107 protein-coding genes, 1 tRNA gene, 1 other RNA gene and 1 pseudogene (2 of these 110 running past the window's edge) are annotated in these 115,343 nt (G+C 72.5%); 60 read left to right on the top strand and 50 right to left on the bottom strand.

The window, feature by feature from the left end; all coding sequences use genetic code 11:
• Positions 1-359: a transfer-messenger RNA gene (gene ssrA / locus NI26_RS09500) on the top strand (it extends 19 nt beyond the left edge of the window).
• A gap of 174 nt (positions 360-533) precedes the next feature.
• The gene (locus tag NI26_RS09495) at positions 534-1,352 is read left to right on the top strand and encodes a hypothetical protein (protein WP_066654780.1); all 819 of its coding nucleotides are present in this window, start codon (positions 534-536) and stop codon (positions 1,350-1,352) included.
• Between the two features lie 20 nt (positions 1,353-1,372).
• Here the strand turns inward: NI26_RS09495 and NI26_RS09490 are convergent, their stop codons facing one another.
• The 10 genes from NI26_RS09490 to aroA all read right to left on the bottom strand — a co-directional run bounded on the left by NI26_RS09490 (position 1,373) and on the right by aroA (position 15,795).
• Positions 1,373-2,677 carry an LLM class flavin-dependent oxidoreductase gene (locus NI26_RS09490; protein ID WP_066654779.1) on the bottom strand — a complete coding sequence of 435 codons (1,305 nt, stop codon included), beginning with the start codon at positions 2,675-2,677 and terminating at the stop codon, positions 1,373-1,375.
• A 2-nt stretch (positions 2,678-2,679) separates the two neighbouring features.
• Positions 2,680-4,083 (bottom strand): O-acetylhomoserine aminocarboxypropyltransferase/cysteine synthase family protein, encoded by a 1,404-nt coding sequence (locus tag NI26_RS09485; RefSeq protein ID WP_066654778.1) that lies wholly within the window; start codon positions 4,081-4,083, stop codon positions 2,680-2,682.
• A 75-nt stretch (positions 4,084-4,158) separates the two neighbouring features.
• Positions 4,159-4,749, bottom strand: a complete 591-nt coding sequence (locus NI26_RS09480; RefSeq protein WP_081984916.1) for an NUDIX hydrolase — start codon at positions 4,747-4,749, stop codon at positions 4,159-4,161.
• Between the two features lie 192 nt (positions 4,750-4,941).
• Complete coding sequence (locus tag NI26_RS09475) at positions 4,942-5,655, bottom strand: M50 family metallopeptidase (RefSeq protein WP_081984914.1); 714 nt, start codon at positions 5,653-5,655, stop codon at positions 4,942-4,944.
• Positions 5,656-5,822: 167 nt separating this feature from the next.
• Positions 5,823-7,661: a glutamine--fructose-6-phosphate transaminase (isomerizing) gene (gene glmS, locus NI26_RS09470; RefSeq protein ID WP_066654776.1), complete on the bottom strand. Its 1,839-nt coding sequence runs from the start codon at positions 7,659-7,661 to the stop codon at positions 5,823-5,825.
• Between the two features lie 418 nt (positions 7,662-8,079).
• Positions 8,080-10,794 (bottom strand): ATP-binding protein, encoded by a 2,715-nt coding sequence (locus tag NI26_RS09465; RefSeq protein WP_066654775.1) that lies wholly within the window; start codon positions 10,792-10,794, stop codon positions 8,080-8,082.
• Positions 10,795-11,320: 526 nt separating this feature from the next.
• On the bottom strand, positions 11,321-12,106 hold the full coding sequence (locus NI26_RS09460) for an inositol monophosphatase family protein (RefSeq protein WP_200884096.1): 786 nt from the start codon (positions 12,104-12,106) through the stop codon (positions 11,321-11,323).
• Between the two features lie 18 nt (positions 12,107-12,124).
• Complete coding sequence (locus NI26_RS09455) at positions 12,125-13,165, bottom strand: hypothetical protein (protein ID WP_066654768.1); 1,041 nt, start codon at positions 13,163-13,165, stop codon at positions 12,125-12,127.
• A gap of 186 nt (positions 13,166-13,351) precedes the next feature.
• Positions 13,352-14,410 (bottom strand): ribosome small subunit-dependent GTPase A, encoded by a 1,059-nt coding sequence (rsgA, locus tag NI26_RS09450; protein WP_066654767.1) that lies wholly within the window; start codon positions 14,408-14,410, stop codon positions 13,352-13,354.
• Positions 14,407-15,795 carry a 3-phosphoshikimate 1-carboxyvinyltransferase gene (gene aroA / locus NI26_RS09445; RefSeq protein WP_066654766.1) on the bottom strand — a complete coding sequence of 463 codons (1,389 nt, stop codon included), beginning with the start codon at positions 15,793-15,795 and terminating at the stop codon, positions 14,407-14,409. The genes rsgA and aroA overlap by 4 nt, the downstream gene beginning before the upstream one ends.
• A 135-nt stretch (positions 15,796-15,930) precedes the next feature.
• Between aroA and NI26_RS09440 the strand changes: the two genes are divergently transcribed.
• From NI26_RS09440 to NI26_RS09430, 3 genes are read left to right on the top strand one after another with little or no spacing between them, the layout of a single operon-like run.
• Entirely contained in the window at positions 15,931-16,707 is a 777-nt protein-coding gene (locus NI26_RS09440) for a sigma-70 family RNA polymerase sigma factor (protein WP_066658348.1), read from the top strand.
• Positions 16,704-16,946 (top strand): zf-HC2 domain-containing protein, encoded by a 243-nt coding sequence (locus NI26_RS09435; RefSeq protein ID WP_066654764.1) that lies wholly within the window; start codon positions 16,704-16,706, stop codon positions 16,944-16,946. The genes NI26_RS09440 and NI26_RS09435 overlap by 4 nt, the downstream gene beginning before the upstream one ends.
• Before the next feature lie 52 nt (positions 16,947-16,998).
• The gene (locus NI26_RS09430) at positions 16,999-17,439 is read left to right on the top strand and encodes a GNAT family N-acetyltransferase (protein WP_066654762.1); all 441 of its coding nucleotides are present in this window, start codon (positions 16,999-17,001) and stop codon (positions 17,437-17,439) included.
• A 165-nt stretch (positions 17,440-17,604) separates the two neighbouring features.
• Here the strand turns inward: NI26_RS09430 and NI26_RS09425 are convergent, their stop codons facing one another.
• Positions 17,605-21,351: a multifunctional oxoglutarate decarboxylase/oxoglutarate dehydrogenase thiamine pyrophosphate-binding subunit/dihydrolipoyllysine-residue succinyltransferase subunit gene (locus tag NI26_RS09425; RefSeq protein ID WP_200884095.1), complete on the bottom strand. Its 3,747-nt coding sequence runs from the start codon at positions 21,349-21,351 to the stop codon at positions 17,605-17,607.
• Positions 21,352-21,640: 289 nt separating this feature from the next.
• On the opposite strand from NI26_RS09425, the gene NI26_RS09420 reads away from it, so the two are divergent.
• The gene (locus tag NI26_RS09420) at positions 21,641-23,080 is read left to right on the top strand and encodes a GuaB1 family IMP dehydrogenase-related protein (RefSeq protein WP_066654760.1); all 1,440 of its coding nucleotides are present in this window, start codon (positions 21,641-21,643) and stop codon (positions 23,078-23,080) included.
• Between the two features lie 240 nt (positions 23,081-23,320).
• Here the strand turns inward: NI26_RS09420 and NI26_RS09415 are convergent, their stop codons facing one another.
• The 4 genes from NI26_RS09415 to NI26_RS09400 form a co-directional block, all read right to left on the bottom strand.
• Positions 23,321-24,391, bottom strand: coding sequence for a hemolysin family protein (locus NI26_RS09415; RefSeq protein ID WP_066658342.1), 1,071 nt, complete (start codon positions 24,389-24,391; stop codon positions 23,321-23,323).
• Between the two features lie 23 nt (positions 24,392-24,414).
• Positions 24,415-25,803: a hemolysin family protein gene (locus NI26_RS09410; RefSeq protein ID WP_066654758.1), complete on the bottom strand. Its 1,389-nt coding sequence runs from the start codon at positions 25,801-25,803 to the stop codon at positions 24,415-24,417.
• 237 nt (positions 25,804-26,040) lie between these two features.
• Entirely contained in the window at positions 26,041-27,123 is a 1,083-nt protein-coding gene (locus NI26_RS09405; protein ID WP_066654756.1) for an NADH:flavin oxidoreductase/NADH oxidase, read from the bottom strand.
• The gene (locus NI26_RS09400; RefSeq protein ID WP_066654754.1) at positions 27,120-27,758 is read right to left on the bottom strand and encodes an HAD family hydrolase; all 639 of its coding nucleotides are present in this window, start codon (positions 27,756-27,758) and stop codon (positions 27,120-27,122) included. Before NI26_RS09400 ends, NI26_RS09405 begins: the two co-directional genes overlap by 4 nt.
• Positions 27,759-27,782: 24 nt before the next feature.
• Here NI26_RS09400 and NI26_RS09395 point away from each other — a divergent pair, with 24 nt between their 5' ends.
• The 3 genes from NI26_RS09395 to NI26_RS09380 all read left to right on the top strand — a co-directional run bounded on the left by NI26_RS09395 (position 27,783) and on the right by NI26_RS09380 (position 30,403).
• Positions 27,783-28,643, top strand: coding sequence for an ADP-dependent NAD(P)H-hydrate dehydratase (locus NI26_RS09395; RefSeq protein WP_066658339.1), 861 nt, complete (start codon positions 27,783-27,785; stop codon positions 28,641-28,643).
• A gap of 545 nt (positions 28,644-29,188) precedes the next feature.
• Positions 29,189-29,563: a hypothetical protein gene (locus tag NI26_RS09385; RefSeq protein ID WP_066654750.1), complete on the top strand. Its 375-nt coding sequence runs from the start codon at positions 29,189-29,191 to the stop codon at positions 29,561-29,563.
• A 357-nt stretch (positions 29,564-29,920) separates the two neighbouring features.
• Complete coding sequence (locus NI26_RS09380) at positions 29,921-30,403, top strand: DUF6998 domain-containing protein (RefSeq protein WP_144411314.1); 483 nt, start codon at positions 29,921-29,923, stop codon at positions 30,401-30,403.
• A gap of 112 nt (positions 30,404-30,515) precedes the next feature.
• Here the strand turns inward: NI26_RS09380 and NI26_RS09375 are convergent, their stop codons facing one another.
• The 4 genes from NI26_RS09375 to NI26_RS09355 form a co-directional block, all read right to left on the bottom strand.
• Positions 30,516-30,740, bottom strand: coding sequence for a hypothetical protein (locus tag NI26_RS09375; RefSeq protein ID WP_066654746.1), 225 nt, complete (start codon positions 30,738-30,740; stop codon positions 30,516-30,518).
• A 259-nt stretch (positions 30,741-30,999) separates the two neighbouring features.
• On the bottom strand, positions 31,000-31,527 hold the full coding sequence (locus NI26_RS09370) for a hypothetical protein (protein ID WP_066654744.1): 528 nt from the start codon (positions 31,525-31,527) through the stop codon (positions 31,000-31,002).
• A gap of 52 nt (positions 31,528-31,579) precedes the next feature.
• The gene (locus NI26_RS09365) at positions 31,580-31,978 is read right to left on the bottom strand and encodes a hypothetical protein (RefSeq protein WP_144411313.1); all 399 of its coding nucleotides are present in this window, start codon (positions 31,976-31,978) and stop codon (positions 31,580-31,582) included.
• A gap of 345 nt (positions 31,979-32,323) precedes the next feature.
• Positions 32,324-33,046 (bottom strand): YceI family protein, encoded by a 723-nt coding sequence (locus NI26_RS09355; RefSeq protein WP_066654738.1) that lies wholly within the window; start codon positions 33,044-33,046, stop codon positions 32,324-32,326.
• 61 nt (positions 33,047-33,107) lie between these two features.
• Between NI26_RS09355 and NI26_RS09350 the strand changes: the two genes are divergently transcribed.
• Both NI26_RS09350 and NI26_RS09345 read left to right on the top strand, forming a co-directional pair.
• Entirely contained in the window at positions 33,108-34,388 is a 1,281-nt protein-coding gene (locus NI26_RS09350) for a DUF2029 domain-containing protein (RefSeq protein WP_066654736.1), read from the top strand.
• Positions 34,385-34,693 carry a thiamine-binding protein gene (locus tag NI26_RS09345; protein WP_066654734.1) on the top strand — a complete coding sequence of 103 codons (309 nt, stop codon included), beginning with the start codon at positions 34,385-34,387 and terminating at the stop codon, positions 34,691-34,693. Before NI26_RS09350 ends, NI26_RS09345 begins: the two co-directional genes overlap by 4 nt.
• 45 nt (positions 34,694-34,738) lie before the next feature.
• Here the strand turns inward: NI26_RS09345 and NI26_RS09340 are convergent, their stop codons facing one another.
• Complete coding sequence (locus NI26_RS09340; RefSeq protein WP_066654732.1) at positions 34,739-35,179, bottom strand: hypothetical protein; 441 nt, start codon at positions 35,177-35,179, stop codon at positions 34,739-34,741.
• Between the two features lie 2 nt (positions 35,180-35,181).
• Entirely contained in the window at positions 35,182-35,361 is a 180-nt protein-coding gene (locus NI26_RS09335; protein WP_066654730.1) for a hypothetical protein, read from the bottom strand.
• 98 nt (positions 35,362-35,459) lie between these two features.
• On the opposite strand from NI26_RS09335, the gene NI26_RS09330 reads away from it, so the two are divergent.
• Both NI26_RS09330 and NI26_RS09325 read left to right on the top strand, forming a co-directional pair.
• Positions 35,460-35,675: a hypothetical protein gene (locus NI26_RS09330; RefSeq protein ID WP_066654728.1), complete on the top strand. Its 216-nt coding sequence runs from the start codon at positions 35,460-35,462 to the stop codon at positions 35,673-35,675.
• Positions 35,676-36,037: 362 nt separating this feature from the next.
• Entirely contained in the window at positions 36,038-37,303 is a 1,266-nt protein-coding gene (locus tag NI26_RS09325) for an MFS transporter (protein ID WP_066654725.1), read from the top strand.
• 80 nt (positions 37,304-37,383) lie between these two features.
• Here NI26_RS09325 and NI26_RS09320 read toward each other — a convergent pair whose 3' ends face one another.
• From NI26_RS09320 to NI26_RS09300, 5 genes are all read right to left on the bottom strand, one after another.
• Positions 37,384-38,055, bottom strand: coding sequence for a response regulator transcription factor (locus NI26_RS09320; RefSeq protein WP_066654724.1), 672 nt, complete (start codon positions 38,053-38,055; stop codon positions 37,384-37,386).
• A gap of 96 nt (positions 38,056-38,151) precedes the next feature.
• Complete coding sequence (locus NI26_RS09315; RefSeq protein WP_066654722.1) at positions 38,152-39,474, bottom strand: hypothetical protein; 1,323 nt, start codon at positions 39,472-39,474, stop codon at positions 38,152-38,154.
• Positions 39,471-40,628, bottom strand: a complete 1,158-nt coding sequence (locus NI26_RS09310) for a sensor histidine kinase (protein WP_066654721.1) — start codon at positions 40,626-40,628, stop codon at positions 39,471-39,473. The genes NI26_RS09315 and NI26_RS09310 overlap by 4 nt, the downstream gene beginning before the upstream one ends.
• 186 nt (positions 40,629-40,814) lie before the next feature.
• Positions 40,815-42,014, bottom strand: a complete 1,200-nt coding sequence (gene metX, locus NI26_RS09305; protein WP_066654720.1) for a homoserine O-acetyltransferase MetX — start codon at positions 42,012-42,014, stop codon at positions 40,815-40,817.
• Between the two features lie 104 nt (positions 42,015-42,118).
• A complete protein-coding gene (locus tag NI26_RS09300) occupies positions 42,119-43,450 on the bottom strand; it encodes a bifunctional o-acetylhomoserine/o-acetylserine sulfhydrylase (RefSeq protein WP_066654715.1) in 1,332 nt (443 codons plus the stop codon).
• A gap of 269 nt (positions 43,451-43,719) precedes the next feature.
• On the opposite strand from NI26_RS09300, the pseudogene NI26_RS17280 reads away from it, so the two are divergent.
• A pseudogene (locus NI26_RS17280) lies at positions 43,720-43,791 on the top strand (hypothetical protein); the annotation flags it as partial.
• A 31-nt stretch (positions 43,792-43,822) separates the two neighbouring features.
• Entirely contained in the window at positions 43,823-43,903 is an 81-nt protein-coding gene (locus NI26_RS17340; protein WP_251155150.1) for a DivIVA domain-containing protein, read from the top strand.
• A gap of 4 nt (positions 43,904-43,907) precedes the next feature.
• Here NI26_RS17340 and NI26_RS09295 read toward each other — a convergent pair whose 3' ends face one another.
• The gene (locus NI26_RS09295; RefSeq protein WP_066654713.1) at positions 43,908-45,005 is read right to left on the bottom strand and encodes an acyltransferase family protein; all 1,098 of its coding nucleotides are present in this window, start codon (positions 45,003-45,005) and stop codon (positions 43,908-43,910) included.
• Positions 45,006-45,076: 71 nt separating this feature from the next.
• Here NI26_RS09295 and NI26_RS09290 point away from each other — a divergent pair, with 71 nt between their 5' ends.
• The 5 genes from NI26_RS09290 (at position 45,077) to NI26_RS09270 (ending at position 48,579) form a co-directional block, all read left to right on the top strand.
• Positions 45,077-45,886, top strand: coding sequence for an SDR family oxidoreductase (locus tag NI26_RS09290; protein ID WP_066654711.1), 810 nt, complete (start codon positions 45,077-45,079; stop codon positions 45,884-45,886).
• A gap of 94 nt (positions 45,887-45,980) precedes the next feature.
• Positions 45,981-46,514: a phosphoribosyltransferase gene (locus NI26_RS09285; protein WP_235426338.1), complete on the top strand. Its 534-nt coding sequence runs from the start codon at positions 45,981-45,983 to the stop codon at positions 46,512-46,514.
• On the top strand, positions 46,511-47,230 hold the full coding sequence (locus NI26_RS09280) for a Type 1 glutamine amidotransferase-like domain-containing protein (RefSeq protein ID WP_081984912.1): 720 nt from the start codon (positions 46,511-46,513) through the stop codon (positions 47,228-47,230). The genes NI26_RS09285 and NI26_RS09280 overlap by 4 nt, the downstream gene beginning before the upstream one ends.
• Before the next feature lie 5 nt (positions 47,231-47,235).
• Positions 47,236-47,916: a uracil-DNA glycosylase gene (locus tag NI26_RS09275; RefSeq protein WP_081984910.1), complete on the top strand. Its 681-nt coding sequence runs from the start codon at positions 47,236-47,238 to the stop codon at positions 47,914-47,916.
• A 54-nt stretch (positions 47,917-47,970) separates the two neighbouring features.
• On the top strand, positions 47,971-48,579 hold the full coding sequence (locus NI26_RS09270) for a GNAT family N-acetyltransferase (RefSeq protein WP_066654705.1): 609 nt from the start codon (positions 47,971-47,973) through the stop codon (positions 48,577-48,579).
• Positions 48,580-48,964: 385 nt separating this feature from the next.
• Here NI26_RS09270 and NI26_RS16545 read toward each other — a convergent pair whose 3' ends face one another.
• Positions 48,965-49,723, bottom strand: coding sequence for a FadR/GntR family transcriptional regulator (locus NI26_RS16545; RefSeq protein ID WP_066654703.1), 759 nt, complete (start codon positions 49,721-49,723; stop codon positions 48,965-48,967).
• Positions 49,724-49,978: 255 nt separating this feature from the next.
• Between NI26_RS16545 and NI26_RS09260 the strand changes: the two genes are divergently transcribed.
• Together NI26_RS09260 and NI26_RS09255 are read left to right on the top strand one after the other, a co-directional pair.
• Positions 49,979-51,544: a GntP family permease gene (locus NI26_RS09260; RefSeq protein WP_235426337.1), complete on the top strand. Its 1,566-nt coding sequence runs from the start codon at positions 49,979-49,981 to the stop codon at positions 51,542-51,544.
• Entirely contained in the window at positions 51,544-52,092 is a 549-nt protein-coding gene (locus NI26_RS09255) for a gluconokinase (RefSeq protein ID WP_066654701.1), read from the top strand. Before NI26_RS09260 ends, NI26_RS09255 begins: the two co-directional genes overlap by 1 nt.
• A 6-nt stretch (positions 52,093-52,098) precedes the next feature.
• Here NI26_RS09255 and NI26_RS09250 read toward each other — a convergent pair whose 3' ends face one another.
• The 4 genes from NI26_RS09250 to NI26_RS09235 all read right to left on the bottom strand — a co-directional run bounded on the left by NI26_RS09250 (position 52,099) and on the right by NI26_RS09235 (position 56,185).
• Positions 52,099-53,022 (bottom strand): L,D-transpeptidase, encoded by a 924-nt coding sequence (locus NI26_RS09250; protein ID WP_066654700.1) that lies wholly within the window; start codon positions 53,020-53,022, stop codon positions 52,099-52,101.
• Between the two features lie 94 nt (positions 53,023-53,116).
• The gene (locus NI26_RS09245; RefSeq protein ID WP_066654699.1) at positions 53,117-54,781 is read right to left on the bottom strand and encodes an ABC-F family ATP-binding cassette domain-containing protein; all 1,665 of its coding nucleotides are present in this window, start codon (positions 54,779-54,781) and stop codon (positions 53,117-53,119) included.
• 30 nt (positions 54,782-54,811) lie between these two features.
• On the bottom strand, positions 54,812-55,423 hold the full coding sequence (locus tag NI26_RS09240) for a TetR/AcrR family transcriptional regulator (protein ID WP_066654698.1): 612 nt from the start codon (positions 55,421-55,423) through the stop codon (positions 54,812-54,814).
• A 9-nt stretch (positions 55,424-55,432) separates the two neighbouring features.
• Entirely contained in the window at positions 55,433-56,185 is a 753-nt protein-coding gene (locus NI26_RS09235; RefSeq protein WP_066654692.1) for an acetoacetate decarboxylase, read from the bottom strand.
• Positions 56,186-56,261: 76 nt separating this feature from the next.
• Here NI26_RS09235 and NI26_RS09230 point away from each other — a divergent pair, with 76 nt between their 5' ends.
• From NI26_RS09230 to NI26_RS09215, 4 genes are all read left to right on the top strand, one after another.
• The gene (locus NI26_RS09230; RefSeq protein ID WP_066654690.1) at positions 56,262-57,125 is read left to right on the top strand and encodes a 3-hydroxyacyl-CoA dehydrogenase family protein; all 864 of its coding nucleotides are present in this window, start codon (positions 56,262-56,264) and stop codon (positions 57,123-57,125) included.
• Between the two features lie 100 nt (positions 57,126-57,225).
• Positions 57,226-57,822 (top strand): NAD(P)H-dependent oxidoreductase, encoded by a 597-nt coding sequence (locus NI26_RS09225; RefSeq protein WP_066654687.1) that lies wholly within the window; start codon positions 57,226-57,228, stop codon positions 57,820-57,822.
• Positions 57,819-58,520 (top strand): HAD family hydrolase, encoded by a 702-nt coding sequence (locus NI26_RS09220; protein ID WP_066654686.1) that lies wholly within the window; start codon positions 57,819-57,821, stop codon positions 58,518-58,520. Before NI26_RS09225 ends, NI26_RS09220 begins: the two co-directional genes overlap by 4 nt.
• A gap of 20 nt (positions 58,521-58,540) precedes the next feature.
• Positions 58,541-59,362, top strand: a complete 822-nt coding sequence (locus tag NI26_RS09215; protein WP_066654684.1) for an ornithine carbamoyltransferase — start codon at positions 58,541-58,543, stop codon at positions 59,360-59,362.
• On the opposite strand, the gene NI26_RS09210 is transcribed toward NI26_RS09215, so the two are convergent.
• From NI26_RS09210 to NI26_RS09200, 3 genes are read right to left on the bottom strand one after another with little or no spacing between them, the layout of a single operon-like run.
• Positions 59,359-60,027: a response regulator gene (locus NI26_RS09210; protein WP_066654682.1), complete on the bottom strand. Its 669-nt coding sequence runs from the start codon at positions 60,025-60,027 to the stop codon at positions 59,359-59,361. The genes NI26_RS09215 and NI26_RS09210 overlap by 4 nt on opposite strands.
• On the bottom strand, positions 60,024-61,415 hold the full coding sequence (locus tag NI26_RS09205) for a sensor histidine kinase (RefSeq protein WP_066654680.1): 1,392 nt from the start codon (positions 61,413-61,415) through the stop codon (positions 60,024-60,026). Before NI26_RS09205 ends, NI26_RS09210 begins: the two co-directional genes overlap by 4 nt.
• Positions 61,402-62,373 (bottom strand): CPBP family intramembrane glutamic endopeptidase, encoded by a 972-nt coding sequence (locus tag NI26_RS09200; protein WP_066654678.1) that lies wholly within the window; start codon positions 62,371-62,373, stop codon positions 61,402-61,404. The genes NI26_RS09205 and NI26_RS09200 overlap by 14 nt, the downstream gene beginning before the upstream one ends.
• A 121-nt stretch (positions 62,374-62,494) precedes the next feature.
• On the opposite strand from NI26_RS09200, the gene NI26_RS09195 reads away from it, so the two are divergent.
• Positions 62,495-63,409, top strand: coding sequence for an NmrA family NAD(P)-binding protein (locus NI26_RS09195; protein ID WP_066654676.1), 915 nt, complete (start codon positions 62,495-62,497; stop codon positions 63,407-63,409).
• 11 nt (positions 63,410-63,420) lie between these two features.
• Positions 63,421-64,860 (top strand): amidase, encoded by a 1,440-nt coding sequence (locus NI26_RS09190; RefSeq protein WP_066654675.1) that lies wholly within the window; start codon positions 63,421-63,423, stop codon positions 64,858-64,860.
• A 312-nt stretch (positions 64,861-65,172) separates the two neighbouring features.
• Here NI26_RS09190 and NI26_RS09185 read toward each other — a convergent pair whose 3' ends face one another.
• From NI26_RS09185 to NI26_RS09160, 6 genes are all read right to left on the bottom strand, one after another.
• Complete coding sequence (locus NI26_RS09185; protein ID WP_200884094.1) at positions 65,173-65,955, bottom strand: ABC transporter ATP-binding protein; 783 nt, start codon at positions 65,953-65,955, stop codon at positions 65,173-65,175.
• Positions 65,952-66,764: an ABC transporter ATP-binding protein gene (locus NI26_RS09180; protein WP_066654673.1), complete on the bottom strand. Its 813-nt coding sequence runs from the start codon at positions 66,762-66,764 to the stop codon at positions 65,952-65,954. Before NI26_RS09180 ends, NI26_RS09185 begins: the two co-directional genes overlap by 4 nt.
• Positions 66,761-67,741 (bottom strand): ABC transporter permease, encoded by a 981-nt coding sequence (locus NI26_RS09175; RefSeq protein ID WP_081984906.1) that lies wholly within the window; start codon positions 67,739-67,741, stop codon positions 66,761-66,763. Before NI26_RS09175 ends, NI26_RS09180 begins: the two co-directional genes overlap by 4 nt.
• Positions 67,738-68,691: an ABC transporter permease gene (locus tag NI26_RS09170; RefSeq protein WP_066654670.1), complete on the bottom strand. Its 954-nt coding sequence runs from the start codon at positions 68,689-68,691 to the stop codon at positions 67,738-67,740. Before NI26_RS09170 ends, NI26_RS09175 begins: the two co-directional genes overlap by 4 nt.
• A gap of 115 nt (positions 68,692-68,806) precedes the next feature.
• Complete coding sequence (locus NI26_RS09165; protein WP_066654668.1) at positions 68,807-70,327, bottom strand: ABC transporter substrate-binding protein; 1,521 nt, start codon at positions 70,325-70,327, stop codon at positions 68,807-68,809.
• Positions 70,328-70,387: 60 nt separating this feature from the next.
• A complete protein-coding gene (locus tag NI26_RS09160) occupies positions 70,388-71,332 on the bottom strand; it encodes an alpha/beta fold hydrolase (RefSeq protein ID WP_066654666.1) in 945 nt (314 codons plus the stop codon).
• 60 nt (positions 71,333-71,392) lie between these two features.
• Here NI26_RS09160 and NI26_RS09155 point away from each other — a divergent pair, with 60 nt between their 5' ends.
• Positions 71,393-72,322 (top strand): siderophore-interacting protein, encoded by a 930-nt coding sequence (locus NI26_RS09155; RefSeq protein ID WP_066654664.1) that lies wholly within the window; start codon positions 71,393-71,395, stop codon positions 72,320-72,322.
• A 62-nt stretch (positions 72,323-72,384) separates the two neighbouring features.
• The gene (locus NI26_RS09150; RefSeq protein WP_066658332.1) at positions 72,385-73,158 is read left to right on the top strand and encodes an ABC transporter ATP-binding protein; all 774 of its coding nucleotides are present in this window, start codon (positions 72,385-72,387) and stop codon (positions 73,156-73,158) included.
• A 203-nt stretch (positions 73,159-73,361) separates the two neighbouring features.
• Here the strand turns inward: NI26_RS09150 and NI26_RS09145 are convergent, their stop codons facing one another.
• The 5 genes from NI26_RS09145 to NI26_RS17005 all read right to left on the bottom strand — a co-directional run bounded on the left by NI26_RS09145 (position 73,362) and on the right by NI26_RS17005 (position 78,814).
• Positions 73,362-73,718, bottom strand: coding sequence for a Fe-S oxidoreductase (locus NI26_RS09145; RefSeq protein ID WP_066654662.1), 357 nt, complete (start codon positions 73,716-73,718; stop codon positions 73,362-73,364).
• Between the two features lie 2 nt (positions 73,719-73,720).
• Positions 73,721-75,124 carry a dihydrolipoyl dehydrogenase family protein gene (locus NI26_RS09140; protein ID WP_066654660.1) on the bottom strand — a complete coding sequence of 468 codons (1,404 nt, stop codon included), beginning with the start codon at positions 75,122-75,124 and terminating at the stop codon, positions 73,721-73,723.
• 68 nt (positions 75,125-75,192) lie between these two features.
• Positions 75,193-76,023, bottom strand: coding sequence for an arginase family protein (locus NI26_RS09135; RefSeq protein ID WP_081984902.1), 831 nt, complete (start codon positions 76,021-76,023; stop codon positions 75,193-75,195).
• Positions 76,024-76,068: 45 nt separating this feature from the next.
• Positions 76,069-76,794 carry a PspA/IM30 family protein gene (locus NI26_RS09130; RefSeq protein ID WP_066654658.1) on the bottom strand — a complete coding sequence of 242 codons (726 nt, stop codon included), beginning with the start codon at positions 76,792-76,794 and terminating at the stop codon, positions 76,069-76,071.
• A gap of 79 nt (positions 76,795-76,873) precedes the next feature.
• Positions 76,874-78,814 (bottom strand): TPM domain-containing protein, encoded by a 1,941-nt coding sequence (locus tag NI26_RS17005; protein ID WP_066654656.1) that lies wholly within the window; start codon positions 78,812-78,814, stop codon positions 76,874-76,876.
• 325 nt (positions 78,815-79,139) lie between these two features.
• Between NI26_RS17005 and NI26_RS09120 the strand changes: the two genes are divergently transcribed.
• On the top strand, positions 79,140-79,343 hold the full coding sequence (locus NI26_RS09120) for a hypothetical protein (protein WP_058729997.1): 204 nt from the start codon (positions 79,140-79,142) through the stop codon (positions 79,341-79,343).
• 95 nt (positions 79,344-79,438) lie between these two features.
• On the opposite strand, the gene map is transcribed toward NI26_RS09120, so the two are convergent.
• Complete coding sequence (gene map / locus NI26_RS09115; RefSeq protein WP_066654654.1) at positions 79,439-80,209, bottom strand: type I methionyl aminopeptidase; 771 nt, start codon at positions 80,207-80,209, stop codon at positions 79,439-79,441.
• A gap of 47 nt (positions 80,210-80,256) precedes the next feature.
• Between map and NI26_RS09110 the strand changes: the two genes are divergently transcribed.
• The gene (locus tag NI26_RS09110; RefSeq protein ID WP_066654652.1) at positions 80,257-80,562 is read left to right on the top strand and encodes a helix-turn-helix domain-containing protein; all 306 of its coding nucleotides are present in this window, start codon (positions 80,257-80,259) and stop codon (positions 80,560-80,562) included.
• 16 nt (positions 80,563-80,578) lie between these two features.
• Here NI26_RS09110 and NI26_RS09105 read toward each other — a convergent pair.
• Both NI26_RS09105 and NI26_RS09100 read right to left on the bottom strand, forming a co-directional pair.
• Positions 80,579-80,650, bottom strand: a tRNA-Arg gene (locus NI26_RS09105).
• A gap of 134 nt (positions 80,651-80,784) precedes the next feature.
• The gene (locus NI26_RS09100) at positions 80,785-81,357 is read right to left on the bottom strand and encodes a hypothetical protein (protein ID WP_066654646.1); all 573 of its coding nucleotides are present in this window, start codon (positions 81,355-81,357) and stop codon (positions 80,785-80,787) included.
• 72 nt (positions 81,358-81,429) lie between these two features.
• Between NI26_RS09100 and argS the strand changes: the two genes are divergently transcribed.
• From argS to prmC, 9 genes are all read left to right on the top strand, one after another.
• Positions 81,430-83,100: an arginine--tRNA ligase gene (gene argS, locus NI26_RS09095; RefSeq protein ID WP_066658330.1), complete on the top strand. Its 1,671-nt coding sequence runs from the start codon at positions 81,430-81,432 to the stop codon at positions 83,098-83,100.
• 339 nt (positions 83,101-83,439) lie between these two features.
• Positions 83,440-84,195 carry an LmeA family phospholipid-binding protein gene (locus tag NI26_RS09090; RefSeq protein ID WP_066654644.1) on the top strand — a complete coding sequence of 252 codons (756 nt, stop codon included), beginning with the start codon at positions 83,440-83,442 and terminating at the stop codon, positions 84,193-84,195.
• An 87-nt stretch (positions 84,196-84,282) separates the two neighbouring features.
• Positions 84,283-85,683, top strand: a complete 1,401-nt coding sequence (gene lysA / locus NI26_RS09085; protein ID WP_066654642.1) for a diaminopimelate decarboxylase — start codon at positions 84,283-84,285, stop codon at positions 85,681-85,683.
• A gap of 56 nt (positions 85,684-85,739) precedes the next feature.
• A complete protein-coding gene (locus NI26_RS09080) occupies positions 85,740-87,059 on the top strand; it encodes a homoserine dehydrogenase (RefSeq protein ID WP_066654640.1) in 1,320 nt (439 codons plus the stop codon).
• Between the two features lie 50 nt (positions 87,060-87,109).
• A complete protein-coding gene (thrC, locus tag NI26_RS09075) occupies positions 87,110-88,189 on the top strand; it encodes a threonine synthase (RefSeq protein ID WP_066654638.1) in 1,080 nt (359 codons plus the stop codon).
• 32 nt (positions 88,190-88,221) lie between these two features.
• Positions 88,222-89,178, top strand: coding sequence for a homoserine kinase (thrB, locus tag NI26_RS09070; RefSeq protein ID WP_066658327.1), 957 nt, complete (start codon positions 88,222-88,224; stop codon positions 89,176-89,178).
• Positions 89,179-89,355: 177 nt separating this feature from the next.
• Complete coding sequence (gene rho, locus NI26_RS09065; protein ID WP_066654637.1) at positions 89,356-91,566, top strand: transcription termination factor Rho; 2,211 nt, start codon at positions 89,356-89,358, stop codon at positions 91,564-91,566.
• Positions 91,567-91,569: 3 nt separating this feature from the next.
• Entirely contained in the window at positions 91,570-92,652 is a 1,083-nt protein-coding gene (gene prfA / locus NI26_RS09060) for a peptide chain release factor 1 (protein ID WP_066654635.1), read from the top strand.
• Between the two features lie 19 nt (positions 92,653-92,671).
• Positions 92,672-93,547, top strand: coding sequence for a peptide chain release factor N(5)-glutamine methyltransferase (gene prmC, locus NI26_RS09055; RefSeq protein WP_066658325.1), 876 nt, complete (start codon positions 92,672-92,674; stop codon positions 93,545-93,547).
• Positions 93,548-93,670: 123 nt separating this feature from the next.
• Here the strand turns inward: prmC and NI26_RS09050 are convergent, their stop codons facing one another.
• Positions 93,671-94,330 carry an HAD family hydrolase gene (locus NI26_RS09050; protein WP_066654633.1) on the bottom strand — a complete coding sequence of 220 codons (660 nt, stop codon included), beginning with the start codon at positions 94,328-94,330 and terminating at the stop codon, positions 93,671-93,673.
• Positions 94,331-94,355: 25 nt separating this feature from the next.
• Between NI26_RS09050 and NI26_RS09045 the strand changes: the two genes are divergently transcribed.
• From NI26_RS09045 to NI26_RS08955, 19 genes are all read left to right on the top strand, one after another.
• Positions 94,356-95,030 (top strand): L-threonylcarbamoyladenylate synthase, encoded by a 675-nt coding sequence (locus tag NI26_RS09045; RefSeq protein WP_066654631.1) that lies wholly within the window; start codon positions 94,356-94,358, stop codon positions 95,028-95,030.
• On the top strand, positions 95,027-96,253 hold the full coding sequence (locus NI26_RS09040; RefSeq protein WP_066654629.1) for an MraY family glycosyltransferase: 1,227 nt from the start codon (positions 95,027-95,029) through the stop codon (positions 96,251-96,253). The genes NI26_RS09045 and NI26_RS09040 overlap by 4 nt, the downstream gene beginning before the upstream one ends.
• Entirely contained in the window at positions 96,250-96,729 is a 480-nt protein-coding gene (locus NI26_RS09035; protein WP_081984896.1) for a hypothetical protein, read from the top strand. The genes NI26_RS09040 and NI26_RS09035 overlap by 4 nt, the downstream gene beginning before the upstream one ends.
• Before the next feature lie 179 nt (positions 96,730-96,908).
• Positions 96,909-97,694 carry a F0F1 ATP synthase subunit A gene (atpB, locus tag NI26_RS09030; protein ID WP_144411309.1) on the top strand — a complete coding sequence of 262 codons (786 nt, stop codon included), beginning with the start codon at positions 96,909-96,911 and terminating at the stop codon, positions 97,692-97,694.
• A gap of 62 nt (positions 97,695-97,756) precedes the next feature.
• Positions 97,757-97,993, top strand: a complete 237-nt coding sequence (gene atpE, locus NI26_RS09025; RefSeq protein ID WP_027465781.1) for an ATP synthase F0 subunit C — start codon at positions 97,757-97,759, stop codon at positions 97,991-97,993.
• A 9-nt stretch (positions 97,994-98,002) separates the two neighbouring features.
• Positions 98,003-98,557 (top strand): F0F1 ATP synthase subunit B, encoded by a 555-nt coding sequence (locus NI26_RS09020; protein ID WP_066654628.1) that lies wholly within the window; start codon positions 98,003-98,005, stop codon positions 98,555-98,557.
• A 2-nt stretch (positions 98,558-98,559) separates the two neighbouring features.
• Positions 98,560-99,354 (top strand): F0F1 ATP synthase subunit delta, encoded by a 795-nt coding sequence (locus NI26_RS09015; RefSeq protein WP_066654626.1) that lies wholly within the window; start codon positions 98,560-98,562, stop codon positions 99,352-99,354.
• 109 nt (positions 99,355-99,463) lie between these two features.
• The gene (gene atpA / locus NI26_RS09010) at positions 99,464-101,092 is read left to right on the top strand and encodes a F0F1 ATP synthase subunit alpha (protein WP_066654625.1); all 1,629 of its coding nucleotides are present in this window, start codon (positions 99,464-99,466) and stop codon (positions 101,090-101,092) included.
• Entirely contained in the window at positions 101,093-101,995 is a 903-nt protein-coding gene (locus NI26_RS09005; protein WP_066654619.1) for a F0F1 ATP synthase subunit gamma, read from the top strand.
• A 46-nt stretch (positions 101,996-102,041) separates the two neighbouring features.
• Entirely contained in the window at positions 102,042-103,496 is a 1,455-nt protein-coding gene (gene atpD / locus NI26_RS09000) for a F0F1 ATP synthase subunit beta (RefSeq protein WP_066654617.1), read from the top strand.
• 1 nt (position 103,497) lies between these two features.
• Entirely contained in the window at positions 103,498-103,761 is a 264-nt protein-coding gene (locus NI26_RS08995) for a F0F1 ATP synthase subunit epsilon (protein WP_058729238.1), read from the top strand.
• Positions 103,758-104,528 carry a YaaA family protein gene (locus tag NI26_RS08990; protein WP_326998617.1) on the top strand — a complete coding sequence of 257 codons (771 nt, stop codon included), beginning with the start codon at positions 103,758-103,760 and terminating at the stop codon, positions 104,526-104,528. The genes NI26_RS08995 and NI26_RS08990 overlap by 4 nt, the downstream gene beginning before the upstream one ends.
• A 108-nt stretch (positions 104,529-104,636) precedes the next feature.
• On the top strand, positions 104,637-105,248 hold the full coding sequence (locus tag NI26_RS08985) for a hypothetical protein (protein ID WP_144411308.1): 612 nt from the start codon (positions 104,637-104,639) through the stop codon (positions 105,246-105,248).
• A 2-nt stretch (positions 105,249-105,250) separates the two neighbouring features.
• Positions 105,251-105,976 (top strand): FHA domain-containing protein, encoded by a 726-nt coding sequence (locus tag NI26_RS16540; protein WP_144411307.1) that lies wholly within the window; start codon positions 105,251-105,253, stop codon positions 105,974-105,976.
• 52 nt (positions 105,977-106,028) lie between these two features.
• Positions 106,029-106,850, top strand: coding sequence for a PP2C family protein-serine/threonine phosphatase (locus NI26_RS08975; protein WP_066654610.1), 822 nt, complete (start codon positions 106,029-106,031; stop codon positions 106,848-106,850).
• A gap of 152 nt (positions 106,851-107,002) precedes the next feature.
• On the top strand, positions 107,003-108,412 hold the full coding sequence (locus tag NI26_RS08970) for a serine/threonine-protein kinase (RefSeq protein ID WP_066654608.1): 1,410 nt from the start codon (positions 107,003-107,005) through the stop codon (positions 108,410-108,412).
• On the top strand, positions 108,409-114,246 hold the full coding sequence (locus tag NI26_RS08965) for an Ig-like domain-containing protein (protein WP_066654606.1): 5,838 nt from the start codon (positions 108,409-108,411) through the stop codon (positions 114,244-114,246). Before NI26_RS08970 ends, NI26_RS08965 begins: the two co-directional genes overlap by 4 nt.
• 48 nt (positions 114,247-114,294) lie before the next feature.
• Positions 114,295-115,266: an AAA family ATPase gene (locus tag NI26_RS08960; protein ID WP_066654604.1), complete on the top strand. Its 972-nt coding sequence runs from the start codon at positions 114,295-114,297 to the stop codon at positions 115,264-115,266.
• Positions 115,263-115,343, top strand: the 5' portion of a protein-coding gene (locus NI26_RS08955; RefSeq protein WP_081984892.1) for a DUF58 domain-containing protein. 1,332 nt of this gene lie beyond the right edge of the window; the window shows 81 of its 1,413 coding nt (coding positions 1-81); its start codon is at positions 115,263-115,265; the stop codon falls past the right edge of the window. The genes NI26_RS08960 and NI26_RS08955 overlap by 4 nt, the downstream gene beginning before the upstream one ends.

Raw genomic sequence — 115,343 nt, 5'->3', positions numbered from 1 at the left:
ATTGCCTGTGTGCCGACGGGAAGCGGGCCGAGGACCCACGGTCATCTCGTGAACGATCCGTGGAAAACAACAAGTGCCAATTCCAAGCGCACTGACTTCGCTCTCGCTGCGTAAGCAGCCCAGCACATGAAGTCCGTCGGCCAGGTGATCGTCTTCTAACCTGAGTTCCGGCGTCATCCAGAGGACTTGCTGCACGGTTGCGCCTCAGGGCCGTGCGGGACTTGCACTGAGACTGGGCCCGTCGTCCTAGAAGCCGGTAGCAAAGGACGGGGCCGAGCAGAACGACTCATCCGGATACGCCCGTAGAAGACGTCGAACCGCAGCGATGGACGGGGGTTCGATTCCCCCCATCTCCACCAACGCCGTGCCGTCGAGCCGCTGTCGCGCTGATCGAACCGAGATCGCCACCCGAACGCCCCGTCGTCGTCCCCCAGGACGGCGCCGGGGCGTTCGTCGTTCCCCCGGGGTCCCGGACTACTGTCCGGAGCGAGCGCGGGGCTGGTCCTGCGTCGACCCGACCGGGAGGGCAGCACGTGGTGCAGGAGATCGCGATCCGAGTCCGTCTGCGCGAGCAGGACCGTCTGGGACTGGCGGAGTACGAGCGGATCGTGGGGTCCGTTGCGACCGTCGCCGCCGTCGTCGCCTGGCTGCCGACGCCCGGGTCACGGCTCGTCGTCCGCGGTCGTGGTGCCGAGCCGGTGCGCCTCGAGACGGTGTCGTACGGCACCGTGTTCGAGATGCTCGTCGTGCTCGACCAGCGCTCGGCCGCGGTCGAACGGGCAGCGTGGGCGGTGGCCGCGCTGGTGACGTCGGTGCGCGACGAGCACGTCGAGGACGACGTCGCGGGCATCGCCGGCGAGTTCGACCGCCTCGATCGGTCGGCGCCGCGTGGTCGCTCGGCGGTGGAGCGGGCGCTGCGTGGGTTCCTCGAGGGAGCCCGGGCCGACGTGCTCGCACGGAGGACCACCACGCGGGTCCGTGCTGCCCAGGCGCTCCTGCGGCTCGCCGAGGACGGGGCGGAGCTCGTGGTGGAGCGGGTCGAGGACGCCCTGGCACCCGTGGTCGAGGAGCAGCAGGTCGACGTGCTCTCGGACACCGGCACGTCCGTCGTGGTCGAGCCGGTCGACGGGATCGCGCCCTCCGGTGTCCGCGCCCCGCGCACGGCGGTCGACGACGACTTCCCGGCGGAACAGCCCGGCGAGCAGGACGAGGGCAAGAAGACCAAGGACAAGGACGAGAAGCAGTCCGACAAGAAGAAGAAGGACAAGAAGAAGAAGTCCGGCAAGAACAAGGACAAGAAGAAGTCCGACAAGAAGCAGTCCGACAAGAAGAAGTCCGACAAGAAGCAGTAGGACCACGCGGTAGGGCCGGGTCAGAAGTCGAACAGGTTCGCCCGCAGGCCGCCGTCGCCGTACTCCCGGCGCAGCAGCCCCCGGCGGCGCAGTGCGGGCACGAGGTCGCCCGTCAGCCGGTACACCTGCGCCGGGTGCAGGTCGCCGGACAGGATGAACCCGTCGTTGTCCGCGTCCGCCCCGAGCTCCTCCACGAAGTCCGCGAACTCCTCGGCCGTCCCGACGAACCCCTCGCGCGCGCTGATCCGCCCGAGCCGGGCCTTCCGGGTCAGGAGTTCCCGGAGGGGCGCGTCCGGCGTGTCCCCGACCAGCCCACGGACCGTGCCCGCGGACACGTGGTCGCCGAAGGTCCCGTCCGGGATCGGTGCGTCCAGGTCGAGGGCGAGCAGGTCCGTCTCGGAGTCGCTCGACCACGCGACGGCGGCGGCTCGGAGATCGGCATCCGACGGGTGTCGTGACGCGGCGACGACCCGCTCGGCCTCCTCGACCGAGGGCACCAGGACCGGCTTGAGCACGAACAGCACCCGCAGGTCGTCCGCGCTGCGCCCGGCGTCGGCCGCGGCGGTCAGCACCCGGGACCGGTACGCACGGACCGCCTCGGCCGTCAACGGTGCGAGTGCGAGCTGCACGTCCGAGTGCGTCCCGGCGAACCCGAGCCCGCGTCCGGATCCGCCGGGGGAGACCACGATCGGGTCAGCGTCGAGCGGGAGCGCATTGAGCGGGCCGTCGGCGGTGAAGTACGCGCCCTCGTGGTGGAACGCGTCGAGTGCGTCGCCGTCGGCGAAGTGCCAGTCCGTCGGGTCCCCGACGTAGCCGTCGCCCCACGAGTGCCAGAGCCGTCGGAGCAGCGTGATCCACTCCTCGGCGCGGTCGTACGCGGCGTCGTGCGGGAGCGGTGCCGCACCGACGTGCCGGGCGCTGCCGGTGTCGGTCACGACGTTCAGCCCGAAGCGGTCCGAGGACAGGTGCGCGAGTGTCGCGGCCTGCCGCGCGGCGAGGTACGGCGGTGTGATGCCGGCGTTCACCGTCGGTGCGATGCCGATGTGCTGCGTCACCGCGAACAGGTACGGCGCGAGCAGCAGCGGGTCGTGCTTCGGACCGCCGTACGCCTGCCGGATCCGCAGGTCGAGGGTCGCCGGACTGCCGAGGGAGATCGCGTCCTCGGCGATCACGAGGTCCATCCCCGCCTGCTCGAGCGCCCGGACGGACTGCTGGTACAGGTCGGGCTTCGTCCAGTCGTGGCCCCAGTCCCAGTCGGACCGTCCCCAGGCCTGCGGGCCGAACCCCCGCGAGAAGAAGTACCCGAAGTGCTGCAGGTCGCCCACCGTCAGACCTCCTGCCCGACGAGGTGGCCCTGCGGGACGGCGCGTGCGAGGGCCGCGACCTCCGTGGCGGGGGCGGGGCGGGCCTCCAGGCCGGCGCCGTCCCGTCCGGTGGCCGCACGCACCGCCGCGAGGCCGCGCTCCACGTCGGCGAGCAGGTCGGTGACGTCCTCGATGCCGACGGACAGCCGGACCAGGCCGTCGCCGATGCCGAGCTCGGCCCGCTCGGCCGCGGTGCGGCCGGCGTGCGTGGTGGTCGCGGGGTGCAGCACGAGCGAGCGCACGTCACCCAGGTGGGTCATCCGACTGATGAGCTGCACCGCGTCGATGAAGGCGCGGGCGGCCGGCTCGCCACCGGCGAGCGTGAAGGCGAAGACCGAGCCGGCCCCACGGGGCAGGTAGCGCTGGGCGAGGTCGTGGTACGGACTGGAGGCGAGCCCCGCGTGGTCGACGCTCGTCACCTCCGGCTGGCGCTCCAGGAAGGACGCGACGGCCAGCGCGTTCGCGACGTGGCGCTCGACGCGGAGCGACAGCGTCTCGATGCCCTGACGCAGCAGGAAGGCGTTGAAGGGCGACGGCGTCGGACCGATCCGCGACGCGACGACGTCACGCGCGTACACCGCGAAGGCCCGGCTGCCGTGGCGCTCGACGTAGCTCTGCCCGCCGAGGGCGCGGTCCGGCGTCGTGAGGTGGGCGAAGCGTTCCGGCGTACGGCCCCAGTCGAAGGTCCCGCCGTCGACGACGAGCCCGCCGAGGCCGGCACCGTGCCCGGAGAGGAACTTCGACGCGGAGTGCACCACGACGTCGGCGCCGTGCTCGACCGGGCGCACCAGGTACGGCGTCGCCAGGGTGTTGTCCACGACGAACGGCACGCCCGCCCGGTGCGCGGTGTCGGCGACCCCGGCGATGTCGAGGACGTCGTTCTTCGGGTTGGGGATCGTCTCGGCGAAGAAGAGCTTCGTGTTCGGTCGGACCGCGCGGGCCCACGCGTCGAGGTCGCGCTGGTCCGCGACGAAGTCGACCTCGATGCCGAGGCGCGCCAGGTTCTGCAGGAGCAGGCCCTTCGTGCCCTCGTAGATGCTCCGGGCGCTCACGACGTGGTCGCCCGCCTGCAGGAGCCCGAGGAGCGCCACCGTCACCGCCGCCTGGCCGCTGCCGACGAGGATCGCCTCGGCGCTCCGTTCGAGCAGTGCGACGCGGCGCTCGACGTCGGCGTTCGTCGGGTTGCCCAGCCGTGTGTAGGTGTACCCGTCGTCGGCACCGGCGAAGCGCTCGCGGGCCTGCTCGAAGTCGTCGAAGAGGAAGCCCGAGGTCATGTGGATCGCGGGGACCCGCGCTCCGTGTGCGGTGTCGGGCAGGAACCCGCCGTGCACCTGCTCGGTGGCGAAGCCGTGGCCGTCGTTCGACATGGGGTCCTCCTGGCGTGTCCGTCGTGCGGGTACTCTCGCAGGCCGGACGGGCCGGTGGGGCATTGCGGCGTCGGGTTACGGGCCGGCGGTGCCACCCCGAGCGGGAGCGGCCGTGCTCACGTCTGCGTCTGGGTCTGTGTCTGTGTCTGCTCCGGCGAGCAGTGCGGCGAGGCGTCGGGGGAGTCCCGGGGCGATCGGCTCCGGGAGCGCGTCGACGGGGAACCACCGGACGTCCTCGCTCTCGTGGCTCACCGTCGTCCGGGTGGAGGGGTCCGCCGTGGCGACGAAGCCGACGTCCCAGTGCGCCGCGCAGGAGAAGCCGCCGTGCAGGTCGTGGTGGTCCAGGTCGGCCACGACGCCGTCGTCGAGCTCGAGGCCGACGATGCCGGACTCCTCGCGGGCCTCGCGCCGAGCCGCCCCGGCCAGGTCGGGGTCCTGCGCCTCGAGGTGCCCGCCGAACTGCACCCAGAACCGGCCCTTGCGGTGCAGGCAGAGCAGGACGCGGGACCGGTCGGGCGAGAACACGAAGCACGACGCCGTCAGGTGCTCCGTGCCGAGGGACCGGTCGAGTGCAGCATCCCCGGTGCTGCGGACGAACCCGACGAACCGCTCGCGGTCGGGCGACGGCGCGTCGGTGAGCGCGGCGAGGACATCGGCGGGGCGCATCCGACGATCGTGGCACGGCGGACGGGTACGTGTACGCGACGAGACGCGTGTCGATCGACGCGTGGGACGGTTCGTGCGCCGGCATCGTGTGCGTGTGCATCGTTCGACACCGCACCGGTCGATCGACGCGTGCGATGTCGCAGGAGCGCGGCCGGGCTGCCGACGCCGGCCCGCCGACGCCTCGGCCCCGGGTCAGAACAGTGTGCGCACCCCGGCGGCGACGGTGTCCCACGTGGCGAGGAGCGGCTCCCGGGCGAGCCACACCGCCACCCCGTTCACCGCCACGAAGAGCACGAACCACAGCACGGCCGGCACCCGCATCTCGGCGGCGGCGATGTGGAAGTCCGTCTGCACCCGGGCGCCGGTCAGCAGCCAGCGGGCGACGTGCACGAGGGACCGCAGACCGTCCACCACGAACGCGGTGCCGACCGCCGCGACGACGAGCACGGTGGCCTCCGACGGCCGGACCGCCACCCACAGCGCGAGCGCGTCGAAGCCGAGCACGACGAGCAGGCCGAACCAGTTCCGCACGAACGCCAGGGCCACCAGGCCGACGACGGCGAGCACCACCACGGGGAGCCACCGCGACCCCTGGAGCACCCCGGAGACGAGCAGCACCCCGGCCCAGAGCGGCGCGCTGTACCCGGCGAAGAGGTTGAGGACCCGGACCAGCCAGCGGATCGCCGCCGGCACGCGCCCGAGTCGGACCCAGGCCTCGCCGGAGCCGTCGGCGTGCAGGTCGATCCGGTCGATGCGTCCGCCGAACGGCACCACGACGACGCAGTGGCCGACCTCGTGCACGATGGTGGCCGCGATCCGGGCGACCCGGCCGACCAGGGGCACGACGGGCAGGACGGCGCCGACCAGGACGGCGACGAACACGAGGGGCGGGGCTGCTGCGGTCAAGACGCCAGGATGGCAGCACCCACCAAGAGGACGCTGACCGCGCGGGCCGTCGGGTCAGTGGACGGCGTCCACGACGACGAGCACCACCACGACGACCGTCGCGACGACCGCGAGGCCGGTCAGGACGACGAGGAACACCGTCACCCGGTTGCGCTGCACGTGCCTGGCTACTCGACCGTCACCGACCTCGCGGCGGCGCGGGGCTTGTCCACCGCGCAACCGAGCTGCAGCGCGAGTTCACGCGCCAGCATCTGCAGGGGCACGACCGCCTCGACCGGACCCCAGGGTGCGAGCGACCGTCCCCAGGCCAGGTCGGTGGCCTCCGCGCGGTCGGCGATCGCCGGTACGTCGGAGCCCGCACCGCCGATCGTGACGACGAGGCCGCCGCGGGCCCGGACCTCGGCGACGGCGGAGGCGATGCGCGGGTCCCCGTGGTCGACCACCACGACCGGGGTGCCGTCGTCGACGAGCGCGAGCGGACCGTGCTTGAGCTCACCGACGGGGCAGGACCGTGCCCACCGGTAGGCGAGCTCCTCCACCTTCAGCGCACCCTCGGCTGCGTAGGGCAGCCCGGGCCCGCGGCCGACGAACAGGAACCCGGGCGCGTCCCGGACCGTCGCGGCCAGGAGCGGGATGCGCTCGGCTGCGACCGCGGCGGCGGCCGCCATCCGCTCGGGCAGTCCGGAGAGCTCGTCGACCAGGGCTGCGGCGCGGGTCGGCTCGAGCCGGCCCGAGGCGACCAGTGCCGACAGGACCGCGGTCACGCCGACGACCACCTGCGCCGTGAAGGTCTTCGTCGCGGCGAGCCCGACCTCGGGGCCGGTGTGGCAGGCGAGCACCGCGTCGGCTCGGCGGGCGAGGGACGAGTGCACGTCGTCCGTCAGCGCCAGGACCGGGTACCGGTCGTCGAGCCGGTCGAGCGCCCGGAGGACGTCCGCGGTCTCCCCGGACTGGCTGATGGCGACGACGAGGGTGCCGCGACCGAGGACGGCGTGGTCCACCTCGCTCGCGACGACGATGTCGGTGGGCACGCCGCCGAGGGTGCGCGCGGTGCCGGCGACGACCTGGCCGGCGTGCAGCGACGTCCCGCAGGCCACCACGGCGAGCCGATCGAACGCCGGCAGCCCGAGCCCCGTCCAGGTGCTGCCGTCCGCCGTGCGCTGCCGGACGCGCTCGAGCAGGTCGGCGACGACCCGGGGCTGTTCGGCGATCTCCTTGGCCGTGTGGTCCGGGTGGTCGCCGAGGTCGACGTCGAGCGCGGTCGTGGCGAACGGGGACGGGGTGGGGAAGGGCACGGGCACGGCGATGCCCTCCGACGACCAGCTCCACGCCTCGCCGAGCTCGACGACGTCGCCGTCCCGGAGCGGCACGAAGGTCTCGCACCACCGGGCGATGGTGCCGACGTCGCTCGCGACGAAGTCACCCCGTGCCGAGCGTGCGACGACGAGGGGCGACCGGTTCGCGGCGGCGACCATGCGGCCGTCCCGGGCGTCGAGCACGACGATCGCCCAGGAGCCCCGCAGTTGCGCGGTCGCGATCTGCACCGCGAGCACGAGGTCGGGATCGACGCGGAGTGCACGCTCGACCAGGTGCCCGATGACCTCGGAGTCGACCTCGGACCGGAACACGTGCCCCTGCTGCTCGAGCGTCGCCCGCAACCGTCCCGCGTTCTCGACGGTCCCGTTGTGCACGACGCTGATCCGGCCGGAGCAGTCGGCGTGCGGGTGCGCGTTCTCCTCGCGCACCGTCCCGCAGGTCGCCCAGCGGGTGTGCCCGATGCCGAGCCCGGTCGAGGCGTCCTCTGCCGGTACTGCGGCCGCCCGTGCAGCGAGGTCCGCCCGCAGGTCCGCGACGCGGGACACCGACCGGACCGTGGCGATCCGACCGGCGGCGGTCCGTACCGCGACGCCGACGGAGTCGTACCCCCGGTACTCCAGCCGTTCGAGACCGTCGAGCAGGAAGGGGGTCACGTCGTCGCTGACGCGCGCCGCGATGATGCCGCACATACGGTGTCCGTTCGGGTGGGGGACCGGCCCGGTGCCGGGGAGCGGCACCGACCGCCGCCGGGTCTGCCGCGGGTCCGGGTCCGTCGCCCGGCCGATCCACCCGCGGATCAGGCGGGGGCGGACCGGGAGGGTCGGCGGTTCGGGTACCGGACGGTCGTGATCCGCGGACGGGCCCTTCCGGGAAGGGCACGACGGTCGGTGCACCACGAGCCTCGCCCGGCGGGTCCGCCGGGACAACACCGCGCAGCGGCTCTTGCGGTTCACCGCGCGAGCGGTGCGACCCGACGTGTCGTCGGTGCGGACTCCCGCAAGCCGGCTCGCGGTCCGACGTCGGGCGTGACGGACGGGAGGCCCGGTACCAGCTGGTACCGGGCCTCCCGTCCGTCGAGCGGTCGCCCTGCGTCCGCGGGTCGCGCGATCAGGTGAGCAGCGCGACGAGGTGCGAGCGCGAGCGCGCACCGACCTTCCGGTAGATCTGCGTCAGGCGCAGCTCCACGGTGCGCTGGGACATGAACAGCGACGAGGCGATCTCGCGGTTGCGGTAGCCCTCGGTCACCTTCTGCACCACGGCGCGCTCCTCCGCGGTCAGCTGGGTGAGCACCACCGACGAGTCCGGGGCGCTCCGCGGTGACCCGGGGACCGGGGCGGACAGCACCGGTCCGGACCGCAGCGACGTCGGCACGCCGAAGGCCGGCATGACCGCCGTCGGCGCGGGCGTCGCCAGCGGTCGTCGCAGACCGGCCGCCTCGTACGCGGCCGCGGCGGCGGCGCCGAGGCGGGGCCGCTCGGCGTCCGTGCCCACCGCCGTCAGGGCGGCGAAGGTGCGAGCGCGCTCGTACTGCGAGTCGTGCGGCTGGAACAGCTCGAGGGCTCGACGACGCGCCGACTCACGGGTGGCGTCGTCGGCGACGAGCGCCAGGCTGCGGGCCAGCACGAGCGCGCCCCAGCGGGACGGCCGGGCGTGGTGGTCGGCCGCGAGCCGGGCCGTCGCGTTCCGGGCGTCGTCGATCCGGCCGAGGCGCACGTAGCCCTCGACCAGGTCGCCGAGGTGCCGCAGCACGGTCGGGTTGCGCAGCGACCGGCCGACGGCGTCCGCCGCCTCGAGGGCGGTCACCGCCTCGTCGACACGACCGTCGAGCAGCAGCACGCGCCCACGGAGTGCGTGCAGCCGGGCCGTGGTGCCCCAGAGCAGCACCGTGGAGCGGAGCGCCAGGCACCGGTCCACCACCTCGAGCGCCTCGAGCGAACGACCCTCGGCGAAGTGGCGCCACGCGACCGCGACCGCCCGCGACGGCTCGCGGAGCCGCTGCGCGGACAGGGCGCTCCCGGCCTCCCAGGCGTCGATCGCGCGGAGGGCCTGCCGGAAGTTGCCGGAGCGCAGCTCGTTCTCGGCGGACAGGTAGCGGGCTCCCTCGACCCACACGGCCTCGGTGTCCTGTCCGCGGGCGACGACGAGCGCGAAGACGCGACGTGCGCTCCGGTACCGCTCGGCGAGGCTCAGCGCGTGTGCCACGAGCAGGAGTGCCGGGTCGGACATCGCCATCAGCCGCGCCGTCGAGAGTCCGTCGTAGAGCTCCGTGTCGGCGGGCAGCGAACCGTCGAGCGCGGCGACGAGGCACTGCACGGCGCCGGCGATCTCCGCGGTGTGCGGGGTGACCACCGGACCGAGCTGCTCGACCCGGGCGAGCAGGTCGCGGGCCTGCTCGAGGTCCCACGTCTCCGCCCGGAAGCTCGCGACCATCGCCAGGAGCCCGGCGGTCGCGGGGGCTTCGGGTGCCTCCGCGTCCACGGGCACGAGGAGCTCGTCCGCGTGCACGGTCTCGCCGCGCAGGTACTGCACGGAGTACAGGACCCGCAGGCGCCGGACCTCGTCCGACCCGCGCCGGAACGGGCGCATCGCGGTGAGGTAGCGCGCGGCGAGCCCGAGCTGACGCTGTGCGAACAGCGCCTCGGTGACGGCGAGCAGTGCCGTCCGCTCGTCCTCACCGCCCGAGCCGACGTGCAGGGCACGCTCGGCCAGGGCGACCGCGGCGTGCGGTGCCCCGTCGGCGACGTAGCCCGCGGCGGCGTCGAGCAGCGCGACCACGTCGGGGACGTCGTCGACGAAGCTCCGGTGCCACGCGGCGGCGCGCGGGTCCACCTCGGCGCTCGCCGCGGCGAGCTCGCGGTGCAGCGTGCGCCGGGTGCGTGCGGACATCCGCCAGTACAGGGCTGACCGCAGCAGCGGGTCGCGGACCGTGACGGTCTGGCCGCGCACGACGACGAGCCCGGCGTCGGCGAGGTCGTCGACGGCGTCGCGGTCCCATCCGGTCGTCCTGGCGACCGGCACGAGGGACAGCCGGGCGAGGACGTCCAGACCACGTCCCGCGTCGTCGGTGTCGGTGTCGGCGGCACCCTCGACCACGTCGAGGGTCAGCGCCGCGATGGCCTCGGTCGTGGCGGTCGGGCGCAACGGCAGCACGAGCGGCTCGGTGCCGGTCAGCTGGGCGGTCGAGAGCATGTCGAACTGCTCGCGGAGCGCGCCGGGGTTGCCGCCCGTCGCATCGGCGAGGATCGCGAGGACGCCGTCGTTCGCGCCCTCCGGTGCCATCGACCGGGCCAGCGCGAGGGACACGTCGGCGGCCAGCGGTTCGAGCCGCAGCACGGGGAGGGCCGTGAGCGGACCGTCCGACGGCACGGTCCGGACCGTTGCGACCAGACGCAGTGCCGTGCCGGCGAGCCGACCCGCCAGGAACGCGATGAGCTCCTGGCTCTCGCGGTCCATCCGGTCGAGGTCGTCGATCAGGACGACCGTCGGCGGCAGGGTCAGGGTCTGCACGGCCTCGAGGAAGTCGTGCGCGGCGGCGAGCCCGCTCGTCGCGCCACCGGCCTGCAGCAGGTGCGCGATGTGGGCGGTCGCCCGCGGATCGTCGAGTGCGGTGAACAGGGAGGTCACGCCGGCCAGGGGCCAGCGGGACTCGCTCCCGTTGACACCGACCCGCACGACGGGGAGGGAGACGCGGTCAGCGACCGCGTCGAGGACGCTGCTGCGCCCGGAACCAGGGTCGCCGACGACGACCATCGCGGACTCACGAGGGAGTACAGCGAGGGTCGCGATCCGGTCGACCTCGAGACGGCGACCGGTGAGTGCCATGACTCACCGGCCTCCGGGTCCGGGGACGGAGACTGCGGTGGGCGTCCGGTCGGCAGCGCGGCGGGAGACCACGGCGACGGACGGGATCCGGTCGGCATCACGGGCAGGGACCGTGGCGACGGACGGACGCGAGGCGGCGACGGAGCGCACACCAGGGCTGTCGGTGAGATGACGCGGACGACGAGTGAGGGTGCACTCGGTTCCGCCTGGGAACGATGAAGTCATCGTCTGGACCACCCCTCGGGTCAGGGTTTTCGGACGAGTAATGGACGACGGACCCGACACGGTCCGGGTCTAGGGAACCCGGTGCGTCCGATCAGCCGTGAGCACGATAACCCGCCCATCGGACGCCACCGAAGTGCTCGTCAGCAGAGTGTCCGACTCGCCTGGCCCCAGTCCGGGGGGTCCCTGCCCCCGTCCGGGGGTCCGGCACCGTCGGCCGGGCCGCGCGCAGGGGACAAGCGGGGTACACCGCGGCGCAGCGTCCGCCCTGCCCCGGTGTCGCCCGTGTCGGGACGACCAGGGGCTACGGACGCCGGATGACGTCCACGACGGCGTCGTGCACGTGCCCGTTCGTGGCGAGGGCGCTGCCGTGCCACGGGCCCGGGTCGCCGTCGAGCGAGGTGAAGCGGCCGCCCGCCTCCTCGACGATCGGCACGAGGGCCGCGATGTCCCACGGCTTGAGGTCGGGCTCGCCCGCGACGTCGAGGACCCCCTCGGCGACGAGCATGTACGACCACATGTCGCCGTACGCCCGGGTGCGCCAGACCTTGCGGGACAGGGTGACGAGGGCGTCGAGCCGGTCGTCCTCGTCCCACTGCTGGATGCTGTTGTAGCTGAGGCTCGCCTCGGACAGCGCCGCGACGCCGGAGACCCGCAGGGGCCCGTCGGTCGAGTGTGCGCCGAGCCCCTCCGCGGCCCACCAGCGCTTGCCGAGCGCCGGGGCGCTGACGACGCCGAGCACCGGGCGGCCGTCGACGGCGAGGGCGATGAGGGTCGCCCAGACCGGCACGCCCCGCAGGTAGTTCGCGGTGCCGTCGATCGGGTCGACCACCCACTGCCGGTGCCCCTCGCTCAGGGCGTCGGCACCGGTGTCCGCCGTCGTCTCCTCGCCCAGGAACGCGTCGTCCGGGCGCTCGGCGGCCAGGCGCTCGCGCAGGGCACGCTCGACCGCCTGGTCGGCGTCCGTGACGTGCGTGCTGTCGGCCTTCGTCGTGACGTGCAGGTCGGCGGCGCGGAACCGCTCGAGGCTGATCGCGTCGGCGGTGTCGGCGAGGGAGCGGGCGAAGTCCAGGTCGGCGCTGAGGTCCACGGAGGTCAGGCTAGCGCCCTAGGCCGCGACGACCTGCTCCTCCTCGTAGTGCGACACCGCGCGCTCGCGGGCGATGCGGGTCCGACGTGCGGCGAGCCCGTGCACGAGGACACCGAGCAGCACCGCGACGACCAGCCACAGCACGAGCACGACCACCGACCGGGTCAGCGACGCTCCGGGGAAGTACACGAGGTCCTGCGCGGCGCCGAGCCAGGCCGCGCCGCTCCAGAACGTGTTGAGCGCCGCGAAGAAGCCGGGCTGGAACGACGGCTGGAAGATCCCGCCGGAGCTCGTGAAGTTGAGCATCACGAAGAGCATCGTCAGGATCGGGGTGGTCCACCGCCCGAGCAGCGGGTGCAGCCCGACGCCGAGGGCGACGATGACGGCGTCGTAGAGCCACGCGAACAGGAAGACCTGCCAGCGGTGGTCCGGGATGACGCCGTACAGCGGTCCGGCGACCAGGACACCGATGCCGGCGACGACCCCGGCGGTGACGGCGCCGACGGCGACCGTCCAGAGCGCGCGGAGCTTCGCGGCCGCCGCGGCGACGGCGATCGCCGAGGCGTACCCGCCGACGCTCAGGCCGACGAGCAGGAAGAAGAGTCCCTGGCCGGTCGGGTCCTCGTCACCGGTGGGCACGACGTCGTGCACGGTGAACGGCAGGTGCTGCTCGTACGCGATCGGCAGGAAGACCTTCTGTGCTGCGGTCGCGGTGGTCTCGCTCGCGGCCGTGGAGACGTAGAGCACGGCGCCGTCCGTCCCCGGGGCGTACACGGCGGCGAGGTCGCGGTCCCGGACCTGCTGTTCGGCCTCGGTCGTCGAGTCGACGACGTGCGCGACCAGCCGGCCGTCGGAGCCGTCGGTGACGGTCTGGGCGAACACCTGGGCCTCCGGGCCCTGGCCGACGATCCCGACCGGGAGCTCGTGCGGGGTCGGAGCGTGGAACGCGCCGAGGTAGGCGAGGCTCATCCCGACCGCCAGGAACAGCGGCACGAGGATGTGCGACCCGAAGGACCGCAGCGACCGTCCGAGGTGTTCGGGGTGCAGGACCGCCGCCATCGCCGCCGTGGGGCGGTCGGCTCGCGACGGGTGCTCCGCCGCGTGGTCACCGTGGTGGACCGGTTCGGGTCTGGCTGTGTTGTGTTCTGCAACTTCGGGCACGAGGGGCAACGGTACACCCGCGCCGCACGCGACGGTCACCACGCACGCGACGGTCCCCACGCGCGGGACGACCCCCGCCTCGGGTCAGTCCGCGCCGGGGTCGTCCGCACCCATGCCGGTGAGCAGGGCGCGGAAGGAGTCGAGCCGCTCGACGCCGGTCGCCCCGAGCTCCCCGTCGTGCACGCGGTCGACGATCTCCCAGTCGTGCGCCTGCGCGAGCGGGATGCCGTCGGCGGGCTCGCGCACCGGGACGGCGTGCGCCGCGAAGGCCCGGAAGACGTTCTCCGGCTGCACGTGCCCGAGCCCGAACGACCGGACGCCGGGGGTGTCGATGATCCACCCACCGTCACGGACGCGCAGCGCGATCGAGGACGACGAGGTGTGCCGCCCGCGACCGGTGACCGCGTTGACCACGCCGGTCGCGCGGGTCGAGCCGGTGATGGCGTTCACGAGCGTCGACTTGCCGACGCCGGAGTGCCCGACCGTGACGGTCACCGTGTCGTCGAGCACCTCGTGCAGGGCGTCGAACGGCACGTCGTCCGACCGGCTCGTGACGATCCGGAGGTCCAGGCAGGCGAAGTGCGCCAGGAACAGTGCCGGGTCGGCCAGGTCGGTCTTCGTGATGCAGAGCACCGGGTCCAGGCCGGCGTCGAACGCCGCGACGAGGTACCGGTCGATGAGTCGCGGCCGCGGCTCGGGGTCTGCCGCCGCGACGACGATCAGCATCTGGTCGGCGTTCGCGACGATCACGCGCTCGACCTCGTCGCTGTCGTCCGCGCTCCGTCGGAGCAGGGTCGACCGCTCGGCGACCTTGACGATCCGCGCGAGCGAACCGGCGTCGCCCGAGACGTCCCCGGCGAGCGACACGCGGTCGCCGGTCACGACCGACTTCTTGCCGAGCTCCCGGGCCTTCGTCGCCGTGATCACCCGCTCGTCGTCCTGGCCGGCCGACACCAGCACGCCGAAGCGCCCGCGGTCGACGTTCGTCACCCAGCCGGTCGGGGCGTCGTCGTAGTTCGGACGGGTCTTCGTGCGGGGCCGGTTGCCCTTCGGGTTCGGCCGGATCCGCACCTTCGACTCGTACTGTCCGTACGGCTCGTCCTCGTCGGTGTCGTCCCCGTCGACGTCGTCCCACCAGCTCACGGCGTCACGCTCCCGTCCCGGTGGCCCGCAGCCTGGTCCGCGCCGGTCGCCACCAGGTCCGCCCAGAGCTCGGGGAACTGCGGCAGCGTCTTCGCCGTGCAGCCGACGTCGTCGACGGCGACGCCGTCGACGACGAGACCGACGAGGGCGCCCGCGGTCGCCATCCGGTGGTCGTCGTACGCGGCCCAGCCACCGCCGTGGAGGCGGGCGGGCGTGATCCGCAGGCCGTCGTCGAGTTCCTGCACCGAGCCTCCCGACCGGTTCACGTCCGCCGCGAGCGCGGCGAGGCGGTCCGTCTCGTGGCCACGCAGGTGGCCGATCCCGGTGATCTCGCTCGGCCCGTCGGCCAGGGCCGACAGCGCGACGAGCGCCGGTGCGAGTTCGCCGCCGCGGGACAGGTCGAGCGTCACACCCGGCAGGGAGGCTCCACCCGCCACCCCGACACCGCCGTCGAAGACGAGGTCGTCGCCGTCCCGCGTGACGGTCGCGCCCCACAGGGGCAGGAGCGTCTCGAGGTCGGCACCGACCTGCGTCGTGTCGGTCGGCCAGGTGCGGATCCGGACCGTGCCGCCCGCGACGAGCGCAGCCGCCGCGAACGGCGCGGCGTTCGACAGGTCGGGCTCGATGACGACGTCGCGCGCCGCGATCGGGCCCGGGTGCACCACCCACTCGCCGACGGTCGGCTGGTCCACGCGGACACCGCGGGCACGGAGCGCCGCGACGGTCATGTCGATGTGCGGCAGGCTCGGCAGCCGCTCGCCGACGTGGGTGAGGTGCAGGCCCTCGTCGAAGCGGGGCGCCGAGAGCAGCAGCCCGGACACGAACTGCGACGATGCCGACGCGTCGATCTCGAGACGGCCGCCTCGGACCGCTCCGGTGCCGGTGAACGAGAACGGCATCGCGCCGTCGCCGTCGTCCGTCACGTCGACCCCGAGGTCGGCGAGGGCGCGGATGATCGCGCCCATCGGTCGCCTCCGCGCGTACGGGTCGCCGTCGACCGTCACGGGGCCGGTCGCCAGCGCGGCGAGCGGCGGCAGGAAGCGCATCACGGTGCCGGCCAGCCCGCAGTCGACGGCGACGTCGCCGTGCATCGGCGCGGGTGTGATCCGGAGGTCCGGCCCGTACGGGTTCGGAGCCGTGCCGTCCGCGGGGACGACCTCGTCGATCCCGACGCCGAGCTGCCGGAGCGCGGCGACCATCAGGGCGGAGTCGCGCGAGTGCAGGGGGAGCCGGATGGTCGAGGGGCCGTCGGCCAGCGCCGCGAGGACCAGCTCCCGGTTCGTCAGCGACTTCGAGCCGGGCAGGGCGACGTCGCCGCGCAGGGGTCCGCGGGCGAGGGGCGCGATCCAGGGATCGGGCTGCTGGGAATGCGTCGACTGGGCCATCGGTTCACCAGGGTACTGAACACCGCGGGAGGACCATTGGCGACAGCGACACTCGAACGGTCACGGACGGCACTGCCGACCGTGCGGACGACGATCGACGGCTCGCTCGGCGGGCTCGGCCTAGACTCGTCCGTGATGACGACCGACGAACCGCAGGCAGCACCGCACGACCTGGTCGAGGAGACCGAGGCGCAGCTCGACGCGGTGTCCGAGGAAGCGGACGCCCTCGAGCCCGAGGCCGAACCGGCGGACGAGAAGACCGTGTCCGAGGCCGAACTGCGCTCCCTGTTCGAGGACCAGGCGCTCCCGTTCATGGACCAGCTCTACGGCGCCGCGATGCGGATGACCCGCAACCCGGCCGACGCGTCGGACCTGGTGCAGGAGACCTTCGTCAAGGCGTACGCGGCGTTCCGGCAGTTCCGTCAGGGCACGAACCTCAAGGCGTGGCTCTACCGGATCCTCACGAACACGTTCATCAACACGTACCGCAAGAACCAGCGGAACCCGTACCAGGGCACGATCGACGAGCTCGAGGACTGGCAGCTCGGCGGCGCCGAGAGCGTCACGCAGTCCGTCTCGGCGCGTTCCGCCGAGGCCGACGCGATCGACCACCTGCCGTCCTCCGCCGTGAAGGACGCGCTCCAGTCGATCCCCGAGGACTTCCGGATGGCCGTGTACTTCGCGGACGTCGAGGGCTTCTCCTACCAGGAGATCGCCGACATCATGAAGACCCCCGTGGGGACGGTCATGAGCCGTCTCCACCGTGGACGCCGGCTCCTCCGCGGGCTCCTGGCGGACCACGCACGCGAGACCGGCATCGTCCCGGACGCAGCGTCGACGGCGACGATGCGCGGGCGGGGCCGGAAGACGACTGCGGCCGCTGGTCGCACCGACGGGAAGGACGCACGATGAGCGGCTGCGACTGCTCGAAGGCCAAGGCCGAGCTCGAGGAGTTCCTGCACGACGAGCTCTGCCGCGAGGACGCCGCGGACATCCGCGAGCACATGGAGTCCTGCGAGGACTGCACGAGCGAGCACCGCGTGGGCGTCGTCCTCATGGAGACGGTGAAGCGCGCGTGCGCCGAGACCGCGCCGGACCAGCTCCGGACCGAGATCCTCGCGCGCATCCGCGTGGAGCAGGCGACGCACTAGGCGCGACCGTCCGCGGTCGTCACACGTCGCCGGCGCTGGGTAGGGTCGCCCCATGACCCTCACCGCCGAGTCGATCACCACCTGGTCCGACACGGACGTCGCCGACGTCACCGCCCTCGTCCGTCTGCTCGGGCACGTCGTCGACGAGTCCGCGATGCGCGCACGGCTGGAACGGCTCGTGCCCGAGGCCGGACACCGCACGTGGCTGGTCCGTGGCGACGACGGCCGAGCGGTCGCCGTGGCGGGTGCGCAGGTCACGTGGTCGTACGCGAGCGACGAGCCCACCGCGCAGCTCCTGCTGCTGGTGGTCGACCCGTCGGCCCGGAGGCTCGGGACCGGTTCCGCGCTCATCGACACGTTCGAGACGTGGGCGAGTGAGCAGGGGGCGCACCGGCTGAGCGCCGTGTCGGCCGCCGCGACGGACAGCGCGCACCGGTTCTACCAGAAGCGCGGGTACCACGAGGCCGGGGTCCGCTACACGAAGCTGAAGTAGCGTCGGGCAGCCCCTGGCGCTGCACGTCGGTGCTGCTGCGTGCCGCGTGCGGCCGCCGCTGCTGTTGCCGCCGTCGGTGCGTCTGCGTGCCCGGGAGATGCGCGCCCTGACGAACGATGCGCCCCGTCTCCACGGGGCGCATCGTTCGTCAGGGGGCGCGGCGGATCAGCCGAGTGCCTTGCGGACGACGTCGGCGGCCTCACCCGCGGAACGCTTCGACGAGCCCGTCGCCGGTGCGGCACTCGCCGGGCGCGAGGCCACGGAGAGCGGACGGCCGTCGAGGTGCGGGGACAGGTTCATGCACACGAACGGCCAGGCGCCCTGGTTCTCCGGCTCCTCCTGGGCCCAGACGACCTCGGCCTGCGGGTAGCCCGCGAGCACCCGGAGCAGCTCGTCGAGGGGGAGCGGCGCGAGCTGCTCCAACCGGACGAGGGCGACGTCGGTCGCGCCGGACTTGTCGAGCTCGGCGCGGAGGTCGTGGTGCACCTTGCCCGAGTGCAGCACGACGCGGCGCACCCCGGCCTTGTCGGTCACGCGGTCGTCGTCGAGCACCTCGTGGAAGGAGCCGTTCGTGAAGGCCTCGACCGGGCTCGTCGCCTGGCGGAGGCGGAGCATGGCCTTCGGCGTGAAGACGACGAGCGGCTTCTGCGGGCGCTCCCACGCCTGGCGACGGAGCAGGTGGAACCACGACGCCGGCGTCGAGGGACGCGCGACGATCATGTTGTCCTCGGCGCAGAGCTGCAGGTACCGCTCGATGCGCGCCGAGGAGTGGTCCGGCCCCTGACCCTCGTAGCCGTGGGGGAGCAGGAGCACCAGACCGGAGCGCTGTCCCCACTTCTGCTCGGCGGACGAGATGAACTCGTCGATGACGGTCTGCGCGCCGTTCGCGAAGTCGCCGAACTGCGCCTCCCACAGCACGAGGGCCTCGGGACGTTCGACCGAGTAGCCGTACTCGAACGCCATCGCCGCGTACTCGCTGAGCAGCGAGTCGTAGATGTACAGGCGGGCCTGGTCCTCGGCGACGTTGGCGAGCGGCAGCCACTCCTGCCCGTTCACCCGGTCGTGGAAGACCGCCTGGCGCTGCACGAAGGTGCCGCGTCGGGCGTCCTGGCCGGCGAGCCGGACGGGCTTGCCCTCGACCAGCACCGAGCCGATCGCCATGAGCTCAGCCATCGCCCAGTCGATGCCGCCGGAGCGGGTCATCTCGGTGCGCTTGGTGAGGAGCTGCTGCAGCTTCGGGTGGATCGAGAAGCCGGCGGGCGGGTTGCTGTGCGCGTCGCCGATGGCCCGGACGAGTTCCTCGGAGATCGCCGTCTCGTGCACCTCGACCTCGGCGTCGTCACGCTGGGCCGTCGGACGCTCGAGACCGTCCACGGCGCCGTCGTCGTCCGTCGTGATGACGGGCATCGTGCCGGTCTGCGCCTCGTGGGTCTCGGCGAAGGCGCGCTCGAGGCGGTCCTGGAAGTCGCGGTGCGCCTCGTCGTACTCCTCCTGCGTGATGTCGCCGCGACCGACGAGGGCCTCGGTGTACAGGGTGCGGACGGAGCGCTTCGCCTCGATGAGGTTGTACATGAGCGGCTGGGTCATCGAGGGGTCGTCGCCCTCGTTGTGGCCGCGGCGGCGGTAGCAGACGAGGTCGATCACGACGTCGCGGTGGAACTCCTCGCGGTACGCGAAGGCGAGCTCGGCGACGCGGGCCACGGCCTCGGGGTCGTCCCCGTTGACGTGGAAGATCGGCGCCTGGATCGTCTTCGCCACGTCGGTGGAGTACACCGAGCTGCGCGCGGACTCCGGGGGCGTGGTGAACCCGACCTGGTTGTTGATGACGAGGTGCACCGTGCCACCCGTGCGGTAGCCGCGGAGCTGCGACATCTGCAGGGTCTCGACGACGACGCCCTGGCCGGCCATGGCCGCGTCGCCGTGCACGAGCACCGGCAGCACGCCGAAGGTGCCGGGCGGGGTGCGGTCCTGCTTGGCGCGCACGATGCCCTCGAGCACGCCGTCGACGGCCTCGAGGTGTGACGGGTTCGCGGCGATCGTGACGGGGATGCTCGAGCCGTCCGACGCGCGGAAGACGCCCTCGGTGCCGACGTGGTACTTCACGTCACCGGAGCCCTGACCGGACACGGAACCCGGGAGCGACGACCCCTCGAACTCGCGGAAGATCTGCCCGTAGGTCTTGCCGGCGATGTTCGTCAGCACGTTGAGGCGGCCGCGGTGGGCCATGCCGATGGCGACCTCGTCGAGGCCGGCGCCCGCCGCGTGCTGGATGAGGGTGTCGAGGAACGCGATGGTCGACTCGCCGCCCTCGAGCGAGAAGCGCTTCTGGCCGACGTACTTCGTCTGCAGGAAGGTCTCGAACGCCTCGGCCTCGTTGAGCTTGCCGAGGACGCGGAGCTGCTCGTCCTTCGACGGCTTCGAGTACGGCACCTCGATGTGGCCCTGCACCCAGCGGCGCTGTTCCGGGTCCTGGATGTGCATGTACTCGACACCGACGGTGCGGCAGTAGGCGTCGCGCAGGATGCCGAGCACGTCGCGCAGGGGTGCCGTCGTGGTGCCGGCGAGGCCGCCCGTGACGAACTCGCGGTCGAGGTCCCAGAACGTCAGCCCGTGGTTCTCGAGCTCGAGGTCGGGGTGGGTGCGCTGCCGGTACTCGAGCGGGTCGATGTCGGCCATCAGGTGCCCGCGCACGCGGAAGCTGTTGATGAGCTCCTGCACGCGCGACGTCTTGTTGACGCGGTGGGCCAGGTCGACGTTGATGTCGTTCGCCCACTGGATGGGCTTGTAGGGGATGCGCAGCGCCGAGAAGATGCCCTCGTAGAACCCGTGCTCGCCGATGAGTCGCTCGTGCACCTTCTTGAGGTACTCGCCCGAGCCGGCGCCCTGGATGACCCGGTGGTCGTAGGTGCTCGTCAGCGTGATCGTCTTGCCGACGCCGAGCTCGACCAGGGTCTTCGTCGCGGAGCCCTGGAACTGCGCCGGGTACTCGAGCGCACCGGCGCCGATGATCGAGCCCTGGCCCTTCGTCAGGCGCGGGACCGAGTGCACGGTGCCGATGCCGCCCGGGTTGGTGAGCGAGATCGTCGTGCCCTGGAAGTCGGCCGGCGTGAGCTTGTTGTCGCGGGCGCGCTTGACGAGGTCCTCGTACGCGGCGAGGAACTGGCCGAAGGTCAGGGTCTCGGCGCGCTTGATGCTCGGGACGAGGAGCGAGCGGGTGCCGTCCTTCTTGGGGACGTCGATCGCGATGCCGAGGTTCACGTGCGCGGGCTCCACCACGAAGGGCTTGCCGTCGCGCTCCTCGTAGAACACGTTCTGGCTCGGGAAGTCCTTCAGCGCCTGCACCATCGCCCACCCGATCAGGTGGGTGAAGGAGATCTTGCCGCCCCGGGCCCGGCGCAGGTGGTTGTTGACGACGATGCGGTTGTCGATCATCAGCTTCGCCGGGATCGTCCGGACGCTGGTCGCGGTCGGGACCGTGAGCGAGGCGTCCATGTTCGAGGCCAGCGTCTTCGCCATGCCCCGGAGCGGGGTCGCCACGTCCTCGTGGGTCTCCTCGTGGTCGTCGGCCTCGTCGTTGGCCTCGGCCGGGATCGGCTGCGGGGTGGGCTGGCGCGAGGTCGTCTTCGCCTGGATCGGACCGGCGGGCCTCGCCTCGCCCGGGGCGTCACCCGTGGCGGGCTGCTGCGTGGTCGACTGCGACGAGGACTGCGCGGGGGCGGGTGCGCTGGGCGCCGAGCCGGCGGCGGCGTCGCCCCCGGTCTGCGAGCGGTGGTAGCTCTCGAGCACGGGCCACCACGACTTGTCGACGGACTCCTTGTCGGCGACGAACTGCTCGTAGAGCTCGTCGACCAGCCACTCGTTCGCCCCGAATTCGCCCGCGGTCTCGTCCGTACCCGTCAGATGGCTCGACACAGCCGATCGCCCACTCTCCGTCGATAGATGCTCGTGTGTGTCGTGCGGGGCAACCCTGCTCCGCACTGGCCGCCAGCCTAGCCGTTCCGCGCCGACCGTTCGGTGACCGTCGGACGCGCGCCGCGCCTCCCGGCCGTGCTCGCGCGTGTCGGGACGGGGGCCGCCCACCGGACCGGTGGACCCGACGACGGGTGTCGCGCAGCAGGGGTCCCGTTCCGGCGTCGACGGTGCGCCGGGGAGACCTCCCGCACGCGTGTCCGCGCGGCTGCGGAGCCGTACAGTGGCACCCATGAGGTTCTACGAGACGCGGCCGACGCACGACCTGACCTACTCCGACGTCTTCCTCGTGCCGAGTCGGTCCGGGGTGACGAGCCGCTTCGACGTGGACCTCGCCACGAACGACGGCACGGGCGCCACGATCCCGATCGTCAGCGCGAACATGAACTCGGTGACCGGCCCGCGGCTCGCCGCGACCCTCGCCCGCCGCGGTGGGCTCGGTGTGCTGCCGCAGGACATGCACCTGCAGGACCTCGACGCCGCGATCCGCTGGGTCAAGGAGCAGCCGGTCGACTTCGACACCGCCTACGACATGCGCGCCGACACCACCGTCGCCGAGGCGCTCGAGCAGCTGCTGCCGGTGGCGGGCCGGGGCGTCGTGGTCCGCGACGACGCGGGGGAGTACCTCGGCTGCGTGCCCGCCGCCCGGCTCGGCACCGCGGGTGCGGACGCGACGATCGGTGACCTGCTGCACGGACCCTCGACGGCAATCGACGCCGACGACGCCGGTACCCCGCGGCACGTGTACGACGTGCTCTCCGCCGCCGAGGTCGACTTCGCGCCCGTGGTCCGGCACGGCAGGGTCGTCGGCACCACGAGCCAGACCAGCGCGATCCGCTCCGACATCTACACGCCCGCCGTCGACGGGGACGGTCGCCTGCGGGTCGCCGCCGCGGTCGGCATCAACGGCGACGTCGCCGCGAAGGCGAAGGCCCTGGCCGCCGCCGGGGTCGACGTGCTCGTGCTCGACACCGCGCACGGCCACCAGGAGGGCATGCTCCGCGCGCTCCGCACGGTCTCGGCGCTGGGTCTCGGCCTGCCGATCGTCGCCGGCAACGTCGTCACCGCCGACGCCGTCGCGCACCTCGTCGACGCCGGTGCGACGATCATCAAGGTCGGCGTCGGACCGGGCGCGATGTGCACCACGCGCATGATGACGGCCGTCGGTCGCCCGCAGTTCTCCGCCGTGCTCGAGACCGCCGCGGCCGCCCGGTCGCTCGGCGCACACGTCTGGGCCGACGGCGGCGTCCGCTACCCGCGCGACGTGGCACTCGCGTTGGCCGCCGGAGCCTCCGCCGTCATGATCGGTTCGTGGTTCGCCGGCACGCTCGAGGCGCCGGGCGTGCTCCGCCGCGACGCCGCGGGCAAGGCCTACAAGGAGAGCTGGGGCATGGCGTCGGCGAAGGCCGTGCGGGAGCGCTTCGAGCGCCTCGACCCGTACGAGCGGGCCCGCAAGGCGCTCTTCGCCGAGGGCATCTCGTCGTCGACGATCTACCTCGACCCGGAGCGACCGAGCGTCGAGGACCTGCTCGACATGATCACCACCGGCATCCGCAGCTCGGCGACCTACGCGGGGGCGTCCTCGCTGACCGAGTTCGCCGAGCGGGCGCTCGTCGGCATCCAGTCGGCCGCCGGCTACGAGGAGGGCAAGCCGCTCCCCGTGAGCTGGTAGCGGCGCGGGGCGCGGCCGTCGGCGGGCCGCCGTCGGCGCGAGACTCGGTTCCACGGACAGTTTCGCGGTCCCACCGCCCCGAACGTGTCCGCCTGGCCGAGTCTCGACCAGGACCGACAGACGGACGGGAGGCGCGGTGCCAGCTGGCACCGTCCTCCCTCGCAGGCTCGGTCGGCGCGCCCCGCGCAACGCTTCGCGTCGCCGCTGAGCGGGGCGCGCCCGTCCGTCGTCCGGTCGCGGTCAGCGCCGCCGGGTCGCGTCCTCGACGGTGCCCACCAGTTCCTCGAGGATGTCCTCGAGGAACAGCACACCGATCGTGCGCCCCTCGGCGTCGAACGCCCGCGCCACGTGACGGCCCGCCGCACGCATGGTCGCGAGGGCGTCCTCGAGGTCCATGTCCGTGTACAGGGAGATGAGCTGCCGGATCCGCTTCGGGGGCACCGGCACGTCGAACTCGTCCGGACGCAGGTCGATGACGTCCTTGACGTGCACGTAGCCCGTCGGGTCGCCGTCGTCGCCGACGAGCACGTACCGCGAGAAGCCGCGCTGGGCGACCGCGCGCTCGACGTCCTCGGGGGTGGCGTCCTCGGGGAGGGTGACCAGGTCGGACATCGGCACCGCGACGTCCTTGACCTTCTTCTCCGTGAACTCGAACGCCATCGCGAGCTTGCCGTCGTCCGTCAGGGTGCCTTCGCGGCGGGACTGCTCGACGATCGTCTGGACCTCCTCCACGGTGAACGCGCTGACGGCCTCGTCCTTCGGCTCGACCTTGAACAGACGGAGCACGGCGTTCGCGGTCTCGTTCAGGCCGACGATCACCCAGTGCAGGGCGTGGCCGATGTACCAGAGCGTCGGGACGAGCAGCAGTGCGGCCCGGTCGGGCATCGAGAACGAGATGTTCTTCGGCACCATCTCGCCGAACACGACGTGCAGGAAGGACACGAGCAGCAGCGTGAAGACGAACGCCACGGTGCCGATCACCTCGACGCTCCAGCCGGTCAGTCCGAGCGGGACCTCGAGCAGGTGGTGGATGGCCGGCTCGGACACGTTGAGGATGAGGAGCGAGCAGACCGTGATGCCGAGCTGCGTGGTGGCGAGCATGCGCGTGGCGTGCTCCATCGCGGCGAGCGTCGTCTGGGCGGCCTTCGACCCGGCCTCGGCGCGCGGCTCGATCTGCGAGCGGCGGGCGGAGATCACGGCGAACTCGGCGGCGACGAAGTACGCGTTGCCGAGCAGCAGGACGACGAGCCAGAAGATACCCCACCAGTCGGAGCCGCTCGACGCGGACTCACCGGCGGCGAGGACGACCATGCCGTCGTGGACGGACGCGGCGCTCATCGGGAGCCCTCCTTCGTGGCGGGGATGATGATCCCGGTGGCCGGGCGCTGCGCGGTCGCGGTGCTGCCGGTGGTCGGGACGGGATCGGGGTGCGTCGGGGTCCAGCGGACGCGGTCGACACGGCGACCGTCCAACCGCTCGACGCGGAAGACGCCGTCGTCGAGCGCGACCTCGTCACCGACGGCGGGCAGGCGTCCGAGGGAGGACATGATGAACCCGCCCACGGTCTCGTACGGACCGTCCTCGGGGACCGTCACGCCGGCGCGGTCCTCGAGCTCGTCGGGACGCAGGAGTCCGGGGAAGGTCAACCAGTTCCGGGAGCGCACGACGTCGATGCGTGCGCGGTCGTGCTCGTCGGACACCTCGCCGACGATCTCCTCGACGAGGTCCTCGAGCGTGACGACACCGGCGGTGCCGCCGTACTCGTCGACGACGATCACCATCTGGTAGCCGCGGCTCCGGACCTCGGCGAGCAGGGTGTCGCCGGGCATGGTCTCGGGGACGCGCTCGGCCTCGGTCATCAGGGCGCCGACCGGCACCTCGGGGCGCTTCTCGCGCGGGACCGCGACGGCCTGCTTCACGTGCACGATGCCGACGACGTCGTCCGCGTCCTCCTCGATCACGGGGAAGCGGCTGAAGCCGGTGCGGCGCGCGAGCGCGATGACGTCGTCCGCCGACTCCGAGACCCGGATGGTCGACAGTCGCGGGCGCGGGGTCATCACGTCGCTCGCGTCGAGCTCGGAGAACGCGATGGTGCGCTGGAGCAGCGTCGCGGTGTCCTGCTCGAGCGAGCCCTCCGACGCCGAGCGGCGGAGGAGCGAGCTGAGCTCCTCGGCGCTGCGGGCTCCGGACAGTTCCTCCTGGGGCTCGATGCCCATCGACCGGAGGACGGCGTTCGCGGTGCCGTTGAGCAGGGCGACCGCGGGCTTGAACACGGTGGTGAAGGCGACCTGCAGCGGCACGACGAGCCGCGCGGTCTGGAGCGGCAGCGCGAGCGCGAAGTTCTTCGGCACGAGCTCGCCGAGGATCATCGACAGCAGCGTCGCGATGACGAGCGCCACGATCGAGCCGACGGTCTCGACGAGTGCCTCGGGCAGCTGCATCGCGAGGAACGGCGCCTCGAGCAGCGTCGCGATCGACGGTTCGAGCAGGTAGCCGGTCAGCAGGGTCGTCAGCGTGATGCCGAGCTGCGCGCTCGACAGGTGCGTCGACGTGACCTTCAGCGCTGCGATGACGGGCGCCAGGCCGGACTCGCCGCGGTCGCGCCGGGCCTCGACCTCGGCGCGGTCGAGGTTCACGAGTGCGAACTCCGAGGCGACGAAGACACCGGTACCGAGGGTCAGCAGGATGCCGCCGACCAGCATGACGATGTCGAGGGGACTCATTCTCCACCTCCCGACGCACGGGAAGCGGGGCTGCTCACCGAGTGAGCGCCGGATGAGTGGGAAGGCGAAACGGAATTCGGAGGATCGTCCACAGTGAGAGTCATGGTAGCGGGTGCGCAGCGTCGGAGCCGAGAGGACGTACAGGGAGCGCGCCGTGCCTCCCGGCCCGCACGCCGCGCGCCCCCGGCCGGTGTCGGTGACCGGTCGTGAGGCGCGCGGTGCGCTGGGTGCGCCGGCCTACGCCGTGACGCGCGCGCGGTGGTACTGCTGCGGCTCGTAGTCGATCGCCACGCCGAGCTCGGCGGCGGCGCGCAGGGCGAAGGACGGGTCGCGGAGGAACTCGCGGCCGACCATGACGACGTCGGCCTGGCCGGTGGCGACGACCTGCTCGGCCTGGAAGGCGGTGGAGATCATGCCGACGGCGATGGTGCCGATGCCGGCCTCGCGCTTGACCGTCTCCGCGAAGGGCACCTGGTAGCCGGGCCCGACCGGGATCGGGGCCTTCGCGACGTTGCCGCCGGTGGAGACGTCGGCCAGGTCGGCGCCGTGCTCGGCAGCCCAGCTGGCGACCTGCACGGTGTCCTCCACCGTGAGTCCGCCGTCGACCCAGTCGGTGGCCGAGAAGCGGACGACCACGGGGAAGCCCTCGCCGACCTCGGCGCGGACGGCGTCGATCGTCTCGAGCAGGGCGCGGGCGCGGTTCTCGAGCGAGCCGCCGTAGGCGTCGGTGCGGTGGTTGCTCAGCGGCGAGAGGAACTGGTGGAGGAGGTACCCGTGCGCCGCGTGCAGCTCGACCAGGTCGAAGCCGGCCTCGACCGCGCGGCGGGCGGCCGCGGCGAACGCGAGCGCCACGACGCGAATGTCCTCGGTCTCGAGCTCGCGCGGCACGGCGTAGCCGTCGAAGGCCACGGCCGACGGAGCGACCGTCGCCCAGCCGCCCTCGGCCTCCGGCACGCTGCCCGAGGCCTCGGACCAGGGGCGGTGGGTCGATGCCTTGCGCCCGGCGTGTGCGAGCTGGATGCCGGCGGCGGCGCCCTGCGCGTGCAGGAAGTCGACGATCGGCCGGAAGGCGTCGCGCTGCTCGTCGTTCCACAGGCCGACGTCCTGCGGGCTGATCCGACCCTCGGGCACGACGCCGGCGGCCTCGACGACGACGGCGCCCGCGCCGCCCTTGGCGAACCCGCCGAGGTGCACGAGGTGCCACGGGGTCGGGACGCCGTCCTGCTGCTCGACCGAGTACTGGCACATCGGGGAGACCCAGAGTCGGTTGCGGACGGTCAGGTCGCGGATGGTGATCGGTTCGAACAGGGCGTGCGTCACGCGGGTGCTCCTTCGTCGGTCCGTGCCGCCAGGTCCTGCAGGAAGGTCCGCAGTCCGGCCGGCGACGTGAAGTGGTGGCCGACCGCCCCGATCGCGTCTGCACCGGCGGCGTTCTCGGCCCTGTTGTCGACGAACACCATCTGCTCGGGCGTGATTCCCAGGCGCTCGCACGTCGTGCGGTAGACGGATGCGTCCGGCTTGAGGACGTGCTCCTCGGCACTGACCACGACCGTCTCGAACACCGAGCCCATCGGCGACCAGCGGTACGGGTCGCCGAAGTCGCGCCCGGCGTTGGACAGCAGGGCGAGCCGGGTCCCGGCGGCGTGCAGCTCCTCGACGATCGCCAGCGCCTCGGGGTCCACCTCGAACCAGCCCGTGAAGTCGACCGCCCAGAAGCGGTGGATCTCGGTGAGGCTCCACCGCCGGCCGGTCCGCGCCGCGATCGCGCGCCAGTACTCGAGCACCGTGAGGTCGCCCCGGTCGAGGTCGTGTCGCAGCTCCTGGTACACCGGCAGCAGCTCGTCCGCGGGTACGCCGGTCATCGCGACGAGGGCGTCCCACGCGCCGTGCGGTGTCCGGCTGATCACCTCGCCGTAGTCGAAGACCACCACGCGACCGGGCAGGAACAGGCTCATGCGCTCCACCGTAACGTGGCGGTCGTGAACGACTTCGCCCCCTTCGCCCCGACCGACGCCGCTGCCTGGACCACCGCTCCGCACGGCGAGTCGACCAAGTACCGCCGGGGTGTGCTCGGCGTCGCGACCGGCTCCGACCGGTACCCGGGGGCGGCGGTGATGGGCGTCGACGCAGCGGTGCACACCGGCGTCGGGATGGTCCGCTACGTCGGACCGGACCGTGCCACCGACCACGTGCTCGCCCGCCGTCCGGAGGTCGTCTCGGGTGTCGGTCGCGTGCAGGCGTGGCTCGTCGGCTCCGGGATCTCCGCGGACTCGCTCGACGAGCTCGACCCGTCCACCGCTGACGCGTTCCGGCACGCCTCGGACGACGCCGTGCCGGTGGTCGTCGACGCCGGGGCGATCCCGCTGGTCGACCTCGGACCGCTGGCGGTGCTGACGCCGCACGCGGGGGAGCTCGCCCCGGTGCTCGAGACCTCACGCGAGGCCGTCGAGCGTGATCCGGCGACGGCTGCGGTGCGCGCGGCGGAACGGACCGGCAGCGTCGTCCTCCTCAAGGGCTCGGACACGCACGTGGCGACACCGGACGGGTCGGTCCGGCTCGTGGCGTCGTCGGCCACGCCGTGGCTCGCGGCGGCCGGCGCGGGGGACGTGCTCGGCGGGGTGCTCGGGGCGCTCGTCGCCGCACGGCAGGGCGCTGCGGAGGCGTTCGGTGCGTCGCTGTCCCCGTCGGACCTCGCGCACCTGGCCGCGACCGCCGCGGTCGTGCACGGGATCGCCGCCCGTCGTGCGTCCCGGGGTGGTCCGTTCACGATGACGGCGCTGATCGAGCAGCTGAGCGGCGTGGTCCGGGACCTGGTCGTCGACGGCGACGCGCGGGGGTAGGGCGCGCGGCCGGGCTGGGTCAGGCCGCGTGGGGTCGGGCCGGCCGCCGGGGAACGATACCTATGCGCCCTCACGGCTGTCCAAGCCCGCTGAGGACTGAACAACGCAGCCGCCCTGATCGCCTAAGCGCAGTCCCTCGCGATCCCGTCCCTCGGCGTCATGGGCGACGGCACACCACGTGCGGCGTTGAAGGAGGCCCCGCTCCCGTTCAGCGCCGACGCTATCGATGATTCCGAGGACGCTTACGCACGGCTCGTGCAGTGGGTCACGTACTGGTCCGAGACGCTGCAGGTGAATCCGCCGGCGCCCGTCGTCGTCGTGTGGCGTCGCGGCGACGAGGAGCAGGGGTTCCGCGCCGAGGCGACACCGGCCGGCGCTGTCGAGCTGGTGAAGATCCTCGTCACGTGGATGCTGATCCGGTGGGACGCGATCGTGCTCCACACCAGTGGCGAGGTGTTCGTCACTGACATCGGCGACATCTTCCGACCGCGTTCGGGAAGTACCCGTGCGCACCCCGCGGCGAGCGCCAGGGTCCTCCCGCACCCGTGCCCGTCTGTGACCAGTACAGATTCGGCGCCGATTGGGCGTCGGACGACGTCGAGGGCTTCGAGCTCCGCTGCGAGCACTGCGAGCACTGCGACCACCGGGAGCCCGCCGCCACGTACCCGGTGTCCGAGAAGAAGGTCCGCAAGCTGATGAAGATGCTGCGCCTCGCGCGGCAGGTGTGGGACCGGGAGAGCGTGCTCCGGTTCTACGACGAGCACGGCTATTACCCGGCCGATAACGAACCACGCGACAAGCCGCGCGCAACTCCGGCATGCGCGGCGACGGCGATGGTCGAGGGGCGACCCGCAGTCTGTGCCAGGCGGCTCGGGCACGACGGGACGCACCGGTCGCTCACGACCGGCACGGCGGTCTAGTGGGGAGAGGAGATCAGCGCGGTAGCTGACGAGTGGTGGACGAAGCGGCAGACGATGAAGCACCTCAGGATCAGCAGGCAGACACTCAGCGGCTACATCACCAGCGGCGCCGCACGGGTCTGGAGCCGCGGCAGGGAGAAGCTCGTCCGCCGCAAAGAGGTCCAATCCGAGTACCGACGCTGACAGCAGAGGCGAGAGACAGGCCGATTCGGACACGCCGACCGAGCGACACCTCCCGGTACCTGACACTTCCGTGCCAGCCTTGCGGCAGCCGACCACTACGACCCGGTTGTCAGTACGCTTTCCGAAGGCCATCACCACATGGTGGGGCCTTCCTGTTCCCGGTAGCGTGCTCCGATGGACAATCCCTCAGGCATGACGTTGCGGTCCCTCATCAGCGCCCGAGTCGCAATCGACGATGAGATTGCACGCAGAGGGATCAGCCGCACCAGCGGACCCATCGTGGGGGAGCTCGCCGAGCGCATCGCACTCGAGATGTACGGCGGCGAGCTCGCGACCCCCGGTGCGGCGGCCGTCGACCTGGTGAGCGCAGAGGGCGCGCGCGTTCAGGTCAAGGCACGAGCCCTTCCTGCCGGCAGCCAACGTTTTTTCTCGTTCAAGTCGTTCGACTTCGACATCGCCGTCTGCGTTCGCTTCGACCGCTCGAACTACGACCTTGAGTGGGCTCGCGAGTTCACCGTAGCGGAAGTAAAAGCGCTGGCATCGGTGCAGGCGAAGGACTTCCGGTTGCGAACGGGTACAGCGTCCCGAGCGGGCGTCAATCGGACGGCTGCCGCCATCGAGGCGTATGAGCGTCTCGACCTACCAACCCCCGGATAGGTGTCGTTGCGCCGGGAGGACGGGCGATCCGCCAGGCCGTCGGAGACGAATGAATCAGTAAGGAAGAGGGCCTCCACGCATTCGTGGAGTCCCTCTCCCATCCACGCTTAATTCAGTCGTTTGAAACAGACGCGGTGGTGCGCAGGAACATGACGAGGTAGGCGTATTCGCCCGCGGGTACTACCTGGGCGTTCACCACCTCCCAGCCGTCGACGTGCTCGGCGAGTTCTGGGATGCTGCTGGTGAAGTCGATCGTGCGGATCTGAACTCCTCCTGGAGTCAGACCCAAGAGCTCCTGCGCTGTGGACATGAAACTTACGGTGCGGTATTCGAACATGCCATGAAGATATCCGCCAACGACGAGAACACTCGGCGCGCCCTGGGTGGCATTAGAAACCTCACGGTATGCCACAAGGGCCATCCGCGACCCCCCCCCAAACACCTACACGATTCGGGCTGCCCGCAACGGTCACTCGCTGTCGTGGCGCCGGGGTGCCGCGCGTGTCACATCGAGTCGCGCGAGGCGCATCGGCAACGTGCCACCCTGACTCACGGCCCGCGGCGCGAGCACGAGGAACCCCTCGTCCGCGAAAGGCTCACCAGGGGACGACGCCACTACGATTCAACGTCACGGTCTCGGTCCGGGCCCTGCCCTCGTCGGTCTCCCACCAGACGACCACGCGAGCGACCACCGGCAAGCTGCGGTCCCGGTTCGGCCAGAACACATCTATGCCCGCACCGGGAGCGAGTTGATGGCTGGTCTGCGCGAGCTCGGATACCTGCAGGACGTGCTCTCGATCATGGGGGATCAGGCGGGCATCGACAATGGTCTCCGAGGTGTTGTAGATCTGCCAGTCCTCGCCGCCGTGGTAGCGGAAGCCCCAGATCCGCGTGTCGGCGGACGACTGCTCCACCACCTCGGCGATGCGCTCCTGCGCGGCGGCACCCCGCGACGCTGCCCCGGCCGCATCACGAGCCGCGGCCAAAGCAGCGCTCTCGTGTTCGCTGGCGGCCTCGCTCGCGGCTCGGGCATCAGTGCGCGCCTTCCGCGCCTCCCACGCCTGCCACGCCGCGAACAGTGCCGAGACCGCTGCGACGACGACCGCCCACCACCCGGAGTGCATGTTCGAAACCTACCCGAACGCCAGGCGCCGTCGTGAAGTCCAACGCATCCACCTAAGTCGGTACCGCGGTCGGCATCGCCGTCACGGTCGCCGCCGGGGTCGTCGTCCTGTTCGAAGCCGCCTGGGTCGCGGTCTCGCTGTGGCGCATGATCCTCACCTGACCGACGGCCTCAGAGCAAACCGCACCCGCACGAACCGTCGCCCCGATCCGCCTCTCCGCCCGGAGGCCGTTGTCGAGCTCGACCGGGTGATGGCCGACCTCGCCGAGCAGCTCCGCCCTATCGGGGCGTCTGAGCCGTAGCTCTTCGTGGAACTGGTAGTTCGCGCGGCCGCTGCCTGCGATGAGGGCGCTCTCCGGATCTTGACCTGGTGGGAGTATCTGCAGGCTGTCGGCCTCGAGCGTCCCGAGGACTTCAGCGATCGTCTGTGAGATGCCGTCGGAACGACGCATGCGGGCGGACCCCAAGTGCCGCGGGTAACTCGCTTGCCGCTCAGTGTGGCAGCGGAACTCGCTGCTGGCGATCACGACTGACGAAGGCGACTCGTTGCCGCCATTTAACGACGACTGCGCTGCCTCCACTCATTCACGGGACAGAGACGAGTGCGACGGGAGTCGCTCGGCGGTACGTCGTCGGTGCGTCCGTCAGACACTTGCGCGCGAGGTCACCATCGAGGGCGAAGGTCAGCCGATCGTCGAGAGGGTGGCCGAGGCGGCTCGTTAGGTCGTGGATGTCCTTTTCAGCGGCCCGCTCAAGCACCCATCGGTCCTCGAGGAGGTGCCTTAGGAGGCGCTCCATCACCGCGCACCGGAGTGCGTGGCGTGCACGAGGAACTCGACGGCGCCCGCGTCGTCGACCTTCACGAAGCCGAGGTCGGGGGCCTGCACGCCGAAGTCCGAGAAGGTGATCGGGACCGTGCCGGACACCGCGACACCGTCGCCGTCGAGCCCGATCTGCAGGTCGGCGCGGACCGGCTTCGTCACGCCGTGCAGCGTGAGTTCCCCGTCGGCCCGGACCTCGGTCGTGCCCGAGCCGCTCGGGACGGCGTCGGTGATCGGTCCGGTGAGCGTGAAGGTCGCCTGCGGGAAGGCCGAGACGTCGAGGGCGGAGTCGCGGAAGTACGAGTCGCGCTGCGCGGAGTCCGTGGCGATGTCGGCGACCTGCACCGTGACGGTCGCCTCGGTGATCGTCGTGCCGTCGACCCGCGCCGAACCGGTGACGCTGTCCGTGCGCCCGGTCACGGTGACGTCGGAGCCGTTGAGGACCTCGTGCACGCGGTACCCGGCCTCGGAGTCGCCGCCCACGGTCCAGTCGCCGGACAGGTCGGCCGTGTCGAGCGTCGACGGGGCGCGGCTCGCGGCGACCGAGGGCGCCGCCGACGCCTTCGCGTTCTCGCTCGACGTGTACACGTTCGTGCCGACGGCGACGCCGACGACGGCGAGCACCGCGACGAGCAGGACGATCCCCGCCCAGACGAGGGGCTTGCGGCTGGTGGGGCGCTGGCGCGGGTCGGTGCTCACCCGCGAACGGTGACACGTCCTCCTCAGGAGAGCCTGTGGAGCGGTTCGCTACGCTCGCACGGTGCAGCAGCGGTTCCGGTGGGTCGAGGGCGTCTCGCTCGCCGTGGTGGTCGTCCTGGTGCACGCTGTGCTCTGGTGGCTCGCCACGACCGCGCCGAACCTGCCGCTGGGTGACGTCACCATCACCTACCGACGGTGGATCGAGGTCGGACGGATCGACCACTCGTGGGTCGGGGTCGACTCCGACTGGGTGTACCCGGTCTTCGCGCTCGTGCCGATGGCCGCTGCGGCCCTCGGCGGCACCGCGGCGATCGCGACCGGCTGGCTCGCGCTCATGGTGCTGCTCGACGCCGTCGCCTGTGCCTTCCTCTGGCGGTTCCGTGCGTTCGGCGTGCGGGTCGTCTGGTGGTGGCTCGTGTTCCTGCTCGCGCTCGGACCCATCGCACTCGGCCGGATCGACACCGTGGCCACCGCGATCGCCCTCGTCGGCGTCGCCTTCGTCGTGACCCGTCCGGTGGTCGCGTCGGCGCTCTTCACCGCAGCGGCCTGGACGAAGGTGTGGCCGGCTGCGTTGGTGGGCGTGCTGGTGCTGCTGCGTCGGGGACACCGGAGTGCCGTCGTGACCGGGGCACTCGTCGTGACCGGGCTGATCGTGCTCGTCGACGTGCTCTACGGCGGAGCGCCGTACCTGCTGTCCTTCGTGACCGAGCAGAGCGACCGGGCGCTGCAGATCGAGGCCCCGCTCGCGACACCCTTCATGTGGGCGGCAGCGCTCGGGGTCCCCGGAGCGGCCGTCTACTACGACCGCGAGATCCTGACGTTCGAGGTGTCCGGAGCTGGCACCCACGCAGCGGCCGCGCTGTCGACGCCGCTGATGGCCGTGCTCGTCATCGGCGGCGTGGTCCTCGCGCTGCTCGCGGTCCGGCGGGGCGCCCGTCGCACCGAGGTGGCACCGGTCCTCGCGCTGCTGTTCGTCGCGGTGCTGATCGCGGTGAACAAGGTCGGGTCGCCGCAGTACGTCGGGTGGTACGCCGTCCCCGTCGTCTGGGGGCTCGTCGCCGGGTACCCGAGCGCGCGGCGCTTCCTGCCGGTCGCGATCGGGGTGCTGCCCCTGGCGCTGCTGACGCAGGTGATCTACCCGGGGTTCTACGACGAGCTCCTCGCGGTGCACACCTGGATGGTGTTCGTGCTCACCGTGCGGAACGTCCTCGAGGTCGCCGTGCTGGTGTGGGCGGTCGTCGTGCTGGTACGGCTCGCGCGGCGCTCGCCGGAGCCTTCGTCGGTGCGGGTGTCCGAGCCGCCGGTGCGCGGGGGAGTCGACCGGGGCAGGATGGACGCATGATCGTCGCGTTCTCCGTTGCTCCGTCCGGTGGTCCCTCGGCATCGTCGGACGGGTCCGTGCACGACGCGGTCGCCGCAGCGGTGCGCGTCGTCCGCGAGTCCGGTCTGCCGAACCGCACCTCGTCGATGTTCACCGAGGTCGAGGGGGAGTGGGACGAGGTCATGGACGTCGTCAAGCGCGCCACCGAGGCCGTCGGTGCGTACGGCACCCGGGTGTCCCTCGTGCTCAAGGCCGACGTCCGCCCCGGGCACACGGGGGAGATCGACGGGAAGCTCGAGCGGCTCGAGGCGGCGCTCGGCGACTGAGCCGGTCCCGGGCCGCCCGCACGACCGTGGATCGGCCCCGCGCGGTCACCGCGCAGGTGTGCGGACGAACACGAAGTCGGGACGGGGGACGTCGAGCGATCCGGTGAAGAAGGCGAGTCCGGCATCGGTCGGGTACCCCTGGCGGACGAAGCGGTCCGCGAACCGGAACCGGATCCCCGGTGCGCTGCCGTCCGCGAGTGTCCACTGCCCGGAGAAGTCCGACGAGGAACGGCCCTCGGAGCAACCGGGAGGGCTCGTGTCGGCGTTCCTGGTCCGGCACGCCAGGGCGTCCGGGATCCCGCGAGCGGTGTAGGTGCCGTCCGCCGACACGACGAACTGCGCGGGCTCGGAGCCGTCCTGCCCGGCGAGCTGCCACGTCCCGGTGTAGTCGGGAGGTCCGGATGCCATCGACCCGGCGCAGCTCGTCAGCACCAGGCACAGCGCGGTGACCAGGGCTGCCAGGCCCGTCCGGAGTCCTGTCGCCACGGTCAGAAGTACATGCGGCCGGTGTTGCTGTCGCGCTCGGCCTGGCGGAGCGCCTCGGCGATCTCGGGGTCACTGCCGTCGTACTGCCGCGAGCGTGCGCCGAGGTCCGTCAGGTGGTGCATCCACAGCCACAGCCCCACCGCGACGAGCAGGACGACTCCGGTCACGATCCACCACCCCATGGCCCGATGCTACGCCAGCTGGGAGGTGCAGGACACGCCGATCGCCTCCCCGCGGTGTCGGTGGTCGGGTGTCTCATGGTCTCCACCGAGCCGCACCGGTGGCTCGGGACGACCCGGACGACGACGAGGAGCGCGTGATGATGCACGACGGCTGGTGCCCCGACTGCGACCTGCAGACGGTCGTCATCGACGGTGACGAGCAGACCGGCGACGCCTGGGCGAGCTGCACCGAGTGCGGGTCCGGGTGGGTGCACCGCGACGAGCTGCCCGAGCTGGCGTCGGCCGGGGCGCGCGAGGAGCGCCGCGCGGCCTGAGGTCCGTCGAGCACCGACGGCGCCTGTCGCGCCGGCTCGTCCGGCGGGAGCCGGTCTTGCTCCGCGGTGGCGTGTCCGGCTGATGTCGAATCGATTCGGCCCGTCGTCTTCCGTCGGCTGTTTGGAGCGGTCTACACTGCTGGGACCGGGCCGCTGCACGTGTGCTCGGACCGTTCGACGCCGAACACGGACCGACCCCGTCGCCGTCTGATCGCCGTACCGCCGTCGTGCGCGTGCCGGCGGGAACGGGACCGTGTGCATGCCGTGCGGCGTGGCGATCCGGTCGATGTCCCGGCGAGCGAGCCGGGATCCGGCTCCGTCCTCCCGCCCCCGTTCCCCCCCCCCAGATCCAGACAGGTCGCATGACGCTCACCACGCCGACGCAGCGCGCGTTCGCCCTCATCGCCCTCGCCCTCGGTGGCTTCGCCATCGGGTCGACCGAGTTCGTCGCGATGGGCCTGCTGCCGAACATCGCCGAAGCCCTGCTCCCCGCGCAGTACGCGGCCGACCCCGCCGCCGGGGTCGCGCACGCCGGCTGGCTCGTCAGCGCCTACGCGCTGGGGGTCGTGGTGGGTGCGCCGACGATCGCGGCGATCTCCGCCACGTTCCCGCGCAAGGGCCTGATCCTCGTGCTCCTCGTCGGCTTCGTGGTCGCCACGGTCGCGAGTGCGGTCCTGCCGAACTTCGGGCTCGTGCTCGTCGCACGCTTCGTCGCCGGTCTGCCGCACGGTGCGTACTTCGGCATCGCGTCGATCGTCGCGGGCGAGATCATGGGGCCGGGCAAGCGCGGCAAGGGCATCGCGATGGTGATGCTCGGCCTGTCGATCGCCAACGTCGTCGGCGTGCCCGCCATCACCTGGATCGGGCAGAACGCCGGCTGGCGCATCGCGTACGGCGTCGTTTCGCTGCTCTTCGCCCTGACGTTCCTCGCCGTCGCGGCCTTCGTCCCGCGGAGCGCCGCCGACGAGCACGCGACCGTCGGACGGGAGCTCCGGGCCTTCCGATCGCCGCAGCTCTGGATCGTGATGGGGCTCGGTGCGGTGGGCTTCGGCGGGTTCTTCGCCGTCTACTCGTACATCTCGCCGCTCGTGCAGAACGTCACCGGGCTGCCCGAGTCCGCGGTGCCGCTCGTGCTCGTCGTGGTCGGCCTCGGCATGGTCGTCGGCGGGGTCCTCGGTGGGCACCTGGCGGACCACAGCGTCAAGCGGACGATCTACATCGGGATGCTCGCGCTCATCGGCGCCCTGCTCGTGACCGTCTTCACCGCCCAGTGGGTCTGGGGGGTGTTCCTCGGCGCGTTCCTGCTCGGAGCGACCTCGTCGGCGATCCCGCCGGCGGTGCAGTCTCGCCTGATGGACGTCGCCGGCGACGCTCGGACCATCGCGGCGGCGCTGAACCACTCGGCGTTCAACATCGGCAACTCGCTCGGCGCGGCGCTCGGTGGAGCGGTCATCGCAGCCGGGTTCGGGTTCCTGGCCCCCGCGTGGCTCGGTATCGTCCTCGCGCTGCTCGGTCTGCTCGTGACGATGGTCAGCTACGGCGTCGAACGGCGGACGGATCGCCGCTCCGCCCTGCGGTCGTCGTCGCCGTCGACCGGGCCGATCACCGCGCCGGTGCCGACGGTCTGACCGGAGTCGACGCACCCACACGACGGACGGGAGGCCCGTGGCGGTGTCGCCACGGGCCTCCCGTCCGTCGTGTGGAGCGACTACAGCCCGACCGGGCTGCCGTCCTGCACGATGATGCCGTCGGTGATCGCACGCTTCCGCAGCGCGACCTTCGTGCCGACGTCGAAGCCCGCGACGCGGTACTTCTCGCGGATGCGCTTGAGGTAGCTCTTCGCGGTCTCCTCGGAGATGCCGAGCTGGTAGGCGACGCTCTTGACGGGCTCGCCACCGCCGTACAGCGCCATCACGCGGCGCTCCTGCGCGCTGAGCTTCGGCACGCCGCCGACGTCGCCGCTGTTGATCGCCAGGTCGAGCTCGGCGGAGACGTACTGCTCGCCGCGCTGCGCGGCACGGATCGCCTCGACGATCATGTCGGCGTCCTCGCTCTTCACGAGGTAGCCGAGAGCGCCGGAGCCGAGGGCCTCGCGGACGACGTTCGGCTCCGAGTACGTGCTCATCACGACGGTCTTCACGCCGGCGGTCTTGAGCGTCGAGATCTTCAGCGAGACCGGGATCGAGTCCTTGAGGTCGAGGTCGAGCAGCACCACGTCGACCGGGAACGCCGGGCTCGTCAGGAGCTCCGGCCAGGTCGTGACGGCGGCGACGAGCGTGATGTCGTCGGCGGCGCTGCGGATCCACTCCGTGAGCGCGCCGAGCAGCATCCGGTGGTCGTCGACCAGTGCGAGTCGGATCGGTTGCTCTGGAGTCGCCATCAGGCGTCCTTTCTCGAAGGCGGTGCACGCCGATCCTAGGTGTCGGGACCGTCCGGGCTGGGGATGTCGGCCGGGTGTCCGGCAGTTCGCGCCCGTCTACATCGACGGGTGTCGGTCGACGACGCAGTGCGAGACGACGCGGAGCACGCCGTCGCGGAACGACTCGGTGTACGGGCCGATGCGCTGCAGGGCACTCCACGCGGTCGGACCGAGGCGTCGGCGCGGGGTCCCGCGCGACTCGAACACGATCGGGACGTCCATGCGCTCGTCGGACACCGGGTGCCCGTCGGAGCCGATCGGACCGAGCGTGACCGAGACGACGGGGGCACCCGGCTGTGCGGGGCGACCGTCGCCGACCATCTGCCACAGGGCTTGCAGCAGGCCGTCCCGCTGGGCGGGGCCGAGGTGCCCGGCGAGGGACTGCGGATCGGCCACGCTGACGGCGCGCCCGAGGTGGTCGGACTCCGTGATCGCGTGGTACAGCCACGTCTCGCGGCGTCCCTCGATGAGGTGCAGGCGCAGCTCCGTCGCCAGCGACGCGGCGACGGAGGCCGAGGCGTCCGAGAGCGGCAGCGGGTCCGAGCCGTTCGCGACGGCGTCGAGGAGCTTCTCGGCGGCCAGGTCGAGCCGGGCGAGCTCGTCCGACGCGAGCATCCCGACGGCGAACTGCGGCGCCTGGACGTTGCTCTGCACGAGCACCCGGTCCAGCTCGCGCTGCACGAGCTGGCGGAAGCGGTGCACCACGAACAGTGCGATCGACGGCGGGACCACCACGAGCGCCAGCAGCGAGACGATGCCCGGCAGGGTCGCCGGGGTGATCGGCGTCGACACGGCCGCCATCACGGCGAACCCGAGACCGAGCACCGCGATGGCGGCGGCGACCTCGCGCGCGGGCCGGAGCGTCGCCACCGGGAGCAGGGCGAAGCCGGCGGCGACCGAGGCGCTGGCGGTGTGCGCGATGTCGTGCTCGGGGAGGATCCCGACGAAGTCGAGTGTCACGACGCACGCCAGGACGGCGCAGATCAGCGCGAACGCGGTGCCGGTGAGCCGCTCGCCGTAGGTCATCAGGCTGAGGCCGACGCCGATCGCCGCGACCAGGTACAGCGCCCAGGCGCCGGCGGGCAGCCACGGGTTCGCGTAGTCCGGCAGCCGGACCAGGAAGAAGACGATGCCGGCGACGGCCTCGATCGCGGTGAGGACCGCGGCGCCGAGGCCGAGGTAGCCGGCTCCGAGCGACGCACCGGGCTTGGCGGCCTGCCGGAGCGAACGGGCACCGGTCGAGGTCGAGGGGAGCCCGCGGGCCTGCCGTCGCTCGCTGCCCCGGTAGCGCTCGCGCGCTTCGCGTCGGGTGCGCGGTGCCGGCTGCACGGTCTCGCCCGGGAGCCCGCGGTTGATGGTGTCCTCGGGGACGCGGGTCATCGGGGAGCCTCCAGGACGACGGTGGTGCCCGATCCCGGGGCGGAGAAGAGCTTGGCGTCGCCACCGACCTCGCGGAGGCGGTTGACGACGCTCTCCTTGTAGCCGAGGCGCTCCGCGCTCACCGCGTCGAGGTCGAAGCCGACACCGGCGTCGGTCACCATCGCGCGGACGGTCTCCTGGTCGTGGACGATCGTGACGTGCGCCTCGCCGACGCCGGCGTGGCGCCGGACGTTCTCGAGGCACTCGCCGAGGGCCAGCAGGAACGCGTCGAGCACGTTCGACGGCAGCAGGACCTGACCGGTGCCGTGCCAGCTGACCTCGAGGCCCATCCGGCCGAAGCGCTGCTTGACGGACTCGAGGGTCTGGCCGAGCGGCGACTCCTCGACGCGGGTGAGCGAGTAGTCGCCGGACTGCTGGGGCTGCGGGGTCGCGCCGAGTCGCAGGTGCCGGAGGAGCCTGGCGTCCTCGGCGGCCTGCTCGCGCATCGCCTGCTCGGACACGCCGACCCCGGAGTGGGCCAGGAGCGTGAGGGTGGCGAGCACGGTGTCGTGCAGCAGTCGGGCGCCCTGGCGTCGCTGCGCCTCGGTCTCGCTCGCCTGCCGTTCCGCGCGGTGCGCCGTGCCGATGCTCTGGATGCGCCGGGCGACGCGGGGGATGCTGCGCGCGATCCACACCGAGACCACGGCGACGAGCACCCAGCCGAGCACCACACCGGCGGTCGGGCCGGAGAGCGGACCGCCCGATGCCCAGACGACGGCGCCCACGGCCGCGACTCCGGCGACGATCGTCATCGCGAGCCCGACCGGCGCGCCGCGCTGCGCCATCAGCGGGGCGGACAACGACCCGGCCGCCAGCGGCACGACGGCGCTGGCGACGACGGACCGCACGTCGGGGTCGGCACCGAGCAGCAGGAGCGCGAGGGCCCCGAGGCCCGAGGCGAGTGCGAGGGCGGTCCACCACACCGACCCGTTGGTGCCGAAGACGAGCAGCGCCGCGATGAGCACCGCGATGCAGGCGAGTGCGCCGAGCAGGGGGACCAGGGGGACCGCGAGCGAGCTGACGATGCCGACGACGGAGACCAGGGCGCAGGTGATGCCGACGACACGGGTCGTCGACCGCAGCAAGCGGTCGCGTTCCTGTGCGATGAAGTCCATCGGTGTCCTGGTGGTGACGTCGGTTCGGTCGGGTCCGGTGGTTCGCCGGACCCCGCGGGCGGGGTACCCGTCGCCATCATTCCACGCGGCCCACCCGTTGTGGGGTGTTCGGCACGCGGACGTGGACAGATCGGTCCGCGGGTGCGCCGGGCGCGCCGCGCCCGTACCGCGCCCGTACCGGGCCGTTCAGTCGAGCAGCCGTCGCAGGTGCGCCCCGACCGCCTCGTGCTCGATGAGGAAGCCGTCGTGTCCGAACTCGCTGTCGAGCACCGCGGCCCGGCCCCCGTCCAGTGTGTCGGGGATCCCCGCCGCGATCCGGTGCTGGTCCTCGAGCGGGAACAGGCGGTCGCTCGACACCCCGACGACCAGCGTCCTGGCGGTCACCGCCGCGAGCGCCGCCGTCACCCCGCCGCGCCCGGCCCCGACGTCGTGCGAGTCCATCGCGTGCGTGAGCGCGACGTACGACGAGGCGTCGAACCGCCGGGTGAACCGGTTGCCGTGGAAGTCGAGGTAGCTCTCGACCGAGAACCGACCGTCGTCGCCGAGCGGGGAGACGTCGCTCTGCCACGACCGCGCGAACCGCCCGTTGAGCTCGTCCGGCGCGCGGTAGGTCATCAGTGCCATCCGCCGCGCGAGCGACAGCCCGCGGTGCGGTCCCTCGCCGACCGCCGCCTCGAAGTAGTCACCACCGGCGTACGCGGGGTCGGTCTGGATCGCGGCACGCTGCAGCGAGTTCGCGGCGATCTGGTCCGCCGTGGTCTGGGCGGTCGACGCCAGGACCGCGAGCCGGGCGACCCGGGAGGGGTGCGCCACCGCGAACTCGAGCGCGTGCATGCCGCCCATCGAGCCGCCGACGACGGCGGCGAAGACGTCGATGCCGAGCGCGTCGGCGAGCTGCACCTGGACCGCGACCTGGTCGCGGACGGTCACGAACGGGAAGCGTGACCCCCACTCGACGCCGTCCGGCGCCACCGAGGACGGGCCGGTCGTGCCCTGGCACCCGCCCAGCATGTTCGAGGCGACGACGAACCACCGGTCGGTGTCGATCGCCAGGCCCGGTCCGACGACGTCGCCCCACCAGCCCGCCGTGCGGTGCCCGGGTCCGGCCGGACCGGTGACGTGCGAGTCGCCGGTCATGGCGTGCAGGAGCAGCACCGCGTTGCTGCGCGCGGCGTCCAGCTCGCCCCACGTCTCGTAGGCCACCCGCACCGACGGGATCCGTCCGCCGCGCACCCACTGCTCGCCGAGCGCGGCGAACCGCCGGGAGCCGGGGTGGTCGCCGGGACGCCAGGCGCCGGTCACGGGCGGCTTGCCGAGCGTCCCGAGCTCGGTCCCGGGCACGAGGGTGGACGGGACCGAGTCCTCGGGGATCGTCTGCCAGTCCATCGTGTCCAGTCTGCCGGGAGGCACGCCCCACCTCCGCCGTGTTACGTCATGCCCGGCGCGTCACCGGCGCGTGCTCCGCGAGGGGTACGGGCCGGGCCGGGGCGCTACGCCCGCTGGCCCTCCTGCGAGACGGCCCGCGCCGCCGCGAGCCCCGCCTCGAGGTCCGCACGGAGGTCCTCGACGTTCTCGATGCCGACCGAGAGCCGCACCAGGCCCGGGGTGACCCCGGTGGTGAGCTGCTGCTCGGGCGTGAGCTGCGAGTGCGTCGTCGACGCCGGGTGGATGACGAGGGAGCGCACGTCGCCGATGTTCGCCAGGTGCGAGAACAGCCGCAGCTCGTCGACGAACGCCTTGCCGGCCGGCACCCCGCCCTTGAGCTCGAACGACAGCACGGCACCGACACCGCGCGGCGCGTACCGGTTCGCCGCCGCGTACCAGGGCGACGTCGGCAGCCCGGCGTACGACACGGAGGCCACCTCCGGGTGCCGGTCGAGCCACTCCGCGATCTCCTGGGCGTTCGCCACGTGCCGCTCCATGCGCAGCGACAGCGTCTCGATGCCCTGGAGCAGCGCGAACGCCGTGTCCGCCGAGTTCGACGCGCCGAGGTCGCGGAGCAGCTGCACCCGGGCCTTCACGACGTAGGCGAGCTCGTTGCCGACCGCCTGCGCGAACACCGCGCCGTGGTACGAGGGATCGGGGGAGTTGAACTCCGGGAAGCGGTCGGCGTGCTCCGACCAGGCGAACCGTCCGCCGTCGACGATCACGCCGCCGATGACGGTGCCGTGGCCGCCGAGGAACTTCGTCGCCGAGTGCACCACGATGTCGGCACCGTGCTCGAACGGCCGGATGAGGAACGGCGTCGCGATCGTGTTGTCGACGATGAGCGGCAGGCCGGACTCGTGCGCGACGCTGCTGACGCCCGCGATGTCGAGCACGTTGATCCGCGGGTTGCCGATCGTCTCGGCGAAGAAGAGCTTCGTGTTGGGGCGGACGGCGCGACGCCACTCCTCGAGGTCGTCCTGGTCCTCGACGAACGTCGTCTCGATGCCGAGCTTCGCCAGCGTGTACTTGAACAGGTTGTACGTGCCGCCGTAGATCGACGACGACGAGACGATGTGGTCACCGGCCCCCGCGATGTTCAGCACGGCGTACGTCTCGGCCGCCTGACCGCTCGACACCAGCAGCGCGCCCGTACCGCCCTCGAGCGCGGCGATGCGCTGCTCGACGACGTCGTTCGTCGGGTTCATGATCCGCGAGTAGATGTTGCCCGGTTGCGCCAGCGCGAACAGGTCGCGGGCGTGGTCCGAGTTCTCGAACACGTACGACGTCGTCCTGTAGATCGGCGTGGCCCGTGCGCCGGTGGTCGGGTCCGGCTGCGCGCCGGCGTGGACCTGCGTCGTCTCGAACCGCCAGGCGGCTGCGTCGTTCGTGCTCATCGGGGCTCCTGTCGGGTTCGGTCCGTCATGGCGTCGCCGCGGACGACCGGGAGGCCCGGGGCGTCGTCGCGACGTCCGTCACGCTACGCAGGTGGCGGGGCGGGCACCAGCGGGGCCGCCTCGCAACGTAACGCGCGTGCGCGGCGCGCGTCCGTGGAGCCGACGCGACCAGCCGAGGGACGGGAGCGGCGCGGTGCGGTGCGCCGTGCCTCCCGGCCGGACGCGTCGGCCCCGCCTGGCAGGATCGGACGGGACGAGAGGGGGGCGTCGTGCGCGCTCAGGACGTGGCGGACAAGAAGTTCCAGCCGACGGTGTTCCGGAACGGGTACTCGCAGGACGACGTGGACGACCTGGCGCTTCCGTCGGACCCGGATGAAGTCCGGGTACGACTGCGACGAGGTCGACGACTTCCTCGTCGAGGTCGTGGTCGCGCTCCGGGCACTCGCCCGCTGAGCGGTCAGTGCTCGACGGGCTCCCGGCGGAACAGCCAGTCGACGTTCGGCTCGAGCAGCCAGCGCATGCCGCGCCGCACGAACGGTTGCGCGAGGAACAGGCTCACCGCGCACGCCACGGCGACCATGAGCAGCACGTACGGCCACGCCGAGTGCTCCCCGGCCAGGACGCCGGACTCGCGGATCGGGTAGAGCACGAACGTGTGCAGCAGGTAGACGTACATGGTCGCTGCGCCGAACCGGGTGAGCCAGACCGTCCTGCGGGGCACGAGCAGCAGGAACGACGCCGTCAGCACGGTGGCGAGCAGCACCAGGCCGAGGCGGACACCGCCGGCCCACCAGGCGTCCTCGCCGAGCCCGGAGTACGAGTCGTCGTAGAAGAACCAGTGGTGCAGGTCGAAGCCCTTGAACTGCGGGATGAACAGCACGCACGCGGCCGCCCACACCGCGAAGACGACGACCGCGGCCGCGCGGAGACGGACCACGACCCGGCGGGGGGCCTCGTACCAGCGGTCGAACACCCCCCACTGCTTGACCTGCCACCCGAGCAGGAAGAACGGCAGCAGGCTGATCGCGCGTCCCAGGGAGAACGTCGAGTCGACGTTGTCGAGGTACCCGACGCCGACGCTGAGCACCACGGCCCAGACGAGCGGCCACCGCAGGATCGCCAGGTAGGGCAGGATCAGCCGGAAGATCCCCAGCGCGAGCAGGAACCACAGCGTCCAGGTCGGCTTCGTCGGGTTGAACTCCTTGCCGCCCTCGACGATCGCCTGCACCACCGTCCAGATCGTCTGCATGACGATGTACGGCACCACGATGTCCGTGAAGGTCCGCCGCATCCGCTCTGCGGTCGGGGTCGCCGCCGACGAGAAGTACCCACTGATGACGCCGAACGCGGGCATGTGGAACGCGTAGATGAAGGTGTAGAGCGCGAGGGCGTGCTCGCTGCCGGCCGTCTGCCGCTGGATCGCGTGACCGATCACGACGAGCGTGACGGCGACGAACCGAGCCGTGTCCCACATCGGGATGCGTCGCGGCGACCGGCCCGGCTCGAGCGGCGTCGCAGGAGCCGAGGGCGCGGGGGGAGCGGCGTCCGTCGTCATGGCCGGTCACGTTACCGGATCGTGACCTCGACGGGTCGGTACGGTGGTGCCGACACCCACTGGAGGAAGCCATGGCAGCACGTCCCGACACCGGTCGACCCGACACCACCGAGCGGCTCGCCGTCGTCACGGGGGCGAGCTCCGGCATCGGTGCTGCCACCGTCCGGCTGTTCCGCGAGCGCGGCTGGCAGGTGCTCGCCGTCGCCCGTCGTCAGGACCGGCTCGAGGCGCTCGCCGCGGAGACCGGGGCGTCGTTCCTGGTCGCGGACGTCACCGACGCCGACGCCGTCGCGGCGCTCGCCGCCCGGGTGGACGAGGCCGGCGGCGCGGACGTACTCGTGAACAACGCCGGCGGAGCACTCGGGTCGGCGAGCGTCGAGGAGTCCGACGTGGACGACTGGCGCGCCATGTTCGAGGTGAACGTCATCGGCACGAAGCGGGTCACCGCCGCCCTGCTGCCGCAGCTCCGGCGCCGTGCGGCCACGGCCGGGGTCGCGGACATCGTGACCGTGACGAGCACCGCGGGACACGTGGCCTACGAGAACGGCGGCGGGTACAACGCCGCCAAGTTCGCCGAGCACGCCCTGGTCGGCGCCCTGCGGCTCGAGCTGAACGGCGAGCCGCTGCGCGTGGTCGAGATCGCGCCCGGGCTCGTCAAGACCGACGAGTTCGCCCTGACGCGCTTCCGGGGCGACCGCGAGAAGGCCGAGGCGGTGTACACCGACGTGCCGGGGCCGCTCGTCGCCGAGGACGTCGCCGAGGCCGTCGTGCACGCGGTCGAGCTGCCGGCGCACGTCAACCTCGACCTGGTGACGGTGCGACCGGTCGCGCAGTCGGCACAGCACAAGCTCGCCCGCGGGCCGTTGACGCCCCGGAGCTGACACGGGGCCCGTCCGGGCCCGTGCGCCGGTCCCGGCGCGCGCGGTGTCCGGGCGCGGGTCGCGGCGGGTGGCTCCCTGCCGGTACCGTGGGCGGATGCCGATCAGCAGCGAACCCGGGCAAGCCGCGCAGGCTCCCTCGACCGTGACCGTGACGAGCGGGCCCGAGGTGCTCGGTTGGCTGGAGTTCGGTGACGCGGCGCGGCTGCTCGCCAAGGACGTCCTGTCCTCCGGCTTCGAGCCCGAGGTCGTCGTGGCGGTCGCGCGCGGCGGGCTCATCATCGCCGGCGCCGTGGCGTACGCGCTCGGCACCAAGGAGTGCGGCTCGATCAACGTCGAGTTCTACACCGACGTCGAGCAGCGTCTCGACGAGCCGGTCATCCTCTCGCCCGCCCTCGACGCGCCGAGCCTGGCGGGCAAGCGCGTCCTGGTGGTCGACGACGTCTCCGACTCCGGCCGCACCCTGCGCCTGGTGGTCGACATCATCCGGAACGCCGGCGCCGACGTGCGGAGCGCCTGCCTGTACTCGAAGCCCGGCACCGTGCTCGAGCCCGACCACGTGTGGCGTCGTGTCGACGGGTGGATCACCTTCCCGTGGAGCGCCCTCGCCCCGGTGACGGCCGAGTCGTGAGCATATACCTCGTCGGCGGGGGTCCCCTCGTCGCGGCCGACGTCGCCGCCCCGTTCCTGGCCGAGGCCGCCGCGCGTTCCGCCGCGGTCGGCCGGAGCGTGCCCCGGATCGCCCTGCTCTCCGTGACCGGCCCGTCCGGTGCCGCCCCGTCGTCGACCGCCGACATCGCCGAGGTCCTCGGTGGCGCCCGACAGGCCGAGGTCCTGGTGACCGAGGTCGCCGCGGGCGAGGGCTTCGCCACGACGGTGCTGAGCGACGTGGACGCGCTCGTGATCGGCGGCGGGGTCACCCCGGCGTACCTCGACGCGATCCAGCCCCTCGTCGACCAGATCCGGCTCCTCGTCTCCGACGGGCTGCCGTACCTCGGCTACTCCGCCGGCGCGATGGTCGCCGCAGACCGGGCGCTCGTGGGCGGGTGGCGCATCGGCGGCGTCGAGGTCTGCCCGCAGGGGTCGTCCGAGGGCCTCGACGAGGTCGAGCTCCGCGAGGGGCTCGGGCTGGTCGACCTGACGATCGACGTCCACGCCGTGCAGGCCGGCACGCTGGCCCGGCTCGTCGCGGCGGCCGAGGCGGAGTTCGTCACGGCCGGGCTCGCGATCGACGAGGACACCGCGCTGGTCGTCGGCGAGGGTGCGCTCGAGGTCCGCGGGTCGGGCAGCGTCTGGCGCGTGGTCGCCGGCGACGAGTCCGTCTCCGTCGCGACCATGGGCGCCTGACCTCTGTGCGCCCGCACCCGCTGCGCGACCTCGTCGACCCCGGGTGGGCCGAGGCCCTCGCACCGGTCGAGGCCGACGTGCACCGGATGGGCGACTGGCTCCGCGACGAAGTCGCCGCGGGTCGGCACTACCTGCCGGCCGGTGACGTCGTGCTGCGTGCCTTCACGCAGCCGTTCGACGACGTGAAGGTGCTCGTCGTCGGCCAGGACCCCTACCCGACACCCGGACACCCGATCGGGCTGTCCTTCGCCGTCGACCCGCACGTGCGACCGGTCCCGCGCAGCCTGGCGAACATCTACCGCGAGCTGCACGACGACCTCGGGGTGACGCCCCCGCCGCACGGCGACCTGCGGGCGTGGTCGGAGCAGGGCGTGCTCCTGCTCAACCGGGTGCTGACCGTCGAGGCCGGTGCCGCCGGCAGCCACCGCGGCAAGGGCTGGGAGGCCGTCACCGACCAGGCCGTCCGTGCGCTCGTCGCGCGGGGGAAGCCCCTCGTCGCCGTCCTGTGGGGCGCCCAGGCCGCGTCGGTCCGCCCGTTGCTCGGCGACACCCCGGTCGTGGCGTCGGCGCACCCGTCCCCGCTCAGCGCCTCCCGCGGGTTCTTCGGCAGCCGGCCGTTCTCGCAGGTCGACGCGCTGCTCCGCGAGCAGGGCGCCGACCCGGTCGACTGGACGCTCCCCGCCTGACCCCCCCCCGTGGTGCGATGGACCCGGGCGCATCGCAGCCCGTAGGCTCGGACCGTGCTCGAGGAGGAATACCAGCGCCGTCGTGTCCTGCCGCGACACCTGCGTGCGCCCGTGCCCGCCGAGGCGACGTTCTCGTACACGATCCGGGCCGCCGACCCGCGGGACCTGCCGGACGTGCGCGAGATCCACACGCACTACGTCCGGAACTCGTCGGTGACCTTCGACCCGTCGGCGTTCACCTTCGCCCGCTGGAAGCAGCGCTACGACGAGGTGCGCCGGCGCGGGCTGCCGTTCCTCGTCGCCGAGAACCCCTCGGGGCAGATCCTCGGCTACGCCCTGGTCGACCCCTGGAACCCCCGCGACCGGTCGAACCACGTGGTCGAGGACTCGATCTACCTCGGTGCCGCGTCGGGCGGGAAGGGTCTCGGACGGGCCCTCATGGAGGCGCTGCTCGCGGAGTGCCGTGCCGCCGGCGTCCGCGAGGTCATCGCCGTGATCGCCGACCGGCAGGCCGAGGCCTCGATCCGGCTGCACGAGCGACTCGGCTTCGAGGAGGTCGGCCGCATGGGCAAGGTCGGCTACAAGTACGACCGCTGGCTCGGCACCGTCACGATGCGGCTGCGCCTGCGCGGCCCGCGGTTGTTCGCGCGCGCCGGGCGCTGACGCGAGCGGTCCGAGGCTGCGCCGTCGAAGCGGTGTCCGACGTGCGCGAGACGCCGGCGTCGGCGCGGAGCGCCCTCGACGTGCGCGAGACGCCGCCCGGATCGCGGCGTCTCGCCATCCGTGCGGCGTCTCGAGCATCCTGCGGCCTCCTGCACGGGTGCGGGCCCGTCGGTGTCGGGCGGCGCCGGGCGGGAGGCGCGTGGCGGGGTGGCCCCGAGCCTCCCGGCTGCCCGATCCTTCCCATGACGTGTGCGATGGCTGGTCGTTCCGGGCGTCCCTGGTGCTCTGGGAACGTCAGGTACGCCCGGTTCTGCCAGGTACGCCCGGTTCTGCCAGGTACGCCCGGTACGTCAGGTACGCCCGGTTCCGCCCGGTACGCCGGGCGTCAGGCGCTCGGCGCCTCGGCGATGAACTCGTCACGGGTCACGCGCAGCAGCGCCGTGGCCGCCTCGCCGGCAGCGGCGGCGTCCCCGGCGACCACGGCGAGCGCCACCGCCTCGTGACGGACCGCGGCGTCGCGGGTCCAGCGGGAGATGGTGTCCCGCGACTCCGACGTCCGCGTCCGCAGGAGTGCCTCGACGGTGCCGGCGAAGTGCGTGAACACGGCGTTGCCCGACCCGGTCAGGAGTGCGCGGTGGAAGCGGACGTCGGCCTCGAGGTAGGCGCGACTGTCCTCCCGGCCCCAGGCGTCGAGCATGTCCCGCGCCGCGAGCAGGACCGCCTGACCGGGCGAGCCGGTGTCGCCGGTCAGCCCGGTGTCGCCGGACAGCCCGGTGTCGCCGGACGCTCCGGCGTTCCCCGCGACGAGGGCCGCTGCGACGGGTTCGACCCCGAGACGGAGCTCGAGCAGCTCCCGCTGCTGCACGAAGTACGCGGGCGAGGCGCCGCGCCACCGGATGACGGTCGGCGCCAGGAGCTCCCACGACGACACGGGGAGCACCTGCGTGCCGACCCGCTGCCGGGGCTCGACCAGGCCGAGGGACTGCAGGACGCGCAGGGCCTCGCGCACGACGGAGCGGGAGACGCCGGACTCGGATGCGACGAGCTCCGGCCGGACGACGGTGCCGGCGGGCAGCACCCCGTCGACGATGCGCTGGCCGAGGGTCTCGAGCACGTGGGCATGGAGGCCGCGGGCGGTGGTCATCGTTCCTCCGGTCGTGCTCTGCGGGACGGACGGCGCGTGACGGTCCCGTCCCTGTGACGCGGACTCCATCGAAGCGGCAGAATGCGCCGGACGGCGGGTGCCGCGCGGCGGATCGTTGTACAGTCTGATTTATCAGATTATTGGGGTGCCCGATCGGACACCCGGGGGCGGCCGCGCCGAGCGGCCGTCCGGAGCGTACGACACGCACACGAAGGCGACGGAGCCGCGAGGCAGCGGCTCCAGGAAGGGGCACAGATGCCTCACGCACCCACCGGAGGAACCGCGGCGGCCGACGCGGTGCACGGCCTCACGGTCCTGGCCGCGGAGGGCGGCGGCACGCAGACCGTCGACCCGTCCGGTCCGATCGGTCAGCTCATCGTCGCGGCGCTGCTCGGCATCGTCGTCATCATCGTGCTGATCACCTGGCTCAAGGTGCACCCGTTCGTCGCGCTGACGATCGGCGCGCTCGGGGTCGGGATCGGTGCGGGTCTGGCGCCCGACAAGACGGTCACGAGCTTCGGCACCGGCTTCGGGTCGACGATGACGAGCGTCGGCATCCTGGTGGGCCTCGGGTCGATGTTCGGTCGGATGCTCGTCGACTCCGGGGCCGCCGACCGCGTGGTCGACACCCTCGTCCGTCGCTCGTCGAAGGCCGCGCTGCCGTGGACGATGGCGCTCATCGGCGCGCTGATCGGCCTCCCGATGTTCTTCGAGGTCGGCCTGGTGCTCCTCATCCCGATCATCGTGCTGGTCGCGAAGCGCAGCGGTGTCCCGATCATGAAGATCGCGGTGCCCGCCCTGGTCGGCCTCTCCACCATGCACGCCTTCGTGCCGCCGCACCCCGGCCCGCTCGTCGCGGTCTCGACGGTCGGCGCGAACCTCGGCACGACGCTCGCGTTCGGCATCGTCCTGGCGATCCCGGTGATCGTGCTGGCCGGTCCCGTCTTCGCGCGCTTCGCGGCCCGCTGGGTCGACATCCCCGCACCGGACATGTTCGGCTCGCGCGGTTCCGGCACGTCCGGCAGCGGTGGCTCGGGGCCGTCGGACCCCGCGCACGCCGGCCGGGAGGCGCGTCGCGGCCCCGCCACGCAGGACACCGCGTCCCTGCCGAACGGCAAGAGCGACTTCACCCGCGTCATCAGCGAACCGCGCAGCCCGTCGTTCGCCGTCGCGCTCGTCGGCATCCTGCTGCCGGTCGTGCTCATGCTCGCCCAGGCGGTCCGCGAGGCGGTCGCCCCCGACGCCGCGGGCGGCTGGGTGTCGCTGCTCGACTTCCTCGGTACCCCGATGATCGCCATCGGGATCGCCACCGTCTTCGCCATGGTCTTCTTCGCGATCGGCGGCGGCATGGACCGGAGCGCCGTTGCGAAGTCCCTCGAGGACGCGCTGCCCCCGGTCGCCGGCGTGCTGCTCATCGTCGGCGCGGGCGGTGGCTTCAAGCAGGTGCTCATCGACACCGGCATCGGCGGGGTGATCGCCGACGCGGTGCAGGAGTCCGGCATCTCGGTCCTGCTCGTCGCGTGGGTGGTGTCCGCCCTCGTCCGCGTCGCCACCGGTTCCGCCACCGTCGCGACCGTCACCGCCGCCGGCATCATGGCGCCGATCGCAGCCGACCTGTCCACGCCGGAGACCTCGTTGCTCGTGCTGGCGATCGGCGCCGGGTCGGTGTTCCTGTCGCACGTCAACGATGCGGGCTTCTGGCTCGTCAAGGGCTACCTCGGCACCACGGTCGGGCAGACGTTCAAGACGTGGACGGTGCTCGAGTGCCTCATCTCGGTCATCGGTCTGGTCGGCGTGCTCATCGCGGGGGTGTTCTTCTGATGGCGGCGACCGACGACGCTCCGGTCGGCACCGACGGCACCGAGCCGCGCGTCCTCGTGGTGATGGGGGTCTCCGGCTCCGGCAAGTCGACGCTCGCCGCGACGGTCGCAGCGCGGCTCGGGTGGGAGTTCGCGGAGGGCGACGACATGCACCCGCCCGCCAACGTCGCGAAGATGGAGGAGGGCACCCCGCTCACGGACGAGGACCGCTGGCCGTGGCTCGGGACGATCGCGGAGTGGATCCGGTCGCACCTGGCCGACGACGCCCCCGGGGTCGTCACCTGCTCGGCGCTGAAGCGCTCCTACCGCGACGTGCTCCGGGCGCCCGGCGTGGTGTTCGTGCACGTCGCCGGCGACCCCGCCCTCGTCGAGCAGCGGATGTCCGCACGTGCCGGGCACTTCATGCCGACGTCGTTGCTCGCCTCGCAGCTCGCGACGCTCGAGCCGCCGCAGCCGGACGAGGCGCACCTGACCGTGTCGGCCGAGCGCTCGCCCGACGAGGAGAGCGCCGACGTCGTGGAGCGCCTGGGGCTCGCCACCGGCCGGTGACCGACGTCAGGTGAACCAGATCGCGGTCCCGACGGGCAGCTCGGCCAGCGTCTTCGTCATCGCCGCGGAGATCCGGACGCACCCGTGCGAGCTGCCGTTCGGGTCCGGGTAGTAGTGCAGGGCGGTGAGGGCCGCGTTGCCGCCGTACTGCGGGATGCGTGACGAGTGCGCCCCGGTCAGGATGATCGGGTTGCCCTGCGTGTAGATCACGCGCGCATCGACGTAGGCGGCTTCGACGTACGTCGCGGTCGCGGTGGGTGTGGGGTCGTCCGGGGTCCCCAGGCGGGCGGGCTCCGACGCCGACACCGAGTCGTCCTGGTGCACGACGGACACCGTCGACGCGGCGACGTCCACGCGGACCATCCGGTCGACCGACGCGATCGAGAAGTCCGACGCACGCGCCCACGCGAAGGTGGCGCTCGGCGCGGTCGGGTCGCCGCCGTCGCCGGGCGTGCGGTTCCGGGCGGGGGTCGACACGAGGACCATGCCGCCGTCCTCCCCGTCCGACCGGCCCCAGACGGCGGTCGCTGCGGGCGTCTCGATCGTGGAGACCGTCGAGGCGAGTGTGGCGACGGGGCGCGCATCCGCCGAGGGGGCGGCGTAGAGCGCGACGAGGCGCTGCTTCGGGGTGGCGATCTGCCACTGGTTGTCCGGTCGGACGGTGCTGCCGTCGAGGAGTTCCGGGACGACCGCGTCGTGGAACGCCAGGGGGAGTGCCGCGAGCTCGGCGTCGGACGCGGCAGCCGGGATCGCGGGCAGCGTCGGCCTCGGTGTCGGCGTCGGGGTGGCCGTCCGGGTCGGCACCGACGTCGCCCGTGCGGCGGTCGTGGCCGCCGGTCCCGGCTGCTGCACGGCCGCGCCGATCCCCACCGCGGCCAGCGTCGCTGCCGCCACCGCGGCGATCGTGATGCCCCAGGTCCTGCGTCGCATGTGTCCCCTCCCGCACCCAGTTCACCAGATCGCGGCCGTGAGCGTGTCTCAGGAGACGCTCGACGGGTCCACCACGGGCCTCCCCGCCGTCCCGTCACACCTCGGTGACGCGACCCGCCTCGACCCGCCAGCGCCGGTCCAGTCGGACGGTGTCGAGCATCCGCCGGTCGTGCGTGACGAGCAGCAGGGTGCCGTCGTAGGACTCCAGGGCCTGCTCGAGCTGTTCGATCGCAGCCAGGTCGAGGTGGTTCGTCGGCTCGTCGAGCACGAGCACGTTCACACCGCGGGCCTGCAGCAGCGCGAGGCCGGCACGAGTCCGCTCACCGGGTGAGAGCGCAGCGGACGGGCGACCGACGTGCTCCGCCTTCAGCCCGAACTTGGCGAGCAGGGTCCGGACGTCGGCGGTGGTCATCTCGGGGACGAGCTCCTCGAACGCCGCGGCGAGGGGCTGCTCGCCCGTGAACGCCGCGCGGGCCTGGTCGACCTCGCCGATCGCGACGCTGGAGCCCAGCGACGCCGAACCGCTCGTCGGCGCCGTCCTGCCGAGCAGGGCGCGGAGCAGGGTCGACTTGCCGGCGCCGTTCGGGCCGGTGATGCCGATCCGGTCGCCACCGGAGACCTGCAGCGACACCGGCCCGAGGGTGAAGTCGCCCTGCTCGTAGACGGCGTCGGACAGCGTGGCGACGACGGCCGAGGACCGCGGGGCACTGCCGATGGTGAAGGCGAGCTGCCACTCCTTGCGGGGCTCCTCGACCTCGTCGAGCCGGGCGATGCGTGACTCCATCTGCCGGACCTTCTGCGCCTGCTTCTCGCTCGACTCGCTCGCCGCCCGGCGGCGGATCTTGTCGTTGTCGGGGTTCTTCTTCATCGCGTTCCGCACGCCCTGGCTCGACCACTCGCGCTGCGTCCGTGCGCGTGAGACCAGGTCGGCCTTCGTCGCGGCGTACTCGTCGTACGCGTCGCGCTTGTGCTGCCGGGCGATCTCGCGTTCCTCGAGGTACGCCTCGTAGCCGCCGCCGAACAGCCGGTGCGACGACTGCGCCAGGTCGAGCTCGAGCACGGCGGTCACCGATCGGGCGAGGAACTCGCGGTCGTGGCTGACCATGACGGCACCGCCGCGCAGCCCCCGGACGAACTGCTCGAGTCGGTCGAGCCCGTCCAGGTCGAGGTCGTTCGTCGGCTCGTCGAGCAGCACGACGTCGAAGCGGGAGAGCAGCAGGGCGGCCAGGCCGACCCGGGCGGTCTGTCCGCCGGACAGCGCGGTCATCAGCGAGTCCGGGCCGACGCCGGAGCCGTCCGGGGTCGCCTCCAGCCCGAGCTCGGCGAGCACGACGGGCAGCCGCTCCTCGAGGTCGGCGGCACCGGACGCCAGCCAGCGTTCCAGCGCGGTGGAGTACCGGTCGGCCGCCGCGTCGCCGCCGTCCGGGTCGCCCAGGGCCTCGGCAGCACGGTCCATGTCGGCCGTGGCGTCGGCGCAGCCCGTGCGCCGGGCGACGTACGCCGCGACCGACTCTCCGGTGATGCGCTCGTGCTCCTGGGGGAGCCAGCCGACGAAGGCGTCCGGCGGGTTCGTCGACACCGTCCCGGCGAGGGGCTCGTCGACGCCGGCGAGGAGGCGGAGGAGCGTGGACTTGCCCGCCCCGTTCACACCGACCAGGCCGATCACGTCACCCGGGGCGACGGTGAGGTCGAGGCCCTCGAAGAGCGTGCGGGCGGCGTACCCGCCGGCGAGGTCCTTGGCGACGAGCGTGGCGGTCATCCGGCAATCGTCCCACGGCCGGGACGGCGCTCAGGCCGGGCGCGTGAGCCCGAGGATGCACCCCTCGACCGCCGCAACGCGCACCGCGTCCGTCCCGTCGAACAGCACGCTCTGGCTGACCGCCCCGACGTGGGCTGCCACCACCGCACGCGTGTAGAGCGCCGGGTCGACGGTGGGGATCCGGCCGGCTCGTTCCAACGCTGCGACGAGGAGTGGCTGGAGCGTCGCGTGGAACCGGTCGGTGTGCGCGCGGAGCAGGGCGTTCACCTCGGGGTCGTGCCGGGCGCGCGTGGTGAGCACCGAGCGGATCGCGTACCAGCGGTCCTCGGGCGGCAGGCCGTGCACGACACCCTGCACGACCCCGTCGACCGTCGGGTGCCCGTCGAGTGCGGCGCCGAGCTCGTGTTCGAGCACGGCGAAGACGGCTTCGGCCTGCTGCTCGTAGACCGCGAAGAACAGCTCGTCGACCGTCCGGAAGTTCGAGTAGAACGCCCCGCGCGTGAACCCGGCGCGGGCGACGACCGCCTCGACGCTGACCGAGGTCGACCCGGTCTCCTGGAAGATCGCCTCCGCGGCCGCGATGAGCGTCGCCCGGGTGCTGCTCCGCCGGCGGACGGCGCGCGGTGCGGCTGGTTCGGTCACGGCTCCAGGCTAGGCCGAGTGCCGGTCGGCCAGGTAGTCGTGCACGGTGCGCACCGGGGCGAGGGTCAGGTCCGTCAGGATGTGCGAAGCGCGGACGACCTCGAGCACCGGCAGGTCCGCCATCGGCGCGAGGGCGTGTGCGAACAGCTGGAGTCGGGCGGGTCCGGTCCAGGCCTGCTCGACTTTCACGTCGGTGATCTCGGTGCGGACGAGGTCGGCCACCAGGTGGCGCTGGGTCCGAAGGTCCGGGACCAGCTTCACCATGAAGGTCGGCACGGTGATCTCCGCCAGGGCGGCGTCGTGGGCGAGCGGCTCCCACTCGTACGCCATGGTCGCGGTGGCCACCCGCTCGGTCCCGCGGTCGAGGGTGCCGACGAGCGCGCCCTGGTCGACGCGGAGCGCCGGCGTGCCGAGGACCTTCGGGTAGGCGCTCAGCTCGCGGCCGGCGAGGGTCGCGGCCGCATTGTCGAGGTACATCGCGTGCAGGTACTCGCCGCGTTCGCCCTCGTGCTCGACCTGGATCGCCTGCCCGGACTCGACGTACGGGCCGTACCCGTCGACCTCGCCCATCTTCATTACCTCGAACCGGACGAGCGGTTCGGTGACCTCGAGCGGCTCCGGGACCACGGCGCGCAGCGCGTCGGGGTCGGTGCGGTAGACGACGTTGAAGTACTCGCGGCCGGTGAACCGGGTCGGCCGGAGTGGGTAGACCGGCGCGGCGAGCGGGGTGGTCAGGTGCTGGAGGACGTCGTCGGCGCGCATGCGCATCTCCTTCGGAACTTGGATACGATCTGTATCGAATACGAACTGTACCGAACTCGACCGAGAGCAGGAACCCGTGCCCTACCAGCCGCCCCGCGACACCGCCGACCGCCCCGTGACCGTGATCGGCGGTGGCACCCTCGGACGCCGGATCGCCCTGATGTTCGCCAGCGGCGGTGCCGAGGTCCGGATCCACGACCTGTCCGAGGAGGTCCGTGCCGCCGCCGTCGCGTACGTCGAGGAGACCCTGCCCGGGATCGTGGCCGCGCGCGACGGCGCGACCGCGGGGACGGTCCGTGGCGAGGCGGACCTCGAGGCCGCGGTGGTCGACGCCTGGCTCGTCGTCGAGGCCGTGCCCGAGCGCCTGGACCTGAAGACCCCGCTGTTCGGACGGCTCGACGCACTGGTCGCCGCGGACACGATCCTCGCGACGAACTCGTCCTCGTACGCCAGCCGCCTGGTGATCGACGAGGTCGCGCACCCCGAGCGCGTCCTCAACGTGCACTTCTACATGCCGCCGCAGCAGAACGCCGTCGACCTGATGAGCGACGGCCAGACCGACCCCGCCGTGATCGACCTGCTGCTCGAGGCGCTGCCCCGCTACGGCGTCCACCCGTTCCTGGCCCGCCGCGAGTCGACCGGCTTCATCTTCAACCGCATCTGGGCGGCCATCAAGCGCGAGGCGCTCGCGGTCGTCGCCGACGGCGTCTCCACGCCCGAGGACGTCGACGCCATGTGGCAGGTGAACAGCGGCGCACCGGCCGGGCCCTTCCGGATGATGGACCAGGTCGGCCTCGACGTGGTCCTCGACATCGAGGAGCACTACGCGGCCGAGGACCCGCGCCTGCCGGAGGGTCCGCGTCGCCTGCTGCGCGAGCACGTCGACGCCGGCCGTCTCGGCGTGAAGACCGGACAGGGCTTCTACCGCTACGACGACTGACGTCGTCCCCACCCGCCGGGACGGGAGGCGCGGTGCCGGCCCGCACCGCGCCTCCCGTCCGGTGGGGCGTCCGTGCACCCGCTGCTGGCAGGATCGAGCCGTGTCGACGCTCATCGTGACCGCCCACCCGGACCCCGACTCGCTGACGCTCGCCGTCGCCCACCGCCTCGAGGCGGCGCTCGACGCCGCCGGCGCGGGCCCCGTCACGGTCGCCGACCTCGCCGCCGAGGGCTTCGACCCCCGGTTCACCGCCGCCGACCGGCACACCTACCGGACGGGGACCGACCCGGCGCCCGACGTCGCGGCCGAACAGGCGCGCCTCGACGGGATCGACCACCTCGTGCTCGTGTTCCCGGTGTGGTGGTGGTCGGTGCCCGCGCTGCTCAAGGGCTGGCTCGACCGGGTGTTCGTGAACGGGTGGGCCTTCGGCGTCGGCGAGGACGGGCGCATCGACCGTCGGCTCGGCCGACTGACGGTGCACCTGCTGCCGATCGCCGGGGACGACGCCGGGGTCTACGAGCGGCACGGGTACGAGCAGGCACTGCGGACGCAGCTCGAGCACGGCCTCGTGGACTTCTGCGGCGCGGCCCGCGGGGCGACGGCGTTCGTCCACGAGTCCGAGCACGAGGACACCACCGTGCGCGAGCGGGCCGTCGCGGCCGCGGTCGGACGGGTCGTCGACGCGGTGCGGGGATGACCCTCGACGTCCGTGCCGTGGTGTTCGACCTCGACGGCACCCTGTTCGACCACGCGGGAGCAGCGGCGCGAGCCGTCGACGACCTCCTCGGCGCGCTCGGTGTCGCCGCGACCGACCGCCTGCGGGCCGCGTGGGCCGAGGCGGAGGAACGGCACTTCGAGCGGTGGCGACGCGGGGAGGTCGACTTCGCCGAGCAGCGTCGAGCCCGGCTCGTCGAGGTCCTGCCCCTCGCCGGGCTCCGGCCACCGCACGACCCGCACGAGCTCGACCTCCTGTTCGGCCGCTACCTCGCCGCGTACCGGGGCGCCTGGCGTCCGTTCCCCGGGAGTGCTCCGCTCCTGCGCGCGGTCCGCGACGCCGACCGGCCCGTCGGTGTCCTGACGAACGGGACCGAGGAGCAGCAGCGCGACAAGCTCGCCGCCACGGGGCTGTCGGACCTCGTCGACGTCGTGTGCACGTCGGAGCGGATCGGGGTGGCCAAGCCGGACCGACGCGCGTTCGAGCAGGTCGCCGACGAGCTCGGCGTGCCGGCCGCCGCGTGCCTGTTCGTCGGCGACGACCCGCAGCGTGACGTCGCCGGGGCACGTGCTGCGGGGATGCGCGCGGTCCTGGTCGACCCGGCCCGCGACGGCGGTGCCGCGGTCCGGTCCTCCGTGCTGTCGGCCCTGCACGGGGCGTCGGGCACCGGACGGCGGTGACCGCCCCCTAGCGTGGCGAGGTGCGCCACCTCCTGCGACTCGACGACTGGACCACCGACGACACCGACGCGGTGTTCGCCCTCGCCCGCGCGTACGAGCAGGGCACCGGACCCGTGCTGGACGGGGCTGCGGCGGTGTTCTTCCCGCCGACGAGCCTGCGCACGAGGGCGTCCTTCGAGCGGGGTGCGGCGCTCGCCGGACTCCAGCCGATCGTGTTCCCGCCGGAGTCGCTCGACAAGGACGAGGCACACGAGGACGTCGCCCGGTACCTCGCGGACTTCGTCGACGTGCTCGTCGTCCGGCACCGGGACCTGTCCGTCCTCGAGGCGCTCGCTGCTGCCGACGCGGTGCCCGTCGTGAACGCCATGACGAGCGTCAACCACCCGTGCGAGGTGCTCGCCGACCTGTGGGCACTCACCCGCGGGCGCGCCGTCGGGTCGCTCCGGGTGCGGTTCGTCGGCGCCGACGGCAACATCGCGCGCGCCTGGGCCGAGGCGTCGCGACTGTTCGGCTTCGACCTGCTCCAGTGCTGCCCCGAAGGACTGGGAGCGCCCGACGTGGTGTGGACGGAGGACCTCGCCGGGGCGATGGCCGACGCGGACGTCGTCGTGACCGACGGACCCGGTCGCCACGCCGCCGCGCTCGAGCCCTACCGGGTCACCGCGGACGTCCTGGCGCTCGCGCCCGACGGGGTGCGCTTCGCCCCGTGCCCGCCGTTCGTCCGTGGACGCGAGGTCAGCGCGGACGCGATCGCGAGCCCGGCCTTCGTGGGGCACGGGGCGAAGCGTGCGCTCCTGCCGGTGCAGCAGGCGGTCCTGGCGCACTGCCTCGCGGGCGCCTAGCCCTCGGGGACGGCCACGACGCGGTTCTGGTACGCCCAGACCACCGCCTGCAGGCGCGAGCGCACCCCGAGCTTCGGCAGCATCCGCGCCAGGTGCGACTTCACCGTGGAGACCTCGACGACGAGTGCCTCGGCGATCTCCTCGTTCGACATCCCCTGTGCGAGGAGCAGCAGCACGTCCCGCTCCCGCGCGGTCAGCAGCTCCGAGGCCCGGTCGCCCGTCACCGGCTGCAGGCTCCGCCGCGACACGAACTCCCGCAGCACCCGCCGCGTCAGGCTCTGGTCGATCGTGCCGTTCCCGGCGGCGACCTGCCGCACCGCACCGACGATGACGTCCGGCTCCGCGTCCTTGAGCAGGAACCCGGACGCCCCCGCCTCGAGCGCCCCGAACACCAGGTCGTCGAGGTCGAAGGTCGTCAGCACCAGCACCGGCACCGCCGGGTCCGCGTCAGGAGCGCAGAGCTCCCGCGCCACCTCGATGCCGTTCCGGACCGGCATCCGGATGTCGAGCACCGCCACGTCCGGCCGCGTGCTCCGTGCGAGCGTGAGGGCCTCGCCGCCGTCCGCCGCCACGCCGACCACCTCGACGTCCGGTTCGGCCGCCAGGAGCGCCGACACCCCCGCCCGGACGAGCGGCTGGTCGTCCGCCACCAGGACCCGGATCACCGGGTCACCTCGGGCGTCTCGCGTCCGAGTCGCAGCGTCACGACCCAGCCGCCGTCCGGTGTGGTCCCGGTCTGGAGGCGCGCCCCCACCAGGTCCGCCCGCTCACGCATCCCGCGCAGTCCGTTGCCGCCTGCTCCCGGACCCTCCGGGGTCGGCTCGCCCGGTCCAGCGGGAGCGTCCGCGCTCGGCGCGGACACCGCGGGTGCGGCGTTCTCGACGGTCAGCTCCAGGTGGTCGACTGCACGGTCGTCGAGCGTGACCGTGACGACGGCGCCGGGTGCGTGCAGGGCGGCGTTCGCCAGTGCCTCCTGCGCGGTGCGGTAGGCCGCGAGCTGCGCCAGGGGCCCGACGCCCTCGGCGACCTCGTGCGCACCGCGGAGGACCTCGAGCCGCACGTCCGACCGGTACCGGGCACGCTCGACCAGGTCCACGATGCCCGCGACGGTCTCGACGGCACGTTCCGCGGGGGCGTCGTCCCGCAGCAGGCCGACCAGGCGACGGAGGTCCTCGAGCACCGCGGTGCTCTGCTCCCGCACCTGACGGACGCCCTCGTGCGCCGCGGTCGGGTCGGTGTCGATCTGCCGGTCGATGACGGCCGACATGAGGGCGATCCCGGACAGGTGGTGGGCCGCGATGTCGTGCAGCTCCCGCGCCATGGCCGCGCGTTCGCGGGACACGGCTGCGTCGACCCGGGCGTCCTGCTCGCGGACCGCGGCGGAGGCCTCCGCGGTCCGGGCGGCGACCTCGGCGTCCCTCGCGGCCCGGACCTCGCGCCGGGACCGCACCACGAGCGCCACGACGACCGGGAGCCCGACGGCCCCGATGGCCTGCGTGACGCCCTGGGGGAGCGCGTCACCGAGCGCGTCGGCGAGGGAACGGCCGGACAGCGCTCCGTTCAGCTCGATCCAGTTGCCCGCGGTGCCGGCGGACACGAGTGCCGCCGCCCCGACGACCGACGGCCAGAGCCTGGTGAGCGGCACCCGGAGGGCAGCGAGCACCACCGCCACGACGACGGGGAGCGCGGTGAGGCCGAACAGGTCCCCGCCGGAGGTGACGGCGACCACGAGGACGGGGACGGCGGCGACCGCGAGGAGGACCGCCCGGGGGAGTCGACGAGCAGCCAACAGGACCGCGGACTGGACCAGGAGCCCGAGTGCGACCGCGGTCCAGTCGGCGCTGCCGACCTCGGGAGCCGAGAGCGGGTGTCCGATCGTGTCCGGGTCGACGGCGTCGAGGTACGGCAGCCCGAGCAGCAGCGCGAGCGAGACGACCGCGGTGGCGACCGCGACCAGGACGTCGGCGCGGCGCAGGCGGCGGCCGCCGTCGACCTCCCGCGCGGTGCGGGGGTCGGCGGCGACGCGAGCCGCACTCGCTTCAGCGGGTGCCATCGTTCGATCCTACGAGGCGGGCGGAGGCCGACGCGGAGAGGTGGTCCGTGCCTCCCGGCCGGCGGTCGTACCCGAGCCGGCCCCGGGTGGCGACCAGCAGGACGGCGGCGGCCACCGTCGAGACGATCGTGAGCCCGTGCATCATCGTGCCCGCGGTCATCCCCGGGTACATGTCCGCCCACAGGGTGGAGATGGTGTTGTTCACGCCGACGTGCAGCAGCAGTGCGATCGGCAGGCTCTCACCGGTGCGGTTGAACACCCACGTCATCACGACGTTGAACGTGATCGTGAAGAGCGCGAAGACGACCGGCTCCGACCAGTGCGCGTCCGGCCACCCGCCCCAGTCCGACAGGTACAGCGGCATGTGCCACAGCGCCCACAGCGGACCGAGCACCGCGGCGGCACCGAGCGGGCCGAAGCGGTCCTGCAGTCGGGGGAGGGCGAAGTCGCGCCAGCCGGGCTCCTCCGACAGGCCGGTGGTGAACAGCTGCACCACGAGACCCGGCACGAGGGCGAGCAGGGCGAGGGCGGTCGGCGCCTGGACGTTCCCGCCGGAGAACGGCAGACCCGTCAGGACGATGAGCGCCGGGACGCCGACCAGTGCCAGTGCGTACCAGTACCAGGAGACCCGCCACCGCCAGAGCCGACCGACCCAGCGCCGCAGCCCCGGACGGCCGTCGGCGAGAGCGGTCACCACGAACGCACCGCCGAGCGGGCCGAGGAGCGCGCCGGGCAGGATCCCGGTGAACTGGGCCGTGCCGAGGAACTCCGGGAAGTGCAGGTCCCACACGCCCAGGCCGTGCGGGCTCAGGATGTAGGGCACCCACGCGAGCCAGCTGAGGCCGAGCGCCAGGGTGGCGAAGGAGGCGAGCGGGTGCCGGGACACCACACCCCGGACCCCCGTCGCACGGGGTGCAGCGGTGCCGGCTCCGGGCCGGACTTCGGTCGTGTTCGTCATGACACCGACGCTAGGGAGGACCGTTCGTCGGGACGACCGGCGGAGGGATGCACCACCGGGAGTTCCACCGAAGGATGCAGGTGGCGGACGGAGCCGGACGCCCGTGCGTAGCGTCGGGTGCATGACCAGCACCACCGTCCTCGTCGCCGGCGCCACCGGGGACCTCGGTTCCCGCATCGTCGACGCGCTCCTCGCGGCCGACCCCGACGTCCGGATCCGAGCACTGAGCCGCTCCGCCACCGGGCCCGCGGCCGACCGGCTCACCGCACGGTCCGACCGTGTCTCCGTCGTCAGCGCCGCCTACGACGACCACGACGGACTCGTGACGGCGCTCGCCGGGGTCGACGTCGTCGTCTCGGCGGTGAGCGGCACCCGCTCCGTGGTCGTCGACGCACAGACCGCGCTGCTCGCCGCGGCGGTCGACGCCGGCGTCCCGCGGTTCGTCCCGTCGGACTACTCGGCCGACTACCGCGCGATCACCCCCGGGACGAACCGGAACTTCGAGCTGCGCCGCGAGTTCGCCGCGACACTGGACGCCGCACCGATCCGGGCGACCTCCGTGCTGAACGGCGCGTTCACCGACATGCTCTCCGGACAGGCCCCGATGATCCTGTTCGACCGTCGCACCGTCCTGTACTGGTCGTCCCCGGACCAGGTGCTCGACTTCACCACGAAGGACGACACCGCCTGGGTCACCGCGCGCGTCGCCCTCGACCCCGACGCACCGCGGGTCGTCGAGGTCGCCGGCGACCGGGTCACCGCCCGGCGCGTCGCCGACACCCTCTCGCGGCTCACCGGCACCCGGTTCCGCACGCAGTGGGCCGGGACCTCCGGGACGCTCTCCGCGATGGCACGCGTCGGACGACGGCTCTCGCGGGCCGACGACGCGGAGCCGTTCCCCGCCTGGCAGGGGATGCAGTACTTCGTCAGCATGTTCAGCGGCGAGGCCGAGCTCCACCACGTCGCGAACGACCGCTACGGGCCGCACGACTGGACGACGGTGCGGGACGTGCTCGCCGTGCACCTGCAGGCCTAGGCTCGGGGACCGTGTTCGAACTCCACCACCTCTCGGCGCAGGAACTCTGGGACTGGATCCGTCGGGGGGACGCGACCGCGCTCGAGGTGACCGAGCACTACCTCGCCCGCATCGAGCGGCTCGACCCGTCCCTCGGGGCGTTCGTCGCCGTCACCGCCGACAGCGCACGCGAGCACGCGGCGCGACTGGGGACGCTCCTCCCGACCTCCCGGCCGCTCTGGGGCCTGCCCACCGCCGACAAGGACCTGTACGACCGCGCCGGTGTGCCCACCCGGCACGGCTCCGCCGCGCTGCCGGTGACACCCGCGACCGCCGACCACCCCCTGGTGGCGGCGCTCGCCGCAGCGGGGACGGTGAGCCTCGGCAAGACGACCTCGCCGGAGTTCGGCATGTCGTCGTCGTCGGAGACCCGCATCGGTACCACCCGGAACCCGTACGACACCACGCGGGCGCCCGGAGGATCGTCGAGCGGCACCGCCGTGGCCGTCGCCGCCGGACTCGTGCCCGCGGCCGTGGGGACGGACGGCGGGGGATCGGTGCGCATCCCCGCCGCAGCGACCGGTCTCGTCGGACTGAAGCCGAGCCGCGGCCGGGTCCCGTCGATGCCCGGTCGGTCCGGCCTCGGCGGGCTGAGCGTCGCCGGGCCGATCACGCGGAACGTCGCCGACGCCGGGATGCTCCTCGACGCCCTGGTCGCACCGACCGGGCTGCCCGAGCCCTCGCCGTACGCGCTGGTTACGCCCGACGTCGGGGACGGGCCCTTCACCGCCGCTGCGGTGCGCGGCGAGGGGCGGTTCGTGGTCGGCGTGCTCGACGGTTCGCCGTGGGACGACACCGTCGACGTCGTGGTCGACCCTGCCGCCCGGGCAGCGGTCGACACCGCCGTGCGGGTGCTCGGCGAGGTCGGGCACGGGGTCGAGGACGTCGCGATGCCCCGGCTGCCGTACGCCGACGCGTTCCGGGTGGCGTGGGAATCCGGCGCTGCGGGGCTGCCCCGCGTGCCCGGCATCGACCTGTCCGCGCTCACCCCGCTGGTGTCGTGGCTGGTGGAGCGCGGACGTGCGCTGACCGCGACGCAGGTGCTCGACGCGATGACGACGCTCGACGCCTTCTCGGCCGGGCTCATCCGGACGTTCGCGCCGTACGACGCCGTGCTCACCCCGACGCTGGCGCTGACCCCGCGGCCGCTCGGCTGGTACGGGGACGACCCCGAGGAGGACTTCCGGCGGCAGTGCGCCTACTCGCCCTGGACCTCGATGGCGAACGTGTCGGGGCTGCCCGCGATCACGCTGCCGGTCGGGGTGACGGACGACGACCACCCGGACGGGGCGGGCCTGCCGATGGGTGTGCAGCTCATCGGACGCCCGGGCGGGGAGCGCGTGCTGCTCGCGATCGGGGCGCAGCTCGAGCGACGGCTGCGGTGGCAGCGGCGGCACCCGGCGACGTGGTGACGCCGGGCTGACGCAGGCCGGGCACCGGCGTCGGCGCGTCGCGACTGCGACGATGCGCACGTCGATCGACGCGTGCGATGTCGCGGCTCGGGAGGATGGCGCGACATCGTGGTCGTCGTACGACAGCGCATCTGTCGTCCTGACCGGAGCCCGGTCGCGGCTGTCGGGCCGAGCGACACCGTGGTCGTCGTACGACAGCGGAAGTGTCGCATCGCCCACTCCGCCCGCGCGACGCCCGCCGACCGACCCCCACCGACGCCGACCGCCGACGATGACCGCCGACGACGCCGACCCCCGACCACCGCCGCGCCCCTACGGCAGCGTCGGCGCCGCGGCCACCAGTGCCCGCGTCACCGGGTGCCGCGGGTCGTCGAGCAGCGACACCGGCCCCTGCTCCACGATCCGCCCCTCGGAGAGCACCGCCACGGTGTCGCACAGCCGCTGCACCACGCCGATGTCGTGCGACACGAGCACGAGCGTCAGCCCGAGGTCGTCGGCGAGCGAGCGGAACAGGTCGATCACCCGGGCGCGGACGACCACGTCGAGGGCGCTCATCGGCTCGTCCCCGAGCAGGATCCGCGGGGAGTGCACCACCGCACGGGCGATCGCGATGCGCTGCCGCTGCCCGCCGGAGAACTCGTGCGGGTACCGGTCGGCGGCGTCGGCGGGCAGGTCGACGCGCTCCAGGACCGAGGCCACGAGCGCGCGGTGGTCACCCGGTAGCTGCAGCGCACGGAGCGGCTCGGCGACGATCGCGCCGACGCGCATCCGCGGGTCGAGGGACGCGTACGGGTCCTGGAACACCACCCCGGTCTCGCGACGGAACCAGCGCATCGCGGCCGCGGAGGCCGACGCGACCACGGGACGACCGCCGGCCGTCACGGAGCCCGCGGTGGGTGCCTCCAGGCCGGCGAGCAGCCGCACCAGCGTCGACTTGCCGGAACCGGACTCACCGACGATGCCGAGCCGCGCCCCGGAGGCGACCGTCAGGTCGACCCCGTCGACGGCGGTCCGCACCGGCCCGGGTTCGAAGGGGCCACGGCGTGGCAGGCGGTACGTGCGGTGGAGGCCGCTGGCGTGCAGCGCGTCGGTCATGCGGGGCCTCCGGTGCGGCGGGCGGTGGCGCGGGCGGCGTCGACGAGGGCCGCCGTCGCCGGGTGCTGCGGGGCGTCGAGCAGCGACCGCACCGATGCCTGCTCGACCACGCGGCCGTGATCGAGGACGACGGCGGTGTCGGCGATGCGGGCGAGCACCGCGAGGTCGTGCGTCACGAAGAGCATGCCGGTCCCACGCTCGGTCGAGAGCCGCTCGAAGAGCTCGAGGATCCGGGCCTCGGTGGTGACGTCGAGCGCGGTCGTCGGCTCGTCGGCGACGAGGTAGGCGGGGGAGCCGGCCATCGCCATCGCGATGCAGATGCGCTGCCGCTGCCCACCGGACAGCTGGTGCGGGTACTGGCGGAGCAGCGCGGCGGGGTCGGGCAGTCCGACGGCGTCGGCGAGTGCGACCGCGGCGGTGGCGGCCGCACGGCGGTCCAGCCCGCGGTGCAGTCGGAGCGGTTCCGCCACCTGCGCACCGACCCGGCGGAGCGGGTCCAGGGCGGTCGCGGGCTCCTGGAACACCATGCCGATGCCGGATCCGCGGTGGCGCGCAAGGTCCCGATCACGCATCCCCACGAGCTCGGTGCCGTCGAGGCGGATGCTCCCGGTCACCTCGGCCCCCGTCGGTTGGAGGCCCATCAGGGCGAGCGAGGTCATCGACTTGCCGGATCCGGACGCGCCGATCACGCCGACGCGTCGGCCGGGAGGCACGGTGAACGTCACGTCGTCGAGCACCGTCCGCCCCGCGATGCGGACCGTCAGTCCGGTCACCTCGAGACCGTCGCGTCCGGTCGGGTGGTCGCTCACGCCGTCACCCCCGGGGTCGTCGTGGTGCCGCCCGGTGCGCGTCGGTCTGCGCCCGGGGCGCCGGTGGCCGGGTCGTCGTCGGTCGGCTCGCCGGGGGCCGGGTCGTCGCCGGCCGGGGTGCCCGTTGCAGTCGGCGAGCCCGTGACCGCTCGGTCGCCGGTGGTCAGGCGCGGGTCGGTCGCGTCGCGCACCGCGTCACCGAGCAGCGAGAGCGCGGCGACGACGAGGGCGATCGCGGCGCCCGGCCAGGTCGCGCTCCACGGGTGCACGCCGATGTACGTCTGCAGGTCGGCGAGCAGGTTGCCCCACGACGCCGTGTCCGACCCCGCGCCGTAGCCGAGGTAGGAGAGGCCGGCCTCGGCGAGGACCGCCGTCGCCATCGCGAGCGAGAGCTGCACGGTGAACAGCGGCGCTGCGTTCGGCACCAGGTGGCGGGTGAGCACGCCGAGGGGCCCGACGCCGGAGGCCCGTGCGGCGACGACGTAGTCGCTCCGGGCGATGCGGCGGATCTCACCACGCGCGACGCGGGCGATCGTCACGCCGAACGACAGCCCGACGCTCACCACCACGACGCCGAGCGACCCGCCGAACACCGCCGTCAGGAGCATGGCGGTCAGCAGCGTGGGGAACGCGACGAGGATGTCGAGGAGGACGGCGGTGCCCTCGCGGACCCACCTCGTGGTCAGCGAGCCGATCGCCGTCAGGACGATGCCGACCAGGCTCGCGACGACGCCGGAGCCGATCGCGACGAGCACGGTCGTCCGGGCACCGGCGAGCAGGTAGCTCGCGATGTCCCGCCCTGCGGCGTCGGTGCCGAACCAGTGCGCGGGGCTCGGTGCTGCCCACTGCTGGAAGGGGTCGGCGCGGAACGGGTCCTGGGGCGTCCACACGAGGGACACCGCGGCGAGCACGACGAGGAGCGTCAGCACGACGACGGCGAAGCACCCCGTGGGTCGGGCGAGGAGACGGCGGATCACTCGCCCACCTCCCGCTGCCGGGGGTCGAGCGCACGGTGCACGACGTCGACCGCGAAGCCGACGACCAGCACCAGGCTCGTGAGCACGAGGAGCTCCGACTGCACCTTCGTGACGTCGCGTCGCCCGACGTCGGTCACGAGCATCCGTCCGACCCCCGGGAGCGAGAAGAGCTGCTCGACGACGACGGCCCCCACCAGCAGGCCGGCGATCTGCACGCCGAGGACGGCCAGCACGGTGAGCGCCACCGACGGCAGGCCGTGCCGCAGGAGCGCCCGCGTCCGGGTCAGGCCGATCGCCGCCGCGGTCCGGACGTGGTCGGCGTCCAGGACCGTGAGCGTGGCGGAGCGGGTGAACCGCAGGATCACGGCACCCTCGACGGCGCCGATGGTGAGCGCGGGGAGCACGAGCGACGAGAACGCACGACCGGGTTCGTCCCACCCGTCGAGCGGGAAGCCCTGCGTCGGCAGCCAGTGCAGCGTGACGGCGAACAGCGCGATGAGGAGCATGCCGGCCCAGACCACGGGGACCGCCGCGACCGCCTGTGCGACGAAGCCGATCACCGCACCGCCGGCCCGACGGCGCAGCACCGCGGCGAGCACCCCGAGCGGGACGCCGAGCACGAGGGCGGCCACCAGCGACATCCCCGCGAGCGGCAGCGTGACGGCGAGCTTCTGCGCGATCTCCGGACCGACGGCGCCGTTCGTCACGAGCGACCGGCCGAGGTCACCGCGGAGCACACCGCCGATCCAGTCGAGGTACTGCACGACGACCGGCCGGTCGAGGCCGAGCTGCTGCCGGAGCTGCTCGACCTGGGCCGGCGTCGACTGGGTGCCGGCGACGATCTGCGCGACGTCGCCGGGCAGCACGCGCAGCGTGGCGAACACGATGATGCTCGCCACGAGCAGGCCGACGACGAGCAGCAGCAGTCGCCCGACGAGGAACCGGGTCACGCGTCCGATGCTACGGGGGCGGCGGCGCGAGCCCGGAGCGCAGCGCCGGACGGGCGCCCGGCGACCGGCCGGACCGTGTCGCCGGACCTGCGCCCGGCGACCGGCAGGGCAGTGGTCACCGGACGGCCAGTCCGGCCAGGTCGAGTCGCGAGTTGCCGCCGTCGACCGGGAACCCGGTCACGCCCTTGCGCACGGCCGTGATCTCCGTCGCGGTGTACAGCCACTCGCCGGCGGCGTCCTCGCTGACGATGCGCGCAGCCTTGCGGAGCGCCTGTTCCTTCTCGGTCTGCGAGGTCGCGGCGATCGACTCCGCGTAGAGCCGCTGCACCTCGCGGTTGTCGTACCCGAAGTAGTAGTCCGGGTTCGCCCAGTTGCCGAAGTCGCGGGCCTCGACGTGGTCGACCACCGAGAGCTGGAAGTCCTTCTTCGTGAAGACCTGGTCGAGCCACGTCGCGAAGTCGACCCGCTCCACCTTCAGGGTGATGCCCACGTCGGCGAGCTGCGACTTCAGCACGTCACCGATCGTCGCCGGGTAGACGTTGGCGTAGGTGAGGGTCAGGTCCAGGTCGGTCTTCCCCGCCTCGGCCAGCAGCTTCTTCGCGTTGTCGGGGTCGTACGCGTCGATGTCGGTCAGGTCCTCGTACCCGGGGTCGAGCTCGGGGATCGGTCCGCCCTGCTCGACGCCCGTGCCGCCGATGGCCTTGATGAGCGCCTTCGGGTCGATCGCCTGCCGGATCGCCCGGCGCACCCGCTCGTCGGTGAAGGGCGCCTGGGCGTCGTTGAAGGCGAGCGTGTACTTGTCGGTCGTCTTCCCGCGGTGCAGCTCGATGTCCGGGTTGCCCTGCAGCTGGCCCTGCAGGGTGCCGTCGACGGGGTTCAGCACGTCGAGGTCGCCGTTGGCCATCGCGTTGACGGCGGTCGACGGGTCGGTGATGTACCGGAACACGATCTTCGCGACCTTCGGCTCGGTGCCCCAGTAGTCGTCGTTTCGGCTGAAGGTGAGCGAGTCGCCCTGCTTCCACGCCGACACCTCGTACGGTCCGGTGCCGTTGGCGCTGTCGGAGAGGTCGTTCGTCGCGGCCTGCTCGAGCACGAGTCCGGCGCGGCCGGTCAGGTTGAAGAGCAGATCGGAGTCCGGCGCCTCGAGCTGCAGCTCGACGACCCCGTCCGACGGGGAGCTGATCGACGAGACGCCCGCCAGCTTGGCGGAGTCCACGTACGACGAGTTGTCCTTCGCCTGCTGCAGCGACCAGACCACGTCGGCGGCGGTGACGGGCTTGCCGTCCTGGAAGGTCGTGCCGTCGCGGAGGGTGAACGTGTACGTCTTCCCGTCCGACGAGACCTCGTGCTTCGACGCAAGCACGTCGCGGATCTCCCCGTCCGCCGTCCGGCCCACCAGGCCCTGGTACACGTTGTCGATGAGCACCTGGTCGAGCGCGGCACCGGACTGCGTGCGGATGTCGAGGCTCGTGGGCTCGAGCACGAGGCCGACGCGCACGGTGGCGTCGTCGCCACCGCTGCTGCTGTCGGAGCCCGAGCAGGCGGTGAGCGTCAGGGCCGAGGCGACGGCGACCGCGGTGGCGGCCAGGGCGACGCGTGCTGCACGGCCACCGCGGCGGGGGAGGAGCGGACTCATGGGTTGTGGGTTCCTTCCGGGCGCGTGGGGCGACGGTCGTCGCGGCGCGCTCGCACGAGGTTACCGGCGTTCGGGGCCGGATGACGGTTGTTGGACCTCGTGCAACAACCGGTGCCGTGCTCCCCATGCCCGGATCGCCGACGCCAGTTCGAGGGGGGCCTGGTTCTGCACCGCGTGCCGTGCCGTCACCGTCACGACCTCGGCGTCCGGGAGCCGCTCGGTGAAGCCGGCGTGCAGCTTCGGCGAGACGTACCCGCGGTCACCCCGGACGAGCAGCACCGGCACGGCGAGGGCCTCGAGGTCGGGCCACGCGTCGGCGAACCGCCCCACCGACGCCGTCCGGCCCGAGGGCAGGTGGGGGAAGTGGTGCCGGCGGACGAGCCGGCCGTCCTCGCCGAGCCGGGTGGTGTGCCGGGCCTCGCGGAGGAGCACCGCGCGGTCGTCCCCGACGCGGGCCTCGACGGCGCGGTCGACGACCTCGTCGAGCGATGCGAACGGCGTCTCGTCCTCCAGCGCCCGGGCGATGCGGTCGACGGCGCGCTGCGCGAAGTCCGGGGACATGTCCACGAGCACCAGGCCGGTGACGCGCTCGGGTGAGGTCGCGGCCAGGCGGGCGGCGAGGATGGCACCGAGCGAGTGACCGACGACCACGCCCGGCGGGACCCCGAGGGCGTCGAGCGCGGCCAGCACCTGCGGAGCCGTCGCGCTCGCGCCGTAGTCGGCGTCGTCCCGCCAGGACGACCGGCCGTGCCCGGGCAGGTCGAGGGCGACCGCCGGTTGCCCGACCGCGATCGCGGTCTGGTCGAAGCTGTGCGCGTCGATGCCGAGCCCGTGCAGGTAGGTGATCCGTGCCTCCCGGCCGTCCGCCGTGTCCCAGCGGATCGCCGCGGTCTCGCGTCCGTCGTCGGTCCGGACCACCTGCCGGGAGGCGCGGAGCGGCTCCGTCACGCCGCTCGCAGCCGCCAGCGCGGCCAGGTCCGAGAATTCGTCGTCGGGTTCGTGCACGGGTCCGATCCTCGCACCCCGTCGGGTACCCCGTTGCACCCTGGAAGCCTTAGGTAAGGCATGCCATACTCGTACCTCGTGGCAGCCCGGTACCGAGTCTTCTCCGTCCGCGTCGCGGCCGTGTCGGCGCTCACCCCGTCGTTCGTCCGGGTGACGCTCACCGGTGACGCGCTCGCGGACTTCTCCGCGGTCGGGCTCGACCAGCGGATCAAGGTCGTCCTGCCGATCCCCGGACACGGGTTCACCGACCTGCCCGACGGTGACGACTGGTACGGCGCGTGGCGCGCACTGCCCGACGCCGAGCGGAACCCGCTGCGCACCTACACCGTCCGGTCCTTCCGCCCGGACGCCCGCGAGCTCGACATCGACTTCGTGGCGCACGGGGACACCGGACCGGCCTCGCGGTGGGTGTCGGCGTGCCGTGTCGGGGACGAGCTCCGCATCGTCGGTCCGGCCGTGCCGTCCTCGCCCGCCGAGCTGCCGAGCGGCGCCGCCGAGTTCGCGCCGGGGAGCGCGACCCGGATCCTGCTCGCCGGGGACGAGACCGCCGCTCCCGCGATCTGCGCCATCCTCGAGGCACTCGACGTGGCGACCGTCGGACACGTCTTCATCGAGGTCCCGACCGACGCCGACCGGCTGCCGGTCACCGCACCCGCCGGTGTCGAGGTGCGGTGGATCGCCCGCAACGGTGCCTCGCACGGGGTCCGGATGACGGACCAGGTGCACGCCTGGGCCGCCGAGGTCACGACCGGGGCCGCCTCGGTGGCGGAGCCGGTGCGCGGCGCCGTGGACCTGGCCGACGTGGACGTCGACGAGCAGGTGCTCTGGGACGTGCCGGCCGCGCTCGACGAGCGACCGGTGTACGCCTGGATCGCGGGCGAGGCCGGTTGCGTGAAGGAGCTCCGCCGACACCTCGTGCGCGGCGTCGGACTCGACCGTCGGCAGGTCGCGTTCATGGGGTACTGGCGGCACGGCAAGGCCGAGCACTGAACACGGCAGCGTCCGCCCCGGCGCCGTCCGGGCGAGCCGGTGGTCCCGTCCCGACGACGGCCCTGGGGGCGCGCGGGCTGACCCTGGCGTACGACGACCGGACCGTGGTGTCGTCGCTCGACGTCGACGTGCCCGACGGGGAACTCACCGTGATCGTCGGTCCGAACGCCTGCGGCAAGTCGACCCTGTTGAAGGCGTTCGCCCGCACCCTCCGGCCGAGCGCCGGCACGGTGTTCCTCGACGGCACCCCGATCGACTCGCTCCGCCCGAAGGCCGTCGCCCGTCGGGTCGGCATGCTGCCCCAGACGCCCGTCGCACCCGAGGGCATCACCGTCCGGGACCTCGTGTCCCGCGGCCGCTTCCCGCACCAGGACCTGCTGCACCCGTCGTCCGGCTCCGACCGCACCGCCGTGCAGGCCGCGCTGGAGCAGACCGACACCGTGTCGCTCGCCGACCGGAGCGTCGGTGAGCTCTCGGGTGGGCAGCGGCAGCGCGTGTGGATCGCGATGGTGCTGGCGCAGGAGACCGACATCGTCCTGCTCGACGAGCCGACGACGTTCCTCGACATCGCGCACCAGTACGACGTGCTCGAGCTCGCCTCGGCACTGCACGCGGCGGGCCGCACCGTCGTGGCGGTGCTCCACGACCTGAACCAGGCCGCCCGGTACGCGACGCACCTCGTGGCGATGCGCGACGGGGCGATCGTGGCACAGGGCACGCCGGCCGCGGTGCTGACCTCGGAGCTGGTGGAGGACGTGTTCGGACTGCCCTGCGTGGTCGTGCCCGACCCGGAGACCGGGACACCCCTGGTGGTGCCGCGCCGGCGCGTCGCCTGACCGCCGACGGCTCGGCGCGGGTGCTGCCTGCCCCGAGCGGGCAGGACGCGCCGCTCGCGTTCGTCCAGCGGGTGCGATCGGTCGGCCCGTGCGGCGAGCGTGACGGATCCGGCCCGCTCGGTGGCTCGGAGCGGACCGCCTGCCGGACGGGAGGCACGTTTCGGACCCGCCGTGCGCCTCCCGTCCGGTGGTGGGTCACCGGGTCAGCGGTAGCCGCCGTCCTCGAGACCGGCCTCCACCTCGAAGCGGTTGCGGGCGGCGTCGCGCCCCGCGAGGGCGTAGAGCAGCGGCATGAGCATGCCGTAGCGACGCCACTGCGTCACGTGCACCCGTTCGTGCCGCAGCACGCGCGGGCCGTCGTTGTCCCGCGTCAGGTACACCGACCCGACGCACGTGCCGCCGCGCCGGAACGCCCAGCGCGGCAGCCCCGTGCACACGATCAACCCGTCCTCGACCCGGATCCGCCCGGTCGAGAAGGGCACCCCGACGGCCAGTCCGACCGCGGTGGCGAACACCCAACCGGCGCGCGAGACGGGGGAGTCGAGGAGCGGGTTGCGCACCCCTACTCCGGTCGGCCGTAGGTCTCGAGCAGGCGGAGCCAGACCTCGTTCATCGTCGGGTACGCCGGGACCGCGTGCCAGAGCCGGTCGACGGGGACCTCGCCGACGACCGCGACCGTCGCCGCGTGGAGCATCTCGGCGACGTCCTGTCCGACGAAGGTCACGCCGACGACGACGCCGCGGGACTCGTCGACGACCATCTTCGCCCGGCCGGTGTAGCCGTCGGCCTGCAGCGCCGAGCCGGCGATCGCACCGAGGTCGTACTCGACCGCGCGGACGTCGATGCCCTGCTCGCGTGCCGCGGTCTCGGTCAGGCCGATGCTCGCCACCTCGGGGTCGGTGAAGGTGACCTGCGGGACGGCTGCGTGGTCGGCGGTCGCGACGTGGGCGCCCCAGGGCTCGGCGTGCACCGGGCGGCCCTGCGCCCGTGCGGCGATGGCCTCGCCGGCGGCGCGTGCCTGGTACTTGCCCTGGTGGGTGAGGAGTGCGCGGTGGTTGACGTCGCCGACGGCGTAGAGCCAGTCGGTGCCCTGCACGAGCATCGTGTCGTCGACCTGCAGCCAGTCGCCCGGGGTGAGCCCCACGGAGTCGAGGCCGAGGTCGGCGGTGTGCGCCTTCCGACCCGTCGCCGCGAGGACCTCGCTCGTCACGACCGTGGTGCCGTCGTCGAGCGTCGTGGTGACCAGGCCGTGCTCGTCGCGGTCGACCCGTGTCGGGCTGACACCGGTGCGGACGTCGATGCCGAGCTCCCGCATCGCGTCGGCGACGAGCTCACCGGCGAACGGCTCCATGCCGCCGAGCAGCCCGTGCCGGGCGACCAGGGTGACCTTCGACCCGAGGGAGGCCCACGCGGTCGCGAGCTCGGAGCCGGCGACGCCGCCGCCGATGACGAGCAGGCTCTCCGGGACCTGTTGGGCGCTGGTGCCCTCGCGGGTACCCCACGGCTGCGCGTCCGCGAGACCGGAGACGTCCGGCAGCTGGTGCAGCGAACCGGTCACGACGGCGACGGCGGCGCGTGCGGTGTGCGTCTCGCCGCCGACCTCGATGGTCTTCTCGCCGGTGATGCGGGCGTGGCCGCGGATCAGGGCGATGTCGGCGGACTCGAGCCAGGCCACCTGGCTGTCGTCCTGGTAGTCGGAGGTGAAGGAGTTGCGGCGCGCGAGCACCTTCGCGGCGTCCACGTGCCCGGTGACCGCCTGCGCGGCACCGTCGACGCGCTTCGCAGCCGCGACCGCGTGGCCGCTGCGGAGGAGCGCCTTCGACGGCATGCACGCCCAGTAGGAGCACTCACCGCCGACCAGTTCGGCCTCGACCACGGCGACCGACAGGCCGCGCTTGTGGGCGTAGTCCGCCACGTTCTCGCCGACTGCGCCGGCGCCGATCACGATGAGGTCGTAGTCCGTCATGCTCCCGAACCTACGCGGAGCGGCGGGGCGTCGGCCGTGCACGGCGCGGCGCGGATCCGGAGGACCGGTCAGCCGCGGTCGGTGGTGCGGGACGCGGTCGTCAGGGCACCGACCGCACGCAGGATCACTCCCAGGTCGTCGACCGCTCTGTCGGGGTCCACCGGTGCGAAGCCGGTCAGCGCGGCCCCGACGAGTCGCCGTCCCCGCGTCGCGGCCTGGATGCGCTCGACCAGACCGGAGGCGTCGATCCCGAAGGGCACCGGCTCGAGCAGCCCGTCCACCTCGGCCGGGTCGAGCACGTCGAGGTCGACGTGGACGAAGACGCGCTCGGCGCCGGTGGACCCGACCGCGACCGCGATCGCGTCCGGCGTCGCCGCGTCCACGTCGAGGTGGGTGATCCCGACCCGGTCGAGGGCGGCGATCTCGGCGTCCTCGACTCCGCGGATCCCGGCGAGCACGACCCTGGCCGGGTCCAGGACCGGCAGGTCGGGGAAGAGGTCCTCCGGGCGGTCGACGAGCAGGCGCAGGACGGCGGTCTCGGCGGCGACGGGTTGTGCGCGGTTCAGCGACCGGTAGCCGCTCGATCCGGCGATGCGCACGAACGCGGTGTCCGGACGCACGAGCACGGAGGCGCCGAGCACGCTCGACCCGTCACCACCGACCACCAGGACGGGTTCGCTCGCGACGCCGGTCTCCTCGGCGACGCGGTCGGCCACGGCACGGACCGACGTGTAGCGGGCGACGGCGGTCTCGAGCCGGTCGCCCGCGCCGGCCGGCACGTCGACGACGGTCGTGGCGGCGCGGGGGAGATCGGCTGCGATGGCCTGTGCTCCGTCGCCGAGGCGCATCGCGCGCGACGACGCCGAACCCTGCCACTGACCGACGACGAGGAACTGCATCGTCTCAGTCTGGCAGCAGGGTCCGGCGCCGTCCGCAGTTCCGCGTCAGATACCCGCGGACCCGCCGTTCTTCAGCGCGGCGAGACGTGCCTCGACCTCGGCGTCGCGACCCACGTCCTCCAGGCTCTCGAACTGCGCGTCCAGGCTCGACGACTGCAGTTCCTGCTGCCCGAGGACCTTCGCCTCCTCGCGGCGGACCTTCTCCTCGAAGCGGTTGAGGTCGCTCGTCGGATCGGTGATGTCGATGTTGCCGATGGCGTCGTTGACCTTGGACTGCGCCTCGGCAGTCTTCTGACGGGCGACGAGCGAGTCGCGCTTGGCCTTGAGCTGTTCGAGCTTCTGCTCCATGCCGGCCAGCCCGGACTTGAGCTTCTCGACCTGCTCGTTCTGCGTGGCGAGCGGGCCCTCGTTGTCCTTGACCTCCTGCTCGGCCGCGATCTGCTTGCCGATCGCGATCTTCGCGAGGTTGTCGAACTTGTCGGCGTCCGCGGTCTTGCCCTCGGCGCGGTACTTGTCGGCGGCGGCCGAGGCGTTGGCGGCCTTCTGACCCCACTCGGTCGCCGCGCGCTTGTCCTCCTCGTGGTCCTGCTCGAGCAGGCGGAGGTTACCGATCGTCTGCGCGATCGCCGTCTTCGCGTCGGCGATGTTGTTCGTGTAGTCGCGGACGAGCTGGTCCAGCATCTTCTGCGGGTCCTCGGCGTCGTCGATGAGCTGGTTCACGTTCGCCCGGATGAGCGAGGAGATCCGGCCGAGAATCGTCTGCTTTGCCATTGTGTTCCCTTTCGTGGAAGGTCTCTCGTGGTGCTGCTGGTCCTGGTGGTCGTGTGTCCCGAGGGGGTGGTGTCGGCTGTCAGAAGCGGCCGCCGCCGGAGAAGCCTCCGCCGCCTCCGCCGCCCCCGCCGCCGCCTCCGCCGAAGCCCCCGCCGCCGCTGAAGCCCCCGCCGCCGCCGAAGCCCCCACCGCCGAAGGAGCCGCCCCCGTAGCTGCCGCCGCGTCCGCCGAGGAGGCCGCCGAGCACGATCCCGGTCACGAGGCCCCCGAGCTGTGCGCCGTTGCCGCCGCCGCCCTGCCCGGGCCATCCGCCCATGTCGTCGTTCGCCGCGTCCATCGCCGCGGCGGCGTACTGCTCGGCGGCGCGTGCAGCCCCGAGGGCGCGGGCGGGGTCGCTCGTGGCGAGGTCGACCGCGTCGTCGAGCGCGCGCTCGGCCTCGGACAGGCGCGTCCGGGCCGTCGTGCCGACGGCTCCCCGGCGGAGCGAGATGAAGTCGCGCGCCTGGCTGATCCGGGCCCGGGCGTCGCGCAGGGCGTCGTCGAGGGCGCGGCGTGCCCGCTGCTGCTGCTCCTGCGCACCGCGTGCTGCGGCCAGTGCGGCGTCGATCTCGGTGTTCGCCTTCGTCAGCGCGTCGACGGCGGCGATCGGGTCGCGCGGGTCGGAGCCCTGGCGGAGGACGGTGTCGGCACGGGTCACCGCGGCCGCGAGGGCCGGGTCGCCGGACCGCATCGAACGGGCTGCGGCGACGTCTCCCTCGATGTCTGCGCGCATCGCCTGGACCCGGGCGGTCGCCTCGGCGAAGGTGCGCTCGGCGCCGGTCGCACTCGCGGTCAGCTGCTGCACCTGTGCGAGCGCGTGCTGGGCGTCGCGCACGGCGATGACCGCCTCGCCCTTGTCCCCGGACGCGATGGCCGCGGTCGCCGCCTGCGACCGCTCCGTCGCGTAGCCGAGGACCTGCTCGGCCTGGTCGACGTTGTCGGAGACCGTCGCCAGGGTCCGGCCGCCGTACGACCCGCGCACCCGGTCGAGCGCGCGGCGGGCGGCGTCGAGCTCGACCGGGGCTGCCGCGACCGCGGAGGCGAGGGCGGTCGCGGCGTCCTCGACCCCGTCCTCGAGGGACCGCAGGTGGTCGAAGGCCTCGGTCTGCTCGTCGATGGACGCGTGGGCCTGCTCGCAGATGGCGACGATCTGGTTCGCCCACTGCGCGCGCTGCTGCGGGGAGTCCGGTACCTCGTCGTCGAGCTGCTGCTGGTAGGAGAACGCCTGCCGCACGTTCCGCTTCGCGGTCGCGACGGCCTCGGCGAAGGGCTTCGCCGCGTCCTCGCCGAACTGTGCCGTGGCGAAGCCGACCTCCTGCTCGGCCGTCCGGAGCTCGTCGTCGATGGTGACCAGCGCCGCGCCCGCCTTGCGCTCGAGCCCGGCGAGGGACGCCTCCTGCGCTCGTGCGGCCTCGGCGGTGCGTCGCTTGTTGCGGGTGCGGATCACCAGGACGGCGACGACCGCACCGACGACGACCACGAGCAGCAGGACCCACAGCCAGGTGAGGTCCGGCGGGGCCTGCGAGGAGACGAGTCCGTCCGCGAGGGCGACGGCGGCGCCCGCCCAGTCGCCGTCCCGCAGCTGCGGGACGGCGTCCTGCTGGTAGGCGGACTCGACGTCGCTGCTCGACAGTGCGGTCGCGTTCGTCTGCTGGATGTCGGCGATCCGGTCGTCGACCGCCACGGAGAGCACGATCGCGTCGGAGTCGATCTGGTTGCGCTCCATCAGGGCGTCACCCCAGGCGGCGTGGTCGGTCGGGTTCGTGAAGGTCGGCACGTAGACCACGTAGAGCTGCGTCTGCGTCCGGTCGTAGAGGTCCTGGACCGCCCGTTCGACCTGGGTCGGCTGACCGCTGCTGAGGGCACCGGCCTCGTCGACCACGTAGGCACCGCCGAGGTCGACCGGGTCCGTCGCGTGGGCTGCTGCGGCGGGCGTGATCACGAGTCCGGCGGCGAGGAGCACGGCGCCGATCCGACCCACGGCGCGTGTGATCGCCGAGCGGGCGCCGCGGACGGCCGCGTGGGGGCCTTCGCGATGCCGACCGAGCGCCCGAGGGGCCGATCCATCGTCGGTGCGCGATCCGTGGTGAGCCGCTCGCATCCGTCCTCCATCCGTCGTCCGGGAGCCCACGTTGCGCCCCCGACGGCCCCCGCACGGGCGCCGTCGCCCCGATGCTATCCAGAGCACGCACACAGCGGGTGGATCCTCGGACGACCCCCGGCGACGTCCGTCATGTGGAGGACTTGTACCCCGGACCGGGGTATGGTGGAGGCCATCGTTCGACGACGAGCGGAAGGGGAAAGCGATGGAGCGTACGACGAGCACCGAGGTCGTCCCACTGGAGGACGGCTACCACCGCGTCTCGACACCGGCGAGCGGTGTCATCGGCTTCGTCCGTGAGCAGGACGGCCGCTACGAGGTCCTCCGGGGCCGGGTCCGACAGGCCACGCGCTCCGAGGGCGCCTACAGCACCATGAACGTCGCGCTCATCGCGCTCACGCACGCCTGAGCCCGCGCCGGGTCCGCGGCGACCGCTCCAGCCTCGCGCTGACGTGGAGGCGCCGAGACGCTGACGCGGAGGCGCAGTGGCCGGCCTCGACCGCGTCAGCTGCCGGGACGGGTGAGCACCTCGACGCCGTCCTCGGTGATCGCGACGGTGTGCTCGGTGTGCGCGGTCCTCGCCCCCGTCGCGCTCCGCAGCGTCCACCCGTCGGGATCGGTGACGAGCTCGTCCGTGTCCGCCATCACCCAGGGCTCGAGCGCGAGGAGCAGCCCCGGTCGCAGGGTGTAGCCGCGCCCCGGCCGACCCGTGTTCGCCACGTGCGGGTCCTGGTGCATCGTCGAGCCGATGCCGTGCCCGCCGAACTCGGTGTTCACGGGGTAGCCCGCGGCGGTGAGGACCTCGCCGATGGCGTGCGACACGTCCCCGGTCCGGACGCCGGGGCCCGCGGCGGCGATGCCGGCGGCCAGCGCCCGTTCGGTGGCGTCGATCAGGGCGGTGTCCGCCGGGTCGGCGCGCCCGACGACGAAGCTGATCGCCGCGTCGGCGGCGATCCCGTCCAGGGTCACCGCGAGGTCCAGGGTGAGCAGGTCGCCGTCGGCGAGCTCGCGGTCGTGCGGCAGGCCGTGGAGCACCGCGTCGTTCACCGCGGTGCAGACGTGGTGGCCGAAGGGGCCACGACCGAACGAGGGGGCGTAGTCGACGTAGCAGGAGACCGCGCCGGCGTCCTCGATCATCGTCCGGGTCCACCCGTCCACCTCGAGCAGGTTCGTGCCGACCGTCGTCCGCTCCCGGAGGGTCTGCAGGATCGTGCCGACGAGGGCGCCGGTGCGACGGGCCCGGTCGACCTCGGTGGGGGAGAGGATCTCGATCATGCCGATGATCGTACCGGTATTGTCTGGCCGGTACTAGTATCGGCGCCATGGTCCGACTCCCGCTGAGCCCCGCCGAGCTGGAACGCGGTCGCCGGCTCGGCGCACTGCTCCGTCGCGCTCGGGGTGAGCGCTCGATCCTCGACGTCGCCCTCGATGCGGGCGTGTCGCCCGAGACCCTGCGGAAGATCGAGACCGGTCGCATCGCGACGCCGTCGTTCGCCACGATCGCCGCGGTCGCGAGCGTCGTCCGACTGTCGCTCGACGCGCTCTGGGACGAGGTGCGCCCCGAGGCGGAACGGGTGGCCCCGGACCGGGCGACGCACCCCGTGCACGAGGAGAGCCCCCGGCGATGACGCCGGGGGCTCGATGTGCCCCCAGGAGGATTCGAACCTCCGCCCCTGCCTCCGGAGGGCAGTGCTCTATCCCCTGAGCTATGGGGGCTCGTGGGTGAGATCAACCGTAGCAGGTAACGCGAGCCGGTCCCGACAGCGCGTGTCGCGTCCGTGTCGCGACCGCCGTCGGACGGGAGGCGCGGCACGGGCCCGCACCGTGCCTCCCGTCCGGCTGCGCTGCCGTCAGCCCGCCGGGCTGGCCGACGCGGACGGCAGCAGCACGGAGCGCACCGCGTCCACGACGGGCTGCGCCCCGCCGGGCTCGGTGTACAGCGTCGACTCGGTGGTGACCCAGTACGGATCCGGGAAGGCGTCCGCGCGGCCGACGCCGTCGTCCAGCGCGTAGTAGCCCTCGACGCGGTAGGTCGGGACGGACCCACCGCGCTCGTAGAGGGCGTCCTTGAGCGTCGTGAGCGACTTCTCAGGCAGGTGCGCCACGGCGAGCGTGATCGTCGTCGACGGGTCGTCGGTGGCGACGAGGTGGCAGACCCGGCCGCGCTGGCGGGCGATCGTCGCGGCCGGCGTGCCCTTCGCGGGCGTCCAGGTCGTGTCCTGCTCGAAGGTCTTGCCGTAGACGGCGAGGACGCTCGTGGGCAGCAGCTCGGCGCACGTCTGCTGCACGGCGGTGCCGATCGGGGTGGCGCTCGCGCTCGGGGCCGCGTCGTCGGACCCGCCCGTGCAGCCGGACAGGGCGACGGCGGCGGACACGGAGAGCAGGGCGACGGTGATCGCCCGGACACGGCTGCGGGAGGTCATCCAGCCATGATGCTGCACGCCGTCCGGCACCGGCCCGCGAGGCACCTGGGCGTCCCGGTAGACTCGACCCTCGTGACTCCTGCCGAACTCTCCGCCGCGTACCTGTCGATCCTGACCGGGATCGTCGAGCGACGAGGCGCGTCCGACACCGTGACGATCGGGGAGTCCCACGTGGCCCTCGAGCGGCCGAAGAACCGTGCGCACGGCGACTGGGCCTCGAACGCGGCGATGCAGCTCGCGAAGCGCCTCGGTACGAACCCGCGCGAGCTCGCGACCGAGATCGCCGGCGAGCTGACCGAGCTCGACGGTGTCGCGTCCGTCGACGTCGCCGGCCCCGGCTTCATCAACATCACGCTCGAGGCCGCCGCCGCCGGTGAGATCGCCCGCACGATCGTCGACCAGGCCGACGCGTTCGGACACGGCGACCTGTACGAGGGCGTGTCCATCGACCTCGAGTTCGTGTCCGCGAACCCGACCGGTCCGATCCACATGGGCGGTGTGCGCTGGGCCGCCGTCGGTGACTCGCTCGCCCGCGTGTTCGAGGCGCAGGGCGGCCTCGTCACCCGTGAGTACTACTTCAACGACCACGGCGCACAGATCGACCGCTTCGCCCGGTCGCTCGTCGCCTCGGCGCTGGGGGAGCCCACGCCGGAGGACGGCTACGGCGGTGCCTACATCGGCGAGATCGCCGCGCGGGTCATCGCGACGCTGCCCGCCGGCACCGACGTGCGCGACCTGCCGCGCGACGAGGCGCAGGAGCTGTTCCGCCGCGAGGGCGTCGAGTTCATGTTCACCGACATCAAGTCCTCGCTGCACGACTTCGGCGTGGACTTCGACGTCTACTTCCACGAGAACTCGCTGCACGAGTCGAAGGCCGTCGAGCGGGCCATCGAGCGGCTGCAGTCCCTCGGCAAGATGTACGAGGCCGAGGGTGCGCTCTGGCTCCGCACGACCGACTTCGGCGACGACCGCGACCGCGTCGTGATCAAGTCCGACGGGCAGCCGGCGTACATCGCGGGCGACCTGGCGTACTACCTCGACAAGCGCGAGCGCGGGTTCGAGCGCAACCTCATCATGCTCGGCGCGGACCACCACGGCTACGTCGGTCGCATGATGGCGATGTGCGCGGCGTTCGGTGACGAGCCCGGCAAGAACCTCGAGATCCTCATCGGCCAGATGGTGAACCTGCTCAAGGACGGCCAGCCCTTCCGCATGTCGAAGCGCAACGGCACGATCGTGTCGATGGAGGACCTCGTCGACGCCGTGGGTGTCGACGCCGGTCGCTACGCCCTCGTGCGGTTCGCGAGCGACACCTCGATCGACATCGACCTCGACCTGCTCACCAAGCGCACCAACGACAACCCGGTCTTCTACGTGCAGTACGCCCACGCCCGCACGCAGTCGGTCGCCCGCAACGCCGCCGCCTCGGGCGTGGACCGCTCCGCGTTCGACGCGTCCCTGCTCACGCACGAGACGGAGAGCGCCCTCCTCGGAGCCCTCGCCGAGTACCCGCGCGTGGTGCGCCAGGCCGCGGAGCTCCGCGAGCCGCACCGCATCGCGCGGTACATCGAGCAGCTCGCCGGGCTCTACCACCGCTGGTACGACTCCTGCCGGGTGACGCCGCTCGGCGACGAGGCCGTGTCGGACCTGCACCGCACGCGCCTGTGGCTGAACGACGCGACCGGGCAGGTCGTCCGCAACGGCCTCGGCCTCCTCGGGGTGAGTGCGCCCGAGCGCATGTAGCGCGGCGCGCGGCGTCGCGTCGCGTCGCGTCGCGTCGCGTCGAACCACGTTCTCGACATCGAACCAGGCGATCCGCCTGGTTCGATGTCGTTTCAATGGTTCGTCGCCGGCGCGCCCAGCACGCATCCGCACAACCGGAAGCACGTCGCGCCACGTGATCACGTGGCGCGACGTGCTTCCGCTCGTGCGCGAGCACGTCGCGCCGTCGCGCGCCGCATACCGGGCGCTGCCCGCCGCGCCCAGCCGCGCCCCACCGCGCCCCGCCCGCCGCAGCGCGCACACCGGGCGCACACCGCGCCTCCAGGCCGGCTGCGGGGAGCACCTGGCAGGGTGGGACGCATGTCCGTCGCCACCGAGCCCACCCGGAAGCGCCGTCGCTGGCCCGTCGTCCTCGTCGTCCTGGTGCTCGTGCTCGCCGCGCTCGTCGTCGTCGCGGAGTTCGTGCTCCGGGGCGTCGTCGACCGGATCATCGCCGACCAGGTCGAGCAGTCCCTCCCGGAGGGCGCCACCGGCGAGGTCACCGCACACGCCGAGGGCATCGTCGTCCCGCAGCTGCTCGCCGGCACGCTCGACCGGGTCGACATCACCTCGGACCGGCTGACCGTCGACGGGGTCCCGCTGGCCGCCGACGTCACCGCTCGCGACGTCCCGGTGGACGGCAAGGGCGACGTGCGCGACGTCGACGGCCACGTCACCCTCGCCGCGACGAGCGTGCAGGACCTGGCGAAGTACAGTCCGCTGTTCGAGCGGCTCCGGCTCGTCGACGGCGGCGTCGAGCTGTCCGGTTCGACCGCGGTGCTCGGGTACGACATCGGCTACGCGGCCACCGGCGACGTGGTGGCGCAGCAGGACGGCCGTGGCGTCACGATCACCCCGCAGAGCGTCCGCATCACGAACTCGGACCTCGGCCTGAAGGTCGACCGCATCCCCGGCGTCACGGGCGTCCCGGTGCAGGTCTGCACAGCGCAGTTCCTGCCCGAGCAGCTCCGGGTCCGGTCCGTCGACGTGACCTCCGCCGAGGCCACCGTCCGGGTCACCGCCGACTCGCTGCCGCTGACCGAGCAGGGCCTGCGCACGGTCGGCGACTGCGGCTGACGCCGTCGATCCCGGCGCGTCACCACCGCGGTCGACGGGCGTAACACCGGCCTGGAGGCCCGTGGCGGCTCGGTAGGATCGGGTCCCGTGAGCGCCAACCCCCTTGCCCCGCCGCGGCTGCGGTTCCCCGCCGACGCCTCCGCGCTGACCGCGCGCATCTGGCCGGCCTCGGCCACGCGGACGGACGACGGTGAGCTCGCCGTCGGCGGCATCACGGCGTCGGACCTGGTCGCCCGGTTCGGTTCCCCGCTCTACGTCGTCGACGAGCGGGACGTCCAGGCACGCGCGTCGAGGGTCCGCACGGCCTTCACCGAGGCGTTCGCCCGCATCGGCACGCGGGCCCACGTGTACTACGCCGCCAAGGCGTTCTTCACGACCCAGGTCGCCGCGTGGATGACCGAGGCCGGACTGCGGTTGGACGTGTGCACCGCCGGTGAGCTCGCCGTCGCGCTGGCCGGGGGAGCGGACCCCGCGCTGCTCGGCTTCCACGGCAACGACAAGTCGGACGCCGAGATCGCCCGCGCGGTCGAGGTCGGCCTCGGCACGATCGTCCTCGACAGCCACGAGGAGATCGGCCGCGTCGCGCGTGCCGCCGCCGACGCCGGCACGGTCCAGCGCGTGCGCATCCGGATCAACAGCGGCGTGCACGCCTCGACGCACGAGTACCTCGCCACGGCGCGTGAGGACCAGAAGTTCGGCATCCCCCTGAGCGAGGCCGTCGCCGCCGCGGCGGCGGTCCGGGCAGAGCCGTCGCTCGCCTTCGTCGGGCTCCACTCGCACATCGGGTCCCAGATCTTCGACGAGTCCGGGTTCCGTGAGGCAGCTCGGCGACTGATGGACGTGCACGCCGAACTCGTGGCGACGGGTCCGGTCCCGGAGCTGAACCTCGGCGGCGGGTGGGGCATCGACTACACCGAGGCAGACGAGGCGTTCGCGCCCGAGGACGTCGCCGAGGCCCTCGCCACGATCGTCGCCGACGCCTGCACCGAGCGGGGCATCCCCGTCCCGGAGATCGCCGTCGAGCCCGGTCGCTACATCGTCGGCCCGGCCGGCACCACGCTGTACCGCGTCGGCACCGTCAAGCCCGTCTCGCTGGAGACCGAGGACGGCTCCTCGGCGACCCGCACCTACGTGTCGGTCGACGGCGGCATGAGCGACAACGCCCGTCCGGCGCTGTACGGCGCCGACTACACGGCCCGGCTCGCCCGCAGCTCGGACGCCCCGGCGGTGCTGACCCGGGTCGTCGGCAAGCACTGCGAGTCGGGCGACATCGTCGTGAACGACGAGTACCTGCCGGGCGACGTGCACCGCGGTGACCTGCTCGCCGTCGCGGCGACCGGTGCCTACTGCTGGTCCCTCGCCAGCAACTACAACCACGTGGGCCGTCCGCCGGTCGTCGCGGTCGCGGACGGCGCAGCCCGTATCCTCGTCCGTGGCGAGTCGATCGACGACCTGCTCGCCCGCGACACGGGGGTCGTCGCCGGCTGACGCCGCTGACCCCGACCCGACCGGGCTGCCGCCCGCCCCACAGGAATGCGCACCACATGATCGAATACCGCAACGTCCGCGTCGCGCTGCTCGGAGCCGGCTCCGTCGGTTCCCAGGTGGCGCGCCTGCTCCTCGAGCACGGCGACGAGCTGGCCTCGCGCGCGGGTGCCGGCCTCGAGCTCGTCGGCATCGCGGTGCGGGACCTCGACGCTCCGCGCGACGTGGACCTGCCGAAGGAGCTCTTCACGACGGACGCGCAGTCGCTCATCCTCGGCGCGGACATCGTCGTCGAGCTGATCGGCGGCATCGAGCCCGCGCGCACGCTGGTGCTCCAGGCGCTGCAGTCCGGTGCGGACGTCGTCACCGGCAACAAGGCGCTCCTCGCCACGCACGGCCCCGAGCTCTTCGCCGCGGCGGAGCAGGTCGGCGCACAGCTCTACTACGAGGCCGCGGTCGCCGGCGCGATCCCGATCATCCGGCCGCTGCACGACTCGCTCGCGGGCGACCGCATCGAGCGGATCATGGGCATCGTCAACGGCACGACGAACTTCATCCTCGACCTGATGGACCGCGAGGGCTCGACCTTCGAGGCGGCCCTCGCGACCGCCACGGAGCTCGGGTACGCCGAGGCCGACCCGACCGCCGACGTCGAGGGCTACGACGCCGCGCAGAAGGCCGCCATCCTGGCCTCGCTCGCGTTCCACACCTCCGTGCCCCTGGCCGCCGTGCACCGCGAGGGCATCACCGCCGTCACGATCGAGCAGGTCCGCGCCGCGCGGAAGGCCGGCTACGTCGTGAAGATCCTGGCGACCGCCGAGCGCCTGACCGACGAGGACGGCGTCGAGGGCGTCAGCGCCCGTGTCTACCCGGCGCTCGTGCCGGAGTCGCACCCGCTCGCCAGTGTGCACGGGGCGAAGAACGCCGTGTTCGTCGAGGCCGAGGCCGCCGGCGACCTGATGTTCTACGGCGCCGGTGCCGGTGGCGTCGAGACCGCGTCGGCCGTGCTCGGCGACCTGGTGTCCGCCGCCCGTCGTCACGTCATCGGCGGCCCCGGCATCGCGGAGTCGACCCAGTCGGCGCTGCCGGTCTTCCCGATCGGGACGGTCCGCACCCGTTACCAGATCACGCTGCACGTGGCCGACGCCCCCGGCGTGCTGTCCACCGTCGCCGGCGTCCTGGCGAAGCACGGCGTGAGCGTCGAGACCGTCGAGCAGTCCGCCGCGACCGACCCGGGCGACGGCACGGCCGGCACCGCGAACCTCGTCATCGGCACGCACCTCGCCCGCGAGTCCGACCTGGCCGCCACGGTCGTCGCGCTCCGGAGCGAGGACGTCGTCGTCGAGATCACCAGCGTCCTGCGGGTGGTCGGGGCCTAGCCCCGCACCGTCAGCAACCCGACTGCACAACACCGAACAAGGAGAGCCTGATGGCCCACCAGTGGCAGGGAGTCCTGCGCGAGTACGCCGACCGTCTCGACGTCACCGAGGCGACGCCCGTCGTCACCCTCGGCGAGGGCGGCACGCCGCTCATCCCGGCCCGACGCCTGTCGGAGCGCACCGGCGCGGACGTGTACGTCAAGTTCGAGGGCATGAACCCGACCGGGTCGTTCAAGGACCGCGGCATGACGATGGCGATCTCGAAGGCCGTCGAGCACGGCGCGAAGGCCGTCATCTGCGCGTCGACCGGCAACACCAGCGCCTCGGCGGCCGCCTACGCCACGCACGCGGGCATCACCGCCGCGGTGCTCGTGCCCGAGGGCAAGATCGCGATGGGCAAGCTCAGCCAGGCCGTCGCGCACGACGCCCAGCTGCTGCAGGTGCAGGGCAACTTCGACGACTGCCTCGACATCGCGCGCGACCTCGCCGCCAACTACCCGGTGCACCTGGTCAACTCGGTGAACAACGACCGCATCGAGGGGCAGAAGACCGCCGCGTTCGAGGTCGTCGACGTGCTGGGCGACGCCCCGGACTTCCACTTCCTGCCGGTCGGCAACGCGGGCAACTACACCGCGTACTCCCGCGGCTACCGCGAGGACGTCGCCGCGGGCCGCTCGACGCGGATGCCGCGCATGTTCGGCTTCCAGGCCGCCGGCTCCGCCCCGATCGTCTCGGGCGAGGTCGTCCGCCACCCGGACACCATCGCCTCCGCCATCCGCATCGGCAACCCGGCGTCGTGGCAGTACGCGCTCGAGGCGCGTGACGAGACCGACGGCTACTTCGGTGCGATCACCGACGAGGGCATCCTCGCCGCGCACCGCATCCTGTCCGCCGAGGTCGGGGTCTTCGTCGAGCCCGCGTCGGCCATCGGCGTCGCCGGGCTGCTCGAGCGTGCGGACGCCGGTGTCGTGCCGCAGGGCGCGAAGGTCGTCATCACGGTGACCGGCCACGGCCTGAAGGACCCGCAGTGGGCCCTCCGCACGGAGGACGGCGGCGAGGTCGCACCGACGAGCGTCCCGGTCGACACGAAGTCGGTCGCCGAGGTGCTCGGACTGGTCGGCTCCGCGTGAGCGTCGACCGCTCGTCCGGACCGGGGGAGGGCGTGAACGCCCGCAGCGCTGTACCGGCCGGACGGGCGGTCCGTGTGCGGGTCCCGGCGACCTCCGCGAACCTCGGCCCGGGCTTCGACTCGCTCGGGCTGGCGCTGTCGGTCTACGACGAGGTGGTCGTCCGCGTCCGCCCGGAGCCCGGCGCGACCGTGATCGTCGAGGGCGTCGGTGCCGGTGAGGTCGCCACCGACGAGTCGAACCTCGTGGTGCAGGCCGTTCGTCGTGGCCTCGAGCACGCCGGTGTGGAGCAGCCCGGACTCGAGCTGCACGCCGTGAACGCGATCGCGCACGGCCGCGGCATGGGCTCGTCGGCCGCCGCCATCGTCGCCGGGCTGATGGCGGCTCGCGGCCTGCTCGAAGGGGTCGTCGACCTCGACGCGTCGACCCTGCTCACCCTGGCCACCGAGATGGAGGGCCACCCCGACAACGTCGCTCCGGCGCTCTTCGGTGGTCTGACGATCGCGTGGATGACCGCCGAGGGTCCCGCGGTCAAGCGCCTGCTGGTGCACCGAGGCGTCTCGCCGGTGGTCTTCGTGCCGACGTCGACGCTCTCGACGAAGCTCGCGCGGTCCCTGCAGCCCGCGAGCGTGCCGCACGAGGACGCCGCGTTCAACGTGTCGCGCTCGGCGCTGCTCGTCGCCGCCCTCATCCAGAGCCCGGAGCTGCTGCTCGCCGCGACCGAGGACCGGCTGCACCAGTCGTACCGTGCGAGCGCCATGCCGGAGACCGATGCACTGATCGGTCTGCTGCGGCAGCACGGGCTCGCCGCGGTGGTCTCCGGCGCCGGGCCGAGCCTGCTCGTGCTGGGCAGCGACCCGGCACAGCGCCTCACCGCGGCCGACCTGGTGGCGCGACACGCGCAGTCCGACTGGCGGGCGCTCATGCTGGCCGTGGACCTCGGTGGTGCTACAGTGGTGCCGCACTCGGCGCTCGAAGCCGATCCAGCGTAGGCGCACAGACCGATCCGAACCGGATCCGTCGGCGCTGGCGCAGGGTCCGGTGCGCGGGGGCACTCTCTTTCAGATCACCGAATCCCGGTCCGTCGTCTGAACGGCGGTCGCAGCGCACCCATGCGCCGGGACGGTGGAAACTCTCCGCGTTCTGCGGTTCGAAAGGAAACACCGACCTTGACGAACGTCAACGACTCCACCCCGGTGGAGATCCCCAGCGACCTGCGCGCGCTCCGTCTCCCGGAGCTCCAGCGCATCGCCTCCTCGCTCGGCATCACGGGGCTCTCGAAGCTCCGCAAGGGCGACCTCATCGCGTCGATCGAGGACAAGCGCCCCGCGACCGACGACGCCGCCCCTGCTGCCGAGACGCCGGCTGACGAGGCACCCGCCGCCGCGGAGGCCGCACCCGCGGCGCAGGAGACCCCCGCCGAGCAGCCGACGCTGGCCGCACCGGCGACCTCGCCGGCCGCCGACGACGCCGCAGCCGACCAGACGGAGTCGGCTCCGGAGCCCCGCGGTCGCCGCTCGCGCCGCGCCTCCTCGGCCGGCACGGTGAACACCGCGCAGACCTCGGCCGCGGAGCACACGAACCACGGGCACACCGGCACCGAGGACCTGCTCGCGGGGCTCGACCAGGTCCGTGCCGAGAAGGACGCGGAGGAGGCCGCGCAGTCCGGTCGCCGCCGCGGCCGCCGCGGGAACCAGGACGCCGGCCAGCAGGACGGCGGCCAGCAGCGGGACGGCGCCGAGCAGGCCGCTGCCCCCGAGACCGACGAGGCGACCGGCGCGCAGCCGACCTCGGCGACGGACCAGGGCGACCAGGCCGACCAGCAGGGCGAGGGCGGTTCGCGCCGCGGACGTCGCAGCCGTGGTCGCGGTCGTGGCCGCGGGCAGAACGCCGAGGGCACCGAACAGCAGAGCGGTGACCAGCAGGGCGGCCAGCAGAACGGTGGCCAGCAGAACGGTGGCCAGGCGAACGCCGGCCAGCAGAACGGTCAGCAGCAGAAGCAGAACGGCAAGCAGGACGAGCAGAAGTCCGGCGACGCGAAGCAGGACGACCGTCAGCCGAAGCAGAACGGCCAGCAGAAGCAGAACGGCCAGCAGCAGAACGCCCAGCAGCAGCAGCACGCCGACGAGGCCGAGGCCGGCCGCGGTCGTCGTCAGCGTGACCGCAAGCGCGGCCGCGGCGGCCAGAACGACGAGTTCGAGCCGGAGATCACCGAGGACGACGTCCTCATCCCGATCGCGGGCATCCTCGACGTCCTCGACAACTACGCGTTCGTCCGCACGACCGGCTACCTGCCGGGACCGAGCGACGTCTACGTGTCCCTCGGCCAGGTGAAGAAGTACCACCTGCGCAAGGGCGACGCGATCGTCGGTGCGATCAAGCAGCCGCGCGACAACGAGCAGCAGGCGCGCCAGAAGTACAACGCGCTCGTCAAGGTGGACTCGGTCAACGGCCAGACCGCGGACGAGGCAGCTGCCCGTGTCGAGTTCCACGACCTGACCCCGCTGTACCCGAACGAGCGTCTCCGCCTCGAGACCGAGCCGGCGAAGCTCAGCACGCGCATCATCGACCTGGTCGCACCGATCGGCAAGGGTCAGCGCGGCCTCATCGTCTCGCCGCCCAAGGCCGGCAAGACCGTCGTGCTGCAGGCCATCGCCAACGCGATCGCCAAGAACAACCCCGAGGCGCACCTCATGGTCGTGCTCGTGGACGAGCGGCCCGAAGAGGTCACCGACATGCAGCGCTCGGTGAAGGGCGAGGTCATCGCCTCGACCTTCGACCGTCCGGCGGAGGACCACACCACGGTCGCCGAGCTCGCCATCGAGCGTGCGAAGCGCCTGGTCGAGCTGGGCCACGACGTCGTCGTGCTCCTCGACTCGATCACCCGTCTCGGCCGCGCCTACAACCTGGCGACGCCGGCCTCCGGCCGCGTGCTCTCCGGTGGCGTGGACTCGGCGGCCCTGTACCCGCCGAAGCGCTTCTTCGGCGCTGCGCGCAACATCGAGGACGGCGGCTCGCTGACCATCCTCGCCACCGCGCTCGTCGAGACCGGCTCCAAGATGGACGAGGTCATCTTCGAGGAGTTCAAGGGCACCGGCAACATGGAGCTCCGCCTCAACCGGCACCTCGCCGACAAGCGGATCTTCCCGGCCGTCGACATCAACGCCTCCGGCACCCGGCGCGAGGAGCAGCTCCTCTCCGCCGACGAGGTCAAGATCACGTGGCGCCTGCGCCGTGCCCTCGCCGGGCTCGACCCGCAGCAGGCGCTCGACGTCGTCCTCCGCAACCTCAAGGAGACGCAGTCGAACGTCGAGTTCCTGGTCCAGGTGCAGAAGTCGGTCCCCACGACCGGCGGTCGCCACGACGGCCACCAGGAGTAACGCGTGTTCGAGTCGGTGGCCGGGCTGCTGGCGGAACACGAGGACCTGACGCAGCAGCTGTCGGACCCCGCGCTCCACGCCGATGCGGCCCGCGCGAAGAAGGTGAACCGGCGGTACGCCGAGCTCAACCAGATCAAGGCCGCGTACGAGGCCTGGCAGGCGGCGGGGGACGACCTCGCCGCCGCCCAGGAGCTCGCCCGCGAGGACGAGGCGTTCGCGGACGAGGTCCCGGCGCTCCAGGAGCAGCTGTCGGAGCGCCAGGAGCGACTCCGCCGGCTGCTCATCCCGCGGGACCCGGACGACGGCCGCGACGTCATCATGGAGATCAAGGGCGGTGAGGGCGGTGAGGAGTCGGCGCTCTTCGCGGCCGACCTCCTCCGCATGTACTCGCACTACGCCGAGACGAAGGGCTGGAAGGTCGAGCTCCTCGAGCGGACCGAGAGCGACCTCGGCGGCTACAAGGACGTGCAGGTCGCGATCAAGTCGAACGCGACCGACCCGTCCCAGGGCGTCTGGGCGCACCTGAAGTACGAAGGCGGTGTGCACCGGGTGCAGCGCGTCCCGGCGACCGAGTCGCAGGGACGCATCCACACCTCGACCACCGGCGTGCTGGTGTTCCCCGAGGTGGACGAGCCCGAGGAGGTCCAGATCAACCAGAACGACCTCAAGATCGACGTCTACCGGTCGTCCGGCCCCGGCGGGCAGTCGGTCAACACGACCGACTCCGCAGTCCGCATCACCCACCTGCCCACGGGCATCACGGTGGCGATGCAGAACGAGAAGTCCCAGCTGCAGAACCGTGAGGCCGGCATGCGCGTCCTGCGTGCCCGCATCCTCGCGCGACAGCAGGAGGAGCTCGACGCCATCGCCTCGGACGCACGCAAGTCGCAGATCCGCGGCATGGACCGTTCGGAGCGCATCCGCACGTACAACTTCCCGGAGAACCGCATCGCGGACCACCGCACCGGGTACAAGGCGTACGACCTGGACCGCGTGATGAACGGTGCGCTCGAGCCCGTCGTCCGGTCCGCCATCCAGGCGGACGAAGAGGCACGCCTGGCCGCCATCGGCGACCAGGACGCCTAGGCCCGGTCTGGAGGCACGGATCACCTCCGACAGGCGTCCCACGTCCGCAGCGGATCGCCTCCTCGACGAGGCGACCGCTGCGCTCGTCGCGCACGGTGTCCCGACCCCGCGCGTCGACGCCGAACTCCTGCTCGCCTGGGCGACCGACACGTCGCGGGGTGCCGTGCAGGCCCGTGCCCTGACGGGCGGCGCCATCGCGGCGGAGCACGTCGAGCGCTTCCGGTACGCCGTCGCCCGTCGCACCACCCGCGAGCCGCTGCAGCACATCACGGGCGAGGCGCACTTCCGGGCGCTGACGCTGTCCGTCGGGCCGGGCGTCTTCGTGCCCCGGCCGGAGACCGAGGGCGTCGTGCAGTTCGGCATCGACGCACTGCGTGCGACCGCGGTGGCCGAGCCGGTGGCGGTGGACCTCGGCTCCGGCAGCGGGGCGATCGCCGTCGCGATGGACACCGAGGTGCCGAACGCCCTCGTCTACGCGGTCGAGCGGTCACCCCAGGCGCTGCCCTGGACCCGGCGCAACATCGACGCGCACGGCGGCACCGTCCGACTGGTCGAGGGCGACCTCGCCGACGCGCTCCCGGAGCTCGACGGCACGGTCTCGGTCGTCGTCTCGAACCCGCCGTACGTCCCCGACGACATGGTGCCCGTCGACCCCGAGGTCCGCGACCACGACCCGGCGCTCGCGCTGTACGGGGGACCCGACGGGCTCGACGCCGTCCGGGCTCTCACCGACACCGCCTGGCGGCTCCTCGTCCCGGGAGGGCTCCTCGTCATCGAGCACGCCGAGCAGCAGGGCGCCGGCGTGCGCGACGTGCTCGCACGGCGGGGGTTCCGGTCCCCGGAGACGCACGTCGACCTGACGGGGCGCGACCGCACGACCACCGCCACCCGCTAGGCGGGGTGGCTCCGGGCCTCCCGGCCGTCGTCCCGGTGCCTGCACGACGCGACCTCGGCGGAGCTGCGCAGCGGTACAGCGCTGCGAGGAACCGCGCTCGTCGCGTGTCGCGGACGTGACGGGTCAGGCGGTGGCGACCCGCTGCTGGGCTGCGACGAAGGCGCGAACCGCTCTGCGCAGGTCGGTGTGCTCCTCGACCAGGACCGCGTGGATGCCGAGGACGCGGGCCGCCTCGACGTTGACCGGCATGTCGTCGGCGAAGAACGCGCGCTCGGCGGGCACACCGTGGTGCGCGAGCGCCCGTTCGAACACCTCGGGCTCGGGCTTGCGCGCGCCGAAGTTGCTCGTCGTGTCCAGGTGCTCGCCGAAGAGCGGCGGCAACGACGGTGCCCACCTCCCGATCCACCGGCCCGCGAGCGGACCGTTGTTCGTGAGCAGGCCGACACGGCCGTGCTCGGACGCGATCCGGACGGCCTCGATGCGCTCGGGCAGCTCGGTCATCGCCGCGCCGCGGATGCGCGCCCAGTCCGCCTCGGGCACCGCACACCCCATCGCCTCGGCGAAGGCGGCGAGGTAGGCGTCCCCGTCCGGGAAGTGCCCGGCCTCGGCACGGGACTCGTGGCCGCAGTCCCACCAGCGTCGGCGGAGCTCCTCGAAGGAGTGCCCGGTGTACTCGCCGAGGGCCGCCATCCGGACCCGCCAGTCGTACCGGACGAGCACGTCGTCCATGTCGAAGAGGAACAGGAGTCGGGGCGCGGGCGTCTCGTTCACGATGCCGTCCATTGTGTCGCACTATCATCGTCGAGTCATGGCCTCCCGATACGACTGCACCGACCCCGACGGGCTCCTGACCGGGATGCGGCTCGCACGTGCCGCCCTCGGCCGGGGAGAACTCGTCGTCGTCCCGACCGACACCGTCTACGGCGTCGCGGCGGACGCCTTCAGCGCGACCGCCGTCCAGCGCCTGCTCGACGCCAAGGGCCGCACCCGCCAGTCGCCGCCCCCGGTGCTGATCCCCGGACCGCCGACGCTCGAGGCGTTGGCGACCGAGATCCCGCAGCAGGTCCGCGACCTGGTCGACGAGTTCTGGCCCGGCGGGCTCACCGTCATCCTGCGCGCGCAACCGTCGCTGGACTGGGACCTGGGAGAGACCCGGGGGACCGTCGCGCTCCGCATGCCGGACTCGCGCATCGCCCTCGAGCTGCTGCAGGAGGTCGGACCGCTCGCGGTCTCCTCCGCGAACTCGACCGGTGACCCTGCCGCGATGGACGTGGACCGGGCCGAGTCGATGCTCGGCGACAGCGTGTCGGTCTACCTCGACGGGGGACCGCTCGCGGTGCACGACGGCTTCGCCGCCTCGACCGGGTCGACCATCGTCGACGCGACCGGCCTCTCGACCGGCGGGAAGCTGACGATCGTCCGACACGGGGTGATCGCCGACGAGGACATCGTCCGGGTCGTCGGAGCCGACCTCGTCACGTGAAGTACTACCTGCTCGCCGGGGCCATCGCGGCCGTGGTGAGCTTCGTCTGCAGCTGGGCCGTGTGGAAGCTCGGCCTGCGCTACGGCTGGTACCCGAAGGTCCGCGAGCGCGACGTGCACCGCACGCCCACACCGCGGCTCGGCGGGATCGCGATGTACCTCGGCGTGATCGTGTCGCTGCTGGCGGCCTGGTTCCTCTTCCCCTCCATCGCGGGGACCGACTACTTCCGGCTCGTGTTCTCGGAACCCGGGCGCGTGATCGCGGTGCTCGCGGGTGCGACGATCATCGTGGTGCTCGGTGTCGCCGACGACATCTGGGACCTCGACTGGATGACGAAGCTCGCCGGGCAGATCATCGCTGCGGGGATCCTGGCCTGGCAGGGCGTGGCGATCGTGTCGCTGCCGATCGGCAACACGCTCGGGGTCGGGTCGTCCTACATGAGCCTGATCTTCACCGTGCTCGCCGTCGTGCTCGTGATGAACGCCGTCAACTTCATCGACGGTCTGGACGGCCTGGTCGCCGGGGTCGCGATCATCGCCGGCGGCGTGTTCTTCCTCTACACGTTCTTCATCAACCGCGTGGTCGTGCAGACGGAGTTCTTCTTCAACCTGCCCTCGTTGCTCACGGCGGTGCTCGTCGGTGCCTGCACGGGGTTCCTCGTCCTCAACTGGCACCCGGCGAAGCTCTTCATGGGCGACGCCGGCGCGCTGCTCGTCGGGTTCCTGATGGCCACGAGCGCCGTGTCCGTGACGGGCAACATCGACCCCGCGGTCATCTCGACACGCCAGGCCCTGCTGCCGGCGTTCATCCCGATCCTGCTGCCCTTCGCGATCCTGATCGTGCCGATCCTCGACTTCGGGCTCGCCGTCACCCGTCGGCTCAGCGCGGGCAAGTCGCCGTTCTCGGCCGACCGGAAGCACCTGCACCACCGTCTGCTCGACATGGGGCACTCCCACTTCCACGCCGTGCTGATCTTCTACGCGTGGACGGCCACCGTCGCCGTCGGGTGCCTGCTGTTCCTCTTCGTCGAGTGGTACTGGGTGGTCACCGTCGTCGCGATCGGCTTCACCGTGTGCGCGATCGCCACCTTCGCCCCGCTCGGCCGGAAGCGCGCGGAGTTCGCCGCGCAGGCCGCCACCCGCTCGAACACCGTCGTCGACGCCAGCCTCGACCCGCTCGACCGCGCCGCCAACGACCGAACGATCCCTGGAGACCCCTCGTGACCGCACCGAACGCCCTCGACCACGTCCGGCCGGTGTTCCGCCGGATCCTCCTCTGGGCGGCCCTCCTCGCCGTCGGCCTGGCCGTCGTCGGGGGAGTCGTCGGGCTCGTCGTCGCCGGGACGCCGGGACTCGCCGGTGGCCTGCTCGGCGCGGTGCTGAGCGTGGTGTTCCTCGGGCTCACCGCGGTCTCGGTGCTCGTCGCCCTCCGGGTGTCGAAGGGGCAGATGATCTCGGGCGCCTTCTTCGGGATCGTGATGGGGACGTGGATCCTGAAGTTCGTGCTCTTCCTGGTGGTCCTGCTCGCACTGCGCGACCGCGCCTGGGTGGACTTCCCGGTGCTCGCCGTGGTGATCATCGCGGGCGTCGTCGGGTCGCTCGTGATCGACGTGGTGGCGGTCGCCAAGGCCCGCATCCCGATCGGGGTGCACCTGCCCGGCGACGCGGTCGATCCTGGGAACGACACCCCACGGCCCTGAGAGCCCGAGAAGCCTCTCGCACCTGATAGGCTTCTCGAAGTCCGCGTCCGGAGCCTCGCTCGGAGCGGACGAGCCTCCACAAAGTCCACCATCGCGTGCCGTGTGTGCGCGCGCCGACACAGGAGACAGCGCTGCTATCCCACGCTCTTCCCCTGTCCCTCACCGCCGCGGCCAACACCGTGGCGGCGGGGAGCAGCAAGGCCGCCGAATTCCATGGTCCGTCGATCAACGAGTTCTTCCCGGACCCGATCTTCTTCGCCGGGACCCCGATCGAGATGGACCGCATCGTCCTCATCCGCTTGTTCGCGGTGGCCGTGCTGCTCGTCTTCGCGTTCGTCGGGACCCGTGCCCTGAAGCTCGTCCCGAACCGCGGACAGGCCTTCATCGAGTACGCGTTCGACGTCGTCCGCCGCAACACCTTCGACAACCTCGGTGAGAAGGACGGCAAGCGCTTCCTGCCGCTCCTGGCCACGGTGTTCTTCGGTGTCCTGTTCATGAACCTGACGGGTCTCATCCCGTTCATGAACATCGCCGGTACGAGCCGCATCGCGATGCCGATGATCCTGGCGATCGTCGCGTACGTCGCGTTCATCTACGCGGGCCTCCGCAAGCACCCGGGCACGTTCCTCCGCAACGCGCTCTTCCCGCCCGGTGTCCCGTGGCCGCTCTACATCATCGTGACGCCGATCGAGCTCGTCTCGACCTTCGTGCTCCGTCCGGTGACGCTGACGCTGCGACTGCTCATGAACATGGTCGTGGGTCACCTCCTCCTGGTGCTCTTCTTCTCGGCCACCTGGTTCTTCTTCTTCGACGCCGAGAGCCTCTTCAAGCTCTTCGGCATCGGGACCCTGGCGTTCGGCATCGCGTTCAGCTTCTTCGAGATCCTCGTCGCGCTGCTGCAGGCGTACGTCTTCATGCTGCTGACCGCTGTGTACATCCAGCTCGCGCTGGCTGACGAGCACTGACCGACCCCTTCTGACCCCCATACGGCACGACATCCGTCGGGCCGCACTCGAAAGGAAAACACGTGGACGCAACGACCGTTCTCGCGGAGATCAACGGCAACATCGCGACGGTTGGCTACGGCCTCGCTGCGATCGGTCCGGCCATCGGCGTCGGCATCGTCGTCGGCAAGACGATCGAGTCCGTCGCTCGCCAGCCCGAGCTCCAGGGCCGTCTGACGACCCTCATGTACATCGGTATCGCCTTCACGGAGGCCCTGGCCTTCATCGGTATCGCGACGTACTTCATCTTCACCAACTAAGGCTTCTCGATGCAGACTGCACTCATCATCGCGGCGGAGGAGACCCACAATCCGCTGATCCCACCGGTGTACGACATCGTGTGGTCCGCGGTGGCCTTCGTCATCATCTTCCTCGTGATGTGGCGCGTCGTGACGCCGCGCATCACGAAGATGCTCGATGAGCGCACCGAGGCCATCGAGGGTGGCATCAAGAAGGCGGAGGCCGCTCAGGAGCAGGCCGCCGCTGCACTCGACGAGTACAACAAGCAGCTCGCCGACGCGCGTGCCGAGGCCTCGCGCATCCGTGAGCAGGCCCGTGCCGACGCGACCGCGATCGGCAACGAGGTCCGCGAGCAGGCGCAGGCAGATGCAGCACGCATCACCGCCAACGCCCAGGCGCAGATCGAGGCCGAGCGGCAGAGCGCGCTCCAGTCGCTGCGGAGCGAGGTGGGCACCCTCGCCCTCGACCTCGCCTCCGGTGTGATCGGTGAGTCCCTCCGGGACGACGCGAAGTCGGCTGCGGTCGTCGACCGCTTCATCGCCGACCTCGAGGCGTCCCAGGGCCAGCCGGCCGGGGAGCGCTGAGCATGCGGAGCGCCACGCGGTCCGCACTCTCGTCCACGCGGGCGGTCCTCGCTGACCTCGGCGGGTCGGTCGACCTCGCCACGGGCATCGAGATCCTCTCCACCGGGCGTGCGATCGCCGGTTCGTCCCAGCTGCTCGGACTGCTGGCGGACCCGACCGCGGACGTCGTCGGCAAGAAGGTCCTCATCGACCGCGTCTTCGCCGGTCAGTCCGAGGCGACGCGTGCGGTGCTGACCGCGGTGGCCGGCTCGCGCTGGTCCTCGCCGTCGGACCTGCTCGCGGGTGTCGAGGACGCGGGCATCCGCGCCGTCGCCGGAACCGCATCGTCGGAGACGTCGATCGAGGCCGAGCTGTTCTCCTTCGAGACCGCCGTCCGCTCGGACGCGGCGCTCGAGCTGGCACTGGGCACGAAGCTCGGCAGCCCGTCGGAGAAGGCTGCGCTCGTCCAGCGGCTCGTCGGTTCGAAGGTCTCGGCGCAGACCACCGCGATCCTGGAGCACCTCGTGCAGCAGCCGCGCGGCCGCCGCATCGGTGAGATCGTCCGCGATGCCTCGCGCATCGTGGCCGACCAGGCCGGCAAGCTCGTCGCCACGGTGACCACCGCGGCCCCGCTCTCGGACGGTCAGGCGGCTCGCGTCGCCCGCGGCATCAGCGAGCGGTACGGCAAGGACATCAGCGTCAACCAGGTCGTCGACCCCGCGGTCGTCGGCGGGATGCGCGTGCAGGTCGGTGGCGACGTCATCGACGGCACGGTGTCCACGCGCCTGTCGGAGCTCCGGCTCCAGCTGGCCGGCTGAGCGTACCGTCGAAGCCGACCCCTCCAAGTCCACAACGGGAACTGTCCCTCACCGGGCAGCATCACCCTCTCGGAGCCGCAGGGCCCCGGAAACCAACAAGGAAAATCCCATGGCAGACATCACCATCAGCCCCGATGAGATCCGTGATGCCCTGAAGGACTTCGTCTCGAACTACGAGCCGACGAAGGCCTCCACGGCCGAGGTCGGGCACGTCACCGACGCGGGCGACGGCATCGCGCACGTCGAGGGCCTGCCCGGCGTCATGGCGAACGAGCTCATCCGCTTCGAGGACGGGACCCTCGGTCTCGCGCAGAACCTCGACGAGGACGAGATCGGCGCCATCGTGCTCGGCGAGTTCGGCGGCATCGAGGAGGGCCAGGAGGTCACCCGCACCGGCGAGGTCCTCTCGGCTCCCGTCGGCGACGGCTTCCTCGGTCGCGTGGTCGACCCGCTCGGCAACCCGATCGACGGTCTCGGCGAGATCCAGGCCGAGGGTCGCCGTGCCCTCGAGCTCCAGGCCCCGGGCGTCATGTCCCGCAAGTCCGTCCACGAGCCGCTGCAGACCGGCATCAAGGCCATCGACGCGATGATCCCCGTCGGCCGCGGCCAGCGTCAGCTGATCATCGGCGACCGCCAGACCGGCAAGACGGCCATCGCGATCGACACGATCATCAACCAGAAGGCCAACTGGGAGTCGGGCGACGAGGACAAGCAGGTCCGCTGCATCTACGTCGCCATCGGCCAGAAGGGCTCCACGATCGCCTCCGTGAAGGGTGCGCTCGAGGACGCCGGTGCGATGGAGTACACCACCATCGTCGCCGCCCCGGCCTCCGACCCGGCCGGCTTCAAGTACCTCGCCCCCTACACCGGTTCGGCCATCGGCCAGCACTGGATGTACGGCGGCAAGCACGTCCTGATCATCTTCGACGACCTGTCGAAGCAGGCCGAGGCCTACCGTGCGGTGTCGCTCCTCCTGCGTCGTCCGCCGGGCCGTGAGGCCTACCCGGGTGACGTCTTCTACCTGCACTCCCGCCTGCTGGAGCGTTGCGCGAAGCTGTCCGACGACCTCGGTGCCGGTTCGATGACGGGTCTCCCGATCATCGAGACCAAGGCGAACGACGTCTCGGCCTACATCCCGACCAACGTGATCTCGATCACCGACGGCCAGATCTTCCTGCAGTCGGACCTGTTCAACGCGAACCAGCGTCCGGCCGTCGACGTGGGCATCTCGGTGTCCCGCGTGGGTGGTGACGCCCAGGTCAAGTCGATCAAGAAGGTCTCCGGCACGCTCAAGCTCGAGCTCGCGCAGTACCGCTCGCTCGAGGCGTTCGCGATGTTCGCGTCCGACCTCGACCAGGCGTCGCGTCGCCAGCTGGACCGTGGTGCGCGCCTGACGGAGCTCCTCAAGCAGCCGCAGTACTCGCCGTACCCGGTCGAGGAGCAGGTCGTCTCGATCTGGGCCGGCACGAACGGCAAGCTCGACGAGGTGCCCGTCCCCGACGTGCTCCGCTTCGAGGCCGAGCTGCTCGAGCACCTGCGTCGCAACTCCGACGTCCTGACCACCCTGCGTGAGACGAACCAGCTCAGCGACGAGACCGTCGCCGCGATGGACCGCGAGATCGACGCCTTCACGAAGGGCTTCCAGACGAGCGACGGCAAGACGCTCGGCTCGGAGTCGTTCGACGCGGCCCAGGCCGAGGACGTCGACCAGGAGCAGATCGTCAAGGGTCGTCGCTAGATGGCGGCACAGGTCCGGGTCTACCGCCAGCGCATCAAGTCGGCGAAGACCACGAAGAAGGTCACCCGCGCGATGGAGCTGATCTCGGCGTCGCGGATCCAGAAGGCACAGGCGCGCATGGCCGCGTCCGGTCCGTACTCGCGGGCCGTGACGCGGGCCGTGTCGGCCGTGGCGACGTTCTCGAACGTCGACCACGTGCTGACCACCGAGCCCGAGTCGTCGACCCGCGCAGCCGTGGTGCTGTTCACCTCGGACCGCGGCCTGAACGGCGCGTTCAGCTCGAACGTCCTCAAGCAGGGCGAGGAGCTCGCCTCCCTGCTCCGCAGCGAGGGCAAGGACGTCGTGTTCTACCTCGTCGGTCGCAAGTCGGTCGGGTACTTCGCGTTCCGCGAGCGCCCGTCCGAGCGGCAGTGGATCGGCGGGACGGACCAGCCGGAGTTCTCGACGGCGAAGGAGATCGGCGACGCGGTCGTGTCGAAGTTCCTCCAGGACACGGCGGAGGGCGGCGTGGACGAGATCCACATCGTCTTCAACCGGTTCATCAGCCTCGCGACCCAGGAGCCGCAGGTCGTGCGCCTGCTCCCGCTCGAGGTCGTCGATGGTGTGGAGGAGCCGTCGAACGGTGAGCCCCTGCCGCTCTACGAGTTCGAGCCCGATGCGGACGCCGTCCTCGACGCGCTGCTCCCGGTCTACATCGAGAGCCGCATCTTCAACGCCATGCTGCAGTCGGCCGCTTCCGAGCACGCCGCCCGGCAGAAGGCCATGAAGTCCGCCAGTGACAACGCCGACTCGCTCATCAGCGAGTTCACCCGTCTCGCGAACAACGCGCGTCAGGCCGAGATCACCCAGCAGATCTCCGAGATCGTCGGCGGCGCCGACGCCCTCTCGTCGAAGAAGAAGTAGTGGTCCGCGAAGCTCGCGGACAGAACCCCTCAGGAAGGCACCAGCCATGACCGACACCGCCACCACCGCGGTCGAGACGTCGTCGGCGCCCGGTGTCGGCCGGATCGCCCGTGTCACGGGTCCCGTCGTCGACATCGAGTTCCCGCACGACGCGATCCCGGAGATGTACAACCTCCTGTACACGACCATCACCATCGGTGACTCGTCGCAGGAGATCGGCCTCGAGGTCGCGCAGCACCTCGGCGACGACCTGATCCGCGCCATCTCGCTGAAGCCGACCGACGGCCTGGTCCGTGGTCAGGAGGTCCGTGACTCGGGCGCCCCGATCTCGGTCCCCGTCGGCGACGTCACCAAGGGCAAGGTCTTCGACGTGCTGGGCAACGTGCTCAACACCGACGAGAAGCTCGAGATCACCGAGCGTTGGCCGATCCACCGCAAGGCGCCGGCCTTCGACCAGCTCGAGTCGAAGACCACCATGTTCGAGACCGGCATCAAGTCGATCGACCTCCTCACGCCGTACGTGCAGGGTGGCAAGATCGGCCTCTTCGGTGGTGCGGGCGTCGGCAAGACGGTCCTCATCCAGGAGATGATCCAGCGCGTCGCGCAGGACCACGGTGGTGTGTCGGTGTTCGCCGGTGTCGGCGAGCGCACCCGTGAGGGCAACGACCTCATCGGCGAGATGGAAGAGGCGGGTGTCTTCGACAAGACCGCCCTCGTGTTCGGCCAGATGGACGAGCCGCCGGGAACGCGTCTGCGCGTGGCCCTGTCGGCGCTGACGATGGCGGAGTACTTCCGCGACGTCCAGAAGCAGGACGTGCTCCTCTTCATCGACAACATCTTCCGCTTCACGCAGGCCGGCTCCGAGGTCTCGACGCTGCTCGGTCGCATGCCGTCCGCGGTGGGCTACCAGCCGAACCTCGCCGACGAGATGGGTGTGCTCCAGGAGCGCATCACCTCGACGCGTGGTCACTCGATCACCTCGCTGCAGGCGATCTACGTGCCGGCCGACGACTACACCGACCCGGCTCCGGCGACCACGTTCGCGCACCTCGACGCCACGACCGAGCTCTCGCGTGAGATCGCGTCGCAGGGTCTGTACCCGGCCATCGACCCGCTGACCTCCACGTCGCGGATCATGGACCCCCGGTACCTGGGTGCCGACCACTACGAGACGGCGACGCGCGTCAAGCAGATCCTGCAGAAGAACAAGGAGCTGCAGGAGATCATCGCGATCCTCGGTGTCGACGAGCTCTCCGAAGAGGACAAGATCACGGTGGAGCGCGCTCGTCGCATCCAGCAGTTCCTCTCGCAGAACACCTACATGGCCAAGAAGTTCACGGGTGTCGAGGGTTCGACGGTCCCGCTCAAGGACACGATCGAGTCCTTCCGCGCGATCGCCGACGGCGAGTTCGACCACGTGGCGACGCAGGCCTTCTTCAACGTCGGTGGCATCAACGACGTCGAAGAGAAGTGGGCGCAGATCCAGAAGGAGAACCGCTGACATGGCGGCACTCACCGTGAGCGTCGTCTCGGCGGACCGTGAGGTCTGGACGGGCGACGCCACCATGGTCGTGGCACGCACGACGGAGGGCCAGATCGGCATCCTCGCGGGGCACGAGCCGCTGCTCGCCACCCTCGCGCAGGGCCAGGTCCGCATCACCCGGGCCGACGGCTCGACGGTGACGGCGGACGCCGAGGACGGCTTCCTGTCGGTCGAGCACGACACGGTCACGATCGTGGCGCGGCAGGCCGCGCTGGCGTCCTGACCGGACTGACCGTCCTCCTCCCGCCGTCCGAGACGAAGCGGGAGGGCGGGGACACGGCACGCACCCTCGACCTGGGTGCGCTGTCCTTCCCGGAACTGGCCGACGAGCGGGCCGCGGTGATCACCGCGGCCCGCTCCGTCAGTTCCGAGGAGTCCACGGCACGGACGGCCCTCAAGCTCGGACCGAAGTCGGTCGCCGAGCGCCTCCGCAACCTCGAGCTCGACACCGCGCCGACTCTGCCGGCGGTCGAGCGCTACACGGGCGTGCTCTACGACCCGCTCGACGCCACGGGCGCGGACGACGCCACACGTCGCTGGTGGACGGACCACGTGCTGGTCCAGTCCGCGATGTTCGGACCGATCGGTGCGGGCGACCACATCCCGGCGTACCGGCTCTCGCACGACTCGAGGCTCGGTGCGCTCCGGCTCGCGAAGCACTGGCCGGGACCGTCCAGCGACGTGCTCGGCGCTCGGACCGGTGGTCTCGTGCTCGACCTGCGCTCCGAGGGCTACCGATCGCTCGGACCCCTGGACGACGCGGTCGTCCTGCGGGTGGTCAGTGTCGACGGCGGCGGACGACGTCGAGCGCTCAACCACTGGAACAAGACGGCGAAGGGTCGACTGACCGCGCTGCTCGCACGGACCGGTGCGGACGTCGGCGACCCGGCCTCGCTCCTGCGGTGGGCGGGCGAGCACGGCGTCGTGGTGGAGCGGACCGACGACGGCTGGGACCTGGTCGCGGAGAGCCTCGAGCCCGCGCGGGTCTGACGGCGGAGCAGCGCTCGCTCCTGCACAACCGCCCGGACAGCCGCGGCCGTCCACAGACAGGTCGGGGCTCGCCGGCCTGGAGGCGCTCCTCCCGTCACGATCTCGTGCATGACCTCGACGAGACACGGACTCCCACCCACCCTGGTGCGCTACCCGCGCGAGATCGCCGCCGCGGTCACGCTGCGTGCCGCCTGCGTCGCCCTCGTGGCGCCGCCGGCGGCGACCGGTGGAGGCAGCGGCGCGGAAGCGCTCGCCCGACCGCAGGCGGTCGCGGTCGCGACGGCGTGCGGCGCCCTCGCGACCCGCTTCGCGCTGGTCGGCTTCCTGGCCGCGCGTGACCGGCCGGACCCCCGGACGGTCGTGCCGTTCGACCCGTTCCACGATCCGACGCCGCCCGCGCTCGGCGGCTCGGGTCCGGAGCCGGACCGCGCGCGACTCCGGCTGGCCGGCGACCGGTGTGCCTCGGCATGGCGGACCTGGCGTGCGGACGGAGCCCCGGGCGGCGACGTCGCGGTGGGGGCGGCCGGTGCGCTGGCGCTGGGCGCCTGGTGTGCCTGGGCGCTCGGGTCGTCCGCCCGTGCGGAGGTCCGCGCCCGGCACGCCCTCGACTCCCGACCGGACGACCCGTTCGGGTGGTTGATCCTGCGCGCGGTCCGGTCCGGCCACGGACCGGCGTGGGGCACTCCCACGGGGTCGACCGGATCGTCTACGGTGGGATGACCATGGTGCGGGAACCGGTGCGCGAGGACGACGACACGGTCATCCGTGCGCGCCCCGGTGCCCGACCGTCGCCGACCGACGCAGGTCGTGACCCGTCCCGCACGGGGAGCGCCGGCCTCCGTGCCCTCGGCGCCGCCGCTGCGGCCGCCGACGGTGCCCTCGACGACGATCCGTACGGCGACCCCTACGGCGACACGGTCGTCCGGCCCGGGCGCGGTGCGCGACCGGGGGCCGGACCGTCCGACGAGGACACGGTCCTGCGTGCTCGTCCCGGTGGTCCACTGCCGGTGGTGCCGCCCGGAGCGGGAGCACCACGTGCCGAGGACGGGCCGCTCGTCCGACGGACCCCGTCGGTCCGCGTCGGCGGCCGGGTGGTCCGCCTCGACCGGCCCCTGGTGGTGGGTCGTCGGCCCGCCGCGCCGCGCGTCGTCGTCGACGGCGGGCCGGTCCTGGTGACCGTCCCGTCGCCGAGCGGCCAGGTGTCGTCGTCGCACGTGCTGCTGCACGCCGAGGGCGAGGCCGCCGTCGTCGCGGACCTGCGGTCGACGAACGGGACCGTCGTCCGCCCTCCCGGCGCCGCGCCGTTCCGGATGACGGCGGGTGCATCGATCGTCGTCCTGACGGGTACGCTCGTCGAGATCGGTGACGGCAACGTCATCGAGGTCCTGTCGCCGCACCTCCGGGCCGGACCGGACGACGGCCTCCCACCGTTCCCGCCGGCCCCGTGACGGACCCATCGTCCGGCACGCCCCTCCACTCCCAGAGAGCGACCCTGAAACCGTGACCGAACTCGGCCGAGCTGCCACCGAGCACGCCATCGACGTCCCCGGCGCTGCCGGCACACCCCTGACGCTCTCGTGGGGAGCGGCGACCGACGTCGGTCGCCGTCGCGACCACAACGAGGACAGCTACCTCGTCGGCGCACCCTTCTTCGTGGTCGCCGACGGCATGGGCGGACACCTCGCGGGTGACCGGGCGAGCGACGCGGTCGTCCGTCGTCTCGACCAGGTCACCAGCGGTGCCTTCACCAGCCGTCAGGACATCCAGCGCGCGCTGCTGCTCGCGACCGCCGACATCGAGCGCGCTGCCGGTGGCAACGCCCTCGGCGCCGGCACGACCGTGACCGGGGTCGCACTCGTCGCGTCCCACGGGCAGCCGGCAGCGCTGGTCTTCAACGTCGGCGACTCCCGCACCTACCGGATCGAGTCCGGCGCGCTCCGTCGGGTGACGATCGACCACTCGGTCGTGCAGGAGATGGTCGACGCCGGGCTGCTCCGGGCCGAGGACGCCGAGCAGCACCCCGACAGCAACGTCATCACGCGGGCAGTCGGCTTCGGCGAGCCCCCGGAGCCCGACTGGTGGACCCTGCCGCTCCGCGCGGGGGACCGTTACATCGTCTGCTCCGACGGCCTCACCAAGGAGCTCGGCGACGTCGGCATCGCCCGGATCGCGGCCCGGGTGCCCGCGGCACAGGCACTGGCGGAACGTCTGGTCGGGGACGCGGTGGTCGCCGGCGGTCGTGACAACGTCACCGTGGTGGTCGTGCAGGTCGACACCGCACCGGAGGACTCCGACGTCGAGGACACCCTGCCGCGCCACTGAGCGTCGCACCCGTACGACCACCCCCGAAGTGGGGGATGGTCGTCCTCCACAGGGACGCCCACGGCCGCCGGCTGTCGGATCGCCCTTCGTAGAATGGCCTGGCCGCGACGAACGGAAGGGCCGGCCGCGGGCCGGGGAAGGGAACGACGCTGATGGCTCGACGCCTGCCGTCCGACCCGCCGGTGATCGCCGGGTTCACCCCCGTCCACGTCCTCGGCTCCGGGGGCTTCGCCGACGTCTTCCTCTACGAGCAGGACATGCCACGCAGGCAGGTGGCGGTGAAGGTGCTCCTCGACGAGGTCGTGGACGAGCGCGTGCGGCAGATGTTCCAGGCCGAGGCGAACCTGATGGCGCGGCTCAGCACGCACCCCGCGATCCTCACGGTGTTCCAGGCGAGCATCGCGGCCGACGGCCGTCCCTACCTCGTCATGGAGCTGTGCTCGTCGTCGCTCAGCCAGCGCTACCGACGCGAGCCGCTCCCCGTGTCCGAGGTCCTGGCCGTCGGTGTCCGCATCGGCTCCGCGCTCGAGACGGCCCACCGCGAGGGCGTGCTGCACCGAGACGTGAAGCCCTCGAACATCCTGCGCACCGCGTACGGCAGCCCCGTCCTCTCCGACTTCGGCATCGCCGCGACCATCGGCAGCGCCGACCCCGACGAGCCGGTGGGCATGTCCATCCCGTGGTCCGCGCCCGAGGTGCTGGGGGACGAGTCCCGCGGCACCGTCCAGTCCGAGGTCTACTCGCTCGCAGCGACCGTGTACTCGCTGCTCGCGGGGCGCTCTCCGTTCGAGGTCCCGGGCGGCAGGAACTCGGCGGCAGACCTGATGGACCGGATCGACAAGGGCGGCGTGGGGTCGACCGGCCGGACCGACGTGCCCCCGTCGCTCGAACGGCTGCTCGCGACGGCGATGGCCCGTCGTGCGGCTGCTCGTCCCGCCACCGTGATGGAGTTCGTCCGCGGGCTCCAACAGGTCGAGGCGGAGCTCGGGATCCCGCAGACCCCGGCCGACGTGGCGGTCGAGTCGTGGGCGGTGGCCACCCCGTCGTCGGAGGGCGACCGGACCGTCGTGCGGGAACTGCAGGCACCCTCGCGTGTGGCGGCCCGCCGACGGACACGGCGGGCGGTGCGGGGCGGGACGTCCGTCGGCGTCCAGAGCGTCGGCACCGTGCACCGCACCGGGTCGGCGACGATCGCGCGTCGCCGGAAGCGCTCGACCCTCGTGGTCGCCGGCGCGGCCGGTGTCGTCGTGGTCGCGGCCCTCGCCGTGGTGAGCGTCCTGCTCGTGACGCGCGCCGGCACGGGGTCCGTCCCGACGGTGCGCGACGTGACCGCACGCGGGGGAGGCGACTCGGTGTCCTTCAGCTGGGACGATCCCGGGCTCCGTGCCGGGGACACCTACGTCATCACGTCGGCCGGCGCGACGAGCCAGCAGACCGGCACCACCTTCGTCGTGTCCGGGGATCCCGGTACCGAGCAGTGCATCACGGTCGCGGTGAACCGGGACGGCAGGACGGGGGCCGCGAGTCCCGAACAGTGCGGCACGATCGGGAGTGCCGGGTGATCCGGGCGTTCCTCGCCGAGCACCGTTCCGCGGCGGTCACGGCCTGCGCGTCGATCCTCGTCGGCGCCGTCGTCGCGACCGCCGCGGTGGTGTCCACGGGGTACCACACCCAACGGGTCGACCTGGGGGACGGCACCGTCTGGGTGCCGTCGGCGGAGTACGGCGCCGTCGGGCGCGCGAACACCGGCGTGCTCGAGCTCAACACCGCCGTCGACACCCCGAGCGACGACCTCTCGGTCGTGCAGCGCGGCTCCGAGGTGTACAGCGTGGACGGCACGAAGGGCACCGTCGCGAAGGTCGACGTCGCCGACGCCACCGTGGGCGATGCCGTGACGCTGCCGGCGGGCTCGCCGCAGGTCTTCTTCGCGGGGGACACCGCGGTGGTCGGGAACGGCGACACGGGCGAGCTCTGGGCGACCCCGGCGGCCGAGCTGTCCGACTTCGACGCGTCCACGAAGGCCGACCTGAGCCTCGGCGCCGACGCCGTCCTCGACGCCTCCGACGAGCGGGTCGCGGTGTACTCGCCGCGCACCGGCCGCGCCTCCCTCGTCGACGTCGGCACCGAGCTGACCGTCGAGCGGCGGTGGGAGGTCCGGTTCGACCGCAGCCACGAGTTCCAGGTGGCGTCCTTCGGGGACCACGTCGCCGTGCTCGACCGCACCTCGGGGCAGCTCTCGGTCGACGGGGACAGCGTCGACCTCGGCGACCGCGTCGGTGGATCGCCCGCGCTGCAGCGGTCCTCGGACTCCTCGTCCACGGTCCTCGTCGCCGGGACGGCCGGGCTGGTGCGCGTCTCCGCCTCCGGTCAGGTGGACCGGACCGCGCTCCGGGTGTCGGGTCGAGCGGCACGACCGACCGTCGTCGGCTCCTGCACCTACGCCGCGTGGGCGGGCGGACAGGCGATGGACTCGTGTCGGGGCACCGGCCTCCAGCGGCTCGCGCAGACCGCCGACGCCGACGACCTGCAGATCGTGCACAACGGCGACACCGTCGTGGCGAACGACCCGCGCAGTGGGCGGTCGTGGGCCATCGGCCGCAGTGGACAGCTCATCGACAACTGGGCGGACCTGGTCGACCAGGACGACGAGCGGCAGCAGGAACGGGTGTCGGACGACGACCCGCAGGTGGACAAGGAGCAGAAGCCGCCCGTGGCGGTGGACGACGACCTCGGCGCACGACCGGGTCGCACGACCAGCCTGCCGGTGCTCCTCAACGACTACGACCCCAACGGCGACCCACTCGTCATCAGCGAGGTCGGCGACGTCCCCGACGGCCAGGGCAGCGTCGCCGTCGTCGGTGACGGCCAGCGGCTCCAGGTCTCGCTCACGGCGGAGGCCAGCGGCACGCTCTCGTTCCCGTACACGATCACCGACGGCAACGGCGGGTCGGCCAGCGCGACCGTCCGGGTGACCGTCCGCCCCGAGTCCGAGAACGAGCCACCGCGGCAGGTCCGGAGCACCTCGGCGGACGTCGTGCAGAACGGGCACGTCGTCACCGACGTGCTGTCGGACTGGGTCGATCCCGACGGCGACCCGGTCTACCTGGAGTCCGCCTCGGCGGACGGCGACCGCGTCTCCACGACACCGGACGGGCTGCTCGACTTCCGCAACGCGAGCGGTCGCACCGGTGACCGCAGCGTCCAGCTCGTCGTGAGCGACGGCCGCGACCCCGGCCGCGGATCGATGACCGTGCGTGTCGCCGCCCAGGGGAGCGTGCCGCTGCGCGCCGACGCGTTCGCCGTGCAGGGCTACGCGGGCAAGGCGTTCACGGTGACGCCGCTCGACCACGTCCGCGGGGGCAACGGAGCCGTCACGCTCACCAGCGTCTCCTCGTCGAGCGGCCTGACGGTCACCCCGTCCTACGACGCGGGCACGTTCCGCGTCCAGGGGGCCGGAGCGGGGGACCACCAGCTCGAGTACACCGTCACGGACGGCACGAAGACCGCGAGCGGCGTCGTGCGCGTCTCCGTGCTCGCTCCGCCCGACGCCTCGACACCACCGATCACGACGCCGAAGACGGTGTTCGTGACCACCCTCTCGACGAAGGACACCGACGTCACCGCGACGGACACCGACCCGGCCGGCGGTGTGCTCATGGTCACGGCGCTCGACGGCCCCGGCCGTGGCAGCGGGGTCGAGGCGAGCATCCTCGACCAGCACGTCGTGCGGGTCACCCTGACCGCGCCGCTCGACGCACCGGTGACCTTCGCGTACACGGAGTCGAACGGTCTGGCCAGCGCCACCGGGACGATCACCGTCGTCGAGATCCCGCGACCGGACCGCATCCAGCCGCCGGTCGCGCAGTCCGACTCCGCCACGGTGCGGGTCGGCGACGTCGCCGAGATCGACGTGCTGGCGAACGACACCCAGCCGGAGGGCGAGCCGCTGACGCTCGACCCGCAGCTCGTGCAGAACGTGCCCGGTGACGGCGGGCTGCTCTTCGTGTCCGGCGACCGGCTCCGGTACCTCGCCCCGGACACACCCGGCAACCACACCGCGGTCTACCGCGTCCACGGTCCGGACGGGCAGTACGCGGACGCGTCCGTGTCGATCTCGGTGCGCGAGCGTGACGCCGCGACGAACAACCCGCCGGTGCCGAAGACCGTGACGGCGCGCGCGGTCGCGGGGCAGGCGGTGCGCATCACCGTGCCGTTGAACGGCACCGATCCCGACGGCGACTCGGTGCAGCTCGTCGGGGTCGGCGACAACCCCGAGAAGGGCTCGGTCAGCGACGTCACCGCCGATGCGCTGACCTACGACGCCGGGGACTACTCCGCCGGGACCGACGAGTTCACCTACACGGTGGTCGACGCGCTGGGTGCCCGCGCGACCGGCACGGTCCGGGTCGGCATCAGCCCCCGTGCGGAGCAGGCATCGAACCCCGTCGCCCAGGCCGACCACGTCACCATCCGCCCCGGTGGGTCCGTGACCGTGCGCGTGCTGCAGAACGACTCCGACCCGGAGGGCGGGCAGCTGTCCGTCACCGCGGCCGAGCCGACCGCCCCGGGGGTCACCGCCGAGGTGCTCCACCGCAGCCAGGTCCGGGTCACGCCACCGCGTTCGGCGACCGAGGGCGACTTCGCGGTGCTCTACACCGTCACGAACGAGAGCGGCGGTTCCAGCACCGCGTTCCTGACGGTGACGGTCGACCGCGACGCCCCGCCGCTCCGTCCCGAGGTCGAGGACACCACGCTCGACCTGCAGGACATCCTGCGTCGCGAGAGCGTCACCGTCGACGTCCTGCAGAACGTCTTCTTCGCCGAGGGGTCGACCTCCCGCCTCGAGGTCGGGGTGGTCGACGGGTACGGCGACACCGCCCGGGTCACGAGCGACCGTCGGATCGAGATCCGGTTGACGGACGCGTCACAGGTCGTGCCGTTCTCCGTCACCCGGAGCGACCACCCCGACGTCGTCGCCTACGGGTTCGTCCACGTGCCCGGGTTCGACGACGCCCTGCCGCAGGTGGACCGCAGCGTGGGCGCGGTGACCGTGAAGAGCGAGGCCACCGTGCGCATCCCGCTCGACCGCTACGTGGTCACGGCCAACGGACGGACCGCGCAGATCACCGATCGCGGGACCGTCAAGGCGACGCACGCGAACGGGCAGGACCTCGTCGTCGACCGGTCCACGCTGCAGTTCACGTCCTCGAAGCTGTACTACGGCAACGCGTCGATCTCGTTCGAGGTCACCGACGGGTCGAGCGCGAACGGCGGCAAGGGCCGCGTCGCGACGCTCGTGCTCCCGATCAAGGTGACACCCCGGTCGAACCAGCCGCCGGCGTTCACCGGGTCGTCGATCGACCTGCAGCCCGGTGACTCCCGCACCCTCGACCTGACGAAGCTGACGGACTACCCGTACCCGGACGACCTCCGGGAGCTCCGGTACTCGGTGGTCAGCCGCCCGGGCGCCGGCACCACCGCGACCGTGCAGGGCCAGCAGCTCCGGATCTCGGTGGCGGAGGACGCCCGGAAGGACACGACGGCCTCGATCGGCATCGGGGTGTCGGACGACGCGAACGCCGGTCGCGCCGGGGTGGTTCGGGTCGGCATCGTCGGTTCGACCAGGCCGCTCGTGCAGCCCGGGGCGGACCGGGCGGTCGTCGAGCGTGGCACGACCGCGACCATCGACGTCCTGGCGAACGACCAGGCGACGAACCCGTTCCCCGACCAGCGGCTGCGGGTCGTCGCCATCCGCGGACTCTCGGGCGGTCTCCCCGCCGGCGTGAGCGTGACGCCCAGTGCCGACCGGTCCCGACTCCAGGTCACCGTCGGCGACCGTGCCCAACCCGTCGACGCGCACCTGCAGTACCAGGTCGCCGACGCGACGGACGACCCGTCCCGGTACGTCTGGGGCGACGTGACCATCGCCGTCCAGGACACTCCCGACGCGCCGGGCGCGCCCACCCGGACAGGCACGTTCCAGGGTGGCCAGCTGACGCTGACGTGGGCCACCCCGCAGGCGAACAACGCACCGATCACCGGCTACCGGGTCCAGGGGACGAACGGCGTCGCGAAGGACTGCGGCACCGCGACGGTCTGCACCCTGACGGGCATCGACCCGTCCGCGTCGTACCGTTTCTCCGTCGTCGCTCGGAACGCCGTCGGCGACTCGGAGCCCTCGCCGCAGTCCGCGCCGATGAGCGCCGACTTCGTCCCGGCAGCGCCGAAGGGCGTGCGCGTCACGCCGAGCAGCGCGACGCCGGACCAACTCGACGTCGCGTGGGACCGTGTGGCGACGCCGAACAGCGGATCGTCCGTCTCGAACTACGTCGTGTCCGTCCAGGGTCCGGGACTGTCGGCGACGAAGAACGTCGGGACCGCGACGAGCACGTCCTTCCCGGGCGCGCAGAGCGGCGCCGAGTACACGGTGCGGGTCTCCGCCCGGAACGCCGCCGACCGCGACGGCAGCCCGGTGCAGTGGAACGACGCGTCGGCCACCGGCTCGGCCGTCGGTGCCCCCGGCACGCCGGAGCTGTCGGCCACGGGACAGCCGGACGGATCGACGACCGCGGTCGCCCTCAGCGCGTCCGAGGCCGACTGGGCCGGCGGGACCCCCGGTTGGCGCATCGCGAAGTACGCGGCGTCCACCCCGATCCCGTCCGGGTGCTCGACCGCCGGAGCCGAGAAGGTCTGGAACGGTTCGTCCGCGAACGACCGCATCACGAGTCAGTACCGCTACGTCGCCCTCGCCGACAACGGGCTCTTCTGCACGGCGTCGCAGCCGGCCAGCGTGCAGGGCTACCAGACGCCCGACGCCCCGACGGGCACGGTCGAACCGGCCGGTGGGCCCGACGCCGACGGGGCGGTCGGCCTCCGCGCCACCGCGCAGGCGTCCACGCCCTACCTCTACTACTCGGTGGGCGGCGGTCCCCGCGTGCGCTTCAGCGGGTCGGCGTCGCTCGGGGCGGGGGCAGGCTACGGGCTCGAGACGAGCGTGGTGTTCACCGCGTGCGCGACCGACGGACAGTACTGCGCGTCGAGCGCCCCGGCGACCGCCACCGCGTTCACCACGCGGGCGACCGTGGTCAGCGCGGTCGTCGGGCAGGCGCCGGTGATCAACCCGCCGGACAACAACGGCCGTCTGCTGCCGAAGCCGGATGACTACGAGATCTCGTACTGCACCCTTGCCGTGGTCTGCTCCGACACGAACCCGGCCACGGGCGCGCCGTGGACCACGAGCGACCCGGTTCCCGACGGGTACTCCTCGATCCGGGTCAAGGCCACGGTGCAGGGCCAGCAGGACCCGGTCGGTGCACGCGGCGCCGTCACCACCCCGGACGCCGGCACGTCCGACCCGCCGTCCGGCACCGACCCGAGTACCTCCTCCGCAGGCTAGGGTCACGACCCGGCAGCGATCCCACCACCAGAACGAGGACCCCACCGCATGAGCATGACCCCCGAGCAGGCCGCCTGGTTCGCCGACGTCGCCGGACGGATCGTGACCAACGTCGAGCAGGTGCTCCTCGGGAAGACGTTCGTCATCCGCCTCGCCGTGACGACCATGCTCAGCGAGGGACACCTGCTCCTCGAGGACGTCCCCGGCACCGGCAAGACGAGCCTCGCCCGTGCGATGGCGCAGAGCGTGCAGGGGTCGACCAACCGGATCCAGTTCACCCCCGACCTGCTGCCCGGCGACATCACCGGCATCAGCGTCTACGACCAGCGCACGCAGGAGTTCGACTTCCACCGCGGACCGGTGTTCGCCAACGTCGTCCTCGCCGACGAGATCAACCGGGCCAGCCCGAAGACGCAGTCCGCGCTGCTCGAGGCGATGGAGGAGTCGACGGTGACCGTCGACGGCGTGAACCACCGCCTGGCTGCCCCGTTCATGGTCATCGCCACGCAGAACCCGATCGAGCAGGCCGGCACGTACCGCCTGCCCGAGGCCCAGCTGGACCGGTTCCTCGTGCGCACCTCGATCGGCTACCCGGACCACGCCGCCACCGTGCGGATCCTCGAGACGTCCTCGGCGCCGTCCGCCTCGGTGCCGCTGCCGAGCGTCGTCCCCGCAGCGACCGTGACCGAGATGGCCGCCCTCGCCCGCACGGTCCACGTCGACCCGACGATCGCCGACTACGTGGCACGCCTGGTCGACGCGACCCGCGCCGCGAGCGAGGTCCGACTCGGCGTCAGCGTCCGCGGTGCCATGGGGCTGATCCGTGCCGCACGCGTGTACGCCGCCGTGCAGGGCCGCCACTACGTCACGCCGGACGACGTCAAGGCCCTGGCCGTCCCGGTGCTGGCACACCGCCTGGTGCTCGACGCCGAGGCGGAGTTCGACGGGGTCAGCGCCACCAGCGTCGTGGCGCAGCTCCTCGTCGAGACCCCGCCGCCCGCCGACCGAGCGGCGTCGTGACCGACCGCCGTCCCGGCAGCACCAGGACGCGACGCGGCAGCACGAGGTCCCGTCGCGGCTCCGTCGCCGCCGAGCGG

It is taken from the genome of Curtobacterium sp. MR_MD2014 (assembly GCF_000772085.1).
Classification (GTDB): Bacteria; Actinomycetota; Actinomycetes; order Actinomycetales; family Microbacteriaceae; genus Curtobacterium.
Note: the sequence above shows the minus strand (reverse complement) of the source record. Positions and strands in the feature narration are given on the sequence as shown.

Coding starts and splice junctions, on each gene's coding strand:
- NI26_RS09285 (WP_235426338.1), top strand. CDS start 45,981: ATGCCGATCAGCAGCGAACCCGGGCAAGCCGCGCAGGCTCCCTCGACC.
- thrC (WP_066654638.1), top strand. CDS start 87,110: ATGGCCCACCAGTGGCAGGGAGTCCTGCGCGAGTACGCCGACCGTCTC.
- NI26_RS09485 (WP_066654778.1), bottom strand. CDS start 4,083: ATGTCGAACGACGGCCACGGCTTCGCCACCGAGCAGGTGCACGGCGGG.
- NI26_RS16545 (WP_066654703.1), bottom strand. CDS start 49,723: ATGACCACCGCCCGCGGCCTCCATGCCCACGTGCTCGAGACCCTCGGC.
- NI26_RS09375 (WP_066654746.1), bottom strand. CDS start 30,740: ATGTTCGAATACCGCACCGTAAGTTTCATGTCCACAGCGCAGGAGCTC.
- NI26_RS09465 (WP_066654775.1), bottom strand. CDS start 10,794: ATGGCACTCACCGGTCGCCGTCTCGAGGTCGACCGGATCGCGACCCTC.
- NI26_RS09335 (WP_066654730.1), bottom strand. CDS start 35,361: ATGGGGTGGTGGATCGTGACCGGAGTCGTCCTGCTCGTCGCGGTGGGG.
- NI26_RS09120 (WP_058729997.1), top strand. CDS start 79,140: ATGGAGCGTACGACGAGCACCGAGGTCGTCCCACTGGAGGACGGCTAC.
- NI26_RS09205 (WP_066654680.1), bottom strand. CDS start 61,415: ATGGCACCCGCTGAAGCGAGTGCGGCTCGCGTCGCCGCCGACCCCCGC.
- NI26_RS09135 (WP_081984902.1), bottom strand. CDS start 76,023: ATGCAGTTCCTCGTCGTCGGTCAGTGGCAGGGTTCGGCGTCGTCGCGC.
- NI26_RS09110 (WP_066654652.1), top strand. CDS start 80,257: ATGGTCCGACTCCCGCTGAGCCCCGCCGAGCTGGAACGCGGTCGCCGG.
- NI26_RS09245 (WP_066654699.1), bottom strand. CDS start 54,781: ATGACCGCCACGCTCGTCGCCAAGGACCTCGCCGGCGGGTACGCCGCC.
- metX (WP_066654720.1), bottom strand. CDS start 42,014: ATGGACTGGCAGACGATCCCCGAGGACTCGGTCCCGTCCACCCTCGTG.
- NI26_RS09155 (WP_066654664.1), top strand. CDS start 71,393: ATGCCATACTCGTACCTCGTGGCAGCCCGGTACCGAGTCTTCTCCGTC.
- NI26_RS09260 (WP_235426337.1), top strand. CDS start 49,979: ATGCCTCACGCACCCACCGGAGGAACCGCGGCGGCCGACGCGGTGCAC.
- NI26_RS08960 (WP_066654604.1), top strand. CDS start 114,295: ATGAGCATGACCCCCGAGCAGGCCGCCTGGTTCGCCGACGTCGCCGGA.
- NI26_RS09380 (WP_144411314.1), top strand. CDS start 29,921: ATGGACAATCCCTCAGGCATGACGTTGCGGTCCCTCATCAGCGCCCGA.
- NI26_RS09195 (WP_066654676.1), top strand. CDS start 62,495: ATGACCAGCACCACCGTCCTCGTCGCCGGCGCCACCGGGGACCTCGGT.
- NI26_RS09090 (WP_066654644.1), top strand. CDS start 83,440: ATGTCCGTCGCCACCGAGCCCACCCGGAAGCGCCGTCGCTGGCCCGTC.
- NI26_RS09455 (WP_066654768.1), bottom strand. CDS start 13,165: ATGGCGGCGGTCCTGCACCCCGAACACCTCGGACGGTCGCTGCGGTCC.
- NI26_RS09370 (WP_066654744.1), bottom strand. CDS start 31,527: ATGCACTCCGGGTGGTGGGCGGTCGTCGTCGCAGCGGTCTCGGCACTG.
- NI26_RS09290 (WP_066654711.1), top strand. CDS start 45,077: ATGGCAGCACGTCCCGACACCGGTCGACCCGACACCACCGAGCGGCTC.
- NI26_RS09050 (WP_066654633.1), bottom strand. CDS start 94,330: ATGGACGGCATCGTGAACGAGACGCCCGCGCCCCGACTCCTGTTCCTC.
- NI26_RS09310 (WP_066654721.1), bottom strand. CDS start 40,628: ATGGACTTCATCGCACAGGAACGCGACCGCTTGCTGCGGTCGACGACC.
- NI26_RS09410 (WP_066654758.1), bottom strand. CDS start 25,803: ATGAGTCCCCTCGACATCGTCATGCTGGTCGGCGGCATCCTGCTGACC.
- NI26_RS09315 (WP_066654722.1), bottom strand. CDS start 39,474: ATGACCCGCGTCCCCGAGGACACCATCAACCGCGGGCTCCCGGGCGAG.
- NI26_RS09015 (WP_066654626.1), top strand. CDS start 98,560: ATGCGGAGCGCCACGCGGTCCGCACTCTCGTCCACGCGGGCGGTCCTC.
- NI26_RS09300 (WP_066654715.1), bottom strand. CDS start 43,450: ATGAGCACGAACGACGCAGCCGCCTGGCGGTTCGAGACGACGCAGGTC.
- NI26_RS08985 (WP_144411308.1), top strand. CDS start 104,637: ATGACCTCGACGAGACACGGACTCCCACCCACCCTGGTGCGCTACCCG.
- NI26_RS09250 (WP_066654700.1), bottom strand. CDS start 53,022: ATGCGACGCAGGACCTGGGGCATCACGATCGCCGCGGTGGCGGCAGCG.
- aroA (WP_066654766.1), bottom strand. CDS start 15,795: ATGGCCCAGTCGACGCATTCCCAGCAGCCCGATCCCTGGATCGCGCCC.
- map (WP_066654654.1), bottom strand. CDS start 80,209: ATGATCGAGATCCTCTCCCCCACCGAGGTCGACCGGGCCCGTCGCACC.
- NI26_RS09130 (WP_066654658.1), bottom strand. CDS start 76,794: ATGGCAAAGCAGACGATTCTCGGCCGGATCTCCTCGCTCATCCGGGCG.
- NI26_RS09100 (WP_066654646.1), bottom strand. CDS start 81,357: ATGACCTCCCGCAGCCGTGTCCGGGCGATCACCGTCGCCCTGCTCTCC.
- NI26_RS09165 (WP_066654668.1), bottom strand. CDS start 70,327: ATGAGTCCGCTCCTCCCCCGCCGCGGTGGCCGTGCAGCACGCGTCGCC.
- NI26_RS09045 (WP_066654631.1), top strand. CDS start 94,356: ATGGCCTCCCGATACGACTGCACCGACCCCGACGGGCTCCTGACCGGG.
- NI26_RS09440 (WP_066658348.1), top strand. CDS start 15,931: ATGACGACCGACGAACCGCAGGCAGCACCGCACGACCTGGTCGAGGAG.
- NI26_RS09080 (WP_066654640.1), top strand. CDS start 85,740: ATGATCGAATACCGCAACGTCCGCGTCGCGCTGCTCGGAGCCGGCTCC.
- NI26_RS09325 (WP_066654725.1), top strand. CDS start 36,038: ATGACGCTCACCACGCCGACGCAGCGCGCGTTCGCCCTCATCGCCCTC.
- NI26_RS09480 (WP_081984916.1), bottom strand. CDS start 4,749: ATGCGCCCCGCCGATGTCCTCGCCGCGCTCACCGACGCGCCGTCGCCC.
- NI26_RS09235 (WP_066654692.1), bottom strand. CDS start 56,185: ATGCGCGCCGACGACGTCCTCCAGCACCTGACCACCCCGCTCGCCGCG.
- NI26_RS09320 (WP_066654724.1), bottom strand. CDS start 38,055: ATGGCGACTCCAGAGCAACCGATCCGACTCGCACTGGTCGACGACCAC.
- NI26_RS09345 (WP_066654734.1), top strand. CDS start 34,385: ATGATCGTCGCGTTCTCCGTTGCTCCGTCCGGTGGTCCCTCGGCATCG.
- glmS (WP_066654776.1), bottom strand. CDS start 7,661: ATGTGCGGCATCATCGCGGCGCGCGTCAGCGACGACGTGACCCCCTTC.
- NI26_RS09420 (WP_066654760.1), top strand. CDS start 21,641: ATGAGGTTCTACGAGACGCGGCCGACGCACGACCTGACCTACTCCGAC.
- NI26_RS09220 (WP_066654686.1), top strand. CDS start 57,819: ATGACCCTCGACGTCCGTGCCGTGGTGTTCGACCTCGACGGCACCCTG.
- NI26_RS09435 (WP_066654764.1), top strand. CDS start 16,704: ATGAGCGGCTGCGACTGCTCGAAGGCCAAGGCCGAGCTCGAGGAGTTC.
- NI26_RS09415 (WP_066658342.1), bottom strand. CDS start 24,391: ATGGTCGTCCTCGCCGCCGGTGAGTCCGCGTCGAGCGGCTCCGACTGG.
- NI26_RS09365 (WP_144411313.1), bottom strand. CDS start 31,978: ATGCGTCGTTCCGACGGCATCTCACAGACGATCGCTGAAGTCCTCGGG.
- NI26_RS16540 (WP_144411307.1), top strand. CDS start 105,251: ATGGTGCGGGAACCGGTGCGCGAGGACGACGACACGGTCATCCGTGCG.
- NI26_RS09200 (WP_066654678.1), bottom strand. CDS start 62,373: ATGACGAACACGACCGAAGTCCGGCCCGGAGCCGGCACCGCTGCACCC.
- NI26_RS09430 (WP_066654762.1), top strand. CDS start 16,999: ATGACCCTCACCGCCGAGTCGATCACCACCTGGTCCGACACGGACGTC.
- NI26_RS09005 (WP_066654619.1), top strand. CDS start 101,093: ATGGCGGCACAGGTCCGGGTCTACCGCCAGCGCATCAAGTCGGCGAAG.
- atpA (WP_066654625.1), top strand. CDS start 99,464: ATGGCAGACATCACCATCAGCCCCGATGAGATCCGTGATGCCCTGAAG.
- NI26_RS09020 (WP_066654628.1), top strand. CDS start 98,003: ATGCAGACTGCACTCATCATCGCGGCGGAGGAGACCCACAATCCGCTG.
- NI26_RS09255 (WP_066654701.1), top strand. CDS start 51,544: ATGGCGGCGACCGACGACGCTCCGGTCGGCACCGACGGCACCGAGCCG.
- atpD (WP_066654617.1), top strand. CDS start 102,042: ATGACCGACACCGCCACCACCGCGGTCGAGACGTCGTCGGCGCCCGGT.
- NI26_RS08970 (WP_066654608.1), top strand. CDS start 107,003: ATGGCTCGACGCCTGCCGTCCGACCCGCCGGTGATCGCCGGGTTCACC.
- NI26_RS09295 (WP_066654713.1), bottom strand. CDS start 45,005: ATGACGACGGACGCCGCTCCCCCCGCGCCCTCGGCTCCTGCGACGCCG.
- NI26_RS09400 (WP_066654754.1), bottom strand. CDS start 27,758: ATGAGCCTGTTCCTGCCCGGTCGCGTGGTGGTCTTCGACTACGGCGAG.
- NI26_RS17340 (WP_251155150.1), top strand. CDS start 43,823: ATGAAGTCCGGGTACGACTGCGACGAGGTCGACGACTTCCTCGTCGAG.
- NI26_RS09185 (WP_200884094.1), bottom strand. CDS start 65,955: ATGACCGACGCGCTGCACGCCAGCGGCCTCCACCGCACGTACCGCCTG.
- NI26_RS08995 (WP_058729238.1), top strand. CDS start 103,498: ATGGCGGCACTCACCGTGAGCGTCGTCTCGGCGGACCGTGAGGTCTGG.
- NI26_RS09140 (WP_066654660.1), bottom strand. CDS start 75,124: ATGACGGACTACGACCTCATCGTGATCGGCGCCGGCGCAGTCGGCGAG.